Annotated in this window: 85 protein-coding genes, 2 pseudogenes, 1 riboswitch and 1 other annotated feature; of the genes and pseudogenes, 32 read left to right on the top strand and 55 right to left on the bottom strand. The window is 43.7% G+C overall.

Going from position 1 to position 92,655, the window contains the following annotated elements; translation table 11 throughout:
• Positions 1-4,001: pseudogene (locus tag ACED41_RS11930) on the bottom strand (hypothetical protein); the annotation flags it as partial.
• A 306-nt stretch (positions 4,002-4,307) separates the two neighbouring features.
• Here ACED41_RS11930 and ACED41_RS11925 point away from each other — a divergent pair.
• Positions 4,308-6,167 carry a helix-turn-helix transcriptional regulator gene (locus ACED41_RS11925; RefSeq protein ID WP_065583891.1) on the top strand — a complete coding sequence of 620 codons (1,860 nt, stop codon included), beginning with the start codon at positions 4,308-4,310 and terminating at the stop codon, positions 6,165-6,167.
• A gap of 28 nt (positions 6,168-6,195) precedes the next feature.
• Here the strand turns inward: ACED41_RS11925 and ACED41_RS11920 are convergent, their stop codons facing one another.
• Complete coding sequence (locus ACED41_RS11920; protein WP_065583890.1) at positions 6,196-7,062, bottom strand: LysR family transcriptional regulator; 867 nt, start codon at positions 7,060-7,062, stop codon at positions 6,196-6,198.
• Positions 7,063-7,203: 141 nt separating this feature from the next.
• On the opposite strand from ACED41_RS11920, the gene ACED41_RS11915 reads away from it, so the two are divergent.
• Positions 7,204-7,578 carry a nuclear transport factor 2 family protein gene (locus ACED41_RS11915; RefSeq protein ID WP_065583905.1) on the top strand — a complete coding sequence of 125 codons (375 nt, stop codon included), beginning with the start codon at positions 7,204-7,206 and terminating at the stop codon, positions 7,576-7,578.
• A 204-nt stretch (positions 7,579-7,782) separates the two neighbouring features.
• On the opposite strand, the gene proX is transcribed toward ACED41_RS11915, so the two are convergent.
• Genes proX through proV form a run of 3 tightly spaced genes read right to left on the bottom strand, consistent with a single transcriptional unit; the run spans position 7,783 to position 11,068 of the window.
• Positions 7,783-8,790: a glycine betaine/L-proline ABC transporter substrate-binding protein ProX gene (proX, locus tag ACED41_RS11910; protein WP_017065955.1), complete on the bottom strand. Its 1,008-nt coding sequence runs from the start codon at positions 8,788-8,790 to the stop codon at positions 7,783-7,785.
• A complete protein-coding gene (proW, locus tag ACED41_RS11905) occupies positions 8,783-9,877 on the bottom strand; it encodes a glycine betaine/L-proline ABC transporter permease ProW (protein ID WP_065583889.1) in 1,095 nt (364 codons plus the stop codon). The genes proX and proW overlap by 8 nt, the downstream gene beginning before the upstream one ends.
• Positions 9,878-9,880: 3 nt before the next feature.
• Complete coding sequence (proV, locus tag ACED41_RS11900; RefSeq protein WP_017067805.1) at positions 9,881-11,068, bottom strand: glycine betaine/L-proline ABC transporter ATP-binding protein ProV; 1,188 nt, start codon at positions 11,066-11,068, stop codon at positions 9,881-9,883.
• Positions 11,069-11,708: 640 nt separating this feature from the next.
• Between proV and ACED41_RS11895 the strand changes: the two genes are divergently transcribed.
• Complete coding sequence (locus ACED41_RS11895; protein ID WP_065583888.1) at positions 11,709-12,446, top strand: HAD-IIB family hydrolase; 738 nt, start codon at positions 11,709-11,711, stop codon at positions 12,444-12,446.
• 40 nt (positions 12,447-12,486) lie between these two features.
• Here ACED41_RS11895 and ACED41_RS11890 read toward each other — a convergent pair whose 3' ends face one another.
• The 3 genes from ACED41_RS11890 to ACED41_RS11880 form a co-directional block, all read right to left on the bottom strand.
• Positions 12,487-12,699 carry a TIGR02450 family Trp-rich protein gene (locus ACED41_RS11890; RefSeq protein WP_017068050.1) on the bottom strand — a complete coding sequence of 71 codons (213 nt, stop codon included), beginning with the start codon at positions 12,697-12,699 and terminating at the stop codon, positions 12,487-12,489.
• 141 nt (positions 12,700-12,840) lie between these two features.
• Entirely contained in the window at positions 12,841-15,288 is a 2,448-nt protein-coding gene (locus ACED41_RS11885) for a molybdopterin guanine dinucleotide-containing S/N-oxide reductase (protein WP_017060333.1), read from the bottom strand.
• 22 nt (positions 15,289-15,310) lie between these two features.
• On the bottom strand, positions 15,311-16,405 hold the full coding sequence (locus ACED41_RS11880) for a NapC/NirT family cytochrome c (protein WP_017060332.1): 1,095 nt from the start codon (positions 16,403-16,405) through the stop codon (positions 15,311-15,313).
• A gap of 307 nt (positions 16,406-16,712) precedes the next feature.
• Here ACED41_RS11880 and ACED41_RS11875 point away from each other — a divergent pair, with 307 nt between their 5' ends.
• Positions 16,713-16,988: a nitrogenase-stabilizing/protective protein NifW gene (locus tag ACED41_RS11875; protein WP_017060331.1), complete on the top strand. Its 276-nt coding sequence runs from the start codon at positions 16,713-16,715 to the stop codon at positions 16,986-16,988.
• 135 nt (positions 16,989-17,123) lie between these two features.
• Positions 17,124-18,248 (top strand): M14-type cytosolic carboxypeptidase, encoded by a 1,125-nt coding sequence (locus tag ACED41_RS11870; protein WP_065583887.1) that lies wholly within the window; start codon positions 17,124-17,126, stop codon positions 18,246-18,248.
• 143 nt (positions 18,249-18,391) lie between these two features.
• Here the strand turns inward: ACED41_RS11870 and ACED41_RS11865 are convergent, their stop codons facing one another.
• Both ACED41_RS11865 and ACED41_RS11860 read right to left on the bottom strand, forming a co-directional pair.
• The gene (locus ACED41_RS11865; RefSeq protein WP_017060329.1) at positions 18,392-18,748 is read right to left on the bottom strand and encodes a hypothetical protein; all 357 of its coding nucleotides are present in this window, start codon (positions 18,746-18,748) and stop codon (positions 18,392-18,394) included.
• A gap of 267 nt (positions 18,749-19,015) precedes the next feature.
• Positions 19,016-19,640 (bottom strand): annotated as a pseudogene (locus tag ACED41_RS11860) (LysE family translocator).
• A gap of 209 nt (positions 19,641-19,849) precedes the next feature.
• On the opposite strand from ACED41_RS11860, the gene ACED41_RS11855 reads away from it, so the two are divergent.
• From ACED41_RS11855 to ACED41_RS11845, 3 genes are all read left to right on the top strand, one after another.
• Positions 19,850-21,088: a DEAD/DEAH box helicase gene (locus tag ACED41_RS11855; protein WP_371725014.1), complete on the top strand. Its 1,239-nt coding sequence runs from the start codon at positions 19,850-19,852 to the stop codon at positions 21,086-21,088.
• 253 nt (positions 21,089-21,341) lie between these two features.
• Complete coding sequence (locus ACED41_RS11850; protein ID WP_017057116.1) at positions 21,342-21,563, top strand: hypothetical protein; 222 nt, start codon at positions 21,342-21,344, stop codon at positions 21,561-21,563.
• Between the two features lie 127 nt (positions 21,564-21,690).
• Positions 21,691-21,993, top strand: coding sequence for a thiamine-binding protein (locus tag ACED41_RS11845; protein ID WP_017065764.1), 303 nt, complete (start codon positions 21,691-21,693; stop codon positions 21,991-21,993).
• A 57-nt stretch (positions 21,994-22,050) separates the two neighbouring features.
• On the opposite strand, the gene ACED41_RS11840 is transcribed toward ACED41_RS11845, so the two are convergent.
• Positions 22,051-22,218 (bottom strand): hypothetical protein, encoded by a 168-nt coding sequence (locus tag ACED41_RS11840; protein ID WP_017060325.1) that lies wholly within the window; start codon positions 22,216-22,218, stop codon positions 22,051-22,053.
• A gap of 109 nt (positions 22,219-22,327) precedes the next feature.
• Positions 22,328-22,591 carry a DUF1289 domain-containing protein gene (locus tag ACED41_RS11835; RefSeq protein WP_081228746.1) on the bottom strand — a complete coding sequence of 88 codons (264 nt, stop codon included), beginning with the start codon at positions 22,589-22,591 and terminating at the stop codon, positions 22,328-22,330.
• A gap of 188 nt (positions 22,592-22,779) precedes the next feature.
• Here ACED41_RS11835 and ACED41_RS11830 point away from each other — a divergent pair, with 188 nt between their 5' ends.
• From ACED41_RS11830 to ACED41_RS11810, 5 genes are all read left to right on the top strand, one after another.
• Positions 22,780-23,226, top strand: coding sequence for an META domain-containing protein (locus tag ACED41_RS11830; protein ID WP_004734625.1), 447 nt, complete (start codon positions 22,780-22,782; stop codon positions 23,224-23,226).
• A 428-nt stretch (positions 23,227-23,654) separates the two neighbouring features.
• Positions 23,655-24,821, top strand: a complete 1,167-nt coding sequence (locus ACED41_RS11825; protein WP_017060323.1) for an ABC transporter substrate-binding protein — start codon at positions 23,655-23,657, stop codon at positions 24,819-24,821.
• 5 nt (positions 24,822-24,826) lie between these two features.
• On the top strand, positions 24,827-26,527 hold the full coding sequence (locus tag ACED41_RS11820; protein WP_017065762.1) for an ABC transporter permease: 1,701 nt from the start codon (positions 24,827-24,829) through the stop codon (positions 26,525-26,527).
• The gene (locus ACED41_RS11815; protein ID WP_017065359.1) at positions 26,493-27,143 is read left to right on the top strand and encodes an ATP-binding cassette domain-containing protein; all 651 of its coding nucleotides are present in this window, start codon (positions 26,493-26,495) and stop codon (positions 27,141-27,143) included. Before ACED41_RS11820 ends, ACED41_RS11815 begins: the two co-directional genes overlap by 35 nt.
• Positions 27,133-27,744: a CDP-alcohol phosphatidyltransferase family protein gene (locus ACED41_RS11810; RefSeq protein WP_371725013.1), complete on the top strand. Its 612-nt coding sequence runs from the start codon at positions 27,133-27,135 to the stop codon at positions 27,742-27,744. The genes ACED41_RS11815 and ACED41_RS11810 overlap by 11 nt, the downstream gene beginning before the upstream one ends.
• A 50-nt stretch (positions 27,745-27,794) precedes the next feature.
• Here the strand turns inward: ACED41_RS11810 and ACED41_RS11805 are convergent, their stop codons facing one another.
• From ACED41_RS11805 to ACED41_RS11720, 18 genes are all read right to left on the bottom strand, one after another.
• Entirely contained in the window at positions 27,795-28,427 is a 633-nt protein-coding gene (locus ACED41_RS11805) for an OmpA family protein (RefSeq protein ID WP_371725012.1), read from the bottom strand.
• Between the two features lie 11 nt (positions 28,428-28,438).
• Positions 28,439-29,680: a hypothetical protein gene (locus ACED41_RS11800; RefSeq protein WP_371725011.1), complete on the bottom strand. Its 1,242-nt coding sequence runs from the start codon at positions 29,678-29,680 to the stop codon at positions 28,439-28,441.
• A 1-nt stretch (position 29,681) separates the two neighbouring features.
• Positions 29,682-30,221, bottom strand: coding sequence for a tight adherence pilus pseudopilin TadF (tadF, locus tag ACED41_RS11795; protein WP_102333168.1), 540 nt, complete (start codon positions 30,219-30,221; stop codon positions 29,682-29,684).
• Positions 30,202-30,741: a TadE family protein gene (locus ACED41_RS11790; protein ID WP_017065354.1), complete on the bottom strand. Its 540-nt coding sequence runs from the start codon at positions 30,739-30,741 to the stop codon at positions 30,202-30,204. The genes tadF and ACED41_RS11790 overlap by 20 nt, the downstream gene beginning before the upstream one ends.
• Before the next feature lie 8 nt (positions 30,742-30,749).
• A complete protein-coding gene (locus ACED41_RS11785; protein ID WP_371725010.1) occupies positions 30,750-31,478 on the bottom strand; it encodes a tetratricopeptide repeat protein in 729 nt (242 codons plus the stop codon).
• Positions 31,471-32,358 carry a type II secretion system F family protein gene (locus ACED41_RS11780; RefSeq protein ID WP_017065757.1) on the bottom strand — a complete coding sequence of 296 codons (888 nt, stop codon included), beginning with the start codon at positions 32,356-32,358 and terminating at the stop codon, positions 31,471-31,473. The genes ACED41_RS11785 and ACED41_RS11780 overlap by 8 nt, the downstream gene beginning before the upstream one ends.
• The gene (locus tag ACED41_RS11775) at positions 32,358-33,284 is read right to left on the bottom strand and encodes a type II secretion system F family protein (protein ID WP_371725009.1); all 927 of its coding nucleotides are present in this window, start codon (positions 33,282-33,284) and stop codon (positions 32,358-32,360) included. The genes ACED41_RS11780 and ACED41_RS11775 overlap by 1 nt, the downstream gene beginning before the upstream one ends.
• The gene (locus ACED41_RS11770) at positions 33,281-34,561 is read right to left on the bottom strand and encodes a CpaF family protein (RefSeq protein ID WP_371725008.1); all 1,281 of its coding nucleotides are present in this window, start codon (positions 34,559-34,561) and stop codon (positions 33,281-33,283) included. The genes ACED41_RS11775 and ACED41_RS11770 overlap by 4 nt, the downstream gene beginning before the upstream one ends.
• Positions 34,561-35,796: a CpaE family protein gene (locus tag ACED41_RS11765; RefSeq protein WP_371725007.1), complete on the bottom strand. Its 1,236-nt coding sequence runs from the start codon at positions 35,794-35,796 to the stop codon at positions 34,561-34,563. Before ACED41_RS11765 ends, ACED41_RS11770 begins: the two co-directional genes overlap by 1 nt.
• 11 nt (positions 35,797-35,807) lie before the next feature.
• Positions 35,808-36,314, bottom strand: coding sequence for a hypothetical protein (locus ACED41_RS11760; protein ID WP_371725006.1), 507 nt, complete (start codon positions 36,312-36,314; stop codon positions 35,808-35,810).
• Complete coding sequence (locus ACED41_RS11755) at positions 36,311-37,609, bottom strand: type II and III secretion system protein family protein (protein WP_371725005.1); 1,299 nt, start codon at positions 37,607-37,609, stop codon at positions 36,311-36,313. The genes ACED41_RS11760 and ACED41_RS11755 overlap by 4 nt, the downstream gene beginning before the upstream one ends.
• Positions 37,610-37,655: 46 nt before the next feature.
• Positions 37,656-38,447 carry a Flp pilus assembly protein CpaB gene (gene cpaB, locus ACED41_RS11750; RefSeq protein ID WP_371725004.1) on the bottom strand — a complete coding sequence of 264 codons (792 nt, stop codon included), beginning with the start codon at positions 38,445-38,447 and terminating at the stop codon, positions 37,656-37,658.
• A gap of 10 nt (positions 38,448-38,457) precedes the next feature.
• Positions 38,458-38,895: a prepilin peptidase gene (locus ACED41_RS11745; protein WP_136974644.1), complete on the bottom strand. Its 438-nt coding sequence runs from the start codon at positions 38,893-38,895 to the stop codon at positions 38,458-38,460.
• A 3-nt stretch (positions 38,896-38,898) separates the two neighbouring features.
• Positions 38,899-39,102: a Flp family type IVb pilin gene (locus ACED41_RS11740; protein WP_371725016.1), complete on the bottom strand. Its 204-nt coding sequence runs from the start codon at positions 39,100-39,102 to the stop codon at positions 38,899-38,901.
• Positions 39,103-39,544: 442 nt separating this feature from the next.
• The gene (locus ACED41_RS11735) at positions 39,545-40,486 is read right to left on the bottom strand and encodes a class I SAM-dependent methyltransferase (RefSeq protein WP_371725003.1); all 942 of its coding nucleotides are present in this window, start codon (positions 40,484-40,486) and stop codon (positions 39,545-39,547) included.
• A gap of 8 nt (positions 40,487-40,494) precedes the next feature.
• Positions 40,495-41,193: a TIGR01621 family pseudouridine synthase gene (locus tag ACED41_RS11730; protein WP_371725002.1), complete on the bottom strand. Its 699-nt coding sequence runs from the start codon at positions 41,191-41,193 to the stop codon at positions 40,495-40,497.
• A gap of 177 nt (positions 41,194-41,370) precedes the next feature.
• Entirely contained in the window at positions 41,371-42,987 is a 1,617-nt protein-coding gene (locus ACED41_RS11725; protein ID WP_371725001.1) for a methyl-accepting chemotaxis protein, read from the bottom strand.
• 166 nt (positions 42,988-43,153) lie between these two features.
• Positions 43,154-44,587, bottom strand: coding sequence for a sodium-dependent transporter (locus ACED41_RS11720; protein ID WP_136979674.1), 1,434 nt, complete (start codon positions 44,585-44,587; stop codon positions 43,154-43,156).
• 366 nt (positions 44,588-44,953) lie between these two features.
• Between ACED41_RS11720 and cls the strand changes: the two genes are divergently transcribed.
• Positions 44,954-46,408 (top strand): cardiolipin synthase, encoded by a 1,455-nt coding sequence (gene cls, locus ACED41_RS11715; RefSeq protein ID WP_017065339.1) that lies wholly within the window; start codon positions 44,954-44,956, stop codon positions 46,406-46,408.
• Positions 46,409-46,590: 182 nt separating this feature from the next.
• Positions 46,591-47,775 carry a cystathionine beta-lyase gene (locus ACED41_RS11710; protein ID WP_017065338.1) on the top strand — a complete coding sequence of 395 codons (1,185 nt, stop codon included), beginning with the start codon at positions 46,591-46,593 and terminating at the stop codon, positions 47,773-47,775.
• 244 nt (positions 47,776-48,019) lie between these two features.
• Here the strand turns inward: ACED41_RS11710 and ACED41_RS11705 are convergent, their stop codons facing one another.
• The 7 genes from ACED41_RS11705 to pspA form a co-directional block, all read right to left on the bottom strand.
• Positions 48,020-48,586, bottom strand: a complete 567-nt coding sequence (locus tag ACED41_RS11705) for a DNA-3-methyladenine glycosylase I (protein ID WP_017065337.1) — start codon at positions 48,584-48,586, stop codon at positions 48,020-48,022.
• Positions 48,587-48,662: 76 nt separating this feature from the next.
• Entirely contained in the window at positions 48,663-51,773 is a 3,111-nt protein-coding gene (locus ACED41_RS11700) for an efflux RND transporter permease subunit (RefSeq protein ID WP_017060313.1), read from the bottom strand.
• Entirely contained in the window at positions 51,766-52,851 is a 1,086-nt protein-coding gene (locus ACED41_RS11695; RefSeq protein WP_371725000.1) for an efflux RND transporter periplasmic adaptor subunit, read from the bottom strand. The genes ACED41_RS11700 and ACED41_RS11695 overlap by 8 nt, the downstream gene beginning before the upstream one ends.
• A gap of 1 nt (position 52,852) precedes the next feature.
• Complete coding sequence (locus ACED41_RS11690; protein WP_029235302.1) at positions 52,853-53,887, bottom strand: efflux RND transporter periplasmic adaptor subunit; 1,035 nt, start codon at positions 53,885-53,887, stop codon at positions 52,853-52,855.
• Positions 53,888-54,045: 158 nt separating this feature from the next.
• Positions 54,046-54,432 (bottom strand): envelope stress response membrane protein PspC, encoded by a 387-nt coding sequence (gene pspC, locus ACED41_RS11685; protein ID WP_017065334.1) that lies wholly within the window; start codon positions 54,430-54,432, stop codon positions 54,046-54,048.
• Positions 54,425-54,658 carry an envelope stress response membrane protein PspB gene (gene pspB, locus ACED41_RS11680; protein ID WP_004734605.1) on the bottom strand — a complete coding sequence of 78 codons (234 nt, stop codon included), beginning with the start codon at positions 54,656-54,658 and terminating at the stop codon, positions 54,425-54,427. Before pspB ends, pspC begins: the two co-directional genes overlap by 8 nt.
• Before the next feature lie 14 nt (positions 54,659-54,672).
• On the bottom strand, positions 54,673-55,344 hold the full coding sequence (gene pspA, locus ACED41_RS11675) for a phage shock protein PspA (RefSeq protein WP_010440091.1): 672 nt from the start codon (positions 55,342-55,344) through the stop codon (positions 54,673-54,675).
• A 273-nt stretch (positions 55,345-55,617) separates the two neighbouring features.
• Here pspA and pspF point away from each other — a divergent pair, with 273 nt between their 5' ends.
• The 7 genes from pspF to ACED41_RS11640 all read left to right on the top strand — a co-directional run bounded on the left by pspF (position 55,618) and on the right by ACED41_RS11640 (position 62,797).
• The gene (gene pspF / locus ACED41_RS11670) at positions 55,618-56,640 is read left to right on the top strand and encodes a phage shock protein operon transcriptional activator (RefSeq protein ID WP_371724999.1); all 1,023 of its coding nucleotides are present in this window, start codon (positions 55,618-55,620) and stop codon (positions 56,638-56,640) included.
• Between the two features lie 102 nt (positions 56,641-56,742).
• On the top strand, positions 56,743-58,365 hold the full coding sequence (gene sapA / locus ACED41_RS11665) for an ABC transporter substrate-binding protein SapA (RefSeq protein WP_017065332.1): 1,623 nt from the start codon (positions 56,743-56,745) through the stop codon (positions 58,363-58,365).
• Positions 58,365-59,327, top strand: coding sequence for an ABC transporter permease subunit (locus ACED41_RS11660; protein ID WP_065583876.1), 963 nt, complete (start codon positions 58,365-58,367; stop codon positions 59,325-59,327). The genes sapA and ACED41_RS11660 overlap by 1 nt, the downstream gene beginning before the upstream one ends.
• The gene (sapC, locus tag ACED41_RS11655; protein ID WP_017065331.1) at positions 59,314-60,201 is read left to right on the top strand and encodes a putrescine export ABC transporter permease SapC; all 888 of its coding nucleotides are present in this window, start codon (positions 59,314-59,316) and stop codon (positions 60,199-60,201) included. Before ACED41_RS11660 ends, sapC begins: the two co-directional genes overlap by 14 nt.
• Complete coding sequence (locus ACED41_RS11650) at positions 60,201-61,202, top strand: oligopeptide/dipeptide ABC transporter ATP-binding protein (protein ID WP_017060305.1); 1,002 nt, start codon at positions 60,201-60,203, stop codon at positions 61,200-61,202. Before sapC ends, ACED41_RS11650 begins: the two co-directional genes overlap by 1 nt.
• Positions 61,199-61,981, top strand: a complete 783-nt coding sequence (locus tag ACED41_RS11645) for an ATP-binding cassette domain-containing protein (RefSeq protein ID WP_017060304.1) — start codon at positions 61,199-61,201, stop codon at positions 61,979-61,981. The genes ACED41_RS11650 and ACED41_RS11645 overlap by 4 nt, the downstream gene beginning before the upstream one ends.
• A 36-nt stretch (positions 61,982-62,017) precedes the next feature.
• Positions 62,018-62,797, top strand: coding sequence for a DUF2927 domain-containing protein (locus ACED41_RS11640; protein ID WP_371724997.1), 780 nt, complete (start codon positions 62,018-62,020; stop codon positions 62,795-62,797).
• A 98-nt stretch (positions 62,798-62,895) separates the two neighbouring features.
• On the opposite strand, the gene ACED41_RS11635 is transcribed toward ACED41_RS11640, so the two are convergent.
• Together ACED41_RS11635 and ACED41_RS11630 are read right to left on the bottom strand one after the other, a co-directional pair.
• Complete coding sequence (locus ACED41_RS11635; RefSeq protein WP_004734596.1) at positions 62,896-63,285, bottom strand: DUF2750 domain-containing protein; 390 nt, start codon at positions 63,283-63,285, stop codon at positions 62,896-62,898.
• A gap of 149 nt (positions 63,286-63,434) precedes the next feature.
• A complete protein-coding gene (locus tag ACED41_RS11630) occupies positions 63,435-64,340 on the bottom strand; it encodes a manganese-dependent inorganic pyrophosphatase (RefSeq protein ID WP_017065328.1) in 906 nt (301 codons plus the stop codon).
• A gap of 201 nt (positions 64,341-64,541) precedes the next feature.
• Between ACED41_RS11630 and ACED41_RS11625 the strand changes: the two genes are divergently transcribed.
• On the top strand, positions 64,542-65,756 hold the full coding sequence (locus tag ACED41_RS11625) for a putative manganese transporter (RefSeq protein ID WP_371724996.1): 1,215 nt from the start codon (positions 64,542-64,544) through the stop codon (positions 65,754-65,756).
• A gap of 345 nt (positions 65,757-66,101) precedes the next feature.
• On the opposite strand, the gene torA is transcribed toward ACED41_RS11625, so the two are convergent.
• The 3 genes from torA to torE are packed head-to-tail and all read right to left on the bottom strand — an operon-like array spanning position 66,102 to position 70,004.
• Entirely contained in the window at positions 66,102-68,564 is a 2,463-nt protein-coding gene (torA, locus tag ACED41_RS11620) for a trimethylamine-N-oxide reductase TorA (RefSeq protein ID WP_102320260.1), read from the bottom strand.
• A 24-nt stretch (positions 68,565-68,588) separates the two neighbouring features.
• A complete protein-coding gene (gene torC, locus ACED41_RS11615; protein ID WP_371724995.1) occupies positions 68,589-69,770 on the bottom strand; it encodes a pentaheme c-type cytochrome TorC in 1,182 nt (393 codons plus the stop codon).
• 51 nt (positions 69,771-69,821) lie between these two features.
• Positions 69,822-70,004 (bottom strand): trimethylamine N-oxide reductase system protein TorE, encoded by a 183-nt coding sequence (gene torE / locus ACED41_RS11610; RefSeq protein ID WP_017060298.1) that lies wholly within the window; start codon positions 70,002-70,004, stop codon positions 69,822-69,824.
• A gap of 437 nt (positions 70,005-70,441) precedes the next feature.
• Between torE and ACED41_RS11605 the strand changes: the two genes are divergently transcribed.
• Entirely contained in the window at positions 70,442-71,236 is a 795-nt protein-coding gene (locus tag ACED41_RS11605; protein WP_102332942.1) for an ABC transporter permease, read from the top strand.
• A gap of 354 nt (positions 71,237-71,590) precedes the next feature.
• Here the strand turns inward: ACED41_RS11605 and focA are convergent, their stop codons facing one another.
• Positions 71,591-72,433: a formate transporter FocA gene (gene focA, locus ACED41_RS11600; RefSeq protein WP_371724994.1), complete on the bottom strand. Its 843-nt coding sequence runs from the start codon at positions 72,431-72,433 to the stop codon at positions 71,591-71,593.
• Between the two features lie 362 nt (positions 72,434-72,795).
• The gene (locus ACED41_RS11595) at positions 72,796-74,103 is read right to left on the bottom strand and encodes an ATPase (protein WP_102332943.1); all 1,308 of its coding nucleotides are present in this window, start codon (positions 74,101-74,103) and stop codon (positions 72,796-72,798) included.
• 257 nt (positions 74,104-74,360) lie between these two features.
• Here ACED41_RS11595 and ACED41_RS11590 point away from each other — a divergent pair, with 257 nt between their 5' ends.
• The 3 genes from ACED41_RS11590 (at position 74,361) to ACED41_RS11580 (ending at position 76,218) form a co-directional block, all read left to right on the top strand.
• Entirely contained in the window at positions 74,361-74,591 is a 231-nt protein-coding gene (locus ACED41_RS11590) for a TIGR02647 family protein (protein WP_017060280.1), read from the top strand.
• 114 nt (positions 74,592-74,705) lie between these two features.
• A complete protein-coding gene (locus ACED41_RS11585) occupies positions 74,706-75,560 on the top strand; it encodes an NAD(P)H-binding protein (protein WP_371724993.1) in 855 nt (284 codons plus the stop codon).
• The gene (locus tag ACED41_RS11580; protein ID WP_032545711.1) at positions 75,553-76,218 is read left to right on the top strand and encodes a YdcF family protein; all 666 of its coding nucleotides are present in this window, start codon (positions 75,553-75,555) and stop codon (positions 76,216-76,218) included. Before ACED41_RS11585 ends, ACED41_RS11580 begins: the two co-directional genes overlap by 8 nt.
• A 149-nt stretch (positions 76,219-76,367) precedes the next feature.
• Here the strand turns inward: ACED41_RS11580 and ACED41_RS11575 are convergent, their stop codons facing one another.
• Together ACED41_RS11575 and cysS are read right to left on the bottom strand one after the other, a co-directional pair.
• Positions 76,368-76,946 (bottom strand): thymidine kinase, encoded by a 579-nt coding sequence (locus ACED41_RS11575; protein ID WP_017060277.1) that lies wholly within the window; start codon positions 76,944-76,946, stop codon positions 76,368-76,370.
• Positions 76,947-77,044: 98 nt separating this feature from the next.
• Entirely contained in the window at positions 77,045-78,430 is a 1,386-nt protein-coding gene (gene cysS / locus ACED41_RS11570; RefSeq protein WP_371724992.1) for a cysteine--tRNA ligase, read from the bottom strand.
• A 189-nt stretch (positions 78,431-78,619) separates the two neighbouring features.
• On the opposite strand from cysS, the gene ACED41_RS11565 reads away from it, so the two are divergent.
• The 4 genes from ACED41_RS11565 (at position 78,620) to ACED41_RS11550 (ending at position 81,916) form a co-directional block, all read left to right on the top strand.
• Positions 78,620-79,114, top strand: a complete 495-nt coding sequence (locus tag ACED41_RS11565) for a peptidylprolyl isomerase (protein WP_017060275.1) — start codon at positions 78,620-78,622, stop codon at positions 79,112-79,114.
• A 77-nt stretch (positions 79,115-79,191) separates the two neighbouring features.
• Positions 79,192-79,926, top strand: coding sequence for a UDP-2,3-diacylglucosamine diphosphatase (gene lpxH, locus ACED41_RS11560; RefSeq protein ID WP_017067392.1), 735 nt, complete (start codon positions 79,192-79,194; stop codon positions 79,924-79,926).
• A gap of 123 nt (positions 79,927-80,049) precedes the next feature.
• Entirely contained in the window at positions 80,050-81,267 is a 1,218-nt protein-coding gene (locus ACED41_RS11555; protein WP_029235300.1) for an EAL and HDOD domain-containing protein, read from the top strand.
• A gap of 136 nt (positions 81,268-81,403) precedes the next feature.
• The gene (locus ACED41_RS11550; protein ID WP_017060272.1) at positions 81,404-81,916 is read left to right on the top strand and encodes a YchJ family protein; all 513 of its coding nucleotides are present in this window, start codon (positions 81,404-81,406) and stop codon (positions 81,914-81,916) included.
• 225 nt (positions 81,917-82,141) lie between these two features.
• On the opposite strand, the gene hisIE is transcribed toward ACED41_RS11550, so the two are convergent.
• From hisIE to ACED41_RS11505, 9 genes are all read right to left on the bottom strand, one after another.
• Complete coding sequence (gene hisIE, locus ACED41_RS11545; protein ID WP_017060271.1) at positions 82,142-82,792, bottom strand: bifunctional phosphoribosyl-AMP cyclohydrolase/phosphoribosyl-ATP diphosphatase HisIE; 651 nt, start codon at positions 82,790-82,792, stop codon at positions 82,142-82,144.
• Positions 82,789-83,562 (bottom strand): imidazole glycerol phosphate synthase subunit HisF, encoded by a 774-nt coding sequence (gene hisF, locus ACED41_RS11540; RefSeq protein WP_017060270.1) that lies wholly within the window; start codon positions 83,560-83,562, stop codon positions 82,789-82,791. The genes hisIE and hisF overlap by 4 nt, the downstream gene beginning before the upstream one ends.
• Positions 83,544-84,281: a 1-(5-phosphoribosyl)-5-[(5-phosphoribosylamino)methylideneamino]imidazole-4-carboxamide isomerase gene (gene hisA / locus ACED41_RS11535; RefSeq protein ID WP_012604374.1), complete on the bottom strand. Its 738-nt coding sequence runs from the start codon at positions 84,279-84,281 to the stop codon at positions 83,544-83,546. The genes hisF and hisA overlap by 19 nt, the downstream gene beginning before the upstream one ends.
• A gap of 43 nt (positions 84,282-84,324) precedes the next feature.
• Positions 84,325-84,939: an imidazole glycerol phosphate synthase subunit HisH gene (hisH, locus tag ACED41_RS11530; RefSeq protein WP_017060268.1), complete on the bottom strand. Its 615-nt coding sequence runs from the start codon at positions 84,937-84,939 to the stop codon at positions 84,325-84,327.
• A gap of 9 nt (positions 84,940-84,948) precedes the next feature.
• Positions 84,949-86,037 carry a bifunctional histidinol-phosphatase/imidazoleglycerol-phosphate dehydratase HisB gene (hisB, locus tag ACED41_RS11525; protein ID WP_017060267.1) on the bottom strand — a complete coding sequence of 363 codons (1,089 nt, stop codon included), beginning with the start codon at positions 86,035-86,037 and terminating at the stop codon, positions 84,949-84,951.
• 131 nt (positions 86,038-86,168) lie between these two features.
• On the bottom strand, positions 86,169-87,209 hold the full coding sequence (gene hisC, locus ACED41_RS11520) for a histidinol-phosphate transaminase (RefSeq protein ID WP_017060266.1): 1,041 nt from the start codon (positions 87,207-87,209) through the stop codon (positions 86,169-86,171).
• A 9-nt stretch (positions 87,210-87,218) separates the two neighbouring features.
• Entirely contained in the window at positions 87,219-88,520 is a 1,302-nt protein-coding gene (gene hisD, locus ACED41_RS11515) for a histidinol dehydrogenase (RefSeq protein ID WP_017065318.1), read from the bottom strand.
• Positions 88,520-89,416, bottom strand: coding sequence for an ATP phosphoribosyltransferase (gene hisG, locus ACED41_RS11510; RefSeq protein ID WP_017060264.1), 897 nt, complete (start codon positions 89,414-89,416; stop codon positions 88,520-88,522). Before hisG ends, hisD begins: the two co-directional genes overlap by 1 nt.
• A gap of 53 nt (positions 89,417-89,469) precedes the next feature.
• Positions 89,470-89,605, bottom strand: a sequence feature (His leader region).
• Between the two features lie 190 nt (positions 89,606-89,795).
• On the bottom strand, positions 89,796-91,388 hold the full coding sequence (locus ACED41_RS11505; RefSeq protein ID WP_017060263.1) for a Na+/H+ antiporter NhaC family protein: 1,593 nt from the start codon (positions 91,386-91,388) through the stop codon (positions 89,796-89,798).
• Between the two features lie 112 nt (positions 91,389-91,500).
• Positions 91,501-91,678, bottom strand: a riboswitch (Lysine riboswitch).
• Between the two features lie 364 nt (positions 91,679-92,042).
• Between ACED41_RS11505 and ACED41_RS11500 the strand changes: the two genes are divergently transcribed.
• Positions 92,043-92,453 carry an H-NS family nucleoid-associated regulatory protein gene (locus tag ACED41_RS11500; protein WP_017060262.1) on the top strand — a complete coding sequence of 137 codons (411 nt, stop codon included), beginning with the start codon at positions 92,043-92,045 and terminating at the stop codon, positions 92,451-92,453.
• The last annotated feature ends 202 nt before the right edge of the window (positions 92,454-92,655 follow it).

Here is a 92,655-nt window from a genome sequence, read left to right as displayed (position 1 = left end):
TCAATCACTAAGTGATAGGTCACGGTTTGAGCGGGCTCGTACACCGCTTCATCAGTCGTTTTATCAAAATCTAAATGGTAGTCATCGGGAATCACGACGGTATCTCGATAATGAATATCACCGACCGCATCCGGTCTTACGGTACCTGTTACTGTGTAAGTCACGTCTTCGCCAGCATCGATATCAATCGAGGTTACGATGTCAGTGTCGTTCGCAACATCACCGTCTTTGGTACCATCTGTTGTACCCGCGTTCGCAGGATCGCTCTTAGCAACCGCCACCGTAAACTTGTTTGAACCTACCGAATCATCGAAAAATGGATTACCTGAATTGCCATCTTGTAGCTCCACTGATATGTCATTAATCAGTTCGTTAACGTCTACGTTGTTTCGATAACCATGTCCATCTTGAGAGTTGTACCTAATGGTATAAGTCAACTCATCTCCCGGAGAGTAGCGGTTAATGTTAGTAGTGCGAACAACGCCGCCGTTATTATGTACCTGATGGTTTTCAGCCACGGCACGTTTGGCATACTCACAATCGTCAGTACAACCGGCATTATCATCATGAATCAGCACGGCTTCGTTGCGGATTATGCCGCCGTCTCTGTCCGCTACACCGTTAGATACCGCATTGTCTTTGACATGCGCCTTAATACGCACCGTGACAAAGTCTTTGGCCGGAATTGAAACTGGGAACTCCACATCTTCAGTCGTTTGAGGGCCGAAACCAGAGCCAGTATCAACAGACCAATAGTCAAACGGGTTTTGATTAAGAACATCTTCTACTTCACCATCTTTATCATTCGCTAGCGTAGTAGTGATCTCACTCAGGCGATCCATGAAGATAAGATCGGTCTCATCAGTGTCGCTGTTATTGCCAATAACGATGGTGTAGGTGAGATCTTCACCCGGCGTGTAGCGGACAACATCGGTCGTTTTGGCTAATGAAACATTGATGTCATAGGTACTGTGTGAGTTATCTATTTGAGCGGAAGAGCTGTGGTCACGGTCTGTAATAGGATCGTAAACATCAACACGGTTCGATACTTGTTCTTCTTCATAGTCAGACTTAACAATGCCGCTCACCTCATAGTGAACCCACCCTCCGGGAGTGATATCAACGTCGGTATCGATGTCAGTGTCGTTAGCAATGTCACCGTAACGAGAACCCGGTTTATCTGTGTTGGTCGAACCTACAATTGTCCAACTATTAAAGAAGTTAAGCGCTGAAATACTATCTTGTACCGTTGCGTCATTTGCATAGCCAACACCGCGGTTATAGATATAAATATCGAACGTAGCGCGCTCACCTACAACAAAGTCGGTATTTTGAGCGGTCTTAGCGACTACAAGATTCGGCTCGCTAGGATAGGTACGTACCGTATCCGATAGATTAGTATCTGGTCCCGTCACTGTTGCGGTATTGGTGAATGCTCCCCAAAGAATCTCACTGTCGACACTGCGATCGAGTGTCCCAACAATGGTATAAGTAATCGTCGCACCTGGCGGGATCTGAGCGGTGGCATCCAGATCATTGTTATCCGAGAACGATCCAGGGTCAGTCACGGCTTTCACCCACGGGGAGTCTGCCTCTCTTTCTGCACTGATCGTCCACGAAGAGAACACGGGCTTGGTTTCACCCGGCTCGTGAAGTAACTCTGCTTCTATGGTACTGATTTCATCTTTAACATTGATGTTAGAGGCGAAACCGTTCCCTGCTGGGTTGGTAATGCTGATCGTATAAGTGACAGTATTGGTGGTGTCGGTATACGCGTTTTGTTCGTCATGACCATCAACACGCTTATCCAATACTAAGTAGTAATCTCGTGGGTATGAGCCTCTATCGGAATAAAGTACGCTGTCAACCGTCACTTCATTACGGATTTCATCATCGGCAATGGGGTTTACGGTCGCGGCAATGCTATAAACGATCTTATCGTGTGGCGCTAGCTTTGCCTTCACATCTAAGATCTTTTGATTCTTCTGATTACCTTCTATGTCATCAGTAAAGCCGGGATCACTGTTTGTCGAAATTGAGCCGTCAGAGGCATAAGATTTCGCAGTAATAATCCAGCTCAAATACGCTTTAGTCGGTGTATCATTAATAGACTGAGTCATGACAGAGACTAAATCATCATAAACCGGTATATCAATCGCATAGCCGTCACCGTTATTCTCTACCGTGATGTCGTAGTTCAGGGTACCGCCAGCTGAGTAGTAACGAGAATCCACTTCCTTTTGGACCTTTAATTTCGAGTTTGGCATTTGGACGCCAGAACCCGACTCGCCTAAGTTATCCCCTAAGCACAAGCCGGCATCGGTACCATCATCAACAATCTGCCCCACACTGGTATCTGCCACTTTTGCGGTCAGCTTATAATGAACGAAGCCCTCAGGTGCGAGGTCGACTTTCAAATTGATGTCGTTTGTTGTCCAAGTATTGTAATTAGATGAACCATAATTCGATCCTTCACCACTTCTATCAGCGACTTCAAGCTTCCACTCGGAAAATGCTGAAGCATTAGAGCCATCCGCTTGCTCTGTCACGATACAAGCAAATTTATCGACAACTTCGATATCGTTGGCGAAGAACTCTGTGTCCTTGTTAGAAATAACAATGTCATAGACCACTTCGTTATCACCGACTATCCCCGGAACATAAGTCGTATCTGTGGTGTTCTTATTACGTGTAATTTGACTTGATGACGTCGTCAGAACGTCTTTCGAATCGAGAATATTGGCCAAAGCATCGCCAGAATCTGCGTGGCCATCAGCATCAACCACTCGGGCTGCAACTTGGGGAATTTGACCAATAGACACAGGGCTAACGTCCACCACAACGGAATAAACAATCTGCTCACCGGGATAGATAGACACTTTGTCTTCTAGTGACTTGTTGGACTCCTTTCCAGATGCATTGAGTTCAGAAAGGCTATTAGAACCGATCGAGGTCACTTCATTGGTCCAAAAATCGTAAGGGTTACCAACCGTGTCAGTTGCGTTCTTTTCGTTGCTGACATCGTTGCCTAGATCGGTTTCAAGATCCGCAAGAAACTGCTGAACCGAATAATGGTACGCGATACCAGTGTTTGCTTGGTTAGCAACCGTGACCGTATAGGAAAACTCATCGTCGACTAGGTAGTTATCCGATTGGTTCAAGGTATGTGTCAGGGTGATACTAGGCTCAGTGGGTGGAGTGATAACCTCATCAACTGTGACCAAGTCATCGCGTGTTTCAGCGATTATACCGTCATTAACGATGTCGCCGACTAAATTGTCGGCAACGGTCGCTTTAATTTCGTAAGTCACAGAACCGCCTATATCAATCGACGCGCCACTTACTGATAAGTCCCCTGATTCGGCGAAGGTGCCTGGATCGCTTTTGCTGCCTTCAACCTTGCTAACTGAGTTAACGTTATCAGTAAAAGCTTGTTGCAAAGCCCCTTCAATATTGAGTGCCTTTATGTCTGAAACGACATCTTGAACGTCGATCGTCTGAATAAACGTATCGCCAGTGTTCGAAACCTTAATCTTATAGGTGAGTTTGTTATTGAGTTGATAGTTCGTCTTATCGACCGAAACAACAACATCATGTTGGTACACACCGCGCTGAATGGATTCTGTATTTGATTCAATAGCATCCAATAGTCCAGTGCTCGCACTTGCGACGTTATCAATCGTACCGGCTGCGTCAGCAGAAACGGTGGCGACCATGGTGTAGGTCACCGACCCACCAGCCGCAATACGCACACCTGATGCATCTAAGTTTCCGAAGCGACTGTAATCACCTGGAGATGAAAGGAAGGAGGATTGCGCTTGAGTCGAGACTTGCGAGAACGCGTTGACATTATTCCCTTGGTCATCTGTCGTTAAGATATTTAACAGCTCATCTTTAACGTCCAACTCAGCGATAGCTTTATCCGACTCATTCGTTAAAACAAGCGTATAAGCCACCTCTTGGTCGTTGTCGTAAGACGCGCTGTCAACAGACAGATCCATAACAAGACCCGTTGTGTCCGCATAGGAGGCAAATGGAAACAATAGAATGGATAAGAAAAAGGCAAGATTGTATCTGAACATTAACGCGCACTTCACAGTAGATTGACAAGCGTCTAGGCAAAAAGCCATAGATTTGACGTCACTAATTTGGCACTTAGCCTGTTAGGGACATACGCAACATACAGTTCAAATAATCCGAACAATTAACATCTGCAAAAAACAAATTACTGAAGATGTTAAATAGAGAATCTGATGTCTAAATTAGAATCAAGACATTGAGTTAATTATCAGAAGGTTAATGTTTTAATGAGTGAGTTTTCACAGTTGTTACGTAACTTCAGAAAGGAACTTCAATTTACACAAACAGAGTTTGCAACCTACTTAAATCAGCTGGACGACGAGTTTAATGCGGTTGACGTCGTAACGATAAATCGTTGGGAAAACAGTAAGGTAAAGCCTAGTACATACAAAGCACTCAAGATCTTACAGTACCTTGGCGGAGATTTATTTGAGACAATAAAGAGCTTTAAATCCGAACAAAAAGACACACTAATCGAACTGTTTTTAAACGAATCCTATGGCTCATTTCAAAGTAGAATTTCAGCTCTATCAGGCCTGAATCAACAACAAGGCAAACGCAACTTTAAGTCACGGCCTTTAATGTCAGAGCCGTGTGACACTGGCGTTATCGACAGAATCAAACTACTTTCTAAATTCACAAAAGTCGATATTTCGCCATTGGACCAAATTGATTTATATCTCTACTACTGTGAGAAAAAAGCACATGGTCACAAACTGATCAATGTAGATGGTGACATTGTGAGTCACAACGTAGGCTTTTTCTTTGAAGACCATCAATTTGAAACATTAAAAACTCAAGAGCTAGATCTAAGAATGGCCTGCTCTTTAAATTCAAGCAAAAGCATAAATTATTTTAATATAAGCTCACACTCAGAGACAAAAGATCATGTTATTGAGCATATAGTTTCAGATATACAGTTACTTTCTCAGAACAAAAACATTAAAAAATATTCTGTTTTAGTAAAAGACCCCAACATGATGAAACTCTTGAAGGGCGTGGGGTTTGAAGTATTTAAATTTTCAGAACCTTCTGCTAAAAAATGTAATATTACATTCAAAAATAAATATTATAGCTACTGTATATTAACGATTGATAAAATAGACTATCTGACGAATCGGAACGTAATGTCACTAATCAAAGATGAATATTCTACCATGATGAAATTTCCGCAATTACTGCGCGAAGCGCGCAAGAAATTGAAGTTAACGCAAAAGGATTTTGCGGTATACATTAATCACTTAGATGATGAATTCAGCTCTGTAGATGTCGTAACGATAAATCGATGGGAAAATAGCAAAGTAAAGCCAAGTAATTACAAAGCCCTAAAGCTACTGGACTGCCTTGGTCTGGACTTGTATACAACGTTGAAATCCTTTGATTCAGAAGATAACGAAGACAGTGCATTACTTGAAGACTTCCTTCGTGAGAGGTTCTTTTCGTTTCAAAGCCGAATATCGTCTATCACTAAAGGGGAAATAGAAGAAGGCTGCGACTGTCAGATCATGCCACTAATGACAGATCAGAATGACAAATCAGTAATAGATAGAATAAAGCTGATTTCACAATATACAAAGGTGGATCCTTCAGCTCTTGATACTATCGACCTGTTTCTCTATTGCAGTGAAAAAAAGGCGCATGGCAGAAAAATGGTCGATGTTAATGGCGATATTGTTAGTCATAGCCTAGGTTTTTTCTTCAACGAAGAGGTATTCGAGCAATACCAAAATAAACATCTACATATTAAGCAAGCCTGCTCTTTAGATTCTAATCATAACTTAAATTACATTGTGGTTAGCGGTCACTCTGAGAAGCGTGAACAATCTATTGCGAACCTGATTTCCGATATGAAGCTTCTTGCAAGAAATACTAAGATTAAAAAGTATTCCATGATCATAAAGAACCCAAGTGCATTGGAACTTATGAAGAACATCGGATTTGAAATATGGAAGTTTTCAGAACCAACAGAACAAAAGTCGAACATCACCTTCAAAAACAAAAACTACCGCTATTGCGTACTGACTATCGACAAGATCGAATTACTGAGTAATAAACATGTTATTTCTTTTATTAGTAAATATGGTTAAGCACCGGATTTTACCAACGATAGAAAGCTTATACTAAATTCTGCTTAAGCTTTTCTTCCAACGCTTGGATACACAGCTTGATGGCGATAGGCGTATTTGAAGCAAATGGGTTTAGCGCATAAACCGTGTTGGTGGGTAATTCAAAGCTTGGCAGCACGTCGACAACATCACCAAATAACTGAGGAATGCAGAAATCTGGAATCACACCGATACCAACACCTGATTTAATCAGTGCAAGGCAACTATGGAATGAATTAGTGGTACAACTGGCTTGTTGTTGGTAGACGAAGTCTTGTTCACCTTGAGAGCTAAAATGATGAGTCACCTGTTTTCCCTGCCATGAGTTAGCAATATAAGGAATTGATTCAAGTTCACGCTCTCGCATGCTTTCTACGCCGCACAACACGTCTTTAAACTCGCCTAACCGTTTCTGCTTAAGATTACTGTCGCGCGAGCTACCCACTCGTACCGCGAGATCAATATCGTGATCCATGAAATCCAAGTGTTGATCATCACTGATCAGCTCAGGCTTTAGTTTCGGGTATTGCTTCATTAAATCCGCAATAACAGGCGCAACCAACAAGTCCATCAGTGCATTTGGAGCAGTAATACGAATCCGACCTTGGGGTTCTTCCAACTCAGCTTTCGCCATATCCCATGCCGATTCGGCGATTACATTAATATCCTTACAGCTTAGATAGAAACGTTCCCCCATACTGGTCAAGGTTTGTCTTCGCGTTGTTCGTTTAAGAAGCGAAGCACCGAGCTCTTGCTCTAAAATTTTTAGATGCTGACTGACAACAGATTTAGACAACTCTAGTTTTTCAGCCGCGGCCGATACTGAGCCTTGTTCCACGATATGAGCGAAAATCGACATCTGCTTTAGCTTACTCATTTTATTGTTCTCTTTTTACAAACAGTATTTTCTATTATCTCTGTTTTTCAAGTTAATTACCAAAGCTAAACTGTATTCAACTTATCGAGATAACCCAATCAAAAACACAGTGTTTCAAAGAAGACTGTTATGGAGAAAACAATGTCAAACAATCAAGTATTAGAAGCGTGTAAGCAAGGCATTAACGCATGGCAAAAAGCATTCAACAGCCAAGACGCGAAAGGTTGTGCCGATCAATATACTAAAAGCTGTGTAATGGAAGCGCGTCCATTTGGTACTTTTGAAGGTCATGAAGCGATTCAAGCATTCTGGCAAGGTATCATAGACCAAGGCTTCAAAGACGTTGATTACACTGACGTGAAATGGGAAGAGCACCCAGACGGCGGTTACATTCTTACCGCGAGTTGGACAATGAACAAAGCGTTTGGCGTTGTACATCATGAACACTGGGCACTTGAAGCCGATGGCTGCGCTCGCTTAGTCAGCGACAACTTCGAAGTTCAAGGCGAACGCTAGAGCTGTAATTAACAGCTAGAAGCTCAAAAATAGAAACAGAAAGCAAAAAGCCAGCAATCCAAATGGACTGCTGGCTTTATAATGTTCACTCTTGTCGCCCTTTCACTTGGTTTGAAGGTGATTGAGTGACTCTACACAATCACTCAACACGCTCATCATTTCAAATCAAAGTGTCTGGTAAGACAGAACAAATACAAGTCAAAGTTACAGTGCTGCTTTCTTCGCTTCTGTAATCCAACCATCGAACGTGCTTTGGTTCGCTTTGATCCAACCGTTTACGTGCGCTTCGATATCAGCAGAGCTGTTCTTACCTTTACTCATCATCATGTTCTGAGCGCTTACATCATTGATGTTAAGTTTGATGATTTCAAAAAGCTTCGCTGCTGATGGGTTGTTCTTAGCAAACTCTTTATTCGCAATAATGCGCATTGAGTTCATTTCGAAGCCGTAGTTTTTGCCGTTAGATAGCGTCGTATCCACGTTCGAACGCTCGCCAGGAAGTGCTGAGAAAGGAACTTCTAACCAAACTACATCTTCGTTAGGCACCAATACGCCACTTACCCAGTAAGGTGTCCACGTGTAGTAAAGGATTGATTCACCCTTTTGGTAACGAGAAATTGTATCTGCAATGATTGCAGCGTAGTTACCTTGGTTGTGAGTTACCGTATCGTCCAGTTTGAACGCTGAAAGTTGGTGTTCAATCACCATCTCACAACCCCAACCTGGGTTACAGCCTGTTAGGTCTGCTTTGCCATCACCGTCCGCATCAAACAGCTTCGCGATTTTTGGATCAGTTAATTGACCAATGTTGGTGATGTTGTACTTTTCAGCCGTTTTCTTATCAATTAGGTAACCTTGAGCAGCGCCGCTTACATATTGGCCTTCACGGTAGAATTTCTCATCACCACCTGCCATTGTGTATTTATCAGCATGAAGCGGGAACCAACCTACCGTTAGGAACGTTGCGTCACCCTTTGCAATCGAGGTGTAGCCTACGTTGTAGTCCACTTCTTGAGTTGATTTCACGTCATAACCCAGTTCTTCTAGAGCACGGTTAACGATCAATGTTTGGAATGTCTCTTCCGCTACAGACGATTGAACAGGCTGAACTGATACGCCATCACCCGGTAGGCTTGCTGCCCACACGTTAGTCGATACCGCTAATGTAGAAACGATGCTTACTGCGAGTTTACTCTTCCATGAATTATTCATTGGTGTTTTTCCTTAATTGAAGTTCTGATTTGTTACCGCGATTAAGTACATTCAGTACAAGGGAAACAGGTCCCATGCGATACCAGCGTAATTTTGTATTACCAGCATTGACACCCAGTACTTGGGTGATTCTGTCTAATAAGATGGCTAAGATAACGATGCCTAAACCACCAACAGCGGCCAGTCCCATATCTAAACGGCCAATACCTCTCAGTACCATTTGACCTAAACCGCCTACCGCAATCATTGATGCGATAACCACCATAGATAGCGACAACATCAGTGTTTGGTTCACGCCCGCCATGATAGTTGGCAATGCAAGTGGCAGTTGAATTCGGTAAAGCATCTGCTTTTTGCTTGCACCGAATGAGTGACCCGCTTCGATCAATTCTTCCGGTACTTGCTGAATACCCAAGATGGTCAAACGCACAACAGGAGGAAGTGCGAATATGATGGTCACTACTACACCCGGAACGTTACCGATACCAAACAACATTACGATCGGTACTAAATAAACGAAGGCTGGTGTGGTTTGCATAGCATCCAAAATTGGGCGCACGAATTTGGCTGCCGTGTTACTTCGGGCGAGCCATATACCCATGGGTAAGCCAATCAATAGACAAAAGAATACGGATGTCATGACCAGTGACAGTGTGGTCATTGCTTCAGACCAAGCACCAATCAGGCCAATGAAAGTCAAAGATACGGCCGTTGCAACGCCAAGCTTCAAGTTTGAAAACTGCCATGCGACTAAAAACAGAATGATCAACATGAATGGGGCTGGCGTAGACACCAACGCCGTTTCAAATGAACTTAGAATAAAATCGATAGGCACACGGATCGCTTGAAATAATGGGCGTCCGTGCTCAACTAACCAATTCAGTCCAGACTCTACCCAAGTGTCGACAGGCAAAACTGCCTCTGCAAAAGGGTTCAGTGGATCAAAAGGTGTCGCTTCAACTGTTTCGCTGCTTAACCAATCTGCTGATGGTGAGGTATCAGCTGCTTGACCCCAAGGATCACTTGCAGGTTGAGCTGCAGGAGCCGATTGAGACCATGGGGCATTATTTGTTTGTTCAGACGACATGATCTACCCCTTATCCAATGTTTGTAACAGTCGTGACTTAGTCACCACGCCAAAGTAATTACCTTGCTCATCCACAACAGGCACTGAGTAAGGCACACCACCAACTAGGCCAAGCACATCATTGATTGGTAAATCAGGGTTCAGCGTTAGTCCATCATCGAGCTGTGCGCTGATGAGTGATTTGTTCTCTTTGTGGGCTTTACGAAGCGAGTCGATAGAGACAATGCCGGAGTAACGGCTGCTCTTCTCAACTACGATGCCGTACTCGCGGTCGTTATCCATCAAAATTTGTAGAGCGGACGCTGGGCCATCGTGTTCTGATTTTTTAAATACCGCAGCTGGCTTCTTACGCGCAATGTCTTTCACAGTAAGTACGCTTGCTACGTTCACACCACGGAAGAAAGCTTCGACATAATCATTCGCTGGGTTACTAAGAATATCGTCTGGAGTACCGACTTGAACCACTTCGCCATTTTGCATAATCGCAATTCGGTCACCGATACGCATCGCTTCATCCAAATCATGCGAGATAAAAACAATGGTTCGTTTATCGTCATTTTGAAGGCGAATAAGCTCATCTTGCATTTCAGTACGAATCAAAGGATCGAGCGCCGAGAACGCTTCGTCCATCAACAAGATATCTGGGTCACATGCTAGTGCACGAGCCAAACCAACACGCTGCTTCATACCACCAGATAGTTCATCTGGGTAAGATTCTGAATATGCGCCAAGGCCAACACGTTCAAGTGCTTCAAGTGCTGATTGCTTTCGTTGCTCAACTTCAACACCCGCAAGCTCTAGACCAAATGCGGCATTCTCGATGACCGTCATATGCGGCATCAAAGCGAAATTTTGGAAAACCATCGAGATGTTGTTGCGGCGAACTTCGCGGAGTTCATCTTCTGAGATGTGGGCAATGTCTTTGCCTCGAAGAAGCACATTGCCTTTGGTTGGTTCGATCAAGCGGTTAAGAAGGCGTACTAGGGTTGATTTGCCAGATCCTGACAGTCCCATTATGACGAAAATCTCGCCTTCTTGGATACTAAGAGAAACATCGTTAACGCCGATCGTTAGCCCTGTTTCTTCGAAAACTTTATCTTTATTTGCGCCTTCATTAATCATTGTAAAAGCACGGTCGGTGTCTTCACCAAACACCTTGTACAGTCCCTTAACTTCCAGTATGGGATCCATGTAATCTAATCCTTTCTCAGTTATTTAAACTTAAATTGGTTATTTAAACCCGAAAAACAATTAGCACTCTAAGTAATTGACACGTGTAAATCAAGGTTCTTCGCTCGGTAAAACAAGGCAACAGACTGAAACCAGACCAGCAACAACAAGACCAAAAAATAAGCAAAAACAAAGCAAGACACTGATAATAAAAGGGATAAGTTAGATAAGCGTACGGCCAATATTATGTATTACGTAGTCGTAGATTATTGAATATTAATTTTACATTAGAGTAATTAATAGGCTGAATGAACCAACAAAAGCCACAATTAGTTCGTGCACAAATAATTCGAATGCGAACTATTTATTAAGCTTTCATGATGTTTCCGAGGCGAAAGTTCGCTCGGTAACAAGGATAAGATCGACTCTCAATCTCTACCTAAAAACCAAAGGTCAACCGTCTAAAGTCAGCGAGTTGAAATCAACCTTTTAGACCAAGAATTTTAATACATCACACCAACTGTGATACTTGCTGCAAACTGTCAATTGGTGATTATCTAAGCTGGGTTTCAACTTGTAGAGTGCTCATTGCTGAGCCATTCTTTATAGAAGAAATAAGCATTTCCCCGTGACGAAATAGAGAAAAAGACAAGGAATTCGAATGATAAAAATGTTGGTGTGTGACTTTGACGGTACGCTTGATGGAGGCTCATCTCACGGTGTTAACCAGCTATTTGATTACCTCACAGAACAACCTGATATTCGCTTTATCATCGCGACAGGAAGAACATTACCTTCGATTCGAATGGGTTTAGAATCGGATAACTACCCGAAGCCACACAGTATTATTAGCGATGTGGGCACCAAAATTCATCATGTTCATTCCCAAAAACCAGACCATGTTTGGCATAACCAACTGGAAGCTTCTTGGAACAAATCAAGGGTAGAGACGGCTCTCGCCCCCCTTGATTTTATGGGTGATCGCATAGAAAACCATCAAGGCGATTACAAGATCACCTTTGAAGGAAAGCTTTCAGAGCCTCAACACGAACTGATTGAATCTAGCTTGGAGATGCACGGATTAGATGTTCACCTGACTTACTCTCATGATTGGTACTTAGATATCACACCAAAAGGCGTTAACAAGGCGACTGCGATTCACCACCTACTCGAACAACACGATTTGAGCGTTGCAGAAGTGTGCGTCGCAGGTGACTCAGCTAACGACACCTCAATGCTCACCATTGAAGGCGTAAACTCGATACTGGTTGCTAACCATTACCCAGAGGTTGCTCACCTATCGGATAGAGACAACGTATACACGAGTAGAGCAACACATGCTGAGGGTGTCTTAGAAGGCCTTAAATACTGGCAAGGGCGTGCAGCAGCGGGTAATTAGAAATAAGTAGAGGTGACCGACTGCTCCCTGCTTCCTATCCTTATTTCCAACCGGGAAGCCAATGATCCTTGTCGGTGAGATCCCGCCAGTTGATGTCTTCCTCTCGTTTGGTCATCACCGCTTCTATCAAACAACGAATAACCTCCCCTTCTTCAAACTCTACCTCTGTGACCATAAAGTGTTTTTCTTTCTTTACAGGGCTAACGGCCGTCCATTTACTGCGAAGTAGTTTCTTTGGATTGATTCGATTCATGAGTTTATTTCTCGCTTAGATGTCATTGATTATTATGGATTGTCTAGCCGACACTGAGTAATAGTCTTCGTCGCAAGAAAAGGATCAAAAAAAGCCAGCGATTAGGCTGGCTTCATTCAGTTAGCTATTACTTGTTAAAGATTAGCCGTTTTTAGGTGGATCAAATGCCGTGAGTTCTAATACTGGACCTGTGTATTTTTCAATCTTCACAAGCGCAGAGTTTGCAGCACAGCCATTCGCCAAACGAGAAGTCGGGATATCCAACGTAAGCACGTTACAGCCACCGTTTTTACATAGACCTGTGTCTTTATCTAAATCAGGCCAACCGCCTTCATGGATACATACAGAGCCTTGTTTGATGCCATCCGTCACTAATGCACCCACCAATACTTGTCCACGACCATTATGTGCACGAACCAAGTCACCCGTTTTAATGCCTCGAGCTTTCGCATCTTCAGGGTGAATTGAAATCGGCTCACGGTCTGCAATCGCATACTCTTCGCGGATCTTCGCGTAGTTGAACTGGCTATGCAGACGGTGCGCGGCGTGCGCTGTCATCAGTTGCAGTTCGCCATCTTTAGCGTTGCCTGTGTACTCTGTTGGTTCTAACCAAGTTGGGTGTGCAGGGCAATCATCTAGTTGGTAACCTTCAATGGTTCTTGAGAATATCTCGAACTTGCCACTTGGTGTACCTAGTGGGTTCATGATTGGGTTCTCACGAAAATCAGCGTAACGAACAAACTGTGCGTTCTTCTCGTTCCACTTCATCTCGATCAACTGATTATCTTCCCAGAACTTGCTGAAGTTAGGCATTACGATACGCTGACCACGACCACCTTGCTGTGCGGTTTTGTAAAAACCATACAGCCATTCCATCTCGGTCTTGCCTTCGGTGTACACATCACGACCACCCGGAGCAAGTAACTCAGACATGTCCGCAAATACATCGAAATCGTTACGAGCTTCACCTTGTGGCTCAACCACTTTCTTCATTGGCACTAAGTGTTGGTTACTGTAGTCACCCGTCATCGTCATATCATTACGTTCAAACGATGTAGTAATTGGCAGAACAATATCCGCGTGCTTAGCTGCTGCTGTCCAGTAAGGTTCTGAGATAACAATCAGCTCAGGCTTTTGCCAAGCTTTGATCAAGCGGTTGGTATCTTGGTGGTGAGTAAAGTTCGCACCGCCTGCCCACCAGATCATTTTGATCTCTGGGAACGTTAGGTTGTGACCATTGTGATGGTAGCTTGAACCCGGGTTTTCTAGCGCTTCAACAATACGCGCTACAGGGAATGCGTTCACAGATCCTGAAACAGCCCAATCGTTACCCGCCGAAGAACCACCGCCAAGTGACGCTGAAATCGCAGGAAGTACGCCTGCATCACGAGCAGGGTTACCACCGTTTGAGTAGTGGTAAGAAAGACCGAAACCACCACCAGGCAAGCCAACTTGACCTAGCATTGTCGCTAGCGTAACCAACATCCAGTGACGTTGTTCACCGTATTGTTGACGCTGCATACCCCAGCCAGACATCAGCATAGTACGGTTCTTACTGAAGATATCCGCAAGTAGCTCAAGCTGCTTCACTGGCACACCACAGATCTCAGACGCCCACTCAGCAGATTTTTCTACGCCGTCTTCCTTACCCATCAAGTAAGCTTCGAATACGTCGTAACCTGTTGTGTATTTACCCAAGAATTCTTTATCGTGCTTGCCCTGTTTCACTAACGTGTGTGCGATACCCATCATCATGGCTACGTCAGTCATTGGGTGAGGAGCAATCCACTCTGCGTTGTCACCAAAAAACTCGATAGTCTCAGAGCGCATTGGGTCAATCGCAATCACTGTCTTGCCCGACTTCTTCAACTGGTGGAAGAACTCAAGACCTGCACAGTCGGTTGAGCTCCAAGCGATCTTCAAGGTGTTAATTGGGTTTAGGCCCCAAAGTACCACCACATCACTGTGCTCAAGGATAACTGGGTAAGTCGTCTGCTGTTCATACACCTCAATCGAACCCACAACGTGCGGCATGATAACTTGCGCAGCACCTGTTGAGTAATCACCTAAGTGACCAGAGTAACCACCAGCCATGCTCATATAACGTTGTAGAAGCGTTTGCGCTTTGTGCAGAACACCACTTGAACGCCAGCCATAAGAGCCTGCGAATACAGATTCCGCACCGTGCTCTTGACGAATACGTGAGTGTTGTTGGTGAATCAATTTGTACACTTCATCCCAAGAGATACGAACAAATTCATCACTACCACGTACACCTTCAGGTGCAGATGGGTTAGCCAAGTAGCCTTTACGAACCATAGGGTACTTAACACGCGCTTTGGTGTGTACTTGATCAGGGCCTGTGGTCTGCAGGCTATTTGGAACCGTTTGTGCCAGTGCATTCGTCGTCGACACTAACTTGCCATCTTTCACTTCACACAGCATTGGTCCCATACGACCTGATGTTAGAACACCAGAACCACGTTTGTCCGAAGCAATTGCGCTCATCGGCGTCAAAGATGTGAATGCCAACGCACCAGCTGTAATACCTGTGCCTTTCATAAATCCACGACGTGTCATATTAGTCATAATTTTATCCTTCTAATTCTCTTTAGTGACCAACAACGTCTTTCGCGTGGTTTTGGAAGTACTTAGTCAGCAGCTCAAGGTTTTGCTCAGAAATGTCTGTACGGTCGCCCATACTTTTCGCAACAGGTCCCCAAGCATTCACAGTGAAGTGGTTTGAAGGAATTTTCGCGTGACACGTTGCACAGTAAACGTTGTCCAACTCTTCTGCGTAAGACCAGATTGGGTCTAGTTTATCGACAACTGGAGAAGTGATATCACCCGTTAGCGCAACTGAACGCCACTCGTTACCGTAAGCATCGGCTTTATAGTCACCAGTAGTCAGTGCTTCTTGACCTTTGTCTGTCAATGTCGCAACGATTGCACGTTGGCCTTCACCGAAGTAAAGCACTTGCTCTGCACCTTTCATTTGGAATGCATTCAAAGTCACAGTACGGTTGTCGCCTTCAGCCTTGACCACTTGCAGTTCTGCTGTTGGGTTTACACTGCCGAAGTCACCCATTGCGATATCGGTTACTGGGTAAACCACTTTCGCATCTGCTGGCGTGTTTTTCGTAAATGCGATCAGGGTATCGAACGCTTTGCTATCTAGCTGAGCTTCAGGAGCAAAATGTGCAACGCCTTTGTGACAATCGATACACGTTTGGTTATTTTCACGACCATAAGCATGCATTTTTGCTGCATCACGAGATTGCTCGAACTCTTCCATTGCATCGAATTCGTGACAAGAGCGACAAGTCGCTGAGTCATTCTCGCGGAATTGAGCCCAAACTGTCTCAGCCATCTCTTCACGGTGTGCTTCATATTTCTCAGGCGTGTCTATCTTACCTGAAATAAATTCGTGGTAGATGTCTTTGGACGCTCTTACTTTGGTGATCACGTAGTCAATCGGATCAGTTGGAATGTGGCAATCGGCACATTCAGCTCGAATGCCTTTTGCGTTACTGAAGTGTACAGAACCTTGGTATTCTTTGTGGGGTGCTTCCATTGTGTGGCAAGAAACACAAAACTCAGTGCTCGATGTATAGTGCATAACGGCTGCAGTTCCCCCTAAGGTTAACCAACCAATACCTATACCAACCGCCGCTATTAGTGCGATATAACGTTTTTTTATTGTCATAATTCTTAATCATCTTCAACAATTGGTTACAATTAAGATCAGAATAGTACTTTAGGGGTAGATCAGTTTGATTTGGATCATAAATCGCATTCTGAGGAACAAAAATTGAACCTTTATGAGAACCCAAGGGCACTTCACGAAATTATTCCCCACCAGATACAAGCACCCACCAAATAAGAATCGACGGTTAAATATCTATTATTGATTAATCTAACATCAACGAGACAAAACGGCTTTCTAAGTCAAAGAAGTAAATTGTAAATCTATTACAATATTGGCTATCTATTTTTCATAAACTCCTCACTCAATGAACCAAACAGAATTCCAACAAAAAATGGCGAGTTTCACCTCGATTGAACAAGCGCTTGATTACTTCGAAATTGGGTTTGATAGCAAGTTCATCAACCAAAATAGAGTCGAGCTTATGAAACGCTTTAATGGTTATCTGATCCTGTCAAAACCCGATGATTGGTTCTCTGGACGAAGAGCGCTGAAAAACGCTTATTGTAAGGTTCAACGCAGCAAGTTAGATCGCCACACACGTTCAGCCTGTCGTGGGTGTACAACTTGTCAGCGTCGATAGATAGGAAGTACTGCTCAAAGTAGAGAACTAAAAAGTAGATAGTTGAAATAACATCTCATTACGATTTAGTTAGTGGTTTGCTCGAAAAAAAGTGTGCTAGTCTTACGGCAACTCAACTACGAGATAAAAACTACAATGAAAATTTTCAGCAATTTCGAAAGCGGCAACATTCACGTCGTTTCTGCAGATTCACCACAAAACATTCAACTGACTATCCCAGCAGACTACCAAACTGAAATCTCTCAGTGGTTTCACTTCCGCTTAGAAAGTGAGGCTCAACAAGCTCACCACTTTGAAATCGGTCAATTGGCAACATCTGCCTACCCTGAAGGCTGGAAAGATTACGATGTGGTTGCATCCTACGACCGTGAAGAGTGGTTCCGTATCCCATCTCAGTTCGATGGCGATACATTAAGCTTCGATATCATCCCTGAACACGATTCAATGTACTTCGCGTATTTCGCACCGTACTCATACGATCGTCACCAAGATCTTCTGCACAGTGCTCAAACGCACCCAGCTTGTAAGCTTGAAACTCTAGGTCACACGCTAGACAACAACGACATCACTTTGCTAACTATCGGCGAGCCAAGTGAAGAGAAGAAAAATATCTGGGTTATCGGTCGCCAACATCCAGGCGAGACGATGGCTGAATGGCTAATCGAAGGTCTGCTACAACGCCTGCTTGATGAAACAGATACGGTCGGTCGCTCTCTTCTAGACAGCGTTGTGTTCCGCGTTGTACCAAACATGAACCCAGATGGCAGCATCCGCGGTCACCTGCGTACTAACGCGATTGGTGTTAACCTGAACCGCGAATGGCAATCACCTTCTATGGAACGCAGCCCAGAGGTATTCCTTGTTCGCGAGCGTATGCTAGAAACGGGCGTTGACCTGTGCCTAGATATTCATGGCGATGAAGCGATTCCATATAACTTTGTAGCAGGCAGCGAAGGCACGCCTTCATACAACGAGCGCATCGCGAAGCTAGAGAGCCACTTCAAGCAAGCACTGCTGACTATCACGCCAGAGTTCCAAGATGAATTTGGTTACGATAAAGACGAACCAGGCAAAGCAAACATGACAGTTGGCACAAACTGGATTGGTGAGCAATTCAAGTGTTTGGCTTACACCGTCGAGATGCCATTTAAAGATCACATCAGTCACGCTGACGAACTTTACGGCTGGTCTCCAGAACGAAGTGTCGCGTTTGGTCACGATATGCTAGCCGCAGTTTGGGCTACAGTAGACGAGCTATAAGGCGAACTAAGCTCATTAGCTTTACCTGTATCGCCTTTGGTTTATAAGAATCTGGGCTATAGATAGAACAAAGCCCAGCACTTGTGAAAGTGCTGGGCTTTTTAATATCGGCTTGGATGAGTGAATCTAACTTTAAAAGCTTTCTATGCCACTCTGAGGCTAGCAAAAAACACTGGGTATCTTTGCCTAATGTGGCGTTGTTCAGACACCATATCTTTGAAGCTCGGACCTTGTGATAACTGAACGATCACTTCGTCACCTTCTTGTCGCAATACAGCACCGCTAATATCGATACTGTTGTTGTCATGCAACCTCAAGGTGCCGGCCATTGAAAAGCCACGATAAACCGGAATGATGTTACGCATCATCAGGCGTACACCCTTTTCAGAAACTTCGCTGACATGAAAAAGCTCATCCTTAATTCGCATCACCGGACGAGCCTTTTGAGGGTACTTTAAGCGGTAATATTTGCGTTTCTGGGTGAATGAATCTTCACGCATTAGTGACTCCCTGTCTCTGTTATTTCGGTCAAGCAATAGGCTGTAGCTTCAATTGGTCTCAAATAAACACATTCACCAAATTGATAGCTAATAATTATATCGACTTCCCGAGCTAATGCTTTAGAGATTTATACAGAGAAACACTGATTGCTTAGCATTCAGTAAAAAATGAGAACTGAATCGGAAATGAAAACTAAGATGGAAACGAGAACTAAGCCGGAAATGAACTGAACCAATAGCTAAAAACCCAATTCTTCGCATCGCACCCTAAAGCTGAAACAATGCCAACTGAATACTGAAGCCCACGAATAGAATCCCACACACAATGTTCACCATTTGCGAGGTGCGCTTTTGAACTAACAAGCGCTTAAAGGTATCCGCCATTAAGATCACAACTAAGAACCACATCGACACCACTGACGCTTGAATTGCACCAAGTATCAAACTGTCTGTCACAATCGCATCTGTTGAAACAAATTGAGGGAATATAGAAAGATAAAACAGGACAATTTTAGGATTCAGTAGATTAGTGAGAAGCCCTTTGAAAAACTGATGATATAGCTTACTTCCCGATGCGCTCACCACAGCAAGCACGCCCTCTTGAGCTCGCAATGCCGCTCGAAAGTGATTACAACCAAGCCAGACAAGATACAAAACCCCAGCCCACTTTAGCCCTTCAAAGGCCATGGGAGTGTTCGACAGTAATAGGCTTATGCCGTTGGCCGAGATAAAGGCGTGAAAAAAAACCACATGACACGCCCAACACGTTCACAAATGCGAACAGCTTTCTTTGAGTTAAGGCTGTGCTTAATACCAACAGCGCATTTGGGCCCGGGATAATAGCAATAAAAAACACGATAACAATAAACAGCCAGATACTGTCCCAACTCATTTCGATCTCATTTCATGAACATTTTTAGGGCGGACATTGTACGTCCATTCAGTGCCATTACAATATGATAAACGCTTAATTATCGCGTATGGCTAACATACATAATTCGCGCGTATAATGAATGTTTTTATCGTCTAACATACAAAACTGATTCTCTAACATTTGTAGCCCTGTTAGACTCCACCTCCCTTTTGATATTTGGTTCATTTATGTCATTTGCTAGCCTAACCCTTAACGCAAAAACCGTCTCCGCGCTCCCATCTCAATTCAATAAGCCAACAGAGATACAGCAAGCGGTAATTCCTACCATTATTGCGGGGAAAGACGTACTTGCATTGGCTCAAACGGGCAGCGGTAAAACATTGGCGTTTGGCTTACCGTTACTGAATAACATCAACCAAGATGTGAATGAACTGCAAGCACTGATCATTGTTCCAACCCGTGAACTTGCATCTCAAGTGACCAAATCTTTAGAGCCGATCGCAACAGCGCTTGATATCAAATTGGTAACGCTAACGGGCGGCGTAAATACTGATGATCAACAGCAACAATTATCGACTAAACCACAATTAGCCATCGCCACACCGGGCCGCTTACTTGCTTTAATCAAAAGTGATGAACTGGATGTCGCTCAGTGTTCATCATTGGTTCTTGATGAAGCCGACCGCCTGATCGACATGGGCTTTTGGCCAGATGTTCAAGCGATTACTTCAGCACTACCGAGCAAACGTCAGTCACTGTTGTTCTCTGCGACACTTCCGCCCGAATTAGTAGGGCAAGCTGAAGAGCTTCTTTTAAATCCAGTTAAAGTCACGACACATCAAGAAAACAGCGTGGTCGCGACTATTGAAGAAACCCTGTATTTAGTGAACAAAGGCAGTAAAGCTCAAGCGCTCATCGCACTACTCAATCAACACACATGGCCGCAAGTATTGGTATTTATTGGCGCAAAAGACAATGCCGATGCATTAACCAAACGATTGAATAAAGCCAAAATCAGTGTGAGTGCGTTACATGGAAATAAGAGCCAAGAAGAACGAGAGCAAGCATTAGAAAGTTTCAAAAATGGCGAGACTCGTGTGCTTATCGCGACAGACGTGATGGCTAGAGGCATTCATATTGATCAGTTACCTGTCGTAATTAACTTCGAATTACCTTCTCACTCAGCAACTTACGTACACCGCGTTGGTCGTACAGCAAGAGCAGGAAGTACTGGCTGCGCGGTCTCTCTGGTTAGCCACAGCGAAACTGACTACCTCAATGCGATTCGCACCTTGACCAATAAGCCGTTAGTGCTGCAACCATTAGAGGGTTTCCCGGTTACCGACAAACCTGCATCTGAAACGACCGCTCGCAAGCGTCCACCTAAAGATAAAATGGCCAATCGAAGAACAGCTAAAAAGAAAAGCATTAAGCAATTTAAAAGCAAACCAAATAGCTCTAAGTAACCAGAAATAACTCTAAGTAACCAGAAATAGAATGGTCAGCTCAGTTTGTACTGGGCTTTTTTATATGCAACAAAATACAAATTCACACCCAAAAACTTCCCTAAAGTTGCCAACTTAAATGACACTTTTGTGAATTATGATGCCAACGTATTGATTCTTGGTTGCTCAAAAAAAATACTCTTAAATCACGTTGACGCCCCTATATCTAGCAACTAGATTTTTCTATTAGTGTCTACAACAGGAGGTCATTGAAATGAAACGTGCTAGCTCTACATATCGATTACAACTGATTAAGGAAGTGGCAACTCGCCGAGATCGTCAACGTTCCAATGACCCGATGGCAAACTACATACAAACCCTAATAGATAATAAAGATGATTGTGATACTTCGGTTGAACGCAACCAGAGGTTCAGTGGCAGTCATTTTGATGAGCACATAGGTGGTTGGGTAAGTGACCACTGGGGTAACAAGTAGGACAAAGAGAGTAATCCAACCAGCATAATCGCTGTAGAATTCGTCTCCGAATTAACCTATCATCTGCAACAATTCCCTATCCTAGAGTAAGCAGAAAGTGTCTGAGTTAAAAAGAGAAAAAGAAGTGATGGTTGCCTTCCAAGTGATACCTCGCGTTAAAGAAGGCAACAACTTCGAAGTGGTTGATAAAGCCATTGAAGTTGTGAAAGCTGCCGATGTGCCTTTCCAAGTCGGTGCGATGGAAACTACGATGAAAGGTGAACTCAACCAATTACTCGATATCGTTAAAAAAGCAGAACAAGCTTGCTACGATGCAGGGGCGGTAGAAGTGATCACAAACATTAAGATTCACAGTAAAACCACCGAGGCCGATGATACATTTTGCACGTACCATCGTGGTGTAACGAAAGCGAATCACATGTTTGTTTAATCACATTTTTGTTTCTGAAAACTGAGCTTTAAGAAAGGCTCTGAAGAACCAGTGGTGTTATTGGAAAGGCATGTCTGAGAGGTGAGAAAGGATTTCCATTCGTTCTTCTTCTGACATCGAATGCCAATCACGCGGAGTCTCTTCAGGGTCATCTTTTGCCCCGATCGGTTTTCGGTCAAGTGCTTTGACTGGCTCTTTTTTGATTTTTACGTTCTTTTTATTCATACCGACACCACTCCTTCAGGTACAAAGGTACCTACTTTAATATTACACCCCAACCATTATGTAAAGTAATAGTTACTTCGGAGTTAAATAAAATCTAAATACTTCCTCTTTAGCCAAAAAGATCTCTTTGGGGACTGGCATTTCCCTCTTCATCGACCTGCTTACCAATCAAGTTTTTTTGATTCATTATTTTTCTTCTATAGCGCTGACGACACAGCTTTATCACGTGCAATTGTTCTGACGGTGTCATCGACATCCAATTAAAGCGCTCTTCTCTCTTGCGCATACAACCGTTGCAATAGCCTTTGTCATCGCTTGAACAAACCCCAACGCAAGGGCTTGGAACTTGGAAAAACTCTAACTGCTCCACCATGCCTCCTTACACATTCAAAATTACGCTTACTCTCTCAAAAATAAGCGATTAATTTGTCGCCTGGCTCGTGAAATCCATACTAAACTATGACCTTATACTGACACATATAGTGTTTTGTAAACTATACTTTGAACCCATCAAGTTACACTTATCCGGTAACTTCGTTCTTTCCTTTGGAGCCTTATAATATGAAGTTTAGTTCAAAAAAATTACTAGCAGTAGCCGCTTTACCTATGATGCTAGCAGCATGCACAACAACAGGTGACAACGCGATGCAAGTAACACCAACCGATCTACAGCACCATAATTGGGAACTTGCGCAAATTGATGGCAAGGACATTGTGAAAAGCGAAGACCAAGCAGCTCCTCGTCTAGAGATCGGCGAAAAGATGACTGCAAACGGCATGGCTGGTTGTAACAACTTCTTCGGTCAAGGCGAGCTGAAAGACGGTCAATTCCGTATCAAGCAAATGGGCATGACAATGAAAATGTGTCACGGCTCTGCGATGGAAATCGAACAATCGGTTTCTGCTACTCTAAGCGAGTGGAGCGACGTAACGCTAACAAACGATACGCTAGTACTGAAAAACGATGTACACACGCTAACGTACACAATTCGTGACTGGGTAAACTAATCCGTCATCGAAACCAAATACTGATTAAAGGAGCCTGATGGCTCCTTTTTTATTGTCAGCTTGCCCTCACTACTTCTTCAAAATTGACGCTCATCGCCGACTTTTCGTACCAACCTCCAATAAACCTCAAAAATCTCTCATTTAGATGCAATAAATTCAACGGTTCAGCGGTCTGTTGCTAGGATGGCAAAAGCCTAGAGTCTGTCGAGTTTTCGAGATGATTACGTATCGAACAAAACTCGACCGCGAACTCCCTGCTTGTTCTCAAGTAATTGATTGAATTTACTGTTGAATTAGAATTTATTTCAGAAACAGATAGAATAACTATTAGGGCATGTTGATCTTTCGTTAACCACGAAGGGTCAATACGCACTAGGGAGTTCGAAAATACAATGCTCTTGCCCGTTCACTACCAAATGGAAAAGTTTATGAACAAGATAGTAAGTACGTTAGGAATCATGGCAACCGTTGCATACAGCGCAACCATTTATGCTGATGAAGCAACATCCACCGACAGCTGGAACCAAATAGAACAGCAGGCAGAGGGAGAAACTGTCTACTTTCACGCTTGGGGCGGAAGCCAAGAGATCAATCGTTACCTACAGTGGGCAGGCAAGAAATTACAAAGTGACTACGGTGTCACGTTAAAGCATGTGAAAGTGACCGATATTGCGGAAACCACCACTCGACTGCTTGCTGAAAAAGCAGCAGGAAAGAACAGTGAAGGCAGCGTCGATATCGTCTGGATTAATGGCGAGAACTTCCGCTCGATGAAAGACAACGCGCTATTGTTTGGGCCATTTACAGAGTCACTTCCAAATTGGCAGTATGTCGATAAGTCTCTGCCGATTGATGTTGATTTCTCAGAGCCGACAGAAGGCTTGGAAGCACCGTGGGGCGTGGGACAACTTGTGTTCATTCACGATCAAGAGACACTACACAACCCGCCACAATCGTTTTCAGAGATGTTGAGCTACGCTCAAGCTTTCCCAAATCGCTTAAGCTACCCTCGCCCACCAGAATTTCATGGCACGAGCTTCATTAAGTCTCTATTGATTGAACTAACAAACAATAACCCTGCACTGGCTCAGCCGGTTTCAGAAGACAACTTCCAAGAAGTGACGGCACCACTGTGGGCTTACTTAGATAAATTCCATAAAGTGGCTTGGCGCGGTGGCAAACAATTCCCAGCAGGCACATCGGAAAGCATCCAACTTCTGGATGACGGACAGATCGATCTCGCGATTACGTTTAATCCAAACTCTGTTTATTCAGCACAAGCCAGTGGTCGCTTAGCCGAAACCACTAAGGCTTATGCTCTAGAAAGCGGCGCTCTATCTAACATTCACTTCCTGGCGATTCCTTGGAACGCCAATGCAACCGCGGGTGCTCAAGTGACCATTAACTTCTTACTGAGCCCTGAAGCACAGTCTCGCAAGGGGGACCTCAATGTTTGGGGCGATCCTTCGGTTCTGAGCAGCAAGTACCTCACTGGCAGCGCTAAAAACACCCAGCAATTTAAATCGGTTGATGAACCACACCCTAGCTGGCAAAACGCGCTCGAGAAAGAGTGGCTTAAGCGATACGGTAACTAGTCTTCATGCTACGCGCTCTATATTTTGTTGTTATAGCTGTATGCATTATCCCGACCATTCCTGGGGTAGCGGGAGTCGTGGCTTCGTCACTGAGTTTCATCCCGCCCCTTGGTTTAGAGGAGCCGACACTCAACGGTTTTAGCCAAGTCTTTCAATGGGAAGGGGCTTGGCACTCTATTGGCTTAAGCCTAGGTTCAGCAATTGCAAGCAGCTATATAGCCTGCTTCCTGACCTTTTGTATTCTTCAAGCCTCTTGGGGAAACAAGTTTTGGAGAAAGATTGAGTTTACGCTATCGCCAATGCTTGCCATTCCACATGTAGCTTTCGCTATCGGCTTTGCTTTTCTGTTTAGTCCAACGGGGCTTGGCGCAAGAGCGGTACATCACTTGCTCGGCGAATCGGCTACCAGCTCTGAATTGGCGTTATTGGTGAAAGACCCATACGCGTTCGGCTTAATTATTATGCTCGCACTCAAAGAAGTCCCCTTCTTATTGCTGATGAGCATTTCGATACTTCAGCAAATTGATGTAGAGCGTATCACCAAGGTCAGTGCATCGCTCGGTTACAGCCGCGCTCAGATCTGGTGGAAATGTATTTTCCCACAATGGTTTACTAAGCTTCGTTTCCCAATGCTGGCGGTACTCGCTTACAGTGTCTCGGTTGTCGATATTGCTTTGATCATAGGCCCAACCAACCCGCCGACCTTTGCCGTTTTGGTATGGCAATGGTTCAACGATCCGGATCTTAACCTACTTCCGCGAGCTGCTGCTGGTGCCATCGTTTTGTTTGGTTTAGCTTCGTTGATCATCGCCTTGGCGCGTTTAGTTGAATGGGCGGTTCTTAAGTACTTTCGAACTTGGCAGTATTCCGGAAGAACAGGGGCAAACCTTCCGGGGAAAACGGTATTCACTGTCCTTGCTAGCCTTTCACTGCTGATCATTCCTTTAATGGTAATTTGGAGCGTTGCTCAGCGTTGGCGCTTCCCTGATTTACTGCCGAGCCGCTACAGCACGCGCTTCTGGGAGTTCGAGTGGGAAGGCATCATGAGCACCGTTGGTCAAAGCTTATGGATTGGTCTGATTGCTGCTTCAATCGCTTTGTTGCTTGCGCTGGTTGCTCACGAATACAGAATCAAATACAAGTGGCAAGTTCCGGGCTTCATTATCGCTATTCCAATGCTAATACCACAGCTTTCAGTGTTGTTTGGTATGCAAGTCACGACCCTCTACATCGGCAGTAGTGCCTATGAGTTCTGGGTGATTTGGGCGCATGTTTTCTTTGCTTTCCCGTTTGTGTACCTGTCTTTGGATGGCCCGTGGAAAAGCTTCAATGATGGGTTGATTAAAGCCTCGCTGAGCCTAGGTAAATCGCCATTTCAGAGTTGGTATTCGATCAAACTACCAATCTTGCTTCCTGCGATTGCCTTTGCTTGGGCGGTCGGGATCAGCGTGAGTTTGGCCCAATACCTTCCAACATTAATGCTCGGCGCGGGCCGTATTAGCACGATCACCACAGAAGCCGTTGCACTTACCAGTGGTTTCGACCGCAGGGTGACAGCAATCTATGCCATTTGGCAGGCCCTATTGCCTCTGTTCTTTTTCTCTTTAGCGATATTAGTCAGCCGACTTCAACTGAGATATCGCCGTCTTACTTTTAAAGGTTTCCTAAGTAATGAGTCTGTACCTCAACGACCTCGCCATCCGTAAAACCGATGGAGATTCGCTGTTCTCAGCGCTAAACGTCACATTAGAATCTGGCCAAATACTGGCTTTGATGGGGCCGAGTGGCTGCGGAAAGTCGACCTTACTGGATGCGATTGCTGGTCACTTAAGTGAAGAGTTTTCGTACTCTGGCACCGTTGTGTTGAACAATATTCAGCTCGACGAGCTTCCATCACATCAGCGTGAAGTCGGTATTTTGTTTCAAGATGACTTGTTGTTTCCGCACCTCAAAGTATGGGAAAACTTGGCCTTTTCGTTACCGAACTCTGTTAAAGGTTCCGCTCGCCAAAAACAAGCAATGGCTGCACTAAAAGACATAGAGCTAACTCACTTAGCTGAATCTTTCCCGGATCAAATATCCGGCGGTCAACGCGCAAGAATAAGCTTGACTCGTATGTTGTTAGCCAAGCCTAAACTCGCCCTGCTTGACGAACCGTTCAGTAAGTTAGACCAAGAGCTCAGAGCACAATTTCGCGATTGGGTCTTCGAACAGCTGACCAAAGCGAATATCCCTACATTAATGGTCACGCACGACGAAGCCGATGTACCTCAAGGGGCAGAAGTACTGTCTTGGCCATGGAGAAGTAACCATGCTGGATAAGTACTCCATTAAGGTCATTAAGTGGCCATTAAATCAGTCTGCTAAGTTACTAAAACAATTGGGTATCACGGCCAATCAAACCACGTTATTCGGATTTCTGATTGGGTGTTTAGCGTTTCCAGCGTTGGCATTTCAACAATATGAGTGGGCGTTAGGCTTCATTGTGTTTAATAGAGTATGTGATGGGCTTGATGGAGCCTTGGCTCGAATCCAAGGCATTAGTGATGCGGGCGGTTTCCTCGATATCAGCCTAGATTTCCTATTCTACTCGCTGATCCCTTTTGGATTTGTCATTGCCAACCCAGAACACAACGCCATTGCCGGTGCGTTTTTGATCTTCTCTTTTATCGGCACAGGCAGCAGCTTTTTAGCGTTTGCGGTTATGGCTGGTAAGCGAGGTATTGAAAACCCAGTCTATAAACATAAGTCTCTCTATTACATGTCGGGGTTAACCGAAGGTACAGAAACCATCGCGTGTTTCATTGCTTTCTGTATTTGGCCTCAACACTTTGCAGTTATCGCTTACGCTTTTGGTGCAGCTTGTTGGCTAACCACGTTCATGCGTATTTATTTTGGGTTCCAGACACTCAAAATAAATTAGGACACCAAGAAAGGATACAATCGATAATTGTATCCTTTATTTTGTTGAATCTAATTTACCATCACTTCGACACGTCGGTTATTCGCTCGCCCCTGACTTGTGGAGTTAGTGTCTACAGGTGCTAATTCGCCACTCGATAAAATGCTAATTCCTTCAACCCCTTTTGATTGAAGATAAAACGCCACTGAATTCGCACGCTGTTCTCCAAGTGCTAAATTGTAATCAGAACTTCCTACGCTGTCAGTATGACCTTCGAGCAAAAACTTACTACTAGACAACGATGCTAACTTTACAATTTTATCCAGAATATAGAGAGAAGAGTCTGTTAACTGAGACCGGTCGAAAGAAAAGTAAACTTTTGCTAAAGGGTCGTCTTGCCTTCCATTTTCTAACTGACCGTTAAGGATTAGAAACTCGCTACAACCTTCGCTGACGCCGACCTCACCAATCAAAAACTGACGCAAATCTTTATTAAGTTCGTGTTTATTCGTCGTTTCAAGCATGTTGAAAGGTCCGGCATTAGGGATAATAGAGATAGGAGCTCCCACTCTAACAGAGCGCTCAATGTCCATCCCTTCTTTTGCACAATACTCGTTAAACATGACTTCTTTCTCTTTGGCTATACTCGCCGCGCTATACACGAATAAAAAAAGAGCGATAGATAAATACTTTAGTGGATTCATGAACTTTCCTACTACTTGATATGTCCAATTTCTTCTGAAATCAGGTTTAGAATAATTTCCAACAGTTCGTCTGGGTTGGAGGCATCGTAAACATTACTTTCACCAACACAGTCAGCTAAAGCTCTATTGTCATTAACATCATAAGTGAAGCCAATCAAAGCGAGCTGTGCCGTCACTGGACGCCCAGAAACAGTTCTGTCAGAGCTCAGCCCGTCGATAATTTCAGTACACATCCCCTCCTCCACCAAAGCGCTAGCCATATCCGAATTGTTGTCGTCTCCATCAGAAAGAATAACGATCAACCGCCGAGGGTTTGGTGTATTTGTCGCCTTTAAGATTTGTGCTGCTCGCATAATACCTTGATAAGAAGCTGTACCTCCCTCAGGTGAAAAATTAGAAAGCTCTTTATCCAAATAGTCCATATTTATAGTGAGGGGGACCGTATAATAATCGTAATTTGAAATAGAGTCGCAGGTCGAGATTGGTGTTTTTACATTCCAGATATTATCAACTGTTTTTTTTGAATTACCCTTCCACTGTTCTATCTTGTCAATTTTTCGTCCCCACCACGCACAATTGGATTTATTGGAATCAACTGTGTATTGGGCAAATGGTACAAGTGCAACTTTATTCAGCTCATCGATACTTGTAGATTCCAGATTAAATCTTTCTAGCTCAACCAGAACGTCGGAGATAATAGCTTGTACTTCTTTATACTTTTTATCGCCAATCGGTCGACCATATTTATCAGTCCATTTATTATCCATTGAACCCGAAAAATCTGTCACGAATGCAATATCAATGGAGTCACCTTGATATTTTCTCGCTGTACCAGCATGACTTACAGAATACTTTTCATCTAAGCCGACAAAGTTTTCGTTACCGGGAAACCAAGATTCATGCGTGGTAGTTATAGAAATATCATACTGACTATACCTCGCACCGCCTTCGCATTGAGTTTGATCCGTCAACTGACACTCCGTCCTAACGATATTCATAGGCACATTTGTTTCTTTATCTCGTATATAGGCATCTACATATAAACGAGCTAGTGCAGTATTATGCTGTGAACTTGTGCTATTTTGCGCAGAAAGTGCGAGTGCAGCTACTTCAGCAGCATCTCCCAGACGAGCACGATTTTGTATAGCTCTGGCACCATCGATTCCTAATGCAAACAAACCGTAAAAGCCGGGGATGAGTAAAGCAAATAGTATCGCAGCATGTCCTTTCTGTTTGTTTAACGACTGACGCATACTACCTACCCATCATGACAGAAGAAGATTGAACCGTTGTGAAGTCGGTCTCGAATAACTCACCAGCCCAATTATCTGTTTTATAACAGAGAGTTACTCGATACAACGTAGCTCTTCTTCCCCATGACGTCATCATAGATAATGCTTGAAGACCCTGAATGGTTTCTGTCAAGGTACAGCCTCCACCGCGCTTGACCGTCGTAGTATTTGAGTTGCCATTTAAGTCAAAACTTAGCATTTCGAATGTACCTGACAAATTAGCTTGGCTGTAATTTCCGGTAGTACGTTCCAAAGAGTTTCTCGCTACCTTATATAGTGCTTTGGCATCATCCGTTGTTAAAGTGTTATCATTCTTACCATACAATTGAGTTCTTTCTTTTAGCACATTCACAAGAGAATAAGACAAACGGTCCAACTTCCCTTGTATTGATAGCTTTATAATGACGTCTCCCGTCAATATTAAGAGTGTTGCAAAAACAACACCTAGTAATGCAAATTCAACAGAGAACGTTCCTGTCTGTCTATATCTTAAATTGATCACGCTCGTACTCCTGAATCACGATAACTTCACGTGAGAATAAAGTCTCTGTGTCAATTAAAAACGACAACATAGGTTTAAAGTCATAATCAATTCGATATACAGCCATGACACTATTCACAGGCTCCCCACATTCCAACTCATATAAACTGTCATCTTCAATTTCACACTCTCCTTTATATGATGACAAAGCCTGAATATCATCCAAATATTGAATGGAAAGCCTGAATTTATTAGGGTCAATCATCTCTCCCCAAAGAGATCCCTGTGCTTGAATCGAATTTTTAAATGACTGCATAAAATCAGTAGTAGAGCCTGATTCACCTCTAGTGCTAGAATCTTGAATAACAACTTTTGCATCTCTTACTGACTCGGAGATTGCATAGTCACTTACCGAGGACACATAAGACATGTAGCCCATCTCAGCCCAAGTAATACACATCAACCAAAACGCCATAAATGACAAAGCAAACTCGATAGATGCAATGCCCAAGTGCTTTTTTCTATTGTTCGTTTTTCGCATAAAACCACCTATATTATGGGCGAGTTTACAGACTGGCTACTTTTGATATCATTTATGATCTGAAATGACTCTTTTTCTGAATAACGACTAGCTAGGATTTTTTTCGCTGAATCTATTTGATTAATTTTCACTAAAGAGAAGACAAGATTAGTCTCGATTTTCTCATTACTTGCCCCTTTAATATAGATAGGCAGAAGCAGAGAAGCTGCATGTTCAAAATCCCCCTCAAGCATAGAAACCATCGCTAAGTTATTCTTGATTTTCACATCATCAACAAAGTGCTCTCTAGATCGTTCAAAATAGTACTTCGACTTTTTTATATAACCTAAATACGCATAGGTTATGCCTAATTGATTCTCAATTTCAGGGTTGTTTTTATCTAATTCATTTGCCCTCAGAAGGCACAATTCAGCCTTTCTAATATTACCGATCTCAAACAATGCGTTGCACTCAACAACGATTGCTTTTACATTCGAATCTTTTTCTCTGACACGAGTTATCACAAATAAGCTAGATTCATAATCACCATTATTCGCGTATGCTTCTGCTAGCTTTATCCTAGTTGAATCACTTTCTTTAATTTTCAATTGACCTTTATAATAAGCTATTAATTTTGGATAGTTATTCGTTTCGATTAATATTGATTCTTTGGATTCGGACAATTTACTATCCAAACTACTGTTAGCACACCCAAAAACAAAATAAGATAAAATTATCACTATTACTATTTTATACATTGGCCATAACTCTCATTATCCCCGGAGCCGTAATCAGAATAACGATCGGCATCATAATAAATAGGATTAGTGGAATAGACATTTTTGCTGCTAGTTTACCGATTTTCTCTTCGACTCCTAACATGTTAACTTCTCTTATATCTGAAGCGAGAGTCGTAAGCACATCAAAGATTGAAGACCCATACTTTAGGCTTTGTTTTAGAGTCATAATAAAGCTTCTTACCTCAGGAGTGGGTATCCGATTATAAAACTCATCTAGCGCTATATCCAAAGTTACTATTTTAGTACGTTCATTGATTTTATTTAGTTGATAGGATAAATCCTTGTCAAACCCTTCCATCTCATGCGACAAATAACTCATAGCTGACTCCAAAGTCATTCCTGTTTGGATACAAATAGCCATCAAATCCAGAAGATATGGTAATTGATTCGATATTTTTCGTCTTAATGCTTTTTGCCTTACCGCTAAGTAACTGTCAGGTGCAATGACACACAAAACAAACCAAATGGCCAGCATTGCAATAATTTGGTTAAGTATAAATTCAAACCTAGATAGCAATATGTAAATAATAACGCATCCTAAAAAGGCCACAACATACTTGGTTAGCATGTAATACTGCGAGATATTAGAATTATAAATCCCCGCGTCATCTAACTTTTTATCAATATCATCTTTTGACGATGTTAAAGTCGATGACAGGTTATCAAACAGATTATCTAAACCTTCTCCTTTCCTCACCTCGGCTTTAGGTTCATCGAAAAGTGAAAATTTATTAAGCATTCTTCGCCGACCTATCTCGGTGTATACCTTAAAAAATAGATAGGATAAACACGCGAATAGCAGAACAAGAAAGACAAAAATTAACGTTTGCGTTTGCATTACTTTTCTACACTTTTCATTAGGGACCAAACAATGAGCAAACCAATAAACTCACTAGCCAGAACATAATAAAGAATCGGCTTGCCCGCAGGGTCATTCATTACAAAGTCAAAATTTTGCGGGCTGATAAATTGCATGAAAAACATAAAGCCTATAGGTATAGCCGAAACAATTTTCGCAGACATTCGAGCTTCTGAAGTCATCGCCATCTTTTTCTTTTCAATAGATCTAGAATCAAACATTAAGCGATTTAACCTATTAATAACTTGTTTTAACTGTCCACCCCTCTGCATATTTGCTCTAAGAGTAATAACAAAAAAGTAAAAAGCAGGATAAGGGAAGCGTTGAATCGACTTTCTAAATACAGAGTCTACCGATTCTCCTACCTGTAAGCGCTCCCCCATTTTCTTAAATTCTTTTCCCACTTCACCTTCTAGGGTTTTACCTACGTAAATAATCGCATGAGTAATACTCTCTCCGGAACTTACTGCACTTGCCAGCATACTCAAAGCGTCGGGGAATGCTTCTTCAAAACGTCTTTGTTCGCGATTCTGCAACCATTGATAACCTACGAATAGACCAATAATAACCAATGAAAATGTTACTATTTGACCATCCACTTTAATCACTTTCTGATTAAGTACACTGCTAAAAACAATAAGAAAACCTAAGTACCCTAATAGTTTCATCATGGCGTATTGACCAAGCTGACGAACTACATTATCAAATTTACTTTTGCATTTTTGAACCAAAGTTTGACTTGATAGAGCATTCAAATTTACAGCTTGCTGAGATTCGTCAATAGATTCTATATAGAGCGTTTTATTAGCTTCCATTAAATAGTGGTGACGTTCTTTTTTTGTGGATGGCCAAAACGCTATAAGCATTACAGCTCCGCCAAATATCAAAGCTAACCAATAAATCACGCTGGCTCTCCAACCCTAAATGCACTATTAAGCTGCTCTTCTAAACCAAAAAATTTTGCCTTCTCGACCAGAACGGAACGTTGCATCATACCGGCGGTAACATACCGACCAGAGACCTTGCCTGATTCACTTTGAATCATCGGCTGAAATTTAAATATTTCCTCTAGCACTACATTCGAACCTTCAATACCAACCACTTCCGTAATGCTCATCACTTTCCGGCTACCGTCGTGGAGGCGGCTAATCTGTATGACAAGATCGACTGCGCTTACAATAGTTCTGCGTATTGCTTCCAATGGAAGGCTACTTGTAGCCATCATGATCATAGCCTCTACTCGAGCAATCGCGTCTCTAGGTGTATTCGCGTGTAAAGTAGACATGGAACCATCGTGGCCGGTATTCATAGCTTGAAGCATTTCAAATGCTTCTCCACCACGACACTCACCCATGATTATTCGGTCCGGCCTCATACGAAGTGAGTTAATAACGAGATCTCGTTGTGTAATTGCACCGGTACCTTCAATACCTGCTGTTCGAGTTTCCAATCGAACGACATGGGGTTGAAGAAGCCTCAGTTCAGCTGCATCTTCTATGGTAACAATCCGCTCCTTCTCAGAAATATATTGAGATAACGCGTTTAGCATCGTCGTCTTCCCCGAGCCTGTACCGCCTGAAATTAATATATTCAACCTACAACGAGAAGCAATCATAAGCACTTTCGCCATCTCAGTACTCATCGCCCCAAAATCCACTAACTGCCCTAGGTCTATACTCTGTTTTTTGAACTTACGGATAGAGACGGATGTACCATCAATCGCGATGGGAGGTGTAACAATATTAACACGGCTACCATCTGGTAAGCGTGCATCGCAAGTCGGTGATGAATCATCGACACGGCGACCAATTCGACTAGCAATGCGCTTTGCTATTTGTAGAAGCTGAGCCTCGTCAATAAAACTTACAGGTGCTTTTTCAACAATGCCGTTTCTTTCGATAAACACATTGTTGTAGCCATTAATCATGATGTCACTAATAGAGTCATCATCCATCAGCTTTTGCAGTGGCCCTAGACCGTGCAATTCATCAACCAGACTTCGAACATATTCATTCTTGACAACAGTCGCAACAGAGAAGCTGTGAGTCTCAATTAGCATTTCAACCGCGCTAGTCAACTGCTTGCTCAGAGCCTCCCTCGACAATGAATGGACAGCTTCAGCGTCTAGAGCTTCAAATATTTGGTTACGGATAGCTATGTAGTTAGATTTAGCTTGATCCATTATTTAAACCTCTTAAAGAGCTTTTTCAGCAGCGAGGTATCAGTATTACTAGCGTTCTCGCCTAGAAGCATTGACGTTAATCGATTTAAGCTTTGACTAATAGGAAGACCCAGTTGATAGATATGTTTACCTTCTAAAACCATCTTGCCAACTTGAATCTCGTTGGGACAAACCACATCAACATTTCGACCTAAGAACTGTTTGATTTCATCTAAGGAAATTGTTGCCGATTTTTCCACCATCGTATAATTAACAACAACGATACATCGAGCTCTTGAGTTTAGGTATTCCAATGAAGCTAATACACGTTTTGTTTCGCGGACACTTGATATAGTCGGTTCTAACACCAATGTAATAATGTCATTATTTTCAGCGATATACTTTAGGTCAGTTTTAGTATTAGAAGAACGCGATAAATCCTCTAAAATAAAGTTATATTGCCCAGCCAATTGTTGGGACATAGCGCGAGCATATTCTTTGAGCTCAAGCTCATTTAAGTCTTCTGACTCAACAGCTAAAACAGCTAGCATGCTATTAACTTTTTTAAGCATGCTACTAGCATAACTCACGTCTAAATCAGTAGTGAGCGCGCCTGGAGCGACAGACTTTTTCTGAAACTGCTTTTCACCAAGGAAAATATCAAGGTTTCCCCCTCGGAAGTCATGATCCACAATAAGGCAGGTACTTTTCTTTTTCGCACTGAGTTCATAAGCTATTTCAGCCGTTAACATTGTGGCTCCTACACCACCCTTTGTTCCCCAAACCGCAACTTTTTTTGCAGTCCTGTCCTTGCCTAAACCGCTATTTTTCTTTCTATTATTATCAACATTTCGAACAAAATCGATTAATTCAGTCTTAGAGATAGGCCAAAATACGTAATAAAATCCCATCTCTTTTAGGTTACGTATAGTCGAAATAGCATCTTCACTACCAACGACAATAACTGACGCACTATTCGGTAATAAATGACTGATTCGCTTCATATCTTCAGTGACGCTTTCAGTCACATTCAACTCTACGATAGCAATTTCGACATTAACTTCACGTACGTGTTGTTTGATGTTTTCATCTGAATTATTAAGCATTGACGGAGGAACAATTCCTTCAAAACGAAAAGCTTCTTCAACAAGAACAATACATTCTTGTGTTTGGTGGAACAATACAGACGTTATCTGTTCTTGCACCACGACTTTTTCTTCTACTTTTGTTTTTAAAATATCTACAAGATCAAACATGTCATCACCGTCTATCGCACACTATTTAGCATTTTTTCAGGGTTAACCATGGACTGCCATCTAGCATTATCAGAATAGCATCCGGTTTCCTCGTACCCAAAGCGACCTATCGATTCATAGGTACAAACCTTCGTTACAGTTTTGTATTGGGTGTAGCGTAATGTTAAATCAAATAGGCGTTCGTTAGGCGTATCAGTTCGTTCTAAGGAAATCAGCTTACTGTTGACTCCTTTATTTCTCATATACTCAGCCGCAAGGTCTGCTAGTTGCTTTCCTTGCTGTGTGCGCCAGACTAATTGGCTACCTTTCTCAATCAGTACATCGAGATTTTCATCAATAAGTTCAAATACTTCTACTTTTGTTTGACCTGTTTTCTTTATGATAAACGAGTATGTATGCTCAACGGGTATGACTTCAATCGACTGACCGCGCCTTTCTTGGACCTTTTCTGCACACCCACTCGAAACGATAACAAGTACACCGACAAATAGAGCCTTTAAATGCATTTTAATAATCATTTTTGGAATCCTCCTGAAGCCAACACTTCTTGAGTCCAAATCGAGCTCGCTTGCTCATATTGATTTTCGATAACGAAAAAACGCTCCAAAGTTGTTGTCTTTCTCATCGTAGGCAGTTGTATTTGGTTAGGTTCGATTGGCTTCACTAAATTCACAGTTGCGACGATTACCAATTCTGTTTTACTTCGCTCAGTTCCCGTATTTCTAAACAATGCTCCCAACACAGGGATTTCGCTTACGAATGGGACCTTGCTCAATGACTCTTTGTCTTCAGTACTCAGTAGGCCACCTAAAACGAAGCTTTTCCCATCACCAAGTTGTACTGTTGTTCTAGCTCGACGTGTTTTTAGTGCTGGCAGGTCGTACGTTTCATTACTGTATTGAGTGTCCAATGAACTGACTTCCGGCATTAGGGCCAACGTGATTTTATCGTCATCGTGAACTTTGGCTGCCAACTCTAAACGAATACCAAATTCTTTGTATTCAACATTGGTTGTGCCATCGACAACAGTAACAACGGGAAGCTCACCACCAACTAAAAAGCTCGCCGTTTCACCAGAAATAACCGAAAGGTTTGGTTCAGCTAGGATTTGACCTACCGTATCGTTACCAATCGCAGTGATCACAGAGACAATATCAGAAGCACTAAAGCTCGTCAGCTTGTCGACAAAAACACCAGCCCCGGCACCTTCACTTCCATAGCTCACACCAAATTCTTCAAGAAATGAATGTGATACCTCTGCAATTGACAGCTTCACATTTACTTGTTTTACCGTCGAAACTTCGATGTTGTTTACAACCCCTTCGAAATAGTTGCGTTTCATAAATAGTATTTCTTGAGTTTCGTCGTCACCGAGGTCCCACTCTAGCTTGTACTCTTCTTTTGATTTTTCCAAAAGAGTACCAACTAACTCATTAATTTTGTCGCGCTCGTTTTCGGTTGCAACAACTCCGGATAAAACAACTTGTTCCCCAATATTTGCTGCGATGACTTGCGCATTTGGGTGCAATATTTGTATTTGTTGTTGAATATGGTCGAGACTCGGATTAACCCAGATCTTCCGAGAAGCCAATGTTTTACCCTCTTCACCATAAATAGCTAACGATGCTCGCCCAAGTTTTTTTCCGAAGACAACCACTTTACGTTCATCTATTACTTGATAATCTGCAATTTCAGGGTCAGAAATAAAAACTGATTGGATATCAGCTAGAACTGTAATAGTTTGTATCCCACCTTTAGATAAATTTGTGATGGGTTGAGCAAATCCTGAGCATGATAGAGTGCTGGCAAACATACAAAGTAGCCATTTAAAATATGTTAAACGCATAGTAACCTAAGCTTTAATTTACAACGATTTGATTTGCTCTAAACTCAACGATCGATTTAAAGCCCGGTAAAACATCCCCTGCATCTGCCTGCAAGTCTGATTTTTGGTATTCACCAATCGATTTATGAACTTCCAATGACGAAATATGTTTGGCAATTGTCAATTTGGCGACTTGGTTGCGAGTCAGTTCAACAATCAATCGGATGTCAGTCGATTCAGGTAAGGTTCTGCTTGCTTCAATAAGCTGCTTATTGACTTGAAGGACTTTAACTCCCATAACTATAGGAGTCACAGACACCGAGTTCTTACGGTTACTTGATGTTTCCACTAATAAAGTATCTGGCGTCGAAATAGAGAGAATATCGACCAAAGTGCCTTGCGTTATGATTCCACCAACTACTGATTCGGCTTCCGTTTTAATTGCATATGGAACGCTATTTGGTGCAATAACCAACTCTACGTAACCATCTTGCTCAGGATTAATTATTAGTTCAGGGAATACCACTGAATTTTCGATAATATTTTGTCGATAAACAGAGCCTGGAACAAAGTCTAAATCAATGTCGCTTACGACACCTTTTGTGTTTGCTTCGTTTTCAGGAATACGTTGTAGCTTTAGTTGGCTACGCTCAACATGTTGACCTTTTGTTACATTTTCTAAAAGTGTCCATACCTGGACCGTCACTTCTTCTTTTTCTTTGATCGTTGTCGACTCATGATCTTGTTTCGATAAGCTACCAGCCAAACCATATAAGCCAAATAATATAGCGATGACTGCCATACCAAGAATGATGTTTTTTTTCACTTTGTTGACCTTATAACGAGGCTAGCACACCTAAATAACTGCCAATACAAATAGGAACGCCATAAGGAACTCCTCTTTGCTTTGCTTCTTCTATATTGGTTAATCGCCCATATACGTAATACACCACTGATAATAAGCCACCGATACATACTATTAAGAACAATATCGGCCATAAATAATCAGGTCTGATGGCGAATGAGTAAACTGCTAATAACTTTGTATCACCAGCACCAAGGATAGACAATTGGTTGAGAACCACACCAATAACAACAATGCTTAAAGCGTAAAGTAATGAGATGGATTCCCCATACAACAAAAAAAAAGGGAAGACCACTATCAATACAAGAATACATTCCAGGTTGGAAATCGTTCTATTTTTAACGTCTTTATACATTATAATTAGAGAAATGGTGGCTAAGATAACTAGCCACCCGTATTCTAAGATCATAATTTAAGAAATTGCTGTACCACCTAAAGCAGTAATAACACCGTTAAAAATTGACTTTAGTTGAGCGCCAACAGGGGTCATAGCAGCACCAATAACAACCGCGGTAGCAGCCGCAATTAGACCATATTCAATAGCTGTCACACCTTGTTCGTTATTTTTGTAGTTTTCTAGCGCGATTTTGGTGTTAACGAATAGTTTTGTAAGCATAGTTAATTTTCCATGTAGTTTGATTGTTTGCATACGGAATTTCACCCCGTAAACAAGGTTAACAAGATATTACTCATTTATATGATTACAGACAAATTATTAACCGTTTTTAAGTGATGAAAAATAAGTATTTAAAATGAACCAACATCAAATAAAAATCATTAATTAATAACACTTAAGTCAATAAAGGTTAATTTACAATCAGGGCAAGTTTAAAATTCGCGCAATAAGTTACCAAGCACACATAAATCAGTTGTATATGATTAAAGTTTAACCGAGATTTAATCATTCCGAATATGAGACATCACTCACAAAAAACAACACGTTGAGCTCTAAAATAAAATTCAGTAGGGTGATAACTCTAAACTTTTGCTTCGAAGAAAAATAAGCCCCACCCTAAATTTAGGGTGGGGCTTATTTTTCACTATCGAATCAAGATATATCAATTAAGTTTTTGAAATCTCAGAACCTTTAGGCTTGAATCAAGGTCGACATCGACAAACTCAGGCGGGTTGTCCAGACGCTCAATGAACTCAACGCTTGGTGCTTCTTCTGCCATCGTCTCAATCAGGAAGTTTGGTGATACTGCTGGTGAGTTCACACACGCAATCACTTCACCGCCTTCAGTTAGAAGTTCAGGCAAACGACGTAAGATTTTTTTGTAATCTTTGGTTAGAGCAAAGCTGCCTTTTTGGAACGAAGGTGGATCGATGATAACGAGCTCGTAAGGACCGCCCTTCTTGATTTTTCCCCACGACTTAAAAATATCGTAGCCAAGGAAGTTAACCGAGCGCATATCGTGATCATTCAGACGGTGGTTATCGCGGCCTTTATTCAACGAGCCACGAGACATGTCCACGTTCATACATTGACGAGCACCACCAGCGATAGCCGCGACAGAGAAACCACAAGTGTATGCGAACAGGTTAAGAACGTTCTTATCCTGAGCATTATCTTGTACCCACTGACGACCATTACGCATGTCTAGGAACAAACCGAAGTTCTGATTACGGCCAATGTCTAATTGGTACTTAAGACCATGCTCAACCACAACCGGAGAATCATTCAACTCGCCCCATAGAACCTCTGAAGGCGCGCCATCAGCATAACGGTGTTGCAGAACAATGCTTGTGCCCTGCTTTGATTGCCAGATATCTTTGTTGGTGAGTTGAACCAATCCAGCTTTTAGAGATGACAAGAATTCGTCGTCTACTTCTTTAAACACGTTAACCAATAGCTGTCCATCAACCCAGTCACATGTCAATTGCTCTAGACCAGGCCAAAACTTACCACGCCCGTGGAAAATACGGCGTAGTTCGTTTGGTACTTCATTAAGTTGCTGTTCAATATGACTAAAAAACAGAGGTAAAGCTGATGCTTCCATTATTTCACTCACTTAGTGTTTAGCTTTGGCCAAGTTAATGACCAAGGTTCAAGCCAACTGTCCAAACCGTTCGACACGGTTTCCTGATGCCACTTCTCACCCAAGGAGTTTAGGCTTCTTGGATCGCAGACATATTCGTAGGCTTGTGATTGATAGATAAATCGAATCGCGAAAGCATGCAGATAACCTCTGTCAGCCTCACTCGATGGATTATAAATAGGGTCACCAACAATGGCTGAGCCAATCGACTTCATCGCGACACGGATCTGGTGAGTTCGCCCCGTATAGGGTTTACATAAAAGCAAACGCTCACCGGGTTCAGCCGTTGCTGATAAAAATTGAGTAATCGCAGGGCTCTCTTTGGATGTCAGAAGTTTCCAACTTGAGCGTCGTGAACGCTCCATGTCTCCTGAGATCAAACCTTGCTTTTTCTTTGGCTTCTTAGAACCGATCGCAAGGTAGTATTTCTCTACTTCACGCTTTGCAAATAGCTGTGAAAGCTCGCTCGCCGCCGACGCATTTTTTGCCAGCAGCAGAATGCCCGAAGTCATTTTATCTAGTCGATGAACGAGATACAGCTTAGGCTCATTAATTGCCTTAGCAACTTCTTGAAGCAACATGGTATCGCCATCGTCTTTGTGGACGCTGACTCCAGGGTGCTTATTGATAAGTAAAAAATCAGAGTGGTTCAGAAGAATATCGAACATTAAAGGCTAGCTCCATTGTAGAACGTGGAGTATACCGCGTCTGAACCCAGATTCCAGCTACGAAAAAGCCCAACTCACTCAATAAATATTGAATCGTTGGGCTTCTTTTCAGCAACTAGCGATCAGTGCGTGGTCTTTACTCGATTACCAATAGGTAAATAGAACCAAGCTACCGCTTTACGCCAGTTTAAACTTACCAACTAATGCTTCTAGCTCAGCAACCTTAGCGTTCAAGCCTGATGTATTTTCGGAGCTACGAGTTGCTAGCTGCAGAGATTGCTCAGAGATATCGCTAATCGCGGTAATGTCCGCTGCAATTTCTTTGGTCACAGCCGTCTGTTCTTCTGCCGCAGTCGCAATAGAGTTAACCATGCTTTGTACATTGCCCGCACCGCTCACAATCGCCTCTAGCGCAGAAACAGCACCTGAGCTTTGCTCGACACCAATCTCAACTAAACGACAGTTATCTTGAGTGTAAGTCACCGCTTCTTGAGTGCCCGATTGAATTGATTGAATGATGCCCGAGACTTCTTGTGTCGCTTTAGTTGTTCTTTCTGCTAGCGCTCGCACTTCATCGGCTACCACAGCAAAACCACGACCAAATTCGCCTGCACGTGCCGCTTCAATTGCAGCGTTAAGAGCTAACAGGTTAGTTTGCTCAGCAATGTCTTCGATTACCTTGATAACGCTACCAATCTGCTCACCGTGAGAACCTAGAGTATTCATTTGCAACGACATATCGCTCATTTGAGTCGACACTTGTTGAATACTCGCCACCATCTCAACAATCACGTTGCGGCCATCTTCTGCAGAGGTTTCTGAGCGACGTGCTTCTTCATAAGTAGACGTGCCCTGCTGCGCCACTTCTGAAATGGTCAAGCTTAACTCTTCAGCAGCCGTTGCAATTAAGTTGGCCTTATCAGCTTGAGCAGAAGCGCCCGTTACGATGTCTTGACTAATAGAAGATAGTTCGCCCGTAACAGATTGAACTTCATGGGTCACAGAAGAGATAGAACCTAATAGGTCTACTAGTGATTTCTGCATCTGGTTAATCGACTTAGCCAGTTCAGCCAATTCATCACCAGAATCATCAATAATGTCGCCTGCCGTTAGGTCACCATTTGCTACACGTCGTGCTACTTGTTCTACACGAGTAAGACGATTGGTAATAGAGCTAGACAATAGATACGCAATCACACAACCAAAGACAATCGCAATAGCAGACAACACCATGATAGTGCGCTCGATGGTAGTAAACGTGTCGGTTAGTGTCAGTAGTGACTGTTCTGTATCTGCGCGCTCACTTGCTGACGCTTGATCCAGTAAGTTCTCAATAGGGATAAGATTGCTCTCATACAAAGATCGTAGCTGTTGAATATTGGCTAGTAGCGCAGCTTCATCATTGATCTTCGGCACAAGCTTTGATTCAAACTCTTGAGTGAAACGCCCCATCAGGTCTTCAATTCGCTGAATACGGCGGTGGTCTTCCGAACCTCTACTCTCCAAACGCTTAGCCTGCTCGATAGCTTGAGCAAATTCGTTCTTGCTGGTTCGATAATCATTGAGTGCGTTATCAACCAGTGTAATTGCACCAAGCGCATCTCGGTAGACATCTCCAGCTTCATCTATCAGAACAAGATAGGTAACAGTGCCCGGTACATCGTCCATTCTGATCTCATCAGCACTTCTATGAGCGCCAATAACTTCTATCCATACAATACTGACTAACGTGACAAGCACCGCCAATATAGAGCCAAAACCGGCATACAGTTTCTTTCTCACTGACAATTTCACACAACACCTACCTAAATCAAAATATAGCTCTAACAGCTATTCGTTCCATTTATATCGGCTATCAGACGGATACCTTTAATAATTATTTTTCTTAGATAATTAAGTTCCAGACATAAAAAAACGGGAGCTAATGAGCTCCCGTTTATTAAATTACTTTATCTTGCGATTAGAACTTCTTAGAAATCAGCGCAAAACCAGCAATGATACCAATACCTAGTAGCATGATTGCACCTTTACCGCTATCGAAGCCAGAAGAGATACCCATGAACGCAACGATTGCGATAGCTACTGGGATGATGTACTTAACTAGCGTGTACCATAGACCGAATAGTGGGAAAGATACTTCACCATCGTTAGTGATTTCTTTCTCTAGGTCAGCACGGTTTAGTCTCCAACCAGCGAAGATACATACCAACATACCGCCAACCGCTAGGAAAATCTTATCCGTTAGTAGGTCGAAAATGTCGAACGCGCCAGTATCAAACAGTGTTGGACCGAAGCCGCCAAGTGATAGAGAAGCGAAGATACATAGAATCGCCATTACAACACTTGCAGACAGTACCGCTGTTACACGCTTCATGCCTTTCTCATCGATTAGGTAAGAAACCACAACTTCAAGTAGAGATACTGAAGATGTTAGTGCCGCAACACTCAAACCAACGAAGAACATAAGAGCAAATAGAAGACCAACTACGCCGCCCATTTCAGCGAATAGCTGAGGAACAACAACGAATACTAAACCAGGGCCCGCTGCAGGTTCCATACCGAACGCGAACATTGCAGGGAACATTGCAACACCAGCTAGAATAGCAACACCAGTATCCATTGCGGTTACCATTGCTGTTGTCTGAACTAGGTTCTCTTTCTTCTTAAGGTAAGAACCGTATGTCATCATACAACCCATACCAAGACTTAGAGAGAAGAATGCTTGACCTAGAGCGGCTAGGATTACATTGCTGTCTACTTTAGAGAAGTCAGGACTGAATAGGAACTCAAGACCAGCCATCGCGCCCGGAAGCATAATGCCTTTGATTGATACTACAATAAGGATAATGAAAAGAAGCGGCATCAGGATCTTACCTGCTTTCTCAATACCACCAGAGATACCTTTCATAACGATAACAACGTTAAGTAGTAGGTATAAGCCCATCCACATTAGTGGTTGAACTGGGTTTGAGATAAAGCCACCAAAGCTATCACCAATTGCTTCTGGTGCGTCTAGAAGACCACCTGCAATTTTACCGATGTATGCGATTGACCAACCGCCTACTACAGGGTAGAAACCCATGATAAGTAGACCACTGAATACGCCGATAACGCCAGCGAACGTCCAACGACGGTCAGTTGTTTTAAATGCACCTACTGCTGATTTTTGCGTATGACGGCCAATCGCAAATTCAGTCAGCATGACACTGAAACCAATAAAAATTACAAAAAACAGGTAAATGGCAACGAATGCACCACCGCCACTTTCGCCTGCTGTGTATGGGAATTTCCAAATGTTACCTAAGCCAACAGCAGAACCTGCTGCAGCCATTACGAATCCTAACTTCGAACCCCAGGTATCGCGGGGTGTTGTGGTTGTATTACTAGTAGCCACGTGTACTCCAGACTTTTGTGTTATGTGATGTTGTGTTTTGCTTTGGGTGGCGTCTTTAAAAGGAAGGTGTATAAATAAATTTACACACCTAAAAGATTTGATTGACGCTCGTTGTCTAGCAAGTAAACCAGTTTAAGAATAAAATTGGAAGAGCATACCGTACAAATTTCGTTAAAGATGTAAATTTTTATGGTTAAATGCCGACTTTTCATACAAAACAATCGTTTTCTTCTTAAGTTGACCAAAACTTAACAACTTTAACCTATTTACATCTTTTGCTCTATTTTGTAAATAGTTGAATCCTTAAATTCCCATATACGTTAAATAGCATTACTATCTAAGTGTCTCTTTTTTCGAGTATTCAATGTGGATAAGCTTTATCATTTTTTAACTTTGGCCTCTGTTGTTTTGTACTGGGTTCTCGTAGCCGGTGTGACGTTTCGTGTTGTACTAAAACGACGCTCTGTCAGCGTTTCTCTTGCTTGGCTAATGGTTATCTACATTATCCCGATTGTTGGTGTAGCTTGTTACTTCCTTTTTGGTGAGCTAAACCTAGGCAGAAAAAGGGCTGAACGCGCTCATCGTATGTTTACCCCTTTCGGCGACTGGTTCCGTCAATTGAATGATTGCCAACTTCACCAACCAGGGAAAGTCGGCTCCCCTATCCATAAGATTGACGAGCTTTGTAACAATCGAATGGGCATCCCTGCACTCAGTGGAAACACTCTATCGCTGCAATCTTCACCAAACGAGATCCTACACGCAATTATCGAAGATATAGAAAATGCACAAACCAGTATCAAGATGGTTTTCTATATTTGGCATCCAGGTGGCCTGACCGATTCGGTTGCCTCCGCGCTGATTCGCGCTGCAAAACGTGGCGTAGATGTTAAAGTTTTGCTCGATTCAGCCGGTAGCCCTCGCTTTTTCAAAAGCCACTGGCAGTCAATGATGAAGGACGCAGGCGTTCAAGTCGTACAAGCACTAGAAGTGAGCCCATGGCGTATTTTTTTACGTCGCCTAGATTTAAGACAACACCGCAAAATCATTGTGATTGACGAGACTATCGCCTATACGGGTTCAATGAACATGGTCGATCCTGCTCACTTCAAACAAAGTTCCGGCGTTGGTCAGTGGATTGATGTAATGGTCAGAGTGACTGGGCCAACCGTTAATGTGTTATCCGCTATTCATGGCTGGGATTGGGAAGTTGAGACTGGTGAACGCATTCTCCCTGATATACCTGAATGCCCAGTTGAAGAAATCATGACACATCATCCGGTTCAAGTCGTGCCGTCTGGCCCTGGCATGCCGGAATATTTGATCTTACAAGTACTGACCATCGCCATCAATCAAGCGAATCATTCTGTACGTATTACTACACCTTATTTTGTGCCAAGTGCTGACTTACTCGAAACACTTAAGATGACAGCTCAACGCGGCGTAACTGTAGAACTGATCATTCCACACAATAACGATTCACTAATGGTTAAATGGGCTTCTCGTGCGTTTTATACCGAGTTGCTTGAAGCTGGCGTGAAGATCTATGAATTTTACGGTGGCCTTCTTCATACCAAATCGGTAGTGATCGATGAAGAGTTTTGCTTGATCGGAACCGTCAATATCGACATGCGCAGTTTGTGGCTCAACTTTGAAGTGACTCTGGCTGTGGATGATGTGCATTTCACGCAAAAACTGTCTGAGCTGCAGAAATCTTATATCGCTTCATCCCACTCTGTAGAGTTAGAACAGTGGGAGCAAAGAAACCTTAGTAATCGCTTCTTTGAGAGGCTGTTCTACTTGTTCAACCCACTCCTATAATTCCAGCAATGAGTCGATTATGGCTCGTTGTTTCCCCATCGATCATTTTTAACCTTTCACTGTTAACTGAGTGAAAGGTTAAAAATCGTAAGAAAAGCGTAAAAATCCCCGCTCCGCTCTTGCTTTGAACACTCTTGGCATGTTTTAAATAGGACATAACCGATTGATAAGGAATTCACAGCATGTCCGAGAACAAAACCACTAAACTTATCACTGCCGGTCGTGATAAGAAGTGGACCAATGGTGTTGTTAACCCACCAGTACAACGCGCTTCAACTGTCGTATTTAACTCAGTAGAAGAGAAGCGTAAAGCTACGATTAACCGCGCTAACAAGACCCTTTTTTACGGACGTCGTGGAACCAACACTCATTTTGCCTTCCAAGATGCGATGGTTGAAGTAGAAGGCGGCGCGGGTTGTGCACTGTACCCGTGTGGTACAGCAGCAATTTCGAATGCCATTCTCTCTTTTGTAGAAACAGGTGATCATATTTTAATGGTTGACACCTGCTACGAACCTACTCGTGATTTCTGTGACACCATCATGAAAAAGATGGGGGTAGAGACAACTTACTACGAGCCAACGATTGGTGAAGGTATCCAAGACCTTATCAAGCCAAACACTAAGGTGCTGTTTACTGAGTCTCCAGGCTCTGTCACCATGGAAGTGCAGGATATTCCAACACTAGCGCGTATCGCTCATGAACATGACATCATCGTTATGCTAGACAATACTTGGGCGGCTGGCGTGAACTTCTCACCGTTTGATTTTGGTGTTGATATCTCGATTCAAGCAGCGACCAAATACATCGTGGGTCACTCTGATGTGATGCTAGGTACGGCAGTCGCCAATGAGAAATGCTGGGATCAACTAAGAGAGCAAAGTTACTTGATGGGGCAATGTGTCTCACCTGATGATGCTTATTTAGGGCTTCGCGGCATTCGTACTCTTGATGTGCGTCTACGCCAACACGCAGAAAGCAGCTTGAAGGTCGCAAAATGGTTAGAGACTCGTCCTGAAGTTAACCACGTTCGTCACCCTGCTCTTGAGTCTTGCCCAGGCCATGAATTCTTCAAACGAGATTTTACTGGCGGTAATGGCTTGTTCTCTTTTGTACTAAACAACTCTAATATCAAAGCGACGACAGCGTTACTTGATGGAATGACACATTTTAGTATGGGTTACTCTTGGGGTGGATTTGAAAGTTTGATTCTAGCTAACGAACCAAGCAGTTTTGACAGCTTGAGAACTGTTGCCAATCCTAATTTCGAAGGTACCTTGATACGTGTTCATATTGGGTTAGAAGATGTTGATGACCTGATTGCTGATCTAGAGGCGGGATTAGAACGTTATAGCGCTCTGATTTAATCTGAGACGATAGGTCTAATATGCAAAAAAGGCAGGATATTCCTGCCTTTTTCTGTTTAAAGCATAACTCAAAATACTCATATTCAGATACTTCAGCTCATAATACAAACCGCTCATAGTCCAGAAGCTTTCAAAGCCAATATTGAACCTTAAAGCACATCCACTTAAAGATCTCAGAGCGATGAAAAAATGGCTATGAATTTTTCAATTTCTAAGTGATTGTTCCGCTGAAATAAATAACACTTTATTTGTGTGGGCAACCGACTAAATGATCATTGACCATACCTGTTGCTTGCATAAATGCGTAACAGATTGTTTCTCCTACAAACTTAAAGCCTCTCTTCTTCAAAAACTTACTCATCGCTTTAGATTGCTCGGTAGAAGCGGGAACTTGAGACATCTCAGTCCATTGATTCACGATCACTTCATTATCAACAAATTGCCATAAGGCATTAGAAAGAGAGCCGAACTCTTTCTGTAATTCAAGCGTTGCTCGTGCATTGTTGTATACCGAAGCAATCTTACCCCTGTGTTTAACCACATCGAAGTTTTCAATGATGTGCGGCACGTTGTCTTCATTCAGCTCAGCTAGCTTGTTTAGATCGTAATTATCGAACGCGGCACGATAGCCTTCACGCTTTTTCAGGATCGTAATCCAACTCAGACCTGCTTGAGCACCTTCTAAAGTAATGAACTCAAACAGAACTTGGTCATCATAAACAGGCACGCCCCACTCTGCATCGTGGTACTCCCTTTCAAGCTCATGTTTAAGCGCCCATGCACACGTTCTATCCACTGTATTCGCTTCCATTTCGATGGTCTCTTTTAGTAATCATACATAAAAATAATGCCCCAATTAGGGGCATTATTTCAAAGGTCAGTTGACGTTAAGCCACTTCAATTTTATGGAACAAACGATACAGCACAGGCACTACGATTAGCGTGAGTACAGTCGCAAAGCCTAAACCAAACATGATGGTTACTGCCATTGGTTTGAAGAAGATATCCGGTAGTAGAGGGATCATACCTAGAATGGTGGTAATCGCCGCCATACATACCGGGCGAACACGACTCAGAGCCGCATCAACAACCGCTACATACGGATCTTTACCAGATTTCATCTCAATCTCAATTTGATCAAGTAGTACGATACCGTTCTTCAGAAGCATCCCAGATAGACTCAAGAAGCCCAACAGCGCCATAAAGCCGAATGGTGTATTCAAGGCTAGCAAGCCTGTCGTCACCCCTATCAACGCCAATGGAACCGTTAACCAAACGATCAGAGGCTCTTTCACCGAGTTAAACAAGAACACAGTGATTAAGAACATGAACAAGTAACCCAGAGGCATGGTTGTGAACAGTGACGCCTGTGCATCTGCTGACGACTCATATTCACCCCCCCATTCCAATGAGTAACCCGGAGGCATCTCAATCGCTTCAATCTGTGGTTGTAAGCGTTTCTGTAGAGTTGAGGCCGTCTCTTCACCCAATAGATCAGGATCCGCCATTACCGTTAGCATACGCTTACGGTTCTTACGGATGATCAGTGGATCTTCCCATTCTAGCTCGTAACCTAACGTTACTTGTTGAAGTGGGATGTACTCACTTAATGCTGGGCTCCAGATCTTCATGCCTTCGATGTTACGAATATCGACACGCTCGTCTTCAGGCAAACGAGCCACAATCGGCATTAACGTTGTACCATCACGATACACACCAATCGACTTACCAGAGAAAGACATTGCTAGGAAATCATCAACGTCAGATTTAGTAATACCATAACGACGCGCTTGGCTTTCATTGAACTGAGGCTCTAATACCTTAGTTCTTTCACGCCAATCGTGACGAACGTTAAATGCGCCTTCATCAGCACGCATGATGTCCATCACTTGTGCAGCGATTGAACGTAAAACCGTTGGATCAGAACCCACAATTCGCGCTTCAATTTTCGCACCGCCACCAGGACCTAATTCGATCTGTTTAAGCTTGTAGTCAATCTCTGGGAACTGACCATTTACATGTTCACGGAAGCGTTTCATTAGCCCTTCAAGTACTTCATAACTTTTCACACGAACCGTTATCTCGCCGTAAGCGCTATAACTTTTCTCTGGCGCATAAGTCAGCATGAAACGTTGCAGGCCTTTACCCGCGGTTGTCGTGATATGTTCAACTTCGTCCTGCTCAGCTAGCCAACTCTCAAGCACTTTAAGCTTGGTATTGGTCGCTCGAATATCGGTACCTTCTGGCATCCACACATCCACTTGGAACATAGGTGTGGTTGAAGACGGGAAGAAGGCTTGCTTAACGAAACCAAAACCGTACACACTCGCGCCTAAACCAATAATCAGAACAAACATGGTTAACCAAGCACGCTTCATACAGAACTCAAGGAAGTTTTTGTAGATAACAAAAACCATCCCGTTGTATGGGTCCTTACCTTCGTTATCTGGATCGACCTTCTGACCTTTAAAGAACATGTCGGCAAAGAACGGCGTGAGCGAGATGGCAGTAAACCAACTCAGCATCAAGGAGATCAGTAGCACCGTGAACAAGGTGCCACAGTATTCGCCTGTTGAGTCTTCAGATAAACCAATTGGAGCAAACGCAGTCACCGCAATAACCGTCGCACCAAGCAGCGGCCATTTGGTTTGGGTTACGATATCGGTGGCGGCCTGCATCCGGGTTCGCCCCTTCTGCGTGCCGATCAATATCCCTTCCACCACCACAATGGCATTATCCACCAGCATCCCCAAGGCGATAACCAACGCGCCCAGTGAAATACGTTGTAGGTCGATCTTGAAGTACTGCATGAAAATGAATGTACCGAATACGGTCAATAGCAGTATCAAACCAATCAATAGGCCCGATCTTAGTCCCATGAAGAACAGTAACACCACGATTACGATCGCAACCGCCTGCCCTAAACTCACCACAAATCCGCTTACCGACTTGTTCACCTCTTTAGGTTGGTTATAAACCTCGGAGATGTCGATACCGACGGGTTGTTGATATTTAAGCTCGGCGAGTCTTCGATCAAAGTCTTCACCCACTGCGACCACGTTCACGCCTTGCGCAAAAGAGACACCCAGGTTAAGCGCGAGTTCGCCGTTATAACCAATGATGTTACTCGGTACCTCAACGTAACCACGGGTTACATTCGCCACATCTTTTAGATAGATAAGCCCTTGAGCGCCACCTTCTGTCAGAATTAAATCGCCAAGCTGCTCAACATTCTGGAACTCACCCGTTGGATGGATTCGAATATATTCATCACCAATCCTTACCGCTCCTGCACTTGATACAATATTTTGAGTCGATAAAAGGTTAAATACCGTGCTTGGAGACAGACCCAGAGAGCTTATCCGTTTCATCGATATCTCAATGAACACTTGCTCTTGTTGTTGGCCGGAAACGGAGACTTTACTGACCCCATCAACCAACTCTAGCTCTCGCCTTAGGTAATCAATGTAATCCAGCAGCTCTTTGTAGCTATAGCCATCCCCCGTCACCGCCAGCAAAATACCGTAAACGTCACCGAAATCATCGATGACTTGAGGATCATTGACGCCGGGTGGCAGTTCAACCTTGAGATCATTCACTTTTCGGCGAAGTTCATCCCATATTTGCGGAAGATCATCTGGGCCGTAGTTGTTCTTCATCGTCACCGTTACCTGTGATAGGCCGCGGCTAGAGATAGAGTTCACTTCGTCCACATAGGTAAGTTGTTGAATCGCTTTTTCTAGTGGGTAAGTAACTTCTTCTTCAACTTGTTGAGGTGTGGCCCCTGGGTAAGAGGTCACAACCATCGCATCTTTGATGGTAAAGGCAGGATCTTCTAAACGACCCAAGCCGAAAAAGGCAGAGACACCACCAATAAGAAAGATCAGAGATAGCATCCAGCTAATGACTTTGTTACGTATAAAGTAAGAAGCAACACCTGTGATCTGATCATCACCCTGTTGATCGTCATTTTGGGGCTTGTTATTTACTTCACTCATTGTTCGTCTCCTGAGACAATACTTCCACTGTCATCCCATCTCGCAATCGCGATACGCCTGCAACAACGACATGCTGCCCCATTTCCAATCCTTTCACTACCTGCAATGTTTCCTGGTTTGCTTTTCCTAACACGACTTGTTGTTTCGAGACTGTCTTGTCGTCGTTAAGAACCCACACATAAGAGTTTTTACGATCCAGTTCATCACCGTCTGCATTGAATACCGCTTCGATCGGAATAAGTACACCAGCTTTTAGCTCCAAACCGATATCCCGCCCGTTTGAAGTCACATCAACGGCCATACCATCAAGAATCAAATCGTCTTCTGGCATCGGCAAAGCTAATGTAACCGTGAAGGTACCCGTACTTGGATCGGGTTCAGTGGTAAACTCCTTAATAGCCGCCGTGTATTCATTGCCACTGGGTACTCTTACCACAGCCTCAACATTCGATAACAGCTGTTCGCTAGGCTGATTCACGTAAATCTGGTCAGGCAGTTGGATAACAACCTCAACATCCTCGACACTGTGAATGTTCACGACCTGCTGGCCTACCTGAATATTTTCATATTGATCGACACTGACACGAGAAATGATCCCATCAACAGGCGCACGAAGCATAGTGAACGATAAGCGCAGTTTCGCCAGTTCCAACTCGGCATAAGCAATCTGGCGTTGAGCGGCAATTTCATCGAATTGCGACTTAGCCAATAAGCCTTTCTTCACTAGCGGACTCGAACGTCGGTATTGACTATTGATTACCGTGTAACGAGCTTGAGCATTGTCCACATCCAATTGATAATCGGTTGGGTCAAGCTCGGCAATGATGTCCCCTTTGGCAACTCGTTCACCTTCCTTCACATCTAGCTTGAAGATTTCACCCGCAACTCGGAAACTGAGGTGAGCCTTCTCAGCAGCGTTTGCTACCGCAGGGAAATAGAGTTTGTCGCTAAAATCGATGACTGAAATCTCGATAGCTTTAACCAAGGGCGTGTTATTCACTTCTACAGCTTGCTTATCTTCACAAGCCGTCAGTAAGGCTAAACACGACAGGCCAGCAGCCACTTTAAGTGTTTTCATGTTATAGCCCCCTTTCCTTGATCCACTCTCGAACTTTAATGCCCGACTCAAGACCATTGACGCCAGAAGTCACAATGCGATCGCCATCGTTCAATCCAGAGACGATATGGCGTTTTTCATCGATGACAATGGCAACATTTTCAACAATGCCGTCGCTATTCACACGCCATACAGAGACATCATCCCCATCGGTCATCATTGCTGACGTTGGTATTTTGGTGGCCGCCGCTAACGATGAAACGAGATTTACCGAGCCAGACATACCGGGCAAAATACCCACATCGGTTGGTCTTTCCATTACCATGGTGACTTTGTACGAACCTGTTTTCGGGTCAGCTTCGGTATCCACTTCTTGGAAGGTTAAAACGTAAGAGTTTTCAGGAAACGCATCAAAAACCATGGTTGCATCAATCTCGACCCCTGATGAAAAGCGCGTAATAAGTTGGTCGGGTAATAAGAAGACGACTTTAAGAATTTGATTGGTTTGAATATTCATCACGCCTTGTTTAGCCGCAATGTATTCATGGTTTTCAGCAGGAATGATGGAAATGGTTCCGTCATACGGCGCAACCAAAGTGGTGTAGCGAAGATTCGCGTTAGCTTGATTAAGCACCGCGCGAGCTGAATTGTGGTTCGCTTTCGCTTGGTCGAAATCTTGCTCTGATACCACACGATCTTTACGAAGTTTGATCGCACGTTGATATTGAACATCGGCTAGCTGAAAATTCGCTTTTGCTTGCTTCTCGAGTAGTTGATATTCATCGGGATTTAACTTAGCAAGCTCGTCGCCTTTAGACACGTGCTGCCCAGCGGTCACATCGATGCTCTGCAATAACCCAGGAACACGGAATGCGAGTACCGCTCTGTCACCAGCTTCTGTGGTAGCAGGGAAATTACGCTCAAAGGCATTATTACCGACGGAGACAGTGAAGAGTTTGGCGGGTCTGGACTCAGGTTCAGGCACGGGAGGAAGCTCCTTACCACACCCAGACAACCCAGCTAAGGCAGTCAATAGGACAAGGGAGGCTCTATACATTGGTGATCATCCATATCTATAAATATTTTTATAACATAGATTAATCACATGTAACTTACCAGTCAGCGTAAGATTTATTTAGAGAAAATTATTAAAAAAAATAACGGCTTGGAATAAATTTTCCTAAACCGTTATCTAATCCTTTTTAGGTTTTACCACTACATGTTCTTAAATTCACGATTCACTTTAAACGTATCTGAGGTGACATAAGCTTCCATGTTGCGGACACTGGTCTCTAACTTCTGGAAATCACCCTCTAAAGTGTTCAATAGCGACTCTGCAGTTTGCCCTTTTTCCCAAGGCTTTTGCTTCAGCGTATGCTCTTGTTTCGCCTTCATTTGGTCGACATACTGAGGTGGTTGTTTTTCAAGCATAAATGTCAAAGCTAAATACGCTAATAACACCAGAAAACTACCACCAAGCAGTGCTGCTGAGATAACTAAGATGCGAACCAACCACACTTCAAGGCCAAAATAGTTCGCTAACCCTGCACACACACCAGACAATTTGCCGTTAATCGTGTCGCGATACAGTTCTCTACTCATAGTTTCGTCTCCAGTTAGGCGACTCCGCATCCAGTATTTTTTCTAGCGTTTTCACTCGGTCTTGCATGGATTCGGCTTGCGCAGAAAGCTTATGCAGACGTTGAAGATCCGTTTCAGAAAGACCATTGCTGGATTTCTTCTTGCTGCGGTAATGTAAGAATAACCATAGCGGTGCCACGAAGATTAAAAAGACAATCAGTGGACCTGCAATTAGAAATGTTGACATAGACAACTCCTAGATTATTTATCGCGGTTTTCAACTTGTTGCTTCAGTTTCGCTAGCTCTTTTTCGATTTCATCTTGAGCTTGTAGCTCGGCAAACTCTTGGTCTAAAGATTTTGCGTTGCCAGTCTTAGCGTAAACGTCCGCTTCAGCTTCTAATTCATCCACTTTACGCGAGAATTGCTCAAACTTCGCCATTGCTTCGTTGGTTTTGCTTGAGTGCAGGTGTTTTTGAACATCACGACGGTTGCTTGCCGCATTGTTACGAATCATTAATGCTTGTTGCTTTGCACGAGTTTCTGCGATCTTTGTTTCAAGTTTACCAATTTCACTCGTCAATTTTTCGATGGTTTCATGAACCAAGGTTTGTTCGGTGTGAAGGCTCTTGATGATGTCTTCCAGTTTTTGCTTTTCGATTAGCGCCGCTCTCGCCAAATCTTCGCGTTGTTTGGTCAGGGCAAGTGTCGCTTTATTTTGCCAATCTAGAATCTGTGTTTCGATAGCTTCTACTTTACGCGCTAGCTCTTTCTTGTCAGCAATTGCTTTTGCTGAGTTGGTACGAACTTCAACTAAGGTGTCTTCCATTTCTTGGATAATAAGACGAATCATCTTTTCTGGATCTTCAGCCTTATCTAATAGTGCACTGATGTTTGAATTTACAATGTCTGCAAAGCGAGAAAAAATACCCATGAGGAACTCCTTAATTACAATGATGGCAAATGCGTTTCAAATCGTTGTGCGACTTTATCAATCCACTTGCTCAAAAATTTACGTTTGTTGTTAAACCTACCATAAATAATCCAAGTAGCGTGCCAACTTTTAAGCCATTTATTATCAGTTACTTACAATAAAATGGTGATTAACTCGAACCATGCTATGATGAATTTAGCCAAGTATTGGTATTTTTCACCACTATGGCTCTTACATGACCTCTCCAGCGATTAATTCATACAAGGACCCGCTATGCAGCAGAACCTCATTGGTGAATCACCTAGCTTTCTCTCTGTGTTAGATAAAGTTTCCCAACTCGCACCAATCGAAAGACCGATTCTGATCATTGGCGAACGTGGCACAGGTAAAGAGTTGATCGCACAAAGACTGCATTACCTTTCAAGACGTTGGGATAAACCTTTGATCTCATTGAACTGCTCAACCTTAAGTGAAGGTTTGATTGATTCAGAACTGTTTGGTCATGAATCGGGATCCTTTACGGGTTCGAAAGGGCGTCATCAAGGTCGTTTTGAAAGAGCAGAAGGCGGAACGCTGTTTCTGGATGAGCTGGCGACCACTCCCCTTGCGGTTCAAGAGAAACTACTGCGCGTTATTGAATACGGGCAATATGAACGTGTCGGTGGGCAAAAGGCGCTAAGTGCCAATGTCAGACTAGTGTGTGCAACCAATGCCGACTTACCAGACATGGCATTAAAGGGCGAATTCCGAGCAGACCTATTAGATAGACTGGCGTTTGACGTCATTACTATCCCTCCTTTGCGTGAGCGAAAAGAAGACATCATGCTACTGGCAGAATATTACGCCATTAAGATGTGTCGTGAATTGGAATTGGAGTTGTTTGTTGGCTTTGCCCCCTCTGCCGTTGAATCGCTTTTGGATTATTCTTGGCCAGGGAATGTACGAGAACTCAAAAACGTCATTGAGCGAGCTATCTATCAGCACGGAAAAGATCCATATCCTATTGAATATTTGGTGTTTAACCCATTTAAACCCGCATGGAAAACAGAGCAAGATTCCTCTCCGGAAACTGGCAATGAGCCGTCTAACAGCCATACTTCATCAGAGAGCTTGTTTTCTTTGCCGCTTGATTACAAAGCATGGCAAGAACAACAAGACATCAAGCTACTCAACCAAGCCCTCAAACAGAGCAAATATAACCAGAAACAAGCCGCAGAATTACTTGGGTTAACCTACAACCAATTACGTGGAATGGTGAGGAAGTACGCGATTGTCGGACAAGCTAACGATAAATAGCTGTCCACGCTTGATTATTATTTGGAGCCGAATAAATAAAATGTTAAATTGTCCGGATCTTGAGGCTCCTCTAACGCCTCGTTTCGAAAAGTATTTCTTTTTATGAAAGCACTAATAAGACTATCACTGAGCATCTGCACGTTGAGCTTTCTCGCTGGATGTGGTGAGAGTGTGAATCACGAGCAAATCCGTGAAAAAGGCTTCATTTATTGCGGCCAAGGTAATCCTAGTACCTTCAATCCACAGCTAGTTGATAGTGGCATTACCGCAGAATCGCTGAGTCCTCAAATCTTCGATACACTGCTCACTCTTGATCCGATGACGTACCGACCAAAACAGAACTTAGCGACAAGTTGGTCTGTTGATAAATCAGGTACAGAATACACGTTCAAACTGCGCCCAAATGTTGCGTTCCAAACCACAGACTGGTTCACCCCAACTCGTAGCATGAATGCACAAGATGTGGTGTTTAGCTTTGAACGTGTCATTGATAGTTCAAACCCATTTCATTATGTGGGTGGCGGTCTATACCCATGGTTTGCCGGAATCGACTTCAAAAACCTGATTGTCGATATCACCGCAGTTGATGACCTAACGGTGAAATTCCAATTAAGTCGCCCAGACAATTCGTTTCTCAACAATATCGCCACCAGCTATGCAGTCATTCACTCTAAGGAGTATGCCAATCAGCTCATTGCAGCGGATGAGAAAAATCGAATCGATTCCAATCCAGTCGGCACTGGCCCTTTCTACTTAGATGAATACCAAATCAACGACCTAGTGCGCTTGAAAAAGAACAAGCACTACTGGAAAGGTGAAGTACAAATGGACCAAGTTGTGTTCGATACTTCGCAACGTGGAACAGGCACACTTGCCAAGCTTCTGCGTAGTGAGTGTGACGTGCTCAACTCACCAATTTCTAGCCAAATCCCTATTATTCAGGCTCATGAAGAGTTGAAGATTTCTGCTACTCCGGCGGTTAATGTCTCTTTCATCGCGCTGAATACTGAGCACCCTGCACTGCGTGACTCTCGAGTTCGTAAAGCGCTCAACTTAGCCATCAATCGTCAGAACATTCTTGATTCTGTGTATTACGGTACAGGAACCAAAGCCTACACCTTGCTTCCTCCGACTTCTTGGGCTCACCAAAAAGACAGCGTTCAAGTTCGCTACGACCGAAACTATGCGGTTGCGCTTCTCAAAGAAGCTGGCGTTGAACCTGGGTTAGAGCTTTCAATGTGGGTACCACTAGAGCCACGCGCATACAATCCAAGTCCAAGAAAAACGGCAGAACTTATCCAAGCAAACTTAGCCGATATTGGTATTGAATTGAAACTCTATACCGACGACCGATTTGACCGCACACAGTTGTCCTCTATTTCCTCAACAGACTTGTTGCTTACAGGCTGGATAGGCAATACCGGTGACCCGGACAACTTCTTACGTCCGCTGCTCTCATGCAGCTCTGAGCGTGCAGGGTTAAACGTCTCGATGTGGTGTAATTCAGACTTTGATTTCCTTCTCGACTTAGCATTAGAGATCAATCAACAAAGGCACCGTGTGAACTTGTACCGACAAGCCCAAAACATTCTCAATGAAGAAGTTCCTGTGATTCCTTTAGCTCATGGCGTGCAATTTCGCGTACACGATCGTTCGCTAACAGGCTTTAAAGCAAGTCCTTTCAATGCCCAACCTTTTGATCAAGTCAGAAGAGAGGTGCAGTAATGTTTTGGTATACATTAAGACGTGTAAACTTATTCGTTATTACGCTAGGAATTCTGACCTTGGTAGGTTTTTCCCTGCTTCGATTAGACCAAACCTCACCTTGGGCAATTCAAGATTTTTGGCCCGGTTGGATTAGCTATATCACTGAATTATCGACGCTAAACTTTGGCCTAACCAAACACGGTGTGCCTATCATCGATGAGTTGGTCCTGGTGTTCCCTGCAACGCTAGAGCTGTGCTTCTTTGCCTTTGTGTTGGCACTCATCATCGGTATCCCTTTCGGCACCATTGCTGGTATGAGACAAGGTAAATTTGTTGATACCACCATATCGTTCACCTCAATGGCCGGTTACTCTGCGCCTATATTTTGGGTCGCGTTGCTGATGATCATGGTGTTTTCACTGCACTTTGAAATGTTCCCAGTTGGTGGCCGATACGACCTACTTTACGAGATTGAACACGTGACTGGATTCGCGATGATTGACGCCTTTTTTGCCGAGGGTCGCTACCGTGCGCACGCACTACAAAGTGTTATCGAGCACATGGCGTTACCTTGTCTTGTTTTAGCACTGGCGCCAACGACTCAGGTCATCCGATTGATGAGAGCGTCAGTGGCTGAAGTAATGACGCAAAACTACATCCGCGCTGCGCGAATTAAAGGTCTTTCCACTAGAGAGATCATCACGCAGCACGTGCTAAGAAACGCGATACCTCCGATTATTCCTAAGGTCGGTGTTCAGCTATCGAGTATGTTAACGCTTGCTATTGTTACCGAGTCTATCTTTAACTGGCCGGGCATTGGCCGCTGGTTATTGGATGCCTTATCGAATCAAGATTACGTTTCAATTCAAGCTGGTGTAATTGTGGTGGCTACCTTAGTTTTGACCGCTAATATTCTGTCCGATCTACTGGGCGCGATGATCAATCCACTGGTAAGGAAGGAATGGTATGCTAACAAATAACGTCTACCAAGAAGAACAGATTCCAACCCAGTTCGAACGTTTCTGGCGCAGCTTCCGCAGCAATAATCTAGCTATGTTTGGCTTGTGGTGTTTGGTGCTTATCATTCTGGTCACCGTCACTTCACCGTGGCTAGCCCCGCATGATGCACAAGAACAAACCGGTCACCTATTAACGCCGCCCTCTTGGGATCCTGCGGGAACGGTAGAATACTTTTTGGGTACGGATGACTTAGGCAGAGATATTCTCTCTCGCCTAATAATTGGCTCTCAGTTAACCTTCGGCGCCGCGGTGGTGATTACCTTTATCGCAGCCGTCATTGGTTGTCTGATTGGCGTACTTGCTGGTATGACGCGCGGTTTACTATCAAGCACGCTAAACCACCTGCTTGATACTGTTATGTCGATTCCATCTCTTCTGCTGGCGATTATCTTCGTGGCATTCCTTGGCTTTGGGGAGTTTAATATCTTGCTCGCCTTGTGCTTGGCACTGATCCCGCGCTTTATACGCTCGGTGTACATTGCCGTGCATGCTGAAGTAGAAAAAGACTATATTCTGGCTTCTCGCCTTGATGGTGCGAACGATTTTTACCTGCTATGGAACTCAATCCTTCCGAACATCCTTACCGTGATCGCTCTTGAAGTTACGCTGGCACTGTCAGTCGCAATTCTTGATATCACGGCTTTAGGTTTCCTAGGGCTTGGCGCTCAAGCACCGAGTACCGAATGGGGCTCCATCTTGGGTGATTCGGTCGAGTTGATTTACCTTGCGCCATGGACAGTTACCCTACCCGGCTTAGCTATTATGTTTACAGTTATCGTGATTAACCTCGTCGGTGAAGGTGTTCGCCAAGCGCTAAATGCAGGAATCGAATAATGCCGTTACTTGATATTCGACATCTAACCATCGAGATTGAGACCCCTCAAGGGATGGTTAAAGCCGTAGATCGAATGAGTATTACCCTCAATGAAGGGGAAATTCGTGGCTTAGTAGGTGAATCAGGCTCAGGTAAGAGTTTGGTTGCAAAAGCGATCGTCGGAGTATGTAAAGAAAACTGGAAGGTTTCTGCAGACCGAATGCGCTTAGGTAATATCGACCTACTGCAACTGACGCCGAAAGAAAGACGCCGAGTGATCGCCCGCGATATCGCAATGATCTTCCAAGAGCCATCAACGTGTCTTGACCCTTCTGAAAAAGTAGGTAACCAGCTCGTTGAAGCGATCCCTTCCCATTCGTTTGAAGGTCGTTGGTGGCAACGATTTAAGTGGCGTAAGAAGCAAGCGATCGCATTACTACACAAAGTCGGCATCAAAGACCACTCTCGCCTAATGGACAGTTACTCTTATGAGCTGACAGATGGTGAGTGTCAAAAAGTCATGATCGCAATGGCGATCGCTGCCAAGCCAAAAGTCTTGATTGCTGACGAGCCAACCAACGATTTAGACCCAATTACACAGTCTCAAATATTGCGTCTTTTGAGTCGTATGAACCAGATCAATAACACCACCATCGTGTTGATCGGCCATGACTTAACCACCATTACCCAATGGGCGACTCGCATTACCGTGATGTACTGTGGTCAATCGGTAGAATCCGCTGATACACCGAAGCTGTTGGATGCACCAAAGCACCCGTACACCGTTGCTTTGTTAAAAGCGATGCCAGACTTTAACGACTGGATTCCCCACAAGGAGAAGCTCCAGTCTTTGCCGGGGTCAATTCCACCGCTGCAACATCTTCCTATTGGTTGTCGATTAGGGCCTCGCTGCCCATACGCACAAAGGCAGTGTGTCGAGATCCCACATACGAAACGTATCAAGAACCATAAGTTCAACTGTCACTTCCCTCTGAATATGGAGAAGAAAAAGAAATCATGAGTGCATTATTAGAAGTCAGTGATTTGTCTAAAGACTTTACGACTCGCTCTGGTCTTTTCCGTAAAAAGATTCATCAGGCGGTGAAGCCAGTTAGCTTTTCTCTTGAAGCAGGCCAGACAATTGGTTTTATCGGCCAGAATGGTTCTGGCAAATCAACATTAGCCAGAATGCTCGCAGGCATGGTGGAGCCAACCGCAGGCGAGATCCGCGTGAATGGCGAAAAGCTAGAGCACAAAGACTACTCGACTCGTTGTAAGCTGATTCGAATGATCTTCCAAGATCCGAATACGTCACTTAACCCGCGCATTCAGATCGGTCGAATTCTTGAAGGTCCATTAAAGCGAAACACCAACATGCCTCCAGAAGCTCGTATGCGTCGTGTGAAAGACACACTACTGCGCGTAGGCCTTCTACCGGAACATGCGTATTTCTACCCTCAGATGCTTGCTGCAGGCCAGAAACAAAGGGTTTGTTTGGCTCGTGCCTTAATACTTCAGCCATCCATCATTGTTGCTGATGAAGCTTTAAATGGTTTGGACATGGCAATGCGCTCGCAAATCATCAATCTGTTCTTAGAGTTACAAGAAGAGATGGGCGTATCGTTCGTTTATGTATCTCAACACCTCGGTATTGTTAAGCACATTACCGACAAGATTATTGTCATGCATGAAGGCAATGTGGTTGAGAGTGGGGAAACAGATCAAGTGCTAACCAATCCAACTCACCAAATCACCCAAAGATTGGTTGAGAGCCATTTCTCCAAAGCGCCGAACCACTAACCTGGAATCACGCTACATTTAGCAGAGGGGAAAAGTATGTATCGAACAGCTTCAATGCTTCCCCTCTTGTTGGTGCTGTTGTCCTTTAACGCGACAAGCACACCGCTCACATGGCTAGATAGAAGCTTCGTCGAAACTGCCTTTTATAACGTCGCGCTTCAACACGAATACTCCCAAGGCAACAAACCGCTCGCCAAGTGGAAACAACCGATCAAGATTTGGATCGATCATCGAGTGGGCGATGAGGAACTGCATCAAGAGATCACAGAGCTTCATATCAAACACTTATCTGAAGTCACCCAACATCCAATAACAATCGTCAGTAAAGAGTCCGAAGCGAACGTTAAATGGATATACACAAGGCAGAGCCAGTGGGTATCTGAGGCGAAATCGGTGCTCAAGCTCAAATCAACTCAACATTTAAATAGCGCCATCTGCACGGCGGGCTATAGAACCAATTCTAAAGGCGAGATTGTATACGCTGGGATTGTAATCCCGGTTGATCAGGCAAGATCGCGAGGTAAGCTGGTCGCCTGTATCGTGGAAGAGATCACACAAGTTCTAGGCCTGCCGAATGATTCAGATAAAGCCTACCCTTCTATTTTCAACGACCACACGCCAGAAGACTTATTATCGCCGTTAGACGTAGTGCTACTGCAATTGCTGTATGAACCAGAATTGAAAGCTGGAATGACAAAATCTGAAGTAAAACCTATCATTCGAAAGATACTCAAGAGATACAGCAAAACAGGTGTGCTTCAGCAAGCTTCTAAAGCCGCACAGCAAGCGCCTTTGTATCAGTTGATTGGGTATTGACGAATATACGTTGGAAGTAACTTAGATGGGATAATTGAATGATAGCGCTGCCTAAGAAAGGCAACGCTGACTTACGATGTTACTGTATTACGAAAGAACTAGCGCTTAGCTGCCTGCTTTTTCAATTCGAAGTCGAACTCATCCGGGAACAAGATAACGCCTTCTTCTTGCTCGTTCGGGAATACTACAACAGCAAGTTCGTCGTCTTCTAGACCGTTCGTCCAGCGACTGTGCCATTTGTTCAACGAAATAGACTCAGCTTTACACTCAGACCAATCACCCGTTGCCCATGATTCTGCGAACTCTTGGTTTGGCCATACTGGAACACAATCTTCATCTTCTGTGTTCAGCATTACACAACCGTGTTCATCGGTTAAGATCCATACTTCACGGTTTGCTACGATTTCTTTCACACAGTATTTCAGGCGTTGCTCGCCCGTATACTTGTTGATTTCAGCGATTTTTTTATCGTCTAGCTGTGTAGTCATCTTAATTTCCTACTTTAGTCAGTAACTTTGCTCTTAAAGCTATTTTATGCCGAGTGTTGTTAACTTCAAACATTATAGATGAAGAAGAAAGTCTACTTCAAAGAAAAACGCCTGCTAAATAAGCAGGCGTTTAATATTAAGCGACTTGATTAAACAAGCTCACCTTGTAGCCAAGGCCAGCCTTGCTTCTTACGGCTTAGTGTATTTTCCATCATTAATACGCCGCCTTTCTCGTGCTTAACCAATTTCTCAGCCCACTCACCTTTGTATAGAAGACGAGTTTGAGCAGTAGTGATATCTGTTAGCATTACCGCAGCGAACGCTAGACCGTCTTTCTCACAACGCTCTTCAAGATCAGCTTCTAGCGCTTCGATCATGCCGTCTACTTGCTCAAGAGTCGCAAGTTCAACTTGACCAACAACAACATCACGACCGTTGAATGGGTAGCCTTTAAGGTCTTTTTCTACTAGCTGTGCAGCAGATAGGCCTTCGATGTTTGTTTTTGCGATTAGAAGCGCTTTGATGAATGCATCAACGTCAGTTACGCCAGCAATTTCAGCAAGCTCAGCAACCGCGTCTTTGTCTTTTTGAGTACATGTTGGAGAAGCGAAACCAACTGTGTCTGAAAGAATTGCAGACATCATTAGTTTAGCGATTTGTTGAGAGATTGCGTGACCTTCAATCTTGAACATGTTGAAAAGTACAGTGTTTGTACAACCAACAGGCCAGATCCAAGCTTCCATTGGGTTTACTGTCATCACGTCGCCTAGACGGTGGTGATCAACAATACCTACGATCTCTGCATCAGCAACATCATCTGGTGCTTGTGCTAGATCTGAGTAGTCTACTAGCCAGATTTTCTCACCAGCAACAGAAGTACGAAGCTCTGGCTTTTCAGCACCAGCGACTTCTAGAATGTGTTGAGTTTCGCGGTTGATCTCGCCTTGGCGAATTGGTGTCGCTTCCTCGCCACGAGCCTTAAGAAGCTCAGTTGCAACTAACGCACTACAAATACTGTCACTATCAGGGTTTTTGTGACCAACAACTAAAATCATGTTTCTTCCTATTACACTAACAATTATGACTCTACCTTTAGAGCCTCTCTTTATTAGCCATACTTTACCTCATTTTTTTAGATTGGTCATGTTTCGTGGGTTTAGCCAATAGTAACAATAGATAAAAAAACAACAAATGCAATTGATAATTATTATCATTCGTATATATTTATCTTAAGCCACTAATTTTGAGTAACACCTATGGATCGACTAATCTCTTTTTTGCCAAGCAGTAGTGCTGCGAAAACAACTCAGTTTTCACTGTCATTTAAGCGCCTGCTTTTGCCTGTCTCACTTGCAGCTTTGGTTGCAGCCCCAGCTACACGAGAGCTGACGGTGACTACTTTGTCAGACGCGTTTTGGGCAGTGTCTTGTTATGTTGCTTTAACCTTGGCTATTTACCACTGGTTAAGTCTGTACATAAACAAAGATAACGTCTTCAATAAGCTCGTCCATCAATCTCGTTCAAACCAAGTGGTATTCGCGGCTCTCATGGGCGCGTTGCCCGGCTGTGGCGGTGCGATAGTGGTAACCACACAATTTATCTCGGGAAAACTCGGATTTGGTGCGGTAGTTGCGGTGCTCGTCTCAACCATGGGTGACGCGGCGTTCCTGCTCATAGCGAGCGAGCCTAAGACAGGTTTAGCCATGATGGCGATGGGCGTGATCGTGGGTACTGCGTCAGGCCGAATCATTAACTTGTTTCACGCAGACGACTTCTTACGCCCAAAAAAAGCACAGAAAAATGAAGCCGTTCACAGTTGCTCATCTCAATCCCAAGACAAAGAATCCGTCTCTAAAAAGGCGATCAACCTGCAAGGTTACCTATGGTCAGTGCTGATTATTCCCGGCGCTGCAGTAGCTCTACTTGGCTCTTTTCAAGTCGATGTAAACGAGTTACTCGCGTTGCCTGAAATGTCGATGGAATGGGCGGGAACAATTTTATTGATTAGCTCGATGTTTCTATGGGGCCTCACTCGGGAAATTGAAGATTACAAATCAGCAGTAAGTGAAGATGAGAAATGTTTAGGCTCACATCCACTGCAAAAAACCGCTCAAGACACCAACTTTGTGACAGCGTGGGTTGTGGTTGCCTTTCTTTTCTTCGAATTTGGTTCTGTGCTAGCAAATGTGGATTTTGCGACGCTATTCTCAAGTTGGGGGATCATGCTCCCCCTGGCGGGCGTATTGATGGGTTTGCTACCTGGCTGTGGTCCACAATTATTGGTCACTAGCTTGTACCTGTCGGGTGCTCTTCCACTTTCAGCTCAGGTCGGTAATGCGATTTCAAATGATGGTGATGCGCTGTTCCCTGCGATTGCCATGGCACCTAAAGCAGCGCTCGTCGCCACCTTGTATTCGAGTGTGCCCGCTTTGATCTGTGCATACGGTTATTGGTTTATGTTCGAGCTGTAGGCTTGAGTTTCTATTCAAGGCTCAAGTTTTTCTTCAAGATCTAGGCTTCACTCCATAGGTTTCTAATCGGCCGGTACTTTGTATCGGCCTTTTTGCTTTCGACGACCTAGTTCTTAAGAGAGCCCCTTCAAAACACCCTCTTCCTTTGCTCCATAGCTGTTACCACGTTACTTGTGCAATTTATCTCAATCCATACGTTATAGCTCCCCGGTAGAAAGCCCTCATAAACGCGACTACATGACTTAATTAGAAATCTCTGACAGATATCAGAAATACAAAAAGCCCCTGTAAGAGTGCTTACAGGGGCTTTAATTCAAGCTTTAATCTTGGTTCTTAAGACAAGACTTAAGAAACTTCGATTGGACCACCGAATGAAGTTACTGGAGGCAGTTTGCCTTGGAACTTCTCGAAATCAACCAAACATGTGTTTGCTGACGTTGCTTGAGCAAGTTCAGACGTACCGATATCTTGAGTCAGTGTGTTTGGATCGCCGTATGTATCTAGCGCGCCCACTTTCTCGTTGATCGGACCGTACCAAGCACCTTCTTCGATACGAACAACACCAGGAGCGTAGCTATCCATTAGAACAGCACCTGCTAGTAGTTGACCACGGTCGTTAAACACACGTACTACATCGCCATCTTTGATGCCTTTCTTCTTAGCATCTACTGGGTTGATGTAGATTGGCTCACGGCCTTGTACCGCGTAAGTCGCACGCCACTCTTCAGATTCACACATCTGAGAGTGAAGACGCTTGTCTGGGTGACAAGATTGTAGCCAGTACGGGTGCTTGTCAGAGCCTGGACCACCGTGTGAACGTTCAGATTTCTCGAACCACATTGGGTGTTCTTGACAGTGCTCGTAACCCATGTTGCCAACAGTACGGCTTGTGATTTCGATGAAACCAGAAGGCGTGCCTAGTGCGTTGATCTCTGGATCTTCACGGAATGAAGCGTGACGAGTCCATGGCTTACCTTTGCCGAAGTCTAGGAAACCTTTCTCCCAGAACTCAGCAAACTCAGGCATTTCGAAGCTACCTTCGTTTGATGCGCGACATTCGTCGTACAGAGATTTAACCCACTGCATTTCGTCCATACCACGCGTGTAATCGTCGTAACGACCCCAACGCTTAGTTAGGCTAGACATGATCTCGAAGTCAGTCTTAGACTGGAACAGAGGATCCACTAGCTTGTGCATTGCGATCAAACCACGGCCAGAGTACGCGCCGTAACCATCGATATCGTTACGTTCCCACTGAGTACAAGCTGGAAGAACAATATCAGAGTGACGACAAGTTGCAGTCCAAGCGAAATCAACAGCCACTACAGTTTGTAGGCTCTTGAATGCTTTACGCATCTTGTTGCGATCTTGGTGGTGGTGCCACGGGTTGTTACCACTGAATACCATCATCTTGATGTCAGGTAGTGTTACCGTTGAACCATTCGCTTTGATCTTCTTACCAGGCTCTAGCAAGCTATCAACCCAACGAGCAACTGGGATTACGCGGCTGTAGCCGTTGTAATCTGTGTTGGTGTACTTAGGTGATTGACCTTGGTCGATGTTCAGCGGGAAAGAACCCGGAGCAGCGAAGCCAGTTGAAGATACACCGATACCAGAGTAGTGGTGACCGTAAGAGATACCACCGCCCGGTAGACCAATTTGGCCAACCATTGCTGCGATAACTGCACACATCCAGTAAGGCTGTTCACCGTGCTCTTGACGTTGGATACTCCAACCAACAAGAATCTGTGTACGACCGTTAACCAGCATCTTAGCGAAGTCACGAATAGAGTCCGCGCTTGCGCCACAGATAGCAGAAGCCCATTCTGGCGTCTTCTCAACTCTGTCTTTCGTTTCACCTTGAACGTACTTGATGAAATCTTCAAAACCTAGACAGTAAGTTTCGATGAACTTCTTGTCGTATAGGCCTTCGTTGTAAAGAACGTGAGCAACACCAAGCATGAACGCCACATCAGTTTGTGGGTTGATGTACATTTGCTCGTTTTCTAGGTAACGACCTGTTTTGTTTTTAACAGGGTCAACAGAAACAACGTTGATCTCTTTCTTAGCAACTTTTTCTTTCAGCTGTTCTAGGTATGCGAACGACTCGTGAGTCTCACATGTCCAACCTACTTGAAGGTTTTTAACTGGATCGTTACCCCAAAGAACAATGTTGTCACTGTTTTCTAGGATAAGTTCCCAAGATGTACCTTGTGCGTAAACTTCAGTAGAACCTAACACGTAAGGCATGATCGTTTGACCAGCACCTGTTGAGTAGTCACCGATTTTCTTCACAGAGTAACCGTGAAGTGCCATTGCACGTTGCATGTGGTTAGTACAGCTGTGGAACTGACCCGTTTGTCTCCAACCAGTTTGACCTGTGTGAAGCGCCCATGGACCGTAATCTTTCTGTACGCGCTCTAGCTCGCGGTAAACAAGGTCTAGTGCCTCATCCCAAGTCACACGAATAAAACGGTTGTTACCACGCGTGTCTGCGCTGTATTTATGCTTCTTCAACCAATCTAGGCGAACCATTGGGTAACGCACACGTGATGGGCTGTAGATAATACCTTTAATACCTTTCAACATCTCAGTTGGGTGTTGATCGATTTCTAGAGGTTTAATTTCTTGTACTTTACCCGCATAAACACGAGCTCGGAATGCACCCCAGTGAGAACCAGAGACTTTCCACGCGCCGTCTGTTTCTGCAGCAGACGCTGATGCCGACGCCAATAAGCTTGGACCGATAACCGATGCCGCACTTGTAGTAGCGACACCTTTCAGAAAACTTCTTCTTGTAATTGCCATTGTGTTACTCCAATTGACGTCTTATTAGTGATGGCCTTCAGAAAAATCTGATGAGTGCTTCTGTAGATACTTAAGAACAAGTGCTTCTGTATCTGTATCGAAGTTAACGAACGCAATCATACCATCTAGCATGCCTACCCAACCGTTAGCGCTGAAGTGAGCTTCATCTGGCTGTGAGTGACACGTTGAACAGTTAGATTGGTACGCTTGACCCGCTGCGTTCCAGATTGGATCGAAGTTATCAACCATAGACTCTTTCTTCATCCAAAGTGCTAGGTTAACTTCTTCCCATGGAAGGCCAGTAAGCTCATCTTCTTTCTTCTCACCAACAGTGATAACGTCACTTTGAGATACTTCTTTCGTCAAGATTGCAGTCGAGATGTTCATACCGAAGTCTTCTTGGATTACACGTCCGAAGCCTTTCGCTTTACGCCAACCGTCGATTTGAATCTTGATCATGTCGCCTTTTTCGTCGATAACCGCAACTTTACTTGCAGGGCTTAGTAGACCCGCTTCAACTGTTGCTGTTTCATCTGTGTACATTGGCAGGTGACGAATAGAGATCACGTCAGAACCATTTGCGTAAGATGTGCTGCTTGCTACATTTTCTAGCTCGCCAACAATACCGCTCGCTGATGCCATATCTAATGGAAGGTTGTGAGCAATACCTTTGTGACAGTCAACACAGCTTTGATCACGCTCTGCCGCGTTCTTCATCTGGATACGCGCTGTTGGGCGCATGTTTTCGAAATCCATTGAATCGTAGTTGTGGCAGTTTTTACACTCTAGAGATTTGTTCGAAGAGAAGCGATCCCATTCGTGTTTAGCCAGTTCGATACGACGAGCTTCGAATTTCTCAGGCGTATCTAGGTCACCAAATACTTGAGCGAATACTTCTTTAGAAGCTTGCATCTTACGAGCGATTTTTGCTGTCCATTCATGTGGAACGTGACAGTCAGGACAAGTAGCACGTACACCAGAAGTGTTTTCCCAGTGAACCGTTTCTTGTAGTTCTACGTATACGTTGTCACGCATGGTGTGACAGCTTACACAGAATTCTTCTGTATTTGTGTGCTCTAGAGCTGTGTTAAAACCGCCCCAGAAAATAACACCGGCGATAAAGCCACCCATAGTTAGTACACCAAGACTGATGTGTACTGCTGGGCGAGTCATTGTGCGCCATAATTTAACTAAAAATGATTTCATGTTTAGCTCTCTTAAATATTGATTTTAAAAAATGTTGTTACTTAGAGGGCATTACATGCCGCCGTGAGCACCTGGAGGTCCGAATACAAACACTTGCAGTGCCCAAACTAGGAAGCCGTAACCGCCTACAAAAGCCACACTTAATATTGGGAAGAGAACCACCGCGATGAAGAGGAAAGACTTCCACTCCAGCGAATGTTTTTCGCTAGTTTCAATTTTATTAACATCACTCATACATTTTGCCTATTTTGTATTTAGTAATTTCGAGTAACCCATTCTATGGGGCTAAAGTTCTTAAGTATCTAACGACAAATTTTAGACCATACTCAAAGTAGGGTTCAATCAAATCTCCCGTTATAACCCTTGCTAATCAATACTTTTTTGAGCTCATCCAAAGTTGTTTTTAGTTAAACAAAGTTATTAAAAAGTATTAACAAATGTGAAGAATTAAGTATATTTCACAAATGTTAAATTCCAACACCTGCGCAACCGTATTGTAACCAATTTTAACGTTTTACCTACTAAGTAGTAGCCAAAAATGCCTCAAAAAACCAATATTTTGTGGTTTGATTGTTAAATTATTGATCGTTTTTCGAATCGATGACTTTGCAGTTGAAATGCATCATTTGGCACTTTCATATATGATAGAAGCCTTATTAAAAGGAAGCATTATGCAAGACGTTATTGATATATCTTGGTGGCAATTATTGTTTTTCAGTTCACTTCTCTTGCTGCCAATTGTAATCAACTACAAGCTAAAACTTGGCCTTGGCAAAGAGGCTTCTATCAGCATCATTCGCATGACTGTTCAGCTATTTCTGGTTGGCCTCTACCTAGAATACCTGTTCACTTTGAATAGCTTGTGGGTCAATTTACTGTGGTTATTTACGATGATTATCGTTGGGGCAAGCTCGATTGTTGAAAAGTCCAAGTTACCCCGAAACCTCTTGTTAGTCCCAGTCGCTGTGAGCCTAGCGGTAACCTGTGTACCCATTGTCTTGTTTATCTGCTTATTCATCATTAAACCAACACCGGTTTTTAACGCACAGTACTTAATCCCTATTGCAGGGATGCTGTTAGGTAATAGCTTAAGCAGTAACATCGTGGCATTGCAGAACTTGTTCGGTGCTTTTGAAACGCAGAAATCAGAGTACGAAGCGGCTATCGCTTTAGGTGCCTCTCCTTCCTATGCTGCAGCGCCTTTTGTGCGTAATGCTATACAGAAAGCGATGTCTCCTATTATGGCCTCAATGGCAACCACAGGCTTGGTAACGCTACCAGGAATGATGACAGGACAAATCTTAGGGGGTGCTTCACCAATGATCGCGATTAAGTATCAACTGATGATCATGTTGGCTATTTTCGTGATGATGAGCTGCTCCTTAGCGCTTGCACTTCACCTATCGTTAAAGACTTCTCTGACCAAAGAAGGGCGAGTTCTCGCTCAAATACAGCCTTCAAAATAACCTCCCGACTCATCTTAGATCTGGTTACTCACTGAATTTGATACAGGTTATCCACAGAAATTGTGGATAACCAAATCAATATAGATCCTTTTTTGTCCATTTCGGCTCGCGCAAAGATCATTGCCATTGATCCTTGGGTGATTTCAAAGACATATACACACGTGCAGAACTGCGTTGTTAAGCGTTCAAATGATAATTTAAGAATTCAACGAGTAAGTTTTCCACAAATAAAAAACGGCCTGCAATGCAGGCCGTCTTGTAAATGTCATAAGTCAGTTCAATGTTTCCACTCTGAGCTTTAACTAATCTTGTCACTGAGCTAGTCACACAAGCTTTGTTGATCCGCCATCTTTATTAATCGCGTAAATAAATCAACCAATACCACATGCCAACAAAGATACCGCCGCCGATGATGTTACCGATAGTAACGGGCAGCAAGTTGTTCATCAGAAAGTCCATCATGTTTAGGTCAACATAGTCTGTTGGATTAGCCCCTGTCATTGTCCAGAATTCAGTTGGAGCAAATGTTTTGATACCGATAGCTAAAGGAACTTGGAACATATTCGCAATACAGTGCTCAAAGCCCGATGATACAAACATCGCGACAGGTAAAATCAGTACTGCAATTTTGTCAGTCAGTGTTCGTCCACTAAACGTCATCCATACCGCGATACAAACCAATACGTTACACATGATGCCAAGCGCGATAGCTTGGATAAAACCATGGTGCATTTTGTGCTGAGAGATGGCCATGGCATTCAAACCCACTTGCCCATGGTCGAACATGTACTGTTTAGTCAGAAGCATGCATGCCACTAGCAATAAAGCACCAATAAGGTTACCGATATAAACGGTCGCCCAGTTCTTTACTAGGGTTCCCCAGCTAATCTTGCCACTTGCACGAGCAACAAGAGTGAGCACCGAACTGGTAAATAGTTCACCGCCAGTAACAACAACGAGGATTAGGCCCAAGCTAAATGCAAGGCCACCTAGGACGCGAGTAATACCCCAAGGTAAATCACCAGCGCCAGTGGTTACAATTGTGTAGAACACAAACGCAATACCGATATGTATGCCAGCTGAAATCGCTAGGAGAAAAGATTTGGTTGGATCTTTGGTTGCTTTACCTACGCCAATATCTGCAGCGCGCTCAGCCATTTGTGGCGGTAATAATGAGTCAAATTGGTTTAGATTCATGATGATTTACATTTTGAAACATGTTGTCGGGAGCGCGATAATCCTCTCTTTCATTTCTGAATTCAAGAGCTATTTGGGACTCAAAATACCTCCCACAACCTTGTGGAAAGGAAATAGCCCAAGTTATTCAAAATTCATACGACTTTAGTAGTAAAAAGAAAACTATGCTGAATGATTAGTTATCAGCATAGAAAATAACACATCTATAAATATCAACAAGTTACGTTAAAAATAAAAGAATAACGTACACTAAAATGGCTCACAGAGCGCTTTTATTTCTAGATTTTGACATAGATCAACAGAACGTAAAAAAGCGCCCTAAGGCGCTTTTAACTCAATCACAAATAAAGAAATTAGTGATGCTAAACCGAAGGTTCAATCACTTCTTCTGATGATTGTTCTAGGGTTGAATCCTCTAGAGTAGATTCAACAGCTGGGGACATCACATCAGAGTCACTTTCGTTGGCCACTTTGCCACCTAAGCTTTTCAAACTATCCACTAACTCTTCTAAGCTTTTAATGTGAGCATCACTCTTGGTAATCTGCTCACCGAGCAACTCACTGTGCTTGGTCGCTTCAACCAATTTCTGTGTTTGTTTCTGATTCTCACTTTCTAACTTAGCGAGTCGTTCAGTCAAAGTTTTAATCTCTGACTTTAATGACGCCGTCATGTCTGAGCCTTTCAGCGCTTTAACACTCGCTACAATTTTTTGAGACTGAAGGCGCAATACAACATCACGGTGATCTTCATCATTAACCACTTGTGAAATGCTCAGCAACTGATTCTCTGCATTCAAAACCGATTGTTCGAACTTGTCGCCTTTTACACTCGCGAGCACTTTTACTTCATGAGCGACACTGCGCACGTGGTTCAACTCAAACTCCGCAGCGTGTACCGCATCTTCAATGATCGACTTTTCACGGGGACTGGCTTTGACTTGGCTTTCTGCCAAAGCAATTTGAGATGCTGCTTTAGCAAACGTCAGTGGAGCAACGTCATCGAAATCTTCATCTTCCAAGAACTCTAATTCGTTCTTCAAAGGTTCGATGTATTTCTTATGTGCCACTTTAACTTCTAGTAAGCGAGCATTGTTAAGAAATTCCACCTGCGCTTCTTGAGCGTCTTCAAGCTCATCGACCAGAACATACTCAAACAACTCGCTGTATTCTGAATACAAACGTTTGTAGCTCGAGGTAAACATGGTATCTGCGCCAAGAAACTTCAGGTAATCCATTTGGACAATCGAATCCGCGAGTACTCGATCAGCCTTCTTCTTTAACACTAAGATCGAGTCATAGTTTGATTTGATCAAAGCGATTTTTTCATCGAAGGCTTCAGCGTAAGTTAGGCTCGAAAAAATGGAGTAACTCTTGGTTATCCGAGTTTCGTCTTTAAGTAAGTCCGCATAAATGCTTTCAGCATCATCCCATGCGTCTAATAGTTCATTGTAATTCTCTGGTGCATAGAGAGACAATTGAGCATGGTCTTCAAGCTTAACTTCCCATTCGGAGTAAACGCTTTGGACAGACTGAAATGAACGGACCTCTATTGTCGATTCATTATTGTTGTTTGTGGTTTGGTTCGCGTCTGTCTGCTCTGAGGGTGTACTTTGACAACCTGAGATAGCAAATAGCATACTGATCGTTAATGCTACTTTGTTCGCTCTCACTTATGCATATCCTTTTTATACAATATTCGCTCAATGCAAATTATTTCTAGTCACAATATATTACAACCACTTAGCAATAAACATCACTGATGATTTAAGTGGGTGCAAATCACCCAATATAACCAAAATAAACTCATCACTCGATGATTAATTAATCAATTTGGTATCACTTATCAATTCTCTTTATTTGCTATTGCCTGAGCCGAGAATGCGCACTAAGGTGAAGGTAGAGAACGTTATGAATATATAGGTCAATTATGAAGTACAACGCTGAACATATTGCTGATTTAAACCTCCTTCTTCAATTTGATGTAAGTAGTGCAGCTACTGGAATTAAAGTCCATCAAGAGGCAGCTCAAGAAACTCAAGACGCTGTTAAGCGCCTATTCGAAAAAAACCTTTGTACTCAGCCAGACGGCGGTTACCTAACAGATGAAGGTATCGAGATGGCAGAGCGCGCAGACAAGCTTCTTCGCGTACTAAACTAAAGCCCCATTGTTCTAGTAAAAACTCCACTTGCTTCGGCCGTGGAGTTTTTTCATTTTTGGGCAAAGCTTTGTTAGGCTTATTGTAAATTCGTCATTTGCAGTTGTGAGGAACACATGGCTTCTATATTTATTGTCGGTGCAGGATGGGTAGGTGTACCTTTATCTGAACATTTAGAAAAACATGGTAACCGAGTAGTGGTCACGAAAACGACCCAAGCGGGAGCAGATGCCATTGGTAGCGAACAAATTCCATGTGAAGTGTTTAGCTTTGATTCATCCGATCCACAACAGACTATCGGGCGACTCTATTCATTGTTACTCGAAAACAACACTGAAATTGTGATTGGCAGCTTCCCTCCTGGCTTTAGAAAAGGAGCAGGACAAGAGTATGCCGACTACTGGCAGCAACTCACCAATGCATGCCAAAAGGCCAACATTAAAAAGCTCATTATGGTTAGTTCAACTACGGTATACCCAACTAAGCCGGGTGTGCTGAACGAGCTGGATGCATCACTCCCCCTTTCGACCTCAGATAACGAGCACGCGTCTTTATTTTCCGATAACGCACGAATCATGCTGCAAGCTGAACAGTCAGTGATTGATTCCGGTATCGACTACACCATTCTTCGCTTTAGTGGCTTAATCGGCCCAAGCCGTCACCCATCACGCTTCGCAAGCAAGTTAAAACAAGTCAGCACTCAAGCTCCAGCCAACATGCTGCACCTTGATGATGCAATTGGTGCTGTCGATTTCGCTATCAGTCAACTGCACAATGAAATAGTTAACGTGACCACACCAAATACAGTCAGTAAGGCGGAGTTTTATGCCGCGGCACTGAAAAGCGCCAACAGCAGTGAGCCTCTGCCCGCTGTTGTTGATACCCCAGACAAGTTAATCTCTTCGAAGAAGATTCTCGACTTAGGTTATTCATTTAAATTCGAATCCACACTGGACGCACTTCATGACTGAACAATCTATTGCTAACAAAAATCCCAACATAAAACTGCATCGCTCAGTCGACACCCTTTGGAACTTTATGTCGATGGGTCACAAGGTTACGCCTTCCGACTGTATCTTTGTATTGTGTAGCAACGATACTCGCGTAGCTGAATATGCAGCCGAGCTTTATCACCAACAGATCGCGCCTTACATCGTTTTTTCTGGCGGTGTGGGGCGCTTTACCGAAAGAAGCTTTGAACGCTCAGAAGCAGAAACATTCGCTTCTATCGCACGGGATTGTGGCGTGCCTGACTCTGACATTATCATAGAGAAACACGCAACAAATACTGGGGAAAATGTACGATTCACTCATGAGTTGCTGACAGAAAAAGGGTTATCGCCGAAGAGGCTAACCTTAGTTCAGAAGCCCTTCATGGAGAAACGTACCTACGCAACCTTCAGTAAACAATGGCCTGACGAAACTTCCGAGATTACCGTGACGTCGCGATGGCAAACTTGGGATGATTACTTTAACGAAGAGTTGCCGTTAGATATGGTGTTAGGCGCATTAATTGCTGATTACGAGCGAATCAAATCCTACCCAGAGAAAGGCTTTCAGATTGAGATGCCGATCCCCGACGACGTTGACCACGCCTATCAAGCATTGAAGAAGCTCGGTTTCGAATAAGCAAAAGTTAGACTTTGAACAAAGTAAAAGCTCGGCAGGAAATAAAACAAAAGCTCGGCTTGGAAGAAAGCAAAACACAGGCCCAATAAACAAAAACGGTGACACTTGGTCACCGTTTTTCGTTCTTTCGCGTTAGCAAATAGAGCTGCTTATTTACCTAACGCTTCTTTGTAGTGCAGACGGCAAACAGAAACGTATTTGTCGTTACCGCCAATAGCCACTTGGTCGCCCTCAGCAATCGCCACACCGTGCTCGTCGGTACGAATTACCATGTTCGCTTTACGGCCACAGTGACAAATTGTTTTAAGCTCAACAAGTTTATCTGCCCAAGACAGTAAGTAACGGCTACCTTCAAACAGTTCACCCAGGAAATCGGTACGTAGGCCGTAACAAAGTACAGGGATGTGCAGCTTATCAACCACTTCTGTTAATTGGTACACCTGCTCCTTCGATAAAAATTGGCACTCATCGATCAAAACACAATGACGCTTTTCTTCCTCATTGAGCTTTTTGATCGCATCAAACATGTTGGTGTCATTTTTAAACAGCTGAGCTTCAGATTGCAGACCAATTCGTGAGCTCACTTTACCGATACCATAGCGATCGTCCAAAGCTGCCGTAAAGATCACTGGCGTCATGCCACGTTCTTGGTAGTTGAATGAAGATTGAAGAAGCGTTGTTGATTTACCCGCATTCATTGCCGAGTAATAAAAATACATCTGAGCCACAGAAATATTCCTGTTAATTAAAAGTTGAAGATAGAAAAGGTGAAAATAGAGAATTCGTGCTAGAAAAAAGGGCTGAAAATCAGCCCTTTTTATAAGATTTACTTACGACGCCAAGTCGTACCTTCTGGGCCATCTTCCAGAACAATACCCAACTCGTTTAGCTTATCACGTGCAAGGTCGGCATTTGCCCAATCCTTTGAAGCACGAGAGTCGTTACGCAGTTTGATCAACGCTTCGATTTCAGCCACTTCGTCGTCGTTACCTGCCGCATCACCTTGTAGGAAGGCTTCTGGCTCTTGGTGAAGAATACCGATGATGTCTGCTAGTTCACGCATCAATGCACCCAGTCCGCTTGCTTTTTCAATGCTTTCAGGCTTGATACGGTTGATTTCACGAGCCATTTCAAACAGTACTGAATAAGCTTCAGGTGTGTTGAAATCATCGTTCATCGCTGTAGAGAATCGAGTCACGTACTCTTCGCCACCGGCAGGAGCGGCTGTAAGGTCTAGGCCACGAAGTGACGTGTATAGACGCTCTAGTGATGCGCGAGCTTGGTTTAGGTTATCTTCGCTGTAGTTTAGCTGGCTACGGTAGTGACCAGACATTAGGAAGTAACGTACCGTTTCAGCATCGTAATGTGCTAGCACGTCACGGATAGTGAAGAAGTTACCCAGTGATTTAGACATCTTCTCTTTGTCTACCATCACCATACCACTGTGCATCCAAGTATTTACATACTGAGTGCCGTGCGCGCAGCAAGACTGTGCGATTTCGTTTTCGTGGTGAGGGAACTGCAGATCTGAACCACCACCGTGGATATCGAAGTGGTTACCAAGAATAGACGAGTTCATTGCTGAACATTCGATGTGCCAACCTGGACGACCCGGGCCCCATGGCGATTCCCATGTAGGTTCACCTGGCTTAGACATCTTCCAAAGAACGAAGTCTAGTGGGCTGCGTTTTGCAGATTCAACATCAACGCGAGCACCCGCTTGAAGCTGATCAAGGTCTTGCTTTGAAAGCTTACCGTATTCGTCGAATTTCTTTACTTCAAACATCACGTCACCGTTGCTTGCAACGTAAGCAAAGCCACGTTGAATTAGCTTTTCAACAAGCTCGATGATTTCAGTGATGTATTCTGTCGCACGAGGCTCAACATCTGGACGCTTCATGTTCAATGCATCAAAGTCAGCGTGCATCTCACCGATTAAACGCTCAGTCAGAGAGTCACAAGACTCACCGTTTTCGTTAGCGCGTTTGATGATTTTGTCATCGATATCTGTGATGTTACGAACGAAATTCAAATCGTAACCAAGGTAACGAAGGTAACGAGTTACTACGTCGAAAGAAACGAACGTACGACCATGACCAATATGACAGAGATCGTATATGGTTACCCCACAGACATACATGCCGACTTTGCCAGCTGTAATTGGTTTGAATTCCTCTTTCTGTCTTGTGAGCGTGTTATATATCTTCAGCATGATCTCTATCTATTTTATGGATTAATCAAAATAAGCTCGCAGTATAACAAGTCATACCTTAATAGGTAATCCCTAAAAGCAGGAATTACCTCAAACATCCGAGTTAAGTTAATGATTTGGTGATTTGAAAGTCTGCCAACATGCGCTAGAATTCGAACTTCATATTAAAAAGACAGTAAGGTAACAATCATGATCATCCTTCACACAAATTTTGGTGATATCAAAGTTCAACTTAACGAAGAAAAAGCACCAGAAACAAGCGCAAACTTTCTACAGTATTGCCGTGACGGTTTCTACGACAACACACTATTCCACCGTGTTATCGATGGTTTCATGATTCAAGGCGGCGGCATGACTTCTGGCCTTAAAGAAAAGGCAACTCGTGCAACGATCAAGAACGAAGCAAACAACGGTCTAGCGAACAAAGTTGGTACGCTAGCAATGGCTCGTACTATGGAACCGCATTCAGCGAGCTCTCAGTTCTTCATCAACGTTAACGACAACTCTTTCCTAAACTTCCGTAGCGAAAGCCTAGACGGTTGGGGCTACTGTGTATTCGCAGAAGTTGTTGAAGGCATGGACATCGTAAACAAGATTAAAGGTGTTAGCACTGGTTCTATGGGTATGCACCAAGATGTACCTCTAGAAGAAGTGATCATCACTGGTACTACAATCGAAGCTTAATTCATCGCTTTCGGTTAGTATTGATGAGCCGATAAAATCAGGATATAGGGAGCGAATCGCTCCCTTTTTTTAGACCTATGAAAACATATTTTATATCAGATCTGCACCTTTCTCCGTCACGAGAAGACATCACAGACTGCTTCTTAGCCTTTATGAAGAAAGAAGCCGTAGAAGCGGATGCACTTTACGTATTAGGTGACCTTTTCGAATTCTGGATTGGTGACGATGATAAGAGTGAATTCGCGACTTCTATCCGCCAAGCGTTTATCGACTTAGTGAAAACAGGCGTGCCTTGTTACTTTACTCAAGGGAACCGCGACTTCTTAGTCGGCAAAAAATTTGCTAAGCAAACGGGCGTACAACTTCTCGACGAAGTTTCTACGATCGATATCTACGGGCAAAAAGCGGTAGTATTGCATGGAGATACCCTATGTACTGAAGATGTAAAGTACCTCGCCTTTCGCGAAAAAGTGCATCAGCCATGGTTACAATGGGTCTTCAACCGAATTCCATTTTTCATCAAGAAGAAAATTGTTTCAAAGGTTCAATCAGATATCAAAGATGACAAGCAGACCAAGTCTCTCGACATCATGGATGTGACACAGCAAGAAGTCGAAGATGTGATGGAACGAAACAATGTCGATCTGATGATCCACGGCCATACTCACCGCCCAGACATCCATACATTTAATGCTAACAATTGCACTAAAACCCGTATCGTACTTGGCGATTGGTATACGCAAGGCTCAGTGCTGGTGTTCACGCCGCAAAGTTTTGAACTACAGAATCGAGCGTTTAGCAATAGCTTTTAACATCACGCTTAAACTTTCACTTTGATTATTATTGTCGGTCAGACTTTCTTAGAAAGTGTATGGTAATTTCTAGTGAATTAGCTATTATCTCTCTACCAGAAATAAACCGAACACAGTACTAAGTTGAAATATTCATACGTAGCGCGTCAACCAATACTCGACACAGGCAAGAAAACCATAGGTTACGAGTTGCTATTCAGGGATGGTCCTAAGAACACTTTCCCTGAAGTAGAGCCGGAGCTCGCTACTAGCCGTTTGCTTTCCGATCACTTCTTATCGACCCACTATAATACGTTGGGTGATAAGCTTGGGTTCGTGAACTTCCCATATGCAAGCCTAATCAACTTAGTCCCTACTCTGTTCCCCAAAGAAAGCCTCGTTGTTGAGGTTCTTGAAGACTGCGAACCAACAGACGAATTACTTGAAGCAATCAAAACCATCTTTGACGCGGGTTATACCATTGCGCTAGACGACTTTGTGCCAAGTAAAGCTTGGAAGCGCTTCTTACCCTACGTTTCAATTATCAAGTTCGATATCCGTTTGACGCCAATTGCCAAAGCAGCGATGTTTATGAACTCTCTCAAAGGGCTAGATATCAAGTTCCTTGCTGAGAAAGTAGAAACGTACGAAGAATACCAAGAAGCGAAAAAAGCAGGCTTCACCTACTTTCAAGGTTATTTCTTTAGCAAGCCAGAGATGATCCAAACGCGTGCGCTCAACCCGGCATTCCTGACGACCGTTCAGCTGTTAAAAGAGATTGCGCACGACCCTATCGACTTTGGTGAAGTAGAGCGTTTGATTACGCTCGATGTGACCATGTCGTATAAGCTACTTACCTACGTAAACTCCGCTGGCGGTTCACCAACAACGATTCGTTCATTCCGCCAAGCGCTTATTTACCTTGGTGAACAAAAGCTGCGTAAGTTCGTTTCACTTGTGGCGATCGCATCAGCGAAAGAAGACAAGCCGGACTCACTCTACGGTTTAGCGGTATTACGCGCGCGTCAATGTGAGCTCTTAGTCGAGAAGATGAATGTGAAGGTTGAGCCAGGACAAGCCTTTTTGACCGGTATGTTCTCGCTACTGGATTCACTGTTTGACCAACCGTTGAAGCAAGTACTGGACTCAGTGCCAATCGACGATGAGATTAAACAGGCCCTTATCCAACGTAAAGGCGTGTTAGGTGCGATTTTGGCCATGGTTATTGCTTATGAACAAGCCCGATGGGACGAAGCAACGCGCATTCGTAAACTTCTCAAGCTCAGTGAGGCTCAACTAGGCCAAGCTTACGATGAAGCAACGACTTGGGCACAAGAGCTATTGTCTCCAGCCTTGAAATAGTAAACTTCGCGCTAACACTTTGATAATTTCAATAACTTCAACAGAAACCAAACTTTGGTGAGCGATCGTTTCTTGGTAAACTCCCACGCATTCACTTATGGCCTCTTAATAGAGGCCATTTTTACAGGATCTGACTATGTCTTTATGCCCATGCGGTAGCAAAAATACTTACCAACAGTGCTGTGAATCAGCGCACCTTCACCACAGTGCTGTTGAAACGCCTGAACAGTTGATGCGCTCTCGTTATTCAGCGCACGTGTTGGGTTTAGTTGACTATGTTGTTGCGACTTACCACCCTAGCTGCAACGCAGAAGCGCAAAGAGAAGGTATTGCCGAATCTATCAACAGTGATTGGGCAGGACTAGAAGTCATCGATACTGCGGTAGGCTCGCACCAAGACGAAGGCTTTGTTGAGTTTAAAGCTTACTTCAATGAAGAAGGCGCACAATACTGCATGCAAGAACGCTCTCGCTTTATACGTGAAGACGGTCTTTGGTACTACATTGATGGTACCTTCCCAGAGCAGGAACAAACTACACAACCAGAAATTGACCCACGCTTAAATCAAACCGTTGAGAGCTTTAAAATCGGCCGTAATGATCCGTGTATTTGTGGCAGTGGTAAGAAATACAAGAAGTGCTGCGGGTAACTCGTTCGACTAAGAAGTCAGATTAAGAGAAGAGATTCCTGATGTCGCTTAGGCTCCTCGGAATGACGCAAAGTCAGAGGTTAGAAAAGTGACGTAGGGCTTAGAAATCTTGAAATCTTAAAATCTTAAAATCTTGAAAATTAAAAAACTAAAAAGCCCCGTAAACATGTTTGTTTGCGGGGCTTTTGTCTGTCTTTTACGCGGTTCTATTAATCTAAAGAGAGCTTACTTATGACGCTCTTTCAGCTTGTTTACCACATCATCCATCGATAAGCCTTGGTCTTGAAGAAGAACCATTAGGTGGTAAATCAAATCTGCGGATTCACACACTAACTCCGCCTTATCGCCCGACGTCGCCGCAAGCGCGACTTCAACGCCTTCTTCGCCCACTTTTTGCGAAATACGCTTGGTGCCACGGGCATATAGACTGGCAGTATAAGAAGATTCAGGATCGGCGTCCTTGCGGGCAGCCAATAGCTGCTCAAGCTGATGAAGCCACACCATCTGAGACTCTTCTTGCTTGTCTCCATCCCAACACGTTGTTGTACCTGTGTGGCACGTTGGACCAATGGGATTAACTTTAACCAGTAAGGTGTCGCTGTCACAGTCCAAGGCGATGTTTTGCAGTTGCAATACATTGCCCGACGTTTCACCTTTCGTCCAAAGACGCTCTTTTGTGCGAGAGAAAAACGTCACATTGCCAGTTTCACCCGTTTTCTCAAGTGCGGCTGGGTTCATGTATCCCATCATTAGCACTTGGCTTGACTGGTAATCTTGAACAATCGCTGGCACTAAGCCATCTACTTTTTCCCAGTTAATACGCTCTGACAATGCGCCTACTTCTGTTTTTGATAAGCTTACGGGTTCAAAACTCATAGTCGCACCTCTACATCTTGTTGTTTTAAATACTGTTTAAGTTCACCAATATTGATGACTTGTTTGTGGAATACCGAAGCCGCAAGTGCTCCATCCACGTTGGTCTTTTTATAAGCTTCAGCAAAGTGCTCCATTGCACCAGCGCCACCAGAGGCAATCAATGGCACATTACACACTTCACGCACCATGTTTAACTGATCGATATCATAGCCGTTACGAACGCCATCTTGGTTCATCATGTTTAACACAATCTCACCTGCGCCACGCTTCTGTACTTCCTGCACCCAATCTTTGGTTTCCCATTTGGTTGCTTTAGTACGCGCTTCATCGCCTGTAAATTGGTAAACCTGATATTTACCGGTTTCTTTGTCGAAGTATGAATCGATACCGACAACGATACACTGAACGCCAAACTTATCAGCAAGGTCAGTAATCAGCTGTGGATTAGCCAATGCCGGTGAGTTGATTGACACTTTATCCGCACCAAACTCAAGAATGCGCGCTGCATCTTCTGCTGATTTAATACCACCAGCGACACAGAAAGGGATATCGATCACTTCAGCTACGCGTTTCACCCAGCTTTTATCGACCACACGGCCATCACTTGATGCGGTGATGTCATAAAATACCAATTCATCGGCGCCCTCTTCTGCATAGCGTTGTGCTAGCGGAACGATGTCACCAATAATTTCGTGGTTACGGAACTGAACGCCCTTAACCACTTGTCCGTCACGGACATCCAAACAAGGGATTATTCGCTTTGCCAACATGCAAATGCCTCCTCTGCGGTAAACTTGCCATCAAGTAGCGCACGACCCACAATCACACCCGCAACACCGCTGCCTTTAAGCGCTTCGATATCAGCTAGGCTGCCAATGCCGCCCGATGATTGGAATTGCACTTGTGGGTACTGCTTACAAAGATCAACATAGAGCTCTACGTTTGATCCTTCTAGCGTGCCGTCACGTGAAATATCGGTACACAGCACGTGTTTAAGGCCAACCGTGAGGTAGTCTTCAATCAGCGCTTCAATAGTCACACCTGAATCTTCTTGCCAACCTGAAATCGCCACTTTACGTGTGCCGCTTTCATCAATGTTGATGTCTAGAGCCAGCACGATTTTTTCCGCGCCATACTTCTCCATCCAACCTTTCACCAACTCAGGTTGCTTAACGGCTGTAGAACCAACCACAACGCGCTGTGCGCCAGCTTCTAGCAGATCAACGACATCTTGTTCGTTACGCACGCCACCACCAATCTGGATGTTCGCAGGCGTGCTAGCAAGGAGCTTAGCAATCAAGTCTAACTGACGAGCCGTTGTGTCTTTTGCGCCCGTTAAGTCAACAAGGTGCAGCCAGCCAGCGCCCGCTTGGTGGTACAGATTAAACTGCTCTGCTGGGTCTACTTTGTATTCTGTTACTTGCCCGTAGTCTCCTTGGAATAAGCGAACTACTTGGCCTTCAATTAAATCTAACGCGGGAATAATCATTTACATTCCTTATATGGCAACGTTAGCCGCTGCCTAATCCTTATTACAATTCCAAGAAGTTCTGAATCAGCTTAGAGCCAGCTTTCGAAGATCGCTCTGGGTGGAACTGAACACCATAATAATTGCCACTTTGAACCGCCGCAGTGAACGGATTACCGTAATCACATTGTGCGATTGTGTAGTCGCCCACTGGCATTGCGAAGCTATGAACAAAGTAGAAGTATTCGCCTTCTTCAATGTCTTTAAATAGAGGATGATTAGGTGTTGCCGTTACGGTGTTCCAACCCATGTGTGGTAATGGCAAGTCGCCCGTTTCAAGTAAACGAACTTCACCATCACACAAACCTAGGCATTCAACTAACTCATCAGCCTTTTGACCTTTCTCTTGAGACAGTTTGCCTAACAGCTGCATACCTAGACAGATACCCAGCAGAGGCTTCTCAACTTGCTTGACAAGGGTAACAAGGTCACGCTCTTGCAGGTTCTTCATTGCCTCACTTGCTGTACCTACACCGGGTAGGAATAGCTTGTCGGCAGCAAGAACCACTTCTGGTTCTTTTGAAATTTCAACTGCGTAGCCCAAACGTTCAATCGCAAACTTCACCGATGAAACGTTGGCACAACCAGTATCAATAATAACGACTTTTTGCTCTTTCATACCGAACCCTTACAGAACGCCTTTGCTGCTTGGTAACTCGTTACCTTCAACTTTGATTGCTTGGCGAAGAGTACGGCCAAACGCTTTGAACAGGCTCTCAATGATGTGGTGATCATTATTGCCATCAGAAGAAAGGTGTAGCGTACAAGCCAATGTATCAGTTAGAGAACGGAAGAAGTGAACCACCATCTCGGTTGAAAGATCACCCACTTGCTCACGGCTGAATTTAGCATCGAACTTCAGGTATGGGCGACCAGAAAGGTCTAACGCACACTGAGCCAAACACTCATCCATTGGTAGGCTGAAACCAAAACGGCCAATACCACGTTTGTCGCCTAGTGCATCTTTCAATGCTTGGCCTAAAGCAAGAGCGGTATCTTCTACCGTGTGGTGATCATCGATGTGCAGATCGCCTTTCACAGTCAGGTTCATTTGGAAACCACCGTGTGTCGCGATTTGATCAAGCATGTGGTCGAAGAAACCCATGCCGGTATCGATCTTGTTGCCACCGGTTTCATCAAGGTTTACTGCAACCTTGATATCTGTTTCTTTAGTAGTACGAACTACTTCAGCAATACGCGCATTAACCGTCAGATCTTTAACGATTTGTGGCCAGTTAAGCGTGCCTTCAGTTTCCGCATCCGGGCCATATTGAATACCGCGGATAGCCATGTTCTCTGCCAGTTGAAGATCCGTCATTCGGTCGCCAATCACAACAGAGTGTTGGAAATCGACTTTACCGCCTTGTAGGTACTCTTTAACCATACCCAGTTTAGGCTTACGGCAAGAGCAGTTGTCTTCGTCAAAGTGAGGGCAAATAAGCACGTCGTCAAACTTAACGCCTTGAGATTCGAAGAACTCCATCATCATATTGTGTGGTGCATCGAAATCTTCTTGTGGGTAGCTATCGGTACCTAGACCATCTTGGTTAGTCACCATCACTAGACGGTAACCAGCGTCTTGCAGTGCAAGTAGGCTAGGAATTACTCGCGGTTCGAATTTTAGCTTGTCTAAACGATCTACTTGAAAGTCAACTGGCGGCTCCACAATTAAGGTGCCGTCACGGTCTATAAAAAGTATTTTCTGTTGTTTACTCACTTGAACTTCCTTTTAATTTTAAATCTGGTGGCCTAGCTAAAATCAAACGCTAACCCAAAATATTGGTTTCACTTGCCAATCTGCGATTAATCAACTCAAACTGGCAAATGTTATTACTGGTAAGCCTTTCGTTACTGATAAAAGTTACGAATGAATCCAAGTGTCTTTTCGCACTCTTCGCGGTTACCAATACTAATACGAACACAGTCTTCAATAGGTGAATTACGCAAAATAATGCCCGTATCCCAAGCCGCTTTAAATAACTCATCGCCGTTCGGGAATTTCACCAGTAAGTAGTTACCCCAGCCATCAAAAACCGTCACTTGAGGCATACCTAATAGACCCGCCTGCAAATACGCTCGGTTAGCACTTAAATCCAGAACTTGGAACTTAGCTCGCGCGAGTCCTTGCTCTGAAAGTGCTTGAACGGCAATGTCAGCAACAGGGATTGGCACTGGATAAGGAGCAATCACTTTCAACAGTACATCGATAAGCTCTTTGTTCGCTAGCGTAAAGCCACAACGTAAGCCCGCCAAAGCAAAGGCCTTCGACAAGGTGCGCAGAATCGCTAGGTTTGGATATTGCTCAAGCAAATCAACGGTTGACGCTTCTGGACAAAAATCGATATACGCTTCATCCATCACCACAATCGCTTTGTCTTGTGTCATTTCAAGCAACTTGATGATGTCTTTGCGATCAACCAAATTACCGGTTGGGTTATTTGGGCTACAAACAAACACCACTTTTACGTTGTCGAGCTGAGCTTCGATAGCTGGAAGATCCAATTGCCATTCAGAAGTCAGAGGCACAACCTTACGCTCAACACCAATCGTCTCTGCACTGATTGCGTACATACCGTAAGTGGGTGGGCAGTAAAGAATAGCGTCTTCGTTCGGCTCACAGAAAGCACGAATCAGTAATTCAATACCTTCGTCAGCACCACGCGTTGTCAGAGTTTGCTCTGATTTCACGCCTGCGTATTGAGCGTAAGCATCAATCAGCTCTTTTGGCTGACATTCGCTGTAACGGTTAAGACGAGACAAGTTCAGGTTGTACTCGTTATCAAACGGAGATTCGTTGGCGTTTAGCCATACATCACCAGTACCGCCTATGCGTCTTGCAGACAAGTAAGGTGTTAGAGCCTGAACTTGTTTTCTTGCTAACTTTTCCATGCCCTACCCTTATTTCGCTTTATTTAACTTTTCAACTCGGATAGTCACAGCGCGTTTGTGTGCATCCAAACCTTCGGCTTCCGCCATTGTTACTACTGTTGGCGCTAGGCCTTTCAACCCATCGGCTGTTAGCTCCTGCACCGTCATTCGCTTAGAGAAATCAGCCAAACCTAGGCTTGAATACGTCTTGGTATAACCGTAAGTCGGAAGAACGTGGTTTGTGCCGGATGCGTAGTCACCTGCAGATTCTGGAGACCAGTCACCAAGGAAAATTGAGCCTGCATTATCTAGCAATGGCAGCAATTCACGTGGGTTCTTGGTTTGAACGATCAAGTGCTCAGGACCGTAGAAATTCGAAATCGCAATCGCTTGAGTGATCGATTCAGCAATGATGATTAAGCTTGAAGCCAATGCTTGCTGAGCGATGTTCGCACGAGACAGTTCTTTCAGTTGCTTTTGAACCGCTTCTGTTACTTGGTCTGCAACCACTGGAGATGGAGTTACCAATACTACTTGGGAGTCAGGCCCGTGTTCCGCTTGGCTCAACAAATCCGCTGCAATGAAGTCTGCATCAGCCGTTTCATCAGCAATCACTAACACTTCAGATGGGCCAGCTGGCATATCAATAGCTGCTCCGCGGAAGTCATTACTCACTTGGCGCTTTGCTTCCGTAACGTAGGCATTACCTGGGCCGAAGATCTTATCGACTTTAGCCACACTCTCGGTACCGTAAGCCATTGCTGCAACCGCTTGACCACCACCAACGTTGTAAACTTCGTCGATCTTACAAAGCTTAGCGACATACAAGATTTCATCAGCGATTGGCGGAGGTGAACAAAGCACAACCTTACGACAACCTGCGATTTGAGCAGGAACACCTAACATAAGAACCGTTGACGGTAGTGGCGCACTGCCACCGGGAATATAAAGGCCAACAGTATTAATCGCGCGCGTCACTTGCTCACACACAACACCAGGCTGTGTCTCAACCTTAATTGGCTGCGGCTTTTGAGCTTCGTGAAACTTAGCAATGTTGCTATAAGCTTGCTCTAACGCTTGCTTCATCTCTGGTGTTAGACGAGCACACGCCTCTTCAATCTCACCCGAACTGACTCGGATAGATTCTGGAGTTACACCATCAAACTTTGCAGTCAGCTTTTTAAGCGCGGCATCGCCTTCATTTCGTACTTTTGCAATAACATCAGAAACAGTCGCTGTGATGTTTGCACCTTCAGTAATAGCTGGACGCTCTAATACCGAGTCTTGCTGTGATTCACTTAAAGATTGCCAAACAACGGTTCTCATCGTCACTACCCCATCATTTTTTCGATTGGTAATACTAGAATCGAGCTTGCACCCAACTCTTTCAGCTGTTCCATTGTTTCCCAGAACAAGTTCTCTGTACTTACTAGGTGCACGGCAACTTTGTCTTTGTCTGTAGATAGAGGAAGAACCGTTGGATCTTCAGCACCAGGCAGTAGTGCTTTGATTTGCTCTAGTTGAGAGGTTGGCGCGTGAAGCATGATGTACTTCGACTCTTTCGCTTGTTGAACACCCTGCATACGAGTCAGTAGTTTTTCAATCAGTGCGGTCTTGTCTGCGTCGAAGTCGCCAACACGTTGAATCAGTGTTGCTTTCGATTGGAAGATAGCTTCTGCTTCTTTTAGGCCGTTCGCTTCAAGCGTTGCACCTGTAGAAACTAAATCAGCGATAGCGTCTGCAAGGCCAGCGCGAGGCGCGACTTCAACCGAACCTGTTAGCATACAAGTGCTGAACTCAACACCCTGCTCGTCCATGTAGGCTTTAAGTAGTTGTGGGTAGGTTGTCGCAATACGTTTGCCCGCTAAGTCTTGTGGGCCGTTGTATTCTTCGTCTTTATTAATAGCGATTGAAAGGCGGCAACCACCGAAGTCTAAACGACGTAGTGTGCGGAACTCTGAAGGCTCTTTAAGAGCAACACGATCTAGACGAACTTCTTCTAGTTCATTTTCACCGATGAAACCAAGGTCAACTACACCATCCATGATAAGACCTGGGATGTCGTCATCACGAACGAGTAACAAGTCGATTGGCATATTTAGTGAGTGAACCACTAGGCGCTCACCCATGATATTAAATTTAACACCACATTTTTTAAGTAGGTCTTGGCACTCTTTACTTAAGCGACCTTTCTTTTGAATTGCGATTCTTAGGCGTTGTGTCTGCATTGCTGTATCCCTGTGCAAATATTTGAATTTATTGATTATTTAAAAGCGCTAAAACTAAAAAACCCTCGGGGACTTTGTCATCCCGAGGGTTTAAATCTAAATTCTTTTGACTTAACCTCCGGGAGTAATCTTGCTCCCGGGTATACGTAAATCTCCCCGAAAGACTAGATAGGGTGATGATGGTGATGAATGTTCATTACTAATTTACGCATACTTATCAGCTCTTAGGTTGTTTGCTGTCTTGTCTCCACACTAACTAAGCTGACATCCTTTTTCAACCATTTATTCGAACTTTTTTCACGAAACTTAAAATTAAATTAACAGGCACAAAAAAGGGAGGCAAACGCCTCCCTGATAGTTTACTGATTAACTTTCAATTTTAGCTTTTGCACGTCGCCATTTTGCAGCGAGAGAAGTAAGCCAATGCAAAACATACAGCAACAAACGTTAGAGACGCTGCGCCAAATGCGATGCCAATTGAAGATGTCATACCTAGAGTGATGAAACCAATGCACGATACGAACGCTACAGACAACGCGTATGGAAGCTGAGTCGAGACGTGGTCGATGTGGTTACAACGAGCACCAGTAGAAGACAGAATCGTCGTATCTGAGATTGGAGAACAGTGGTCACCAAATACTGCACCCGCTAGAACCGCACTTAGCATTGGAAGAATCAGTGCGATATCCGATGCTGCAGCCATATCACCCGCGATTGGTAGCATGATACCGAACGTACCCCAAGATGTACCTGTAGAGAACGCCATAACGCCCGCTAGAAGGAACAACATAACCGGTAACCAGTGGTAATCAATGCTGCCTGTTACTAGAGACGATAGGTAAGAACCCGTTTTCATGTCGCCGATAACAGAACCGATAGTCCATGCAAACACAAGAATCAGAATCGCGCCAAACATAGAGCTAGCACCGATCCACATTGTTCTTGCGATATCAGTCATCGATAGCTTTTGCTTGAATACTGTCGCTAGTGCTACTAGTAAGCCAATAACACCACCGTAAACAAGAGACTTACCTACATCCGTGTTTTCGAATGCGCCTAGAAGGTTGAATGCTTGGCCATCAGCAGCCAGCGCTTGGCCGCCTGTGTAAAGCATTGCAGCCACTGTCGCTACAATTAGCGATACGATTGGCATAACAAGATCAGAAACTGAACCGTTTTCGCTCTCTTCGATATCTAACTCTTCGTTTAGATCGTGAGCTTGCTTTTGATCGTTGTCACCTTCAAAGCCACGGCCTTGAGATGCTTCGATCTCATGCTCACGCATCTTACCAACGTCTAGACCGAACCATGCTACTGCGAACACCATTAGTAGTGCGAATACAGCGTAGAAGTTCATTGGGATAAGACGAACGTAAGCACCCAGTGCAGAATACTCTGTCACACCGTGTGTCACTAAGATGCCACCAATGATCGTGATGATGTAAGCACCCCAGCTAGAAGCAGGCATGATCACACACATAGGAGCAGCAGTTGAATCTAGGATATAAGCAAGCTTAGCGCGAGATACATAGAAGCGGTCTGTTACAGGACGAGAGATAGCACCAACCGCTAGGCTGTTAAAGTAGTCATCAACAAAGATGAATACACCTAAGAAAGCAGCAAGTAGTTTTGAACCACGTTTGCTCTTAACGCGAGACTGTGCCCACTCCGCGAATGCGCGAGTACCGCCAGACAGTGTTAATAATGCCGTTGTCATTCCAAGAATAATTAGGAATGCAATGATGCTCATGTTCCAAGTGTTGATGCCACCATCTTCGATGAAAACACCAGATGCTTTAGTAAACACGTAGCTAGCTGCGTTACCTACTGAGTAATCAGCAAGTAGAATCGCACCCATGATGATACCGACACCCAAAGAAACCAATACACGGCGGGTAACAATAGCAAGGCTCAAAGCCACAAGGGGCGGAAGCAAAGATAAAGGTGATGTTGCAAAATCTATTAAATTCATGATCTTCAAAAACCAGTTTTTTATTTGGCTAGAGATCTACTGCAGACAAACTTGATACGGCTGACCAAGCTCATGTTGAACTAAGCGAAAGGGAAGTGAACACTTCACCCAACCCTACAGTAGCGCTCCATAGTTTAAAATTAAGACTATGGCAGTGTTGTACCTATTGAGCACAACCCCAGCAAATTGCTTAGATATACAATTTACTTCGGCAATTACACCTTTCATTCCCGTTCATTGGCATCACCCCAACGGAAGTTACTTTTTATAATTGCACCTCTACGTGCGATAACATTATTAACCGTGTAAACCAGAGTTTAACAACAAATTAACCAACACCTCGCATCAGGTAGCCGCAATTGTACTCATCAAGAGCAACAATGCAACATATCATTCCGAGAAAAATAGCTTTTTGTTAATGAACTAATCAATAGAAGAATAGTCTACATAAGTTGACTACTCCACCTGTCACATATCATTTTTTAAGATATTCTTAATAATTATTATAAATTCAATAGAAATACTGCTCTGAATTTTCAACTATTCATCTCACTTTTATATTTAAATATGTAATAGAAGAAATACTATTTGTTTTATTCCTAGGCTCTGTTTATTATTAGGAAGATTATTTAGTTTACCTTGATGGAAAATATCATGTCTGAATTAACAAAAACTCTATTAAATATCCGCAGCCTTCGTGCGTTCTCACGTGAATTAACTCTTGAGCAACTTGAAGAAGCGCTAGACAAGCTGACTATTGTTGTACAAGAGCGTCAAGAGTCTGAAGCTGAAGAGCGTGCTGCTAAAGCAGAGCAAGAAGCTAAGCTTTCTGCTATTGCTGAACAAATTGCAAAAGACGGAATTGATGTTGCCGATCTTATTGCTGCACTTTCTGGTGAAGCAAAATCTAAAACAACAAAAGCTAAACGCGCTCCTCGCCCAGCGAAATACAAATACGTAGACGCAAACGGCGACGAGAAGACTTGGACAGGTCAAGGCCGTACGCCTTCAGCTATCCAAGAACAGCTAGATGCTGGTAAATCTCTAGAAGAGTTTGCTATCTAAACATTTAGTTTACTTAGTGAGTAATCAATTACACGCTAAGCGATAGAATTAATATTTAAGTCGACCAAAGTATTATTTACGACTTCAATATATTCAGAAACAAAAAAGGCTCCTTTCGGAGCCTTTTTTATATTTGTACTATCAGTAGGCGTTGTTGCCTAAATCAATTGAACCTTTTTCGAGTCCTGCGATCTGATCCTTT

The sequence above is a fragment of the Vibrio sp. 1F255 genome (assembly GCF_041439145.1).
GTDB classification, from domain to species: Bacteria; Pseudomonadota; Gammaproteobacteria; order Enterobacterales; family Vibrionaceae; genus Vibrio; species Vibrio crassostreae_C.
This window is presented reverse-complemented; position numbering and strand designations above follow the sequence as displayed.

Excerpts from the sequence above, each read along its gene's own strand:
- ACED41_RS11730 (WP_371725002.1), bottom strand. The coding sequence starts at position 41,193 with ATGTTCGATATTCTTCTGAACCACTCTGATTTTTTACTTATCAATAAG.
- ACED41_RS11625 (WP_371724996.1), top strand. The coding sequence starts at position 64,542 with ATGGATCGACTAATCTCTTTTTTGCCAAGCAGTAGTGCTGCGAAAACA.
- ACED41_RS11895 (WP_065583888.1), top strand. The coding sequence starts at position 11,709 with ATGATAAAAATGTTGGTGTGTGACTTTGACGGTACGCTTGATGGAGGC.
- ACED41_RS11810 (WP_371725013.1), top strand. The coding sequence starts at position 27,133 with ATGCTGGATAAGTACTCCATTAAGGTCATTAAGTGGCCATTAAATCAG.
- ACED41_RS11580 (WP_032545711.1), top strand. The coding sequence starts at position 75,553 with ATGACTGAACAATCTATTGCTAACAAAAATCCCAACATAAAACTGCAT.
- ACED41_RS11735 (WP_371725003.1), bottom strand. The coding sequence starts at position 40,486 with ATGGAAGCATCAGCTTTACCTCTGTTTTTTAGTCATATTGAACAGCAA.
- ACED41_RS11590 (WP_017060280.1), top strand. The coding sequence starts at position 74,361 with ATGAAGTACAACGCTGAACATATTGCTGATTTAAACCTCCTTCTTCAA.
- ACED41_RS11840 (WP_017060325.1), bottom strand. The coding sequence starts at position 22,218 with ATGAATAAAAAGAACGTAAAAATCAAAAAAGAGCCAGTCAAAGCACTT.
- ACED41_RS11605 (WP_102332942.1), top strand. The coding sequence starts at position 70,442 with ATGCAAGACGTTATTGATATATCTTGGTGGCAATTATTGTTTTTCAGT.
- hisF (WP_017060270.1), bottom strand. The coding sequence starts at position 83,562 with ATGTTGGCAAAGCGAATAATCCCTTGTTTGGATGTCCGTGACGGACAA.
- hisG (WP_017060264.1), bottom strand. The coding sequence starts at position 89,416 with ATGCAGACACAACGCCTAAGAATCGCAATTCAAAAGAAAGGTCGCTTA.
- ACED41_RS11740 (WP_371725016.1), bottom strand. The coding sequence starts at position 39,102 with ATGCTTACAAAACTATTCGTTAACACCAAAATCGCGCTAGAAAACTAC.
- ACED41_RS11850 (WP_017057116.1), top strand. The coding sequence starts at position 21,342 with ATGAAACGTGCTAGCTCTACATATCGATTACAACTGATTAAGGAAGTG.
- ACED41_RS11790 (WP_017065354.1), bottom strand. The coding sequence starts at position 30,741 with ATGCGAAAAACGAACAATAGAAAAAAGCACTTGGGCATTGCATCTATC.
- proW (WP_065583889.1), bottom strand. The coding sequence starts at position 9,877 with ATGTCGTCTGAACAAACAAATAATGCCCCATGGTCTCAATCGGCTCCT.
- proX (WP_017065955.1), bottom strand. The coding sequence starts at position 8,790 with ATGAATAATTCATGGAAGAGTAAACTCGCAGTAAGCATCGTTTCTACA.
- sapA (WP_017065332.1), top strand. The coding sequence starts at position 56,743 with ATGAAAGCACTAATAAGACTATCACTGAGCATCTGCACGTTGAGCTTT.
- ACED41_RS11585 (WP_371724993.1), top strand. The coding sequence starts at position 74,706 with ATGGCTTCTATATTTATTGTCGGTGCAGGATGGGTAGGTGTACCTTTA.
- pspB (WP_004734605.1), bottom strand. The coding sequence starts at position 54,658 with ATGTCAACATTTCTAATTGCAGGTCCACTGATTGTCTTTTTAATCTTC.
- ACED41_RS11870 (WP_065583887.1), top strand. The coding sequence starts at position 17,124 with ATGAAAATTTTCAGCAATTTCGAAAGCGGCAACATTCACGTCGTTTCT.
- hisA (WP_012604374.1), bottom strand. The coding sequence starts at position 84,281 with ATGATTATTCCCGCGTTAGATTTAATTGAAGGCCAAGTAGTTCGCTTA.
- ACED41_RS11805 (WP_371725012.1), bottom strand. The coding sequence starts at position 28,427 with ATGAATCCACTAAAGTATTTATCTATCGCTCTTTTTTTATTCGTGTAT.
- ACED41_RS11745 (WP_136974644.1), bottom strand. The coding sequence starts at position 38,895 with ATGATCTTAGAATACGGGTGGCTAGTTATCTTAGCCACCATTTCTCTA.
- pspA (WP_010440091.1), bottom strand. The coding sequence starts at position 55,344 with ATGGGTATTTTTTCTCGCTTTGCAGACATTGTAAATTCAAACATCAGT.
- ACED41_RS11915 (WP_065583905.1), top strand. The coding sequence starts at position 7,204 with ATGTCAAACAATCAAGTATTAGAAGCGTGTAAGCAAGGCATTAACGCA.
- lpxH (WP_017067392.1), top strand. The coding sequence starts at position 79,192 with ATGAAAACATATTTTATATCAGATCTGCACCTTTCTCCGTCACGAGAA.
- ACED41_RS11635 (WP_004734596.1), bottom strand. The coding sequence starts at position 63,285 with ATGACTACACAGCTAGACGATAAAAAAATCGCTGAAATCAACAAGTAT.
- ACED41_RS11880 (WP_017060332.1), bottom strand. The coding sequence starts at position 16,405 with ATGACAATAAAAAAACGTTATATCGCACTAATAGCGGCGGTTGGTATA.
- ACED41_RS11865 (WP_017060329.1), bottom strand. The coding sequence starts at position 18,748 with ATGCGTGAAGATTCATTCACCCAGAAACGCAAATATTACCGCTTAAAG.
- ACED41_RS11825 (WP_017060323.1), top strand. The coding sequence starts at position 23,655 with ATGAACAAGATAGTAAGTACGTTAGGAATCATGGCAACCGTTGCATAC.
- ACED41_RS11690 (WP_029235302.1), bottom strand. The coding sequence starts at position 53,887 with ATGTATAGAGCCTCCCTTGTCCTATTGACTGCCTTAGCTGGGTTGTCT.
- ACED41_RS11645 (WP_017060304.1), top strand. The coding sequence starts at position 61,199 with ATGAGTGCATTATTAGAAGTCAGTGATTTGTCTAAAGACTTTACGACT.
- ACED41_RS11920 (WP_065583890.1), bottom strand. The coding sequence starts at position 7,062 with ATGAGTAAGCTAAAGCAGATGTCGATTTTCGCTCATATCGTGGAACAA.
- ACED41_RS11565 (WP_017060275.1), top strand. The coding sequence starts at position 78,620 with ATGATCATCCTTCACACAAATTTTGGTGATATCAAAGTTCAACTTAAC.
- ACED41_RS11780 (WP_017065757.1), bottom strand. The coding sequence starts at position 32,358 with ATGCAAACGCAAACGTTAATTTTTGTCTTTCTTGTTCTGCTATTCGCG.
- hisH (WP_017060268.1), bottom strand. The coding sequence starts at position 84,939 with ATGAAAGAGCAAAAAGTCGTTATTATTGATACTGGTTGTGCCAACGTT.
- focA (WP_371724994.1), bottom strand. The coding sequence starts at position 72,433 with ATGAATCTAAACCAATTTGACTCATTATTACCGCCACAAATGGCTGAG.
- torC (WP_371724995.1), bottom strand. The coding sequence starts at position 69,770 with ATGAAATCATTTTTAGTTAAATTATGGCGCACAATGACTCGCCCAGCA.
- ACED41_RS11705 (WP_017065337.1), bottom strand. The coding sequence starts at position 48,586 with ATGGAAGCGAATACAGTGGATAGAACGTGTGCATGGGCGCTTAAACAT.
- pspF (WP_371724999.1), top strand. The coding sequence starts at position 55,618 with ATGCAGCAGAACCTCATTGGTGAATCACCTAGCTTTCTCTCTGTGTTA.
- ACED41_RS11815 (WP_017065359.1), top strand. The coding sequence starts at position 26,493 with ATGAGTCTGTACCTCAACGACCTCGCCATCCGTAAAACCGATGGAGAT.
- proV (WP_017067805.1), bottom strand. The coding sequence starts at position 11,068 with ATGGATCCCATACTGGAAGTTAAGGGACTGTACAAGGTGTTTGGTGAA.
- ACED41_RS11695 (WP_371725000.1), bottom strand. The coding sequence starts at position 52,851 with ATGAAAACACTTAAAGTGGCTGCTGGCCTGTCGTGTTTAGCCTTACTG.
- ACED41_RS11885 (WP_017060333.1), bottom strand. The coding sequence starts at position 15,288 with ATGACTAATATGACACGTCGTGGATTTATGAAAGGCACAGGTATTACA.
- ACED41_RS11550 (WP_017060272.1), top strand. The coding sequence starts at position 81,404 with ATGTCTTTATGCCCATGCGGTAGCAAAAATACTTACCAACAGTGCTGT.
- hisIE (WP_017060271.1), bottom strand. The coding sequence starts at position 82,792 with ATGAGTTTTGAACCCGTAAGCTTATCAAAAACAGAAGTAGGCGCATTG.
- ACED41_RS11875 (WP_017060331.1), top strand. The coding sequence starts at position 16,713 with ATGAACCAAACAGAATTCCAACAAAAAATGGCGAGTTTCACCTCGATT.
- ACED41_RS11500 (WP_017060262.1), top strand. The coding sequence starts at position 92,043 with ATGTCTGAATTAACAAAAACTCTATTAAATATCCGCAGCCTTCGTGCG.
- torE (WP_017060298.1), bottom strand. The coding sequence starts at position 70,004 with ATGAGTGATGTTAATAAAATTGAAACTAGCGAAAAACATTCGCTGGAG.
- ACED41_RS11830 (WP_004734625.1), top strand. The coding sequence starts at position 22,780 with ATGAAGTTTAGTTCAAAAAAATTACTAGCAGTAGCCGCTTTACCTATG.
- ACED41_RS11845 (WP_017065764.1), top strand. The coding sequence starts at position 21,691 with ATGGTTGCCTTCCAAGTGATACCTCGCGTTAAAGAAGGCAACAACTTC.
- ACED41_RS11505 (WP_017060263.1), bottom strand. The coding sequence starts at position 91,388 with ATGAATTTAATAGATTTTGCAACATCACCTTTATCTTTGCTTCCGCCC.
- ACED41_RS11785 (WP_371725010.1), bottom strand. The coding sequence starts at position 31,478 with ATGTATAAAATAGTAATAGTGATAATTTTATCTTATTTTGTTTTTGGG.
- ACED41_RS11650 (WP_017060305.1), top strand. The coding sequence starts at position 60,201 with ATGCCGTTACTTGATATTCGACATCTAACCATCGAGATTGAGACCCCT.
- ACED41_RS11700 (WP_017060313.1), bottom strand. The coding sequence starts at position 51,773 with ATGAGTGAAGTAAATAACAAGCCCCAAAATGACGATCAACAGGGTGAT.
- cysS (WP_371724992.1), bottom strand. The coding sequence starts at position 78,430 with ATGCTGAAGATATATAACACGCTCACAAGACAGAAAGAGGAATTCAAA.
- ACED41_RS11660 (WP_065583876.1), top strand. The coding sequence starts at position 58,365 with ATGTTTTGGTATACATTAAGACGTGTAAACTTATTCGTTATTACGCTA.
- ACED41_RS11890 (WP_017068050.1), bottom strand. The coding sequence starts at position 12,699 with ATGAATCGAATCAATCCAAAGAAACTACTTCGCAGTAAATGGACGGCC.
- pspC (WP_017065334.1), bottom strand. The coding sequence starts at position 54,432 with ATGAGTAGAGAACTGTATCGCGACACGATTAACGGCAAATTGTCTGGT.
- ACED41_RS11855 (WP_371725014.1), top strand. The coding sequence starts at position 19,850 with ATGTCATTTGCTAGCCTAACCCTTAACGCAAAAACCGTCTCCGCGCTC.
- ACED41_RS11770 (WP_371725008.1), bottom strand. The coding sequence starts at position 34,561 with ATGGATCAAGCTAAATCTAACTACATAGCTATCCGTAACCAAATATTT.
- torA (WP_102320260.1), bottom strand. The coding sequence starts at position 68,564 with ATGGCAATTACAAGAAGAAGTTTTCTGAAAGGTGTCGCTACTACAAGT.
- ACED41_RS11630 (WP_017065328.1), bottom strand. The coding sequence starts at position 64,340 with ATGATTTTAGTTGTTGGTCACAAAAACCCTGATAGTGACAGTATTTGT.
- ACED41_RS11765 (WP_371725007.1), bottom strand. The coding sequence starts at position 35,796 with ATGTTTGATCTTGTAGATATTTTAAAAACAAAAGTAGAAGAAAAAGTC.
- ACED41_RS11800 (WP_371725011.1), bottom strand. The coding sequence starts at position 29,680 with ATGCGTCAGTCGTTAAACAAACAGAAAGGACATGCTGCGATACTATTT.
- ACED41_RS11925 (WP_065583891.1), top strand. The coding sequence starts at position 4,308 with ATGAGTGAGTTTTCACAGTTGTTACGTAACTTCAGAAAGGAACTTCAA.
- ACED41_RS11755 (WP_371725005.1), bottom strand. The coding sequence starts at position 37,609 with ATGTTTGCCAGCACTCTATCATGCTCAGGATTTGCTCAACCCATCACA.
- ACED41_RS11640 (WP_371724997.1), top strand. The coding sequence starts at position 62,018 with ATGTATCGAACAGCTTCAATGCTTCCCCTCTTGTTGGTGCTGTTGTCC.
- ACED41_RS11760 (WP_371725006.1), bottom strand. The coding sequence starts at position 36,314 with ATGATTATTAAAATGCATTTAAAGGCTCTATTTGTCGGTGTACTTGTT.
- ACED41_RS11835 (WP_081228746.1), bottom strand. The coding sequence starts at position 22,591 with ATGGTGGAGCAGTTAGAGTTTTTCCAAGTTCCAAGCCCTTGCGTTGGG.
- ACED41_RS11710 (WP_017065338.1), top strand. The coding sequence starts at position 46,591 with ATGTCCGAGAACAAAACCACTAAACTTATCACTGCCGGTCGTGATAAG.
- hisC (WP_017060266.1), bottom strand. The coding sequence starts at position 87,209 with ATGGAAAAGTTAGCAAGAAAACAAGTTCAGGCTCTAACACCTTACTTG.
- ACED41_RS11820 (WP_017065762.1), top strand. The coding sequence starts at position 24,827 with ATGCTACGCGCTCTATATTTTGTTGTTATAGCTGTATGCATTATCCCG.
- sapC (WP_017065331.1), top strand. The coding sequence starts at position 59,314 with ATGCTAACAAATAACGTCTACCAAGAAGAACAGATTCCAACCCAGTTC.